The organism is Haloplanus rubicundus, assembly GCF_003342675.1.
GTDB lineage: Archaea > Halobacteriota > Halobacteria > Halobacteriales > Haloferacaceae > Haloplanus > Haloplanus rubicundus.
This window is the reverse complement of sequence record NZ_CP031148.1, coordinates 2599547-2706576: the sequence shown is the minus strand read 5'-3', so window position 1 is coordinate 2706576 and position 107030 is coordinate 2599547. Positions and strand designations below refer to the sequence as shown.

At 67.4% G+C, this 107030-nt stretch carries 122 protein-coding genes, 3 tRNA genes and 1 pseudogene (2 of these 126 running past the window's edge); 44 read left to right on the top strand and 82 right to left on the bottom strand.

The annotated features are described in order from the left end of the window. Window positions 1-897 carry the 5' portion of a DUF7490 domain-containing protein gene (locus DU484_RS15040; RefSeq protein ID WP_114586766.1) on the bottom strand. The gene continues 117 nt to the left of window position 1, outside the view, so 897 of the gene's 1014 nt are visible here — the first part of the coding sequence; its start codon is at window positions 895-897; its stop codon lies beyond the left edge, outside the window. A gap of 83 nt (window positions 898-980) precedes the next feature. Here DU484_RS15040 and DU484_RS15035 point away from each other — a divergent pair, with 83 nt between their 5' ends. Next, complete coding sequence (locus tag DU484_RS15035; RefSeq protein WP_114606341.1) at window positions 981-1376, top strand: universal stress protein; 396 nt, start codon at window positions 981-983, stop codon at window positions 1374-1376. Here the strand turns inward: DU484_RS15035 and DU484_RS15030 are convergent. The 4 genes from DU484_RS15030 to DU484_RS15015 all read right to left on the bottom strand — a co-directional run bounded on the left by DU484_RS15030 (window position 1368) and on the right by DU484_RS15015 (window position 4184). Then, window positions 1368-2588, bottom strand: coding sequence for an ornithine cyclodeaminase (locus DU484_RS15030; RefSeq protein WP_114606340.1), 1221 nt, complete (start codon window positions 2586-2588; stop codon window positions 1368-1370). The two genes, DU484_RS15035 and DU484_RS15030, sit on opposite strands and share 9 nt — an antisense overlap. Before the next feature lie 41 nt (window positions 2589-2629). Continuing rightward, complete coding sequence (locus DU484_RS15025; RefSeq protein WP_114606339.1) at window positions 2630-3541, bottom strand: alpha/beta hydrolase; 912 nt, start codon at window positions 3539-3541, stop codon at window positions 2630-2632. Window position 3542: 1 nt separating this feature from the next. Then, window positions 3543-3881, bottom strand: coding sequence for a hypothetical protein (locus DU484_RS15020; RefSeq protein WP_114586762.1), 339 nt, complete (start codon window positions 3879-3881; stop codon window positions 3543-3545). A gap of 99 nt (window positions 3882-3980) precedes the next feature. Then, the gene (locus DU484_RS15015) at window positions 3981-4184 is read right to left on the bottom strand and encodes a hypothetical protein (protein WP_114586761.1); all 204 of its coding nucleotides are present in this window, start codon (window positions 4182-4184) and stop codon (window positions 3981-3983) included. Between the two features lie 253 nt (window positions 4185-4437). On the opposite strand from DU484_RS15015, the gene DU484_RS15010 reads away from it, so the two are divergent. Together DU484_RS15010 and DU484_RS15005 are read left to right on the top strand one after the other, a co-directional pair. Next, the gene (locus DU484_RS15010) at window positions 4438-6345 is read left to right on the top strand and encodes an SLC13 family permease (RefSeq protein WP_262342915.1); all 1908 of its coding nucleotides are present in this window, start codon (window positions 4438-4440) and stop codon (window positions 6343-6345) included. Between the two features lie 40 nt (window positions 6346-6385). Continuing rightward, a complete protein-coding gene (locus DU484_RS15005; RefSeq protein ID WP_114586760.1) occupies window positions 6386-6892 on the top strand; it encodes a macro domain-containing protein in 507 nt (168 codons plus the stop codon). Window positions 6893-6984: 92 nt separating this feature from the next. Here DU484_RS15005 and DU484_RS15000 read toward each other — a convergent pair whose 3' ends face one another. From DU484_RS15000 to DU484_RS14990, 3 genes are read right to left on the bottom strand one after another with little or no spacing between them, the layout of a single operon-like run. Beyond that, entirely contained in the window at window positions 6985-7812 is an 828-nt protein-coding gene (locus DU484_RS15000; protein WP_222844856.1) for a BtpA/SgcQ family protein, read from the bottom strand. Between the two features lies 1 nt (window position 7813). Next, window positions 7814-8557, bottom strand: a complete 744-nt coding sequence (locus DU484_RS14995; RefSeq protein ID WP_114586758.1) for an N-acyl homoserine lactonase family protein — start codon at window positions 8555-8557, stop codon at window positions 7814-7816. A 33-nt stretch (window positions 8558-8590) separates the two neighbouring features. After that, on the bottom strand, window positions 8591-8827 hold the full coding sequence (locus DU484_RS14990; protein WP_157969374.1) for a MoaD/ThiS family protein: 237 nt from the start codon (window positions 8825-8827) through the stop codon (window positions 8591-8593). 77 nt (window positions 8828-8904) lie between these two features. Here DU484_RS14990 and DU484_RS14985 point away from each other — a divergent pair, with 77 nt between their 5' ends. Continuing rightward, window positions 8905-9186 (top strand): ubiquitin-like small modifier protein 1, encoded by a 282-nt coding sequence (locus tag DU484_RS14985; RefSeq protein WP_157969373.1) that lies wholly within the window; start codon window positions 8905-8907, stop codon window positions 9184-9186. Between the two features lie 86 nt (window positions 9187-9272). On the opposite strand, the gene DU484_RS14980 is transcribed toward DU484_RS14985, so the two are convergent. The 26 genes from DU484_RS14980 to DU484_RS14855 all read right to left on the bottom strand — a co-directional run bounded on the left by DU484_RS14980 (window position 9273) and on the right by DU484_RS14855 (window position 25284). Further along, window positions 9273-10946 (bottom strand): aldehyde ferredoxin oxidoreductase family protein, encoded by a 1674-nt coding sequence (locus DU484_RS14980; protein WP_114606338.1) that lies wholly within the window; start codon window positions 10944-10946, stop codon window positions 9273-9275. A 92-nt stretch (window positions 10947-11038) separates the two neighbouring features. Continuing rightward, on the bottom strand, window positions 11039-12508 hold the full coding sequence (gene secY / locus DU484_RS14975) for a preprotein translocase subunit SecY (RefSeq protein ID WP_114606337.1): 1470 nt from the start codon (window positions 12506-12508) through the stop codon (window positions 11039-11041). 4 nt (window positions 12509-12512) lie between these two features. Continuing rightward, complete coding sequence (locus DU484_RS14970; protein ID WP_114606336.1) at window positions 12513-13007, bottom strand: uL15m family ribosomal protein; 495 nt, start codon at window positions 13005-13007, stop codon at window positions 12513-12515. Further along, window positions 13004-13468 carry a 50S ribosomal protein L30 gene (gene rpmD / locus DU484_RS14965; protein ID WP_114606335.1) on the bottom strand — a complete coding sequence of 155 codons (465 nt, stop codon included), beginning with the start codon at window positions 13466-13468 and terminating at the stop codon, window positions 13004-13006. Before rpmD ends, DU484_RS14970 begins: the two co-directional genes overlap by 4 nt. Further along, the gene (locus DU484_RS14960; protein WP_114586751.1) at window positions 13468-14124 is read right to left on the bottom strand and encodes a 30S ribosomal protein S5; all 657 of its coding nucleotides are present in this window, start codon (window positions 14122-14124) and stop codon (window positions 13468-13470) included. Before DU484_RS14960 ends, rpmD begins: the two co-directional genes overlap by 1 nt. Next, window positions 14114-14674 carry a 50S ribosomal protein L18 gene (locus tag DU484_RS14955; protein ID WP_114606334.1) on the bottom strand — a complete coding sequence of 187 codons (561 nt, stop codon included), beginning with the start codon at window positions 14672-14674 and terminating at the stop codon, window positions 14114-14116. The genes DU484_RS14960 and DU484_RS14955 overlap by 11 nt, the downstream gene beginning before the upstream one ends. Beyond that, window positions 14674-15132: a 50S ribosomal protein L19e gene (locus DU484_RS14950; RefSeq protein ID WP_114606333.1), complete on the bottom strand. Its 459-nt coding sequence runs from the start codon at window positions 15130-15132 to the stop codon at window positions 14674-14676. The genes DU484_RS14955 and DU484_RS14950 overlap by 1 nt, the downstream gene beginning before the upstream one ends. Continuing rightward, entirely contained in the window at window positions 15129-15842 is a 714-nt protein-coding gene (locus tag DU484_RS14945; RefSeq protein ID WP_114586748.1) for a 50S ribosomal protein L32e, read from the bottom strand. Before DU484_RS14945 ends, DU484_RS14950 begins: the two co-directional genes overlap by 4 nt. Then, entirely contained in the window at window positions 15843-16376 is a 534-nt protein-coding gene (locus tag DU484_RS14940) for a 50S ribosomal protein L6 (RefSeq protein ID WP_114586747.1), read from the bottom strand. Between the two features lie 2 nt (window positions 16377-16378). After that, entirely contained in the window at window positions 16379-16771 is a 393-nt protein-coding gene (locus DU484_RS14935; RefSeq protein ID WP_114586746.1) for a 30S ribosomal protein S8, read from the bottom strand. A gap of 2 nt (window positions 16772-16773) precedes the next feature. Continuing rightward, a complete protein-coding gene (locus DU484_RS14930; protein ID WP_114586745.1) occupies window positions 16774-16956 on the bottom strand; it encodes a 30S ribosomal protein S14 in 183 nt (60 codons plus the stop codon). Next, window positions 16953-17480 carry a 50S ribosomal protein L5 gene (locus tag DU484_RS14925; RefSeq protein WP_114606332.1) on the bottom strand — a complete coding sequence of 176 codons (528 nt, stop codon included), beginning with the start codon at window positions 17478-17480 and terminating at the stop codon, window positions 16953-16955. The genes DU484_RS14930 and DU484_RS14925 overlap by 4 nt, the downstream gene beginning before the upstream one ends. Next, window positions 17477-18193 carry a 30S ribosomal protein S4e gene (locus DU484_RS14920; protein WP_114606331.1) on the bottom strand — a complete coding sequence of 239 codons (717 nt, stop codon included), beginning with the start codon at window positions 18191-18193 and terminating at the stop codon, window positions 17477-17479. The genes DU484_RS14925 and DU484_RS14920 overlap by 4 nt, the downstream gene beginning before the upstream one ends. Continuing rightward, window positions 18190-18546 carry a 50S ribosomal protein L24 gene (rplX, locus tag DU484_RS14915; RefSeq protein WP_114586742.1) on the bottom strand — a complete coding sequence of 119 codons (357 nt, stop codon included), beginning with the start codon at window positions 18544-18546 and terminating at the stop codon, window positions 18190-18192. The genes DU484_RS14920 and rplX overlap by 4 nt, the downstream gene beginning before the upstream one ends. After that, on the bottom strand, window positions 18543-18941 hold the full coding sequence (locus tag DU484_RS14910) for a 50S ribosomal protein L14 (RefSeq protein ID WP_049936020.1): 399 nt from the start codon (window positions 18939-18941) through the stop codon (window positions 18543-18545). The genes rplX and DU484_RS14910 overlap by 4 nt, the downstream gene beginning before the upstream one ends. Further along, complete coding sequence (locus tag DU484_RS14905; protein WP_114449705.1) at window positions 18941-19267, bottom strand: 30S ribosomal protein S17; 327 nt, start codon at window positions 19265-19267, stop codon at window positions 18941-18943. The genes DU484_RS14910 and DU484_RS14905 overlap by 1 nt, the downstream gene beginning before the upstream one ends. Next, window positions 19258-19647: a ribonuclease P protein component 1 gene (locus DU484_RS14900; protein WP_114606330.1), complete on the bottom strand. Its 390-nt coding sequence runs from the start codon at window positions 19645-19647 to the stop codon at window positions 19258-19260. The genes DU484_RS14905 and DU484_RS14900 overlap by 10 nt, the downstream gene beginning before the upstream one ends. Beyond that, window positions 19647-19850: a 50S ribosomal protein L29 gene (gene rpmC / locus DU484_RS14895; protein ID WP_114586740.1), complete on the bottom strand. Its 204-nt coding sequence runs from the start codon at window positions 19848-19850 to the stop codon at window positions 19647-19649. Before rpmC ends, DU484_RS14900 begins: the two co-directional genes overlap by 1 nt. After that, window positions 19850-20797, bottom strand: a complete 948-nt coding sequence (locus DU484_RS14890) for a 30S ribosomal protein S3 (protein WP_114586739.1) — start codon at window positions 20795-20797, stop codon at window positions 19850-19852. Before DU484_RS14890 ends, rpmC begins: the two co-directional genes overlap by 1 nt. Continuing rightward, a complete protein-coding gene (locus tag DU484_RS14885; protein WP_114586738.1) occupies window positions 20797-21258 on the bottom strand; it encodes a 50S ribosomal protein L22 in 462 nt (153 codons plus the stop codon). The genes DU484_RS14890 and DU484_RS14885 overlap by 1 nt, the downstream gene beginning before the upstream one ends. A gap of 3 nt (window positions 21259-21261) precedes the next feature. Further along, window positions 21262-21684: a 30S ribosomal protein S19 gene (locus tag DU484_RS14880; protein ID WP_114586737.1), complete on the bottom strand. Its 423-nt coding sequence runs from the start codon at window positions 21682-21684 to the stop codon at window positions 21262-21264. Continuing rightward, window positions 21684-22406: a 50S ribosomal protein L2 gene (locus tag DU484_RS14875; protein ID WP_114606329.1), complete on the bottom strand. Its 723-nt coding sequence runs from the start codon at window positions 22404-22406 to the stop codon at window positions 21684-21686. The genes DU484_RS14880 and DU484_RS14875 overlap by 1 nt, the downstream gene beginning before the upstream one ends. A gap of 1 nt (window position 22407) precedes the next feature. Beyond that, on the bottom strand, window positions 22408-22662 hold the full coding sequence (locus tag DU484_RS14870) for a 50S ribosomal protein L23 (protein ID WP_114586736.1): 255 nt from the start codon (window positions 22660-22662) through the stop codon (window positions 22408-22410). Next, window positions 22659-23405 carry a 50S ribosomal protein L4 gene (gene rpl4p / locus DU484_RS14865; protein WP_114606328.1) on the bottom strand — a complete coding sequence of 249 codons (747 nt, stop codon included), beginning with the start codon at window positions 23403-23405 and terminating at the stop codon, window positions 22659-22661. The genes DU484_RS14870 and rpl4p overlap by 4 nt, the downstream gene beginning before the upstream one ends. Window positions 23406-23408: 3 nt before the next feature. Next, window positions 23409-24425: a 50S ribosomal protein L3 gene (locus DU484_RS14860; protein WP_114586734.1), complete on the bottom strand. Its 1017-nt coding sequence runs from the start codon at window positions 24423-24425 to the stop codon at window positions 23409-23411. A gap of 4 nt (window positions 24426-24429) precedes the next feature. Next, window positions 24430-25284 carry a putative RNA uridine N3 methyltransferase gene (locus DU484_RS14855; RefSeq protein ID WP_114606327.1) on the bottom strand — a complete coding sequence of 285 codons (855 nt, stop codon included), beginning with the start codon at window positions 25282-25284 and terminating at the stop codon, window positions 24430-24432. Window positions 25285-25505: 221 nt separating this feature from the next. On the opposite strand from DU484_RS14855, the gene DU484_RS14850 reads away from it, so the two are divergent. After that, a tRNA-Gly gene (locus DU484_RS14850) sits at window positions 25506-25576 on the top strand. Between the two features lie 385 nt (window positions 25577-25961). On the opposite strand, the gene DU484_RS14845 is transcribed toward DU484_RS14850, so the two are convergent. From DU484_RS14845 to DU484_RS14835, 3 genes are all read right to left on the bottom strand, one after another. Continuing rightward, on the bottom strand, window positions 25962-26453 hold the full coding sequence (locus DU484_RS14845) for a hypothetical protein (protein WP_114586732.1): 492 nt from the start codon (window positions 26451-26453) through the stop codon (window positions 25962-25964). 6 nt (window positions 26454-26459) lie between these two features. Then, window positions 26460-26777: a ribbon-helix-helix domain-containing protein gene (locus DU484_RS14840; RefSeq protein ID WP_114586731.1), complete on the bottom strand. Its 318-nt coding sequence runs from the start codon at window positions 26775-26777 to the stop codon at window positions 26460-26462. 312 nt (window positions 26778-27089) lie between these two features. After that, window positions 27090-27491: a hypothetical protein gene (locus DU484_RS14835; RefSeq protein WP_114586730.1), complete on the bottom strand. Its 402-nt coding sequence runs from the start codon at window positions 27489-27491 to the stop codon at window positions 27090-27092. Between the two features lie 193 nt (window positions 27492-27684). Here DU484_RS14835 and DU484_RS19620 point away from each other — a divergent pair, with 193 nt between their 5' ends. From DU484_RS19620 to DU484_RS14810, 4 genes are all read left to right on the top strand, one after another. Next, window positions 27685-28257, top strand: a complete 573-nt coding sequence (locus DU484_RS19620; protein ID WP_157969372.1) for a hypothetical protein — start codon at window positions 27685-27687, stop codon at window positions 28255-28257. A gap of 159 nt (window positions 28258-28416) precedes the next feature. Further along, window positions 28417-29976: a sensor histidine kinase gene (locus DU484_RS14820; RefSeq protein WP_114606326.1), complete on the top strand. Its 1560-nt coding sequence runs from the start codon at window positions 28417-28419 to the stop codon at window positions 29974-29976. A 60-nt stretch (window positions 29977-30036) separates the two neighbouring features. Beyond that, window positions 30037-30111 (top strand) — tRNA-Glu (locus DU484_RS14815). A gap of 569 nt (window positions 30112-30680) precedes the next feature. After that, window positions 30681-31190, top strand: coding sequence for a DUF7344 domain-containing protein (locus tag DU484_RS14810; protein WP_114586727.1), 510 nt, complete (start codon window positions 30681-30683; stop codon window positions 31188-31190). On the opposite strand, the gene DU484_RS14805 is transcribed toward DU484_RS14810, so the two are convergent. Genes DU484_RS14805 through DU484_RS14790 form a run of 4 tightly spaced genes read right to left on the bottom strand, consistent with a single transcriptional unit; the run spans window position 31187 to window position 38829 of the window. Further along, complete coding sequence (locus tag DU484_RS14805) at window positions 31187-33193, bottom strand: SpoVR family protein (RefSeq protein ID WP_114606325.1); 2007 nt, start codon at window positions 33191-33193, stop codon at window positions 31187-31189. The genes DU484_RS14810 and DU484_RS14805 overlap by 4 nt on opposite strands. After that, entirely contained in the window at window positions 33190-34515 is a 1326-nt protein-coding gene (locus DU484_RS14800) for a YeaH/YhbH family protein (RefSeq protein ID WP_114586725.1), read from the bottom strand. The genes DU484_RS14805 and DU484_RS14800 overlap by 4 nt, the downstream gene beginning before the upstream one ends. Beyond that, entirely contained in the window at window positions 34506-36761 is a 2256-nt protein-coding gene (locus DU484_RS14795; RefSeq protein ID WP_114586724.1) for a PrkA family serine protein kinase, read from the bottom strand. Before DU484_RS14795 ends, DU484_RS14800 begins: the two co-directional genes overlap by 10 nt. Window position 36762: 1 nt before the next feature. Next, window positions 36763-38829 (bottom strand): PrkA family serine protein kinase, encoded by a 2067-nt coding sequence (locus tag DU484_RS14790; protein ID WP_114586723.1) that lies wholly within the window; start codon window positions 38827-38829, stop codon window positions 36763-36765. A 372-nt stretch (window positions 38830-39201) separates the two neighbouring features. On the opposite strand from DU484_RS14790, the gene DU484_RS14785 reads away from it, so the two are divergent. Beyond that, window positions 39202-39582 carry a DUF5820 family protein gene (locus DU484_RS14785; RefSeq protein WP_114586722.1) on the top strand — a complete coding sequence of 127 codons (381 nt, stop codon included), beginning with the start codon at window positions 39202-39204 and terminating at the stop codon, window positions 39580-39582. A 25-nt stretch (window positions 39583-39607) separates the two neighbouring features. Beyond that, the gene (locus tag DU484_RS14780; RefSeq protein ID WP_114586721.1) at window positions 39608-40057 is read left to right on the top strand and encodes a UPF0179 family protein; all 450 of its coding nucleotides are present in this window, start codon (window positions 39608-39610) and stop codon (window positions 40055-40057) included. 12 nt (window positions 40058-40069) lie between these two features. On the opposite strand, the gene DU484_RS14775 is transcribed toward DU484_RS14780, so the two are convergent. Then, entirely contained in the window at window positions 40070-40921 is an 852-nt protein-coding gene (locus DU484_RS14775; RefSeq protein WP_114606324.1) for a M14 family metallopeptidase, read from the bottom strand. Between the two features lie 132 nt (window positions 40922-41053). Here DU484_RS14775 and DU484_RS14770 point away from each other — a divergent pair. Beyond that, window positions 41054-41242 (top strand): annotated as a pseudogene (locus DU484_RS14770) (DUF309 domain-containing protein); the annotation flags it as partial. Between the two features lie 24 nt (window positions 41243-41266). On the opposite strand, the gene DU484_RS14765 reads toward DU484_RS14770, so the two are convergent. After that, window positions 41267-41761, bottom strand: a complete 495-nt coding sequence (locus tag DU484_RS14765) for a DUF309 domain-containing protein (RefSeq protein ID WP_114606323.1) — start codon at window positions 41759-41761, stop codon at window positions 41267-41269. 118 nt (window positions 41762-41879) lie between these two features. Next, on the bottom strand, window positions 41880-42371 hold the full coding sequence (locus DU484_RS14760) for a protein-tyrosine phosphatase family protein (protein WP_114586718.1): 492 nt from the start codon (window positions 42369-42371) through the stop codon (window positions 41880-41882). A gap of 159 nt (window positions 42372-42530) precedes the next feature. Here DU484_RS14760 and DU484_RS14755 point away from each other — a divergent pair, with 159 nt between their 5' ends. Next, entirely contained in the window at window positions 42531-42878 is a 348-nt protein-coding gene (locus DU484_RS14755) for a hypothetical protein (RefSeq protein WP_114587284.1), read from the top strand. 677 nt (window positions 42879-43555) lie between these two features. After that, window positions 43556-44212: a hypothetical protein gene (locus DU484_RS14750; RefSeq protein ID WP_157969580.1), complete on the top strand. Its 657-nt coding sequence runs from the start codon at window positions 43556-43558 to the stop codon at window positions 44210-44212. A 214-nt stretch (window positions 44213-44426) separates the two neighbouring features. Here the strand turns inward: DU484_RS14750 and DU484_RS14745 are convergent, their stop codons facing one another. The 4 genes from DU484_RS14745 to DU484_RS14730 all read right to left on the bottom strand — a co-directional run bounded on the left by DU484_RS14745 (window position 44427) and on the right by DU484_RS14730 (window position 52098). After that, a complete protein-coding gene (locus tag DU484_RS14745) occupies window positions 44427-47864 on the bottom strand; it encodes an ATP-dependent helicase (protein WP_114606322.1) in 3438 nt (1145 codons plus the stop codon). Beyond that, entirely contained in the window at window positions 47861-48766 is a 906-nt protein-coding gene (locus DU484_RS14740; protein WP_114606321.1) for a RecB family exonuclease, read from the bottom strand. The genes DU484_RS14745 and DU484_RS14740 overlap by 4 nt, the downstream gene beginning before the upstream one ends. Beyond that, window positions 48763-50820: a DNA helicase UvrD gene (locus tag DU484_RS14735; RefSeq protein ID WP_114606320.1), complete on the bottom strand. Its 2058-nt coding sequence runs from the start codon at window positions 50818-50820 to the stop codon at window positions 48763-48765. Before DU484_RS14735 ends, DU484_RS14740 begins: the two co-directional genes overlap by 4 nt. 210 nt (window positions 50821-51030) lie before the next feature. Then, the gene (locus DU484_RS14730; protein ID WP_157969579.1) at window positions 51031-52098 is read right to left on the bottom strand and encodes a hypothetical protein; all 1068 of its coding nucleotides are present in this window, start codon (window positions 52096-52098) and stop codon (window positions 51031-51033) included. 189 nt (window positions 52099-52287) lie between these two features. Here DU484_RS14730 and DU484_RS14720 point away from each other — a divergent pair, with 189 nt between their 5' ends. After that, window positions 52288-52686 carry a DUF302 domain-containing protein gene (locus DU484_RS14720; protein ID WP_114606318.1) on the top strand — a complete coding sequence of 133 codons (399 nt, stop codon included), beginning with the start codon at window positions 52288-52290 and terminating at the stop codon, window positions 52684-52686. Between the two features lie 5 nt (window positions 52687-52691). Here DU484_RS14720 and DU484_RS14715 read toward each other — a convergent pair whose 3' ends face one another. From DU484_RS14715 to DU484_RS14705, 3 genes are all read right to left on the bottom strand, one after another. Next, a complete protein-coding gene (locus DU484_RS14715; protein ID WP_114606317.1) occupies window positions 52692-53744 on the bottom strand; it encodes an outer membrane protein assembly factor BamB family protein in 1053 nt (350 codons plus the stop codon). A 62-nt stretch (window positions 53745-53806) separates the two neighbouring features. Further along, window positions 53807-55225, bottom strand: a complete 1419-nt coding sequence (locus DU484_RS14710; protein WP_114606316.1) for a sodium-dependent transporter — start codon at window positions 55223-55225, stop codon at window positions 53807-53809. 52 nt (window positions 55226-55277) lie between these two features. Beyond that, a complete protein-coding gene (locus tag DU484_RS14705) occupies window positions 55278-55937 on the bottom strand; it encodes an AIM24 family protein (protein WP_114606315.1) in 660 nt (219 codons plus the stop codon). 118 nt (window positions 55938-56055) lie between these two features. On the opposite strand from DU484_RS14705, the gene DU484_RS14700 reads away from it, so the two are divergent. The 3 genes from DU484_RS14700 to DU484_RS20625 all read left to right on the top strand — a co-directional run bounded on the left by DU484_RS14700 (window position 56056) and on the right by DU484_RS20625 (window position 59885). Further along, window positions 56056-56487, top strand: a complete 432-nt coding sequence (locus DU484_RS14700; protein WP_187347711.1) for a hypothetical protein — start codon at window positions 56056-56058, stop codon at window positions 56485-56487. 241 nt (window positions 56488-56728) lie between these two features. Next, on the top strand, window positions 56729-59323 hold the full coding sequence (locus DU484_RS14695) for a heavy metal translocating P-type ATPase (protein ID WP_114606314.1): 2595 nt from the start codon (window positions 56729-56731) through the stop codon (window positions 59321-59323). Window positions 59324-59369: 46 nt separating this feature from the next. Next, complete coding sequence (locus DU484_RS20625; protein WP_114586706.1) at window positions 59370-59885, top strand: gamma carbonic anhydrase family protein; 516 nt, start codon at window positions 59370-59372, stop codon at window positions 59883-59885. 13 nt (window positions 59886-59898) lie between these two features. Here the strand turns inward: DU484_RS20625 and DU484_RS14685 are convergent, their stop codons facing one another. The 3 genes from DU484_RS14685 to DU484_RS14675 all read right to left on the bottom strand — a co-directional run bounded on the left by DU484_RS14685 (window position 59899) and on the right by DU484_RS14675 (window position 62686). Continuing rightward, complete coding sequence (locus DU484_RS14685) at window positions 59899-60282, bottom strand: DUF7344 domain-containing protein (RefSeq protein ID WP_114606313.1); 384 nt, start codon at window positions 60280-60282, stop codon at window positions 59899-59901. 67 nt (window positions 60283-60349) lie between these two features. Beyond that, complete coding sequence (locus tag DU484_RS14680; protein WP_114606312.1) at window positions 60350-61009, bottom strand: helix-turn-helix domain-containing protein; 660 nt, start codon at window positions 61007-61009, stop codon at window positions 60350-60352. Window positions 61010-61072: 63 nt separating this feature from the next. Then, window positions 61073-62686 (bottom strand): long-chain-fatty-acid--CoA ligase, encoded by a 1614-nt coding sequence (locus DU484_RS14675; protein ID WP_114606311.1) that lies wholly within the window; start codon window positions 62684-62686, stop codon window positions 61073-61075. 164 nt (window positions 62687-62850) lie between these two features. Between DU484_RS14675 and DU484_RS14670 the strand changes: the two genes are divergently transcribed. Then, entirely contained in the window at window positions 62851-63033 is a 183-nt protein-coding gene (locus DU484_RS14670; RefSeq protein ID WP_114586702.1) for a hypothetical protein, read from the top strand. Here DU484_RS14670 and DU484_RS14665 read toward each other — a convergent pair. From DU484_RS14665 to DU484_RS14655, 3 genes are read right to left on the bottom strand one after another with little or no spacing between them, the layout of a single operon-like run. Next, window positions 63030-63347: a cupin domain-containing protein gene (locus DU484_RS14665; RefSeq protein WP_114586701.1), complete on the bottom strand. Its 318-nt coding sequence runs from the start codon at window positions 63345-63347 to the stop codon at window positions 63030-63032. The genes DU484_RS14670 and DU484_RS14665 overlap by 4 nt on opposite strands. A 32-nt stretch (window positions 63348-63379) precedes the next feature. Further along, complete coding sequence (locus tag DU484_RS14660) at window positions 63380-63862, bottom strand: cation:proton antiporter regulatory subunit (RefSeq protein WP_114606310.1); 483 nt, start codon at window positions 63860-63862, stop codon at window positions 63380-63382. A 40-nt stretch (window positions 63863-63902) separates the two neighbouring features. Further along, window positions 63903-65099 (bottom strand): cation:proton antiporter, encoded by a 1197-nt coding sequence (locus tag DU484_RS14655; RefSeq protein WP_114606309.1) that lies wholly within the window; start codon window positions 65097-65099, stop codon window positions 63903-63905. Between the two features lie 218 nt (window positions 65100-65317). Here DU484_RS14655 and DU484_RS14650 point away from each other — a divergent pair, with 218 nt between their 5' ends. Beyond that, window positions 65318-66109 (top strand): SIMPL domain-containing protein, encoded by a 792-nt coding sequence (locus DU484_RS14650; RefSeq protein ID WP_157969370.1) that lies wholly within the window; start codon window positions 65318-65320, stop codon window positions 66107-66109. Window positions 66110-66199: 90 nt separating this feature from the next. Here DU484_RS14650 and DU484_RS14645 read toward each other — a convergent pair whose 3' ends face one another. Further along, complete coding sequence (locus DU484_RS14645) at window positions 66200-66718, bottom strand: phosphopantetheine adenylyltransferase (RefSeq protein WP_114606307.1); 519 nt, start codon at window positions 66716-66718, stop codon at window positions 66200-66202. 95 nt (window positions 66719-66813) lie between these two features. Here DU484_RS14645 and DU484_RS14640 point away from each other — a divergent pair, with 95 nt between their 5' ends. Beyond that, window positions 66814-67239, top strand: coding sequence for a universal stress protein (locus DU484_RS14640; RefSeq protein ID WP_114606306.1), 426 nt, complete (start codon window positions 66814-66816; stop codon window positions 67237-67239). Window positions 67240-67358: 119 nt separating this feature from the next. Continuing rightward, complete coding sequence (locus DU484_RS14635; protein WP_114606305.1) at window positions 67359-70118, top strand: cation-translocating P-type ATPase; 2760 nt, start codon at window positions 67359-67361, stop codon at window positions 70116-70118. 62 nt (window positions 70119-70180) lie between these two features. Here DU484_RS14635 and DU484_RS14630 read toward each other — a convergent pair whose 3' ends face one another. Beyond that, on the bottom strand, window positions 70181-71101 hold the full coding sequence (locus DU484_RS14630) for a sodium:calcium antiporter (protein WP_114586694.1): 921 nt from the start codon (window positions 71099-71101) through the stop codon (window positions 70181-70183). A gap of 100 nt (window positions 71102-71201) precedes the next feature. Between DU484_RS14630 and DU484_RS14625 the strand changes: the two genes are divergently transcribed. Then, window positions 71202-71492, top strand: a complete 291-nt coding sequence (locus DU484_RS14625; RefSeq protein WP_114586693.1) for a DUF211 domain-containing protein — start codon at window positions 71202-71204, stop codon at window positions 71490-71492. A 4-nt stretch (window positions 71493-71496) separates the two neighbouring features. Further along, window positions 71497-72078, top strand: a complete 582-nt coding sequence (locus DU484_RS14620) for a VIT1/CCC1 transporter family protein (RefSeq protein ID WP_114586692.1) — start codon at window positions 71497-71499, stop codon at window positions 72076-72078. A 403-nt stretch (window positions 72079-72481) separates the two neighbouring features. On the opposite strand, the gene DU484_RS14615 is transcribed toward DU484_RS14620, so the two are convergent. Further along, window positions 72482-72553 (bottom strand) — tRNA-Ala (locus tag DU484_RS14615). A 241-nt stretch (window positions 72554-72794) separates the two neighbouring features. Here DU484_RS14615 and DU484_RS14610 point away from each other — a divergent pair. The 5 genes from DU484_RS14610 (at window position 72795) to DU484_RS14590 (ending at window position 76649) form a co-directional block, all read left to right on the top strand. Then, window positions 72795-73259, top strand: a complete 465-nt coding sequence (locus tag DU484_RS14610; RefSeq protein WP_114586691.1) for a 30S ribosomal protein S15 — start codon at window positions 72795-72797, stop codon at window positions 73257-73259. 1 nt (window position 73260) lies between these two features. Next, complete coding sequence (locus tag DU484_RS14605; RefSeq protein WP_114606304.1) at window positions 73261-74472, top strand: exonuclease RecJ; 1212 nt, start codon at window positions 73261-73263, stop codon at window positions 74470-74472. Beyond that, the gene (locus DU484_RS14600) at window positions 74469-74705 is read left to right on the top strand and encodes a KEOPS complex subunit Pcc1 (RefSeq protein ID WP_114586689.1); all 237 of its coding nucleotides are present in this window, start codon (window positions 74469-74471) and stop codon (window positions 74703-74705) included. Before DU484_RS14605 ends, DU484_RS14600 begins: the two co-directional genes overlap by 4 nt. Further along, window positions 74698-75342, top strand: a complete 645-nt coding sequence (locus tag DU484_RS14595; protein WP_114606303.1) for a 30S ribosomal protein S3ae — start codon at window positions 74698-74700, stop codon at window positions 75340-75342. The genes DU484_RS14600 and DU484_RS14595 overlap by 8 nt, the downstream gene beginning before the upstream one ends. Window positions 75343-75419: 77 nt before the next feature. Further along, window positions 75420-76649, top strand: coding sequence for a PAS domain S-box protein (locus DU484_RS14590; protein WP_114606302.1), 1230 nt, complete (start codon window positions 75420-75422; stop codon window positions 76647-76649). Window position 76650: 1 nt separating this feature from the next. Here the strand turns inward: DU484_RS14590 and DU484_RS14585 are convergent, their stop codons facing one another. Further along, complete coding sequence (locus tag DU484_RS14585) at window positions 76651-77064, bottom strand: cupredoxin domain-containing protein (RefSeq protein WP_114606301.1); 414 nt, start codon at window positions 77062-77064, stop codon at window positions 76651-76653. Between the two features lie 174 nt (window positions 77065-77238). On the opposite strand from DU484_RS14585, the gene DU484_RS14580 reads away from it, so the two are divergent. Further along, a complete protein-coding gene (locus DU484_RS14580) occupies window positions 77239-77916 on the top strand; it encodes a protein sorting system archaetidylserine synthase (protein WP_114586685.1) in 678 nt (225 codons plus the stop codon). 78 nt (window positions 77917-77994) lie between these two features. Here the strand turns inward: DU484_RS14580 and DU484_RS14575 are convergent, their stop codons facing one another. Together DU484_RS14575 and DU484_RS14570 are read right to left on the bottom strand one after the other, a co-directional pair. After that, on the bottom strand, window positions 77995-78276 hold the full coding sequence (locus DU484_RS14575) for a DUF7111 family protein (RefSeq protein WP_114606300.1): 282 nt from the start codon (window positions 78274-78276) through the stop codon (window positions 77995-77997). Window positions 78277-78314: 38 nt separating this feature from the next. Further along, window positions 78315-79454, bottom strand: coding sequence for an acyl-CoA dehydrogenase family protein (locus DU484_RS14570; protein ID WP_114586683.1), 1140 nt, complete (start codon window positions 79452-79454; stop codon window positions 78315-78317). Window positions 79455-79538: 84 nt separating this feature from the next. Here DU484_RS14570 and DU484_RS14565 point away from each other — a divergent pair, with 84 nt between their 5' ends. From DU484_RS14565 to DU484_RS14550, 4 genes are all read left to right on the top strand, one after another. Further along, complete coding sequence (locus DU484_RS14565) at window positions 79539-79721, top strand: DUF7525 family protein (RefSeq protein ID WP_114586682.1); 183 nt, start codon at window positions 79539-79541, stop codon at window positions 79719-79721. Window positions 79722-79825: 104 nt separating this feature from the next. Continuing rightward, entirely contained in the window at window positions 79826-80050 is a 225-nt protein-coding gene (locus DU484_RS14560) for a DUF7123 family protein (protein ID WP_114586681.1), read from the top strand. A 119-nt stretch (window positions 80051-80169) separates the two neighbouring features. After that, on the top strand, window positions 80170-80595 hold the full coding sequence (locus tag DU484_RS14555) for an SRPBCC family protein (protein ID WP_114586680.1): 426 nt from the start codon (window positions 80170-80172) through the stop codon (window positions 80593-80595). Beyond that, on the top strand, window positions 80592-81401 hold the full coding sequence (locus tag DU484_RS14550; protein ID WP_114606299.1) for a carbon-nitrogen family hydrolase: 810 nt from the start codon (window positions 80592-80594) through the stop codon (window positions 81399-81401). The genes DU484_RS14555 and DU484_RS14550 overlap by 4 nt, the downstream gene beginning before the upstream one ends. 212 nt (window positions 81402-81613) lie before the next feature. Here DU484_RS14550 and DU484_RS14545 read toward each other — a convergent pair whose 3' ends face one another. Further along, entirely contained in the window at window positions 81614-82411 is a 798-nt protein-coding gene (locus tag DU484_RS14545) for an RIO1 family regulatory kinase/ATPase domain-containing protein (protein ID WP_114586678.1), read from the bottom strand. 86 nt (window positions 82412-82497) lie between these two features. Here DU484_RS14545 and DU484_RS14540 point away from each other — a divergent pair, with 86 nt between their 5' ends. Then, a complete protein-coding gene (locus DU484_RS14540) occupies window positions 82498-82914 on the top strand; it encodes a double zinc ribbon domain-containing protein (RefSeq protein WP_114586677.1) in 417 nt (138 codons plus the stop codon). On the opposite strand, the gene DU484_RS14535 is transcribed toward DU484_RS14540, so the two are convergent. Then, on the bottom strand, window positions 82911-83573 hold the full coding sequence (locus DU484_RS14535) for a hypothetical protein (RefSeq protein WP_114606297.1): 663 nt from the start codon (window positions 83571-83573) through the stop codon (window positions 82911-82913). The two genes, DU484_RS14540 and DU484_RS14535, sit on opposite strands and share 4 nt — an antisense overlap. Window positions 83574-83683: 110 nt before the next feature. On the opposite strand from DU484_RS14535, the gene DU484_RS14530 reads away from it, so the two are divergent. Together DU484_RS14530 and DU484_RS14525 are read left to right on the top strand one after the other, a co-directional pair. Next, window positions 83684-85189: a uracil-xanthine permease family protein gene (locus DU484_RS14530; RefSeq protein WP_114606296.1), complete on the top strand. Its 1506-nt coding sequence runs from the start codon at window positions 83684-83686 to the stop codon at window positions 85187-85189. A gap of 314 nt (window positions 85190-85503) precedes the next feature. Then, complete coding sequence (locus DU484_RS14525; RefSeq protein WP_114606295.1) at window positions 85504-87978, top strand: DUF5059 domain-containing protein; 2475 nt, start codon at window positions 85504-85506, stop codon at window positions 87976-87978. A gap of 78 nt (window positions 87979-88056) precedes the next feature. On the opposite strand, the gene DU484_RS14520 is transcribed toward DU484_RS14525, so the two are convergent. Continuing rightward, entirely contained in the window at window positions 88057-89169 is a 1113-nt protein-coding gene (locus tag DU484_RS14520) for a mechanosensitive ion channel family protein (RefSeq protein ID WP_262342797.1), read from the bottom strand. 79 nt (window positions 89170-89248) lie between these two features. Here DU484_RS14520 and DU484_RS14515 point away from each other — a divergent pair, with 79 nt between their 5' ends. The 3 genes from DU484_RS14515 (at window position 89249) to DU484_RS14505 (ending at window position 90652) form a co-directional block, all read left to right on the top strand. After that, on the top strand, window positions 89249-89737 hold the full coding sequence (locus DU484_RS14515; protein WP_114606805.1) for a metal-dependent hydrolase: 489 nt from the start codon (window positions 89249-89251) through the stop codon (window positions 89735-89737). A gap of 30 nt (window positions 89738-89767) precedes the next feature. After that, complete coding sequence (locus tag DU484_RS14510; protein ID WP_114586673.1) at window positions 89768-90340, top strand: peroxidase-related enzyme; 573 nt, start codon at window positions 89768-89770, stop codon at window positions 90338-90340. A 117-nt stretch (window positions 90341-90457) separates the two neighbouring features. Further along, complete coding sequence (locus DU484_RS14505) at window positions 90458-90652, top strand: cold-shock protein (protein ID WP_049938024.1); 195 nt, start codon at window positions 90458-90460, stop codon at window positions 90650-90652. Between the two features lie 142 nt (window positions 90653-90794). Here DU484_RS14505 and DU484_RS14500 read toward each other — a convergent pair whose 3' ends face one another. After that, window positions 90795-92285: a cryptochrome/photolyase family protein gene (locus DU484_RS14500; RefSeq protein ID WP_114606294.1), complete on the bottom strand. Its 1491-nt coding sequence runs from the start codon at window positions 92283-92285 to the stop codon at window positions 90795-90797. An 80-nt stretch (window positions 92286-92365) separates the two neighbouring features. Here DU484_RS14500 and DU484_RS14495 point away from each other — a divergent pair, with 80 nt between their 5' ends. Continuing rightward, a complete protein-coding gene (locus DU484_RS14495; RefSeq protein WP_114586671.1) occupies window positions 92366-93340 on the top strand; it encodes an aldo/keto reductase in 975 nt (324 codons plus the stop codon). Here DU484_RS14495 and DU484_RS14490 read toward each other — a convergent pair. From DU484_RS14490 to DU484_RS14475, 4 genes are read right to left on the bottom strand one after another with little or no spacing between them, the layout of a single operon-like run. Then, window positions 93337-94020: an SCO family protein gene (locus DU484_RS14490; protein ID WP_114606293.1), complete on the bottom strand. Its 684-nt coding sequence runs from the start codon at window positions 94018-94020 to the stop codon at window positions 93337-93339. The genes DU484_RS14495 and DU484_RS14490 overlap by 4 nt on opposite strands. Window positions 94021-94078: 58 nt before the next feature. Next, on the bottom strand, window positions 94079-94741 hold the full coding sequence (locus DU484_RS14485) for a cytochrome c biogenesis protein CcdA (protein WP_114586669.1): 663 nt from the start codon (window positions 94739-94741) through the stop codon (window positions 94079-94081). Further along, on the bottom strand, window positions 94741-95301 hold the full coding sequence (locus tag DU484_RS14480; RefSeq protein WP_114606292.1) for a TlpA family protein disulfide reductase: 561 nt from the start codon (window positions 95299-95301) through the stop codon (window positions 94741-94743). Before DU484_RS14480 ends, DU484_RS14485 begins: the two co-directional genes overlap by 1 nt. Window positions 95302-95355: 54 nt before the next feature. Next, on the bottom strand, window positions 95356-95994 hold the full coding sequence (locus DU484_RS14475; protein WP_114586667.1) for a DsbA family protein: 639 nt from the start codon (window positions 95992-95994) through the stop codon (window positions 95356-95358). Window positions 95995-96085: 91 nt separating this feature from the next. Here DU484_RS14475 and DU484_RS14470 point away from each other — a divergent pair, with 91 nt between their 5' ends. The 3 genes from DU484_RS14470 to DU484_RS19615 all read left to right on the top strand — a co-directional run bounded on the left by DU484_RS14470 (window position 96086) and on the right by DU484_RS19615 (window position 96992). Beyond that, on the top strand, window positions 96086-96286 hold the full coding sequence (locus DU484_RS14470) for a DUF1918 domain-containing protein (RefSeq protein WP_114586666.1): 201 nt from the start codon (window positions 96086-96088) through the stop codon (window positions 96284-96286). A gap of 16 nt (window positions 96287-96302) precedes the next feature. Then, complete coding sequence (locus DU484_RS14465) at window positions 96303-96737, top strand: RNA-binding protein (RefSeq protein ID WP_114586665.1); 435 nt, start codon at window positions 96303-96305, stop codon at window positions 96735-96737. 87 nt (window positions 96738-96824) lie between these two features. Further along, window positions 96825-96992 (top strand): hypothetical protein, encoded by a 168-nt coding sequence (locus tag DU484_RS19615; protein ID WP_157969578.1) that lies wholly within the window; start codon window positions 96825-96827, stop codon window positions 96990-96992. 30 nt (window positions 96993-97022) lie between these two features. Here the strand turns inward: DU484_RS19615 and DU484_RS14460 are convergent, their stop codons facing one another. The 11 genes in view from DU484_RS14460 to DU484_RS14410 are tightly spaced (at most 53 nt apart) and all read right to left on the bottom strand, a layout consistent with a single transcriptional unit that may run on beyond the window. Then, window positions 97023-97346 (bottom strand): thioredoxin family protein, encoded by a 324-nt coding sequence (locus DU484_RS14460; RefSeq protein ID WP_114586664.1) that lies wholly within the window; start codon window positions 97344-97346, stop codon window positions 97023-97025. A 37-nt stretch (window positions 97347-97383) separates the two neighbouring features. Further along, the gene (locus DU484_RS14455) at window positions 97384-97935 is read right to left on the bottom strand and encodes a thioredoxin family protein (protein ID WP_114606291.1); all 552 of its coding nucleotides are present in this window, start codon (window positions 97933-97935) and stop codon (window positions 97384-97386) included. Window positions 97936-97988: 53 nt separating this feature from the next. Continuing rightward, window positions 97989-98420 carry a DUF5518 domain-containing protein gene (locus DU484_RS14450; RefSeq protein ID WP_114606290.1) on the bottom strand — a complete coding sequence of 144 codons (432 nt, stop codon included), beginning with the start codon at window positions 98418-98420 and terminating at the stop codon, window positions 97989-97991. A 42-nt stretch (window positions 98421-98462) separates the two neighbouring features. Next, window positions 98463-98885 carry an EamA family transporter gene (locus tag DU484_RS14445; RefSeq protein WP_114586661.1) on the bottom strand — a complete coding sequence of 141 codons (423 nt, stop codon included), beginning with the start codon at window positions 98883-98885 and terminating at the stop codon, window positions 98463-98465. A gap of 37 nt (window positions 98886-98922) precedes the next feature. Continuing rightward, window positions 98923-99927, bottom strand: a complete 1005-nt coding sequence (locus DU484_RS14440; RefSeq protein WP_114586660.1) for a PfkB family carbohydrate kinase — start codon at window positions 99925-99927, stop codon at window positions 98923-98925. A gap of 32 nt (window positions 99928-99959) precedes the next feature. Next, on the bottom strand, window positions 99960-100820 hold the full coding sequence (locus DU484_RS14435) for a DUF58 domain-containing protein (RefSeq protein WP_114586659.1): 861 nt from the start codon (window positions 100818-100820) through the stop codon (window positions 99960-99962). Further along, complete coding sequence (locus tag DU484_RS14430; RefSeq protein ID WP_114586658.1) at window positions 100817-101776, bottom strand: AAA family ATPase; 960 nt, start codon at window positions 101774-101776, stop codon at window positions 100817-100819. The genes DU484_RS14435 and DU484_RS14430 overlap by 4 nt, the downstream gene beginning before the upstream one ends. Then, window positions 101773-102711, bottom strand: a complete 939-nt coding sequence (locus tag DU484_RS14425; protein ID WP_114606289.1) for a DUF7502 family protein — start codon at window positions 102709-102711, stop codon at window positions 101773-101775. The genes DU484_RS14430 and DU484_RS14425 overlap by 4 nt, the downstream gene beginning before the upstream one ends. 5 nt (window positions 102712-102716) lie before the next feature. Then, window positions 102717-103370 (bottom strand): chromosome partitioning protein, encoded by a 654-nt coding sequence (locus DU484_RS14420; protein WP_114606288.1) that lies wholly within the window; start codon window positions 103368-103370, stop codon window positions 102717-102719. Beyond that, window positions 103367-105739 carry a VWA domain-containing protein gene (locus tag DU484_RS14415; RefSeq protein ID WP_114606287.1) on the bottom strand — a complete coding sequence of 791 codons (2373 nt, stop codon included), beginning with the start codon at window positions 105737-105739 and terminating at the stop codon, window positions 103367-103369. The genes DU484_RS14420 and DU484_RS14415 overlap by 4 nt, the downstream gene beginning before the upstream one ends. Continuing rightward, window positions 105736-107030: the 3' portion of a DUF7408 domain-containing protein gene (locus DU484_RS14410; protein WP_114606286.1), read on the bottom strand. Its footprint extends 505 nt past the window's final position; the window shows 1295 of its 1800 coding nt (coding positions 506-1800); its start codon lies off the right edge, out of view; it ends in the stop codon at window positions 105736-105738. The genes DU484_RS14415 and DU484_RS14410 overlap by 4 nt, the downstream gene beginning before the upstream one ends.

Here is a 107030-nt window from a genome sequence, read left to right as displayed (position 1 = left end):
GGGCCGGTCGCGCTCCCCGTCGCCGCGGGTGAAGTCGCTCACGCGCAGTTCCACGTCGCGTCGCGTCTCGTTGACGCTGATGGTCTCCGTCGGGTCGAGGTTCGCCGCCCCGCGGGCGCTGTCGACGACGACGCCGTCCTTCCAGAGGACGGCGTCGATGTAGTAGTTGTAGCCCGTCGGGACGGTCAGCCGCGTCTCGGCCGTCTCCGTGCGGCCGGGGCGGATCGACCCCACCGGCACCGAGGTGCGGTTGGCGACGATGTTCGAGTCGGCCTGTCGGAGCGTCACCGTGACGCGCAGGTCCTCCGGCTGGTCGTCGCCCGCGTTCGTCAGCGCCATCTGGAGGGCGAGCGTCGTCCGGTTCCCGCTCGTCTCCGCGACGGAGAAGGAGACGGGCGGGAGGGCGTCCGCCGCGGCGAACCCCACGTCGCTCCGGGCGTACGGCGGCTGGAGGGCGTCGAGGCCGCGGAGTTCGCGCCCCCCGCTGTCGACCCGTTGGCCGTCGCGGTAGACGACGGCGCGGACCCGATACCCGCCCTCGCGCTCGACGGTCAGGGTCGTCGGCACCGCCACTTCGCGCTCGTCGCTCAGGTCGCCCACCCGAACGGTCCGGGTGGTCTCGACTAGCCCCGACTCCGCGTCGACCGCCTGCACCCGCACGCTCACGTTCCGGGCCGGCGGTCCCCGGTGTGACAGGCGCGTCGTCACGTTCAGGGTGACCGTGCTCCCGGTCACGTCTGTCGCCGCAATTTCCATGTCGGTGATGTCGACCGGGCCGGGTCGCACCGGCCGGTCCGCGCTCGGATCGGCGAGGGCGCCGGGGACGACGACGGCGGCGACGACGGCCAGGAGGGCAACGCCGGCCGCCCCCGCGGCCAGCGCGGTTTCACGGCGCATACCTCGCCATCCTCGTGGACTCGGCAAATGTCTTGGGGAGGCTGAAGCCCCGATTTATGTTATCGCGGCGCGACTACCCGCCCATGACCGTCTACGTCGTCGGCACCGACACCGTCGATACGAGCGCCGCGCTGTGTGACTACCTCGACGGCCGCGTCGACGCGGCCGATACGATCCACGCCGTCAACTCCCTCCCGGGCGGTGAGCGGACCGACGCGACCGACGTGCGCGACGGCGAGGACGCGATCAACGTCGTCCGGTCGCGACTCGGCGCCCGCGCGACGGTCGAGACCCACCAGTTCGTCCGCGGTAACGCCTCTCACGAGGACCTCCTCGCCCACGCCGACGAGGTGGCCGCGGACGAACTCGTGATCGGCGTCCGCAAGCGCAACCCGACCGCCAAAGTCGTCTTCGGGAGCACGGCCCAGGCGGTCCTCCTGCGCACCGCACGTCCCGTCGCCATCGTGCCCTTAGTCTAACACCGTCTCGGCCAGCGTCGGCACGAACGTCCCCACGTCGGTGACCATGCCCACGGCCTGTGAACTCCCCCGGTCGAGCAACTGCGTCACCGTCGCCGGGTCGATGTCGACACAGACCACCTTGGTCGTCGAGGGAAGACAGTTTCCGACCGCCACCGAGTGCAGGAGCGTCGAGAGCATCAGCACCATATCCGCCCGGTGGGCCTGCTCCCGGATGGCGTTCTGTGCCTCGACGGCGTCCGTGATCGTCTCCGGGAGCGGCCCGTCGTCCCTGATCGATCCCGCGAGGACGTACGGTACGTCCCCGACCACGCACTCGTACATCACGCCGTCCTCGACCAGTCCCTCCTCGACGGCGGCCTCGATGCCGCCGGCCCGGATCACTTCGCTGATCGTGTAGATGTGGTGTTTGTGCCCCTTGCGCGGGTGTTCGAGCGTCTCGATGTTCATCCCGAGCGACGTGCCGTAGATGGCGCGTTCGAGGTCGTGGACCGCGAAGCCGTTGCCCGCGCTGAGGGCGTCGACGTACCCCTCGCGCACGAGGCGGGCGAGGGCCTCGCCGGCGCCGGAGTGGATCACCGCCGGCCCCGCGACGACGAGTATCCGCCCTCCTTCGGCTTTCGTCTCGACCAGCGCCTCGGCCACCCGCTCGATGAGCGACCGGGAGGGGCGTTCGCTGGAGACGCCGCCCTGCATGAATCCGAAGGGACCGCCGCCGTCGCGGGGTCGATCCGGCGGATCGACCCGAACGCCCGCCTCCCCGGTCACCACCAGATCACCCGCTCGAACGGCGTTCAGCGTCGCCGTGTACGCCCGCGGGCCGTCGGGGTCGACGACGACGGCACAGTCCATCTCGATACGCTCCACGTCGAGCCATTCCCCCGCGTGGCGAACCTGTGTCGGGTGGTTGGTCGTCGAGTAGAAGCCGGTCGGCACCACCCGATCCGCGGGCGCCGGATCGAGCGTCGCGTCCACGGGGTCCGAGAGGTTCGCCCCGTTCTGGTGGAGTTCGTGCAGGATCGACCGCAGCCGTCCCTCGTTCGGCGCGCTCACCCGCAGTCGACAGTACGACTCCTCCTCTTTGTGGCGGCCGACGTCGAACGCCTCCACCTCGAACTCCCCGCCCAGATCCATGACGAGGCCGAAACACCGGCCCATCGTCCCCGAGTCGATGATGTGGCCCTCCAGCTCCACGGTTTTCGTGTGGGTCATTACCACACGGGAGGGGCGAACGGCGTATCAGGGTTGCGGACCTATCGCTCGTCGAACACGTCGTCGAGGAAGACGGTCTGGTGAGCGGCGGCCGTCTCGAACGCCGGGCCGAGCGGGTCGACGTGGTCGCCGGGGAGACGGAGGAACGTCGACCCCTCGATCCGGTCGGCGGCGTCGGCGACGACGCCGGGCGCGGCCACGTCGTCGTCGGTCGCGGCCAGCAGGAAGGTCGGAGCGGTCACCTGCTCCGCGTCGTCGAGGGGCCGGTACCGAAACAGGGAGAGCAGCCCGCGAGCGGGCGTCTCGTTGTGCCAGTCGCTCTCCGGCGGGATGGCGTCGAGATACGTGTCGCCGGCCGGGCGCGGCAGGACGCCGAACTCGTCGCGCCCGCCGACGACGGGGACGGTGTGGGTGCGCCCGAGCGGGGCGCCCAGTCGGTCGCGGAGTCCCGCGCCCACCGCCCGCGCGAGGTACCGGGGCGAGCGACTCCGGGCGAACGCCCGCCCGTCGAGCAGGGGGGCAATGGCGACGACGGCCGCTACGCGCCGGTTCGCGGCCACCCGTATCGCGTGGCCGCCGCCGAGGCCGAACCCCCAGAGGACGATCCGCCGCCGCTCGCCGCCGAGCGTGCGGACCCGGTCGACCGCCGCGTTCCAGTCGGCGACCTGTCCGGCGGGGTCGACGAGGTTGCGTGGCTCCCCCTCGCTCTCGCCGACGCCGCGGTAGTCGAAGACGAAGGCGGCGTAGCCGGCGCGGGCGAACCGCTCGGCGTAGCGCGGGTAGCCGAACGACCCCTCCGCCGCCAGCTCCGGCCCCAGGACGATCACGGGCGGGGTCGCGGGGCGGTCCGGCCGGTAGAGCCGACCGCGACACGTCCGGCCCTCGCTCTCGAAGGCGAGCGTCGTCGTCGCGACGTCGAAGCGGCGCCGGGGTGGTGTCGCGGTCACCGCCATCTTACAGGTCTTTCTCGAGCGTCTCGAGGACGCGCGTCGAGAACTCGGTCTCGGAGATGCGGTAGTCGCGCAACCCCTCGAACCACTCCGCCTTCGCGTACCAGGTGTTCATCACCTCGTCCTCGAACCGGAGGACGGTCGCCTCGACCCGACTCGGCTCCCACTCGCTCTCCTCCTGTAAGTCGATGAAGGCGTTCAACACCTTCCCCATCTCCATGTGGTTGACCTCCTCGCCCGGATACGCGGTGATGTAGGACAGTTCGACGGGGTCGACGTCCCCGATGTCGTGGACGTCGACGCCGAAGTTTCGCAGTTCCTCCTCGAGTTCGGATTCGTCCATCGTACCCGACCTTGCACCTCGGCGGTCAAAACCCTTGCCGGATCGGCGGTGGGCGCGCCGCTGTTCGGCGTGCGAGGACAGGGTAGAAAGGGGGGACCGTCAGTTCGCGCCGGGCTTCGGTCCGAGTCCGCCGCGGTCGATCATCGGGATCATCGTCTTCGGCTCCGGCGTCGGTTCCGGCTCCGGTCGGTCACGGCGGCCGTCGGTCGTCGGACCGCTTCCGGAGCGGGGCTGCAGGGGGATGACGGGATCGACGGTGATTGTGGATCGGTTCTTCGGGGTCGTGCGTCGGGACGTGCTCATTGGGTTAGGTCGTATGCTGGATCGGTTGTGGAACTGCACTGCGTCATCGAACCACGATCAGCATACGAGTGCGACGCGTTGCATCGTAACTCCTCCAAAGTGCCCATCCATAATAAACCTTCATGATCGTTACTGCCGGAAATCATGGTAACAGCCCCCACGATTCGACTCCGCACGTCGGTATGTTGAATGCCTTCGGTCACTTCCATCCGGCGAAGACGTGTCTCTCCCCGGATTCTCGCTCTCGGAGACGGTGCTGGCGACGCCGATGCCGGCGGTGACGACCGACACCCTCGTCGTCTTCGGCATCGTCGCCCTCGCGCTCGTCCTCTTCGTTACCGAACTCCTCCCCATCGACGTGACGGCCATCTTCATCATGGTCCTCCTGATGATTCTCGGCCCCGACGGCGTGGTGAACCTCACCCGCATCTCGACTGCCGAGGGCATCTCGGGCTTTTCCAACCCCGCGACGATCACCGTCCTCGCGATGCTCATCCTGAGTTCGGGCATCAGCCGCACGGGCCTCGTCCAGATTCTCGGCCGGAAGATGGCCGCCTTCGCCGGCGAGGACCGCAACCGGCAGCTGCTCGCCACCATCGGCGTCGCCGGTCCCGTCTCGGGGTTCATCAACAACACGCCCGTCGTCGCCATCCTCGTCCCCGTCATCACCGACCTCGCGCACGCGGGCAAGACGTCGCCCTCGAAACTCCTCTTGCCGCTCTCCTACGCCTCGATGTTCGGCGGGATGCTCACCCTCATCGGCACCTCGACGAACATCCTCGCGAGCGACGTGTCGGCCCGCCTCCTCGGCCACCCCTTCTCCATGTTCGAGTTCACCTCCCTCGGCGTCATCGTCCTCGTCGCCGGCAGTCTCTATCTCATGACCGTCGGGCCCTACCTCCTCCCCGAGCGCGTCCCCGTCGAGGACGACTACGTCCAGGAGTACGCCATCGAGGAGTATCTGACCGAAGTCGTCGTCGAACCCGACTCGCCGCTCGTCGGTCGGACCGTCGGCACCGCCATCACCCACGTCGACTTCGACGCCGACATCCTCCAGGTCGTCCGCGACGGCGACGAGTTCATCGAACCGCTCGGCCAGTTGACGATCCGCGCGGGCGACGTGCTCCGGCTTCGCGCCGACCGCGACACGCTCGGGCGACTCGTCGAGCGGGACACGCTCACGCTCACCGGTCACCCACCGCAGACGGGCGAGGAACTCGAACCCGAATCCGAGACGGCCCAGACCCTCGTCGAAGTCGTCATCCCCCGCGGCTCCTTCCTCGCGGGCAAGTCGCTCGCGAGTTCGACGTTCCGCCAGCGCTACGACGCGAACGTCCTCGCCTTCCGGAGTCGGGGTGAAACCGTCCGCGATCACATGGACCGCCGCCGCATCCGCGTGGGCGACACCCTCCTCATCCAGGCGGCGCCGGACAGCATCGACCGCCTCGCCGACAACGAGGACTTCATCGTCGCCCACGAACCGGACGAACCCCACTACCGGACGGAGAAGATACCCCACGCCGTCGCCATCATGCTCGGCGTCGTCGGCTTCGCCGCCGTCCCGTGGGCGTCGGTCGGTGAGGCCCTCGTCGCCGCCACCGGCGTCGGCGCCTTCACCGCGCTCGGCGCCCTCTCCTTGCCCATCCTCGTCACCGCGCTCGCGGGCGTCGTCGCCATGGTCGCGACGGGCGTCCTCGCACCCACCGAACTCTACGACGCCGTCGAGTGGGACGTGATCTTCCTGCTGGCCGGCGTCATCCCGCTCGGAATCGCGCTCGAACAGACCGGTGGCGCCGACATCCTCGGCGCTCTCGTCGCCGCGACCGGAACCGTCCTCCCCGCCGTCGGCGTCCTCTGGGTGTTCTACCTCGCCACCGGCCTCATCACCGGCGTCATCTCGAACAACGCGAGCGTCGTGTTGATGCTTCCCGTCGCCGTCGAGGCCGCGGGGCGGATCGGCGCCGACCCCTTCTCCTTCGTCCTCGCGGTCACCTTCGCCGCCTCCACCGCCTTCCTCACGCCCGTCGGCTACCAGACCAACCTCTTCGTCTACGGTCCCGGCGGCTACAAGTTCACCGACTACATCCGGGTCGGCGCGCCCCTCCAGCTGTTCCTCTCGGTGGTGACCGTCGCCGGCATCGTCGTGCTGTGGGGGCTGTAGCCGCCGGACGCTTTTGTCCGCACCGCCCGTACACCCGCCTATGGATTTCACCGTCGTTCAGGGCGACATCGCCGCACAGTCCGCCGACGCGTTGGTGAACGCCGCGGGGACCAGTTTACGGATGGGCAGCGGGGTGGCCGGCGCACTCCGTCGGGGTGCCAACGGCCCGATCAACGAGGAGGCCACGTCGAAGGGACCGGTCGACCTCGGCGGCGTCGCCGTCACCGACGCCTACGAGTTGGGCGCCGACTATGTGATCCACGCCGCCGCCATGCCCCACTACGGAGACGGGCGCGCGACCGAGACGAGCATCCGCGAGGCGACACGCGGCAGCCTCGACCGCGCCGACGAACTCGGCTGTGCATCGCTCGTGATCCCCGTCCTCGGCACCGGCGCCGCCGGCTTCGACTTCGAGACGGGCGCCCGCTACGTCTGCGAGGAGGTTCGGGACCACGAGCCGACGACGCTCGACGACGTGCGCGTGATCGCCTACTCCGAAGACGACGCCGAGACGCTTCGGCGCGTCGCCGCCGAGGTGCAGGGCTGATACGGATTGTTGTAACTGTGTACCGGTGGTTCGCCAGGACGGTGGGCGAACCACCGGTACTGACTTACAACAGACCGTATGAGCCGGTCCGATCACCGAACCGCGTCCGCCGCCTCGACCAGCCGCTCGACCCGGCCGATCGACACCGGCCGTCCGGCCTCGCCGTCCGCCTCCAGCGCGCTCCCGACGATCACTCCGTCCGCCGCCGAGAGTGCGTCGCCGACGGTGTCGGCGGTCACGCCGCTCCCGACGAACACCGGCGCGTCCAGTCCCCGGTCGTCGCGCGCCGCGACCGCCGCCCGGACGTCGTCGTCCGCGGTGGCCCGTCCGGTCCCCGATCCGCTCACGATCACGCCGTCCGCGAGGCCGCGTTCGACGGCGTCTCCGAGGAGCTCGGGGGTGATCCCCGACGCCCGTCCACCCAGCGGCGCCGAGTGCTTGACGCCCACGTCCGCGAGCACGCGCACGTCGGCGTCGAGGCGGTCGCGCAGTCGCATCGTCTCGTGGGCTTGTCCCTCCAGTACCCCCTGATCCGCCACTCGCGCCCCGACGTGGACGTTGACGCGGACGAAGGCGGCGCCCGTCGCGGCCGCGACGGCCACCGCGGACGGGCCGTCGTTGCGAAGGACGTTCACGCCGACCGGCCGGTCGGTCGCCTCTCGGACCGTCCCCACGAGCGCCGTCAACTCCGCGACGACGTGTCGCGGGACGGAGCCGGGGTAGAACGGCGCGTCGCCGAAGTTCTCCACCAGCAGGGCGTCGACGCCGCCCGCGTCGAGGCGCTCGGCGTCCCGGCGCGCGGCCGCGCGAATCGCCTCGCGACCCCCCGTGTCGTCGTAGCCGGGGGCGCCGGGGAGTGCCGGCAGGTGAACCATGCCCACGATGGGTCGAGAAGCGCCGAAGACGGCTTCGGTGTCCACGCTACACCAACCCCGCCGGCTCCGCGTCCAGAATTCCCCACTCGTGGCCCGGCAGGAGTCGATCCGCGCGGTCGAGCACCTCGTTCGCGCTCTCCCACCACGCGAGGTCGTCCATCGGCAGCCCCGGCACCGGGTCGCCGTCGTCGGGGACGTTCTCGAACGTCTGGACTGCGTCGACGGCGACGACCGTCGTCCCGCCGTCCTCCTCGACCGCCACCGACTGGTGACCGACCGTATGTCCGGGCGTCGGGAAGGCGGTGATCCCCGGAGCGAGTTCCGTCTCGCCGCCGAGCGCCGTCAGATCGACCGTCAGCCACGGCGGCTCCCGGCCTAGGGATTTGGCCTCGTAGCGGTCCGCGTGCAGCGGATACGGGGCGACCGCGTACGCGAGTTCTTCGCGCTGGACGTAGATGTCCGTCTCGCACTCGTCGAACGGGCCGAGGTTGTAGCAGTGATCCCAATCGAGGTGGCTGAGGACGACGGCGTCCACGTCTGCCGGTGTATAGCCCTCGTCGTCGAGGATGGATTCGAGATCCTGCCCCGGTTCGCGGTGACACCCGTAACCCGGGTGACGCCGGTCCATCAGCTCCACCGAACCGAAGCCCGTGTCGACGAGGATGGTCTCCTCGGCCTCGATCAGGTAGGTGATCGAGGGTGCTTCGACGACGCCGCTCCGGTTCCCGACGAGGAGTCGCTCGTCGACGCGGAAGGAGCCACAGCAGTGGGGGGTAACCGTCGGTGTCATGATCGGAGGTGGCGCGGGCGCGACATAAACGCCTCACTCCCGCATCGGCGACTGTGAGAGCGCGAGTGTGTCGCCGTCCGACAGCGCCGCGTCGGCGGCGGCGTGGCTCCCGTTCACCAGCACGACGAGGCCGCCGGAGAACGACTCCGTCGCGATGGAGAGGGCCGCGCGAGCGTCGCCGACCGTCGCGTCGTCGGCCAGCGACAGAGTCTGGGCGTGATCGCCGACCGCCGCCGCTACCTCGCCGTAACACCGAACCTCGATGCGCACGAGCGATGGTCGGACACCAAACACAAAACCACTTCGGACGGACAGCTACAAGCCGTCGCGGCCGTCGTCTACAGACGATGGAGGTCCACTTCGATTTCTTCGGCCCGATGCGGGACGCTGTGGGACGAAAGCGTGTCACCCGGACGTTCGACGGGACGACGACGGTCGACGCCGCCCTCGAGTCGCTCTGTGTGGCGTTCGACGGCCTCACGGATCACCTCCGCGACGACGACGGTGGCTGGACTCGGCAGGTGACGGTGACGGTCGACGGGACGAACGTCCGGCAGTTGGACGGGTACGGGACGACGCTGTCCGACGGCGACGTGGTGCGTCTCGCCCCACCGGTCGTCGGCGGCTGAGCTGTCAGACGATTCGTTGTCACTCGTTGCCGGTGGTCACCAAGACGGGGTGGCGACCAACCGGGAAACAGTTGCATCACTCCGTCTCAGTCGTCGGCGGCGGCGTACTCGCCGACGAGGTCGTCGGAAACCGTTCCGTCCGTGTTCCACCCGCGCAGGGCATAGTATTCGTCCAGTGCATCCTCTATTCCCGGGAGGTCGTAGGGGAGCGTGTCGGCCTCGCGGTCCATCCCCCGCTTGTTGTTGAAGTGGCGTTCGAGTTCGACGATCCGGGCACCCACCTCCTGCAGGTCCTCGTAGTCACACTCGAACAGCGCCTCCAGCGTCTCCTCGGTCACGTGATCGGTGCCGCCGGCGAAGGCACAGACGATCCCCGAGTCCCGGATGGCGGCGTGATTCTCGCGTCGCACCACGAGTTCCGGCTTTCCATCCAACGTCTCAGGGTCGACCTCCCCGGCGTACTCGACGCGGAGCGTCGTGGAGTACATGTGGTCGCCGCCACGGTTGGCAACGGCGTAGCTGAGTCCCTGGCCGTGGAGGACGCGACCGTCGTGGGCCGCGAACTCCATGTCCTTGACCGTGTAGTTCCGCACGCCGAGTTCGTCGGCGGCCCGCGAAATCCCCTCCGCGAGCAGGTCACCGACGCCCTCACGAGTCGCAATCTTTTCGACCGTCTCGTGGACCAACTCGGCGTTGCCGAACTCGTCTTTCGACGCGAGATAGGCGGCGACCACGTTACCACAGGAGATGGTGTCCAGTCCGTAGACGTCACAGAGCTCGTTCGACTTCATCACGTCGACGATGTCGCCGATTTCGCAGTTGCTTCCGAAGGAAAACACCGTCTCGAACTCCGGACCCTCCGTCTCCAGTCCCGTCGCCTCGTCCCGCGTGGGAAGTTTACAGGCGAAGGCACACACTGAACACGACCCCTTTCGGTACTTCTTCTCCTCGACGGCGTCGCCGCCGATTGCGTCCGCGTGTTCGAAGCTGTACTTCTCGAAGTACCGCGTCGGGAGCGAGAAGTTGTCGTTGATGAACTCCGTCCCGCCCGTAGTCCCCTGTCGCCGCATCAGGTCGTCGGAGGTAGCCGCGGCGCTGTGGACCTCCCGCTGGACGTCCTCGGGAAGATCGAGATCCGGTGCGGCGTCGCCCTCGAAGGTAATCGCCTTCACGTTTTTCGACCCGAGGACTGCGCCCATCCCACCCCGGCCGAACGCCCGGCTCTCGTAGGTCATCACGCACGCGAACCGGACCTGGTTCTCGCCCGCAGGGCCGATACAGACGACGTTTTCGGCGTCCAGATTCCGCTCTCGTTGCACGTACGCCGTCACCTCGGGCACCGTCGCGCCTCGGAGTTCGGGTGCCTCGACGAACTCGACGCCCTCGTCGGTCACGTGGATCACGAGCAACTCGTCGGCCGCGCCGACGACTTCAACCGCCGAATGCCCCGTGTCGACGAAGTTCCGCGAGAGATACCCGCCGGCGTTCGTCGAGAGGAGGCCGTCGGTCAGCGGCGACAGCCCCGTGCAGTTCATCCGACCGGTGAACGACATCCCCGACTGCTGGAGCGGGCCGGATGCGAAGTATATCCGATTGTTCGGACCCAGCGGGTCCGCGTCGTACGGGATGCGATCGTGTGCAAGCTTCGTACAGAGCCCCCGGCCGCCGACGAACGACCGTCGCTCCTCGGTCACGCCGACAGTCGTCGCCTCCCGGTCGCCTGCGTCGATCTCGAGTAGTGGCCCCTTGACGTGGTTCATCGCACCTCTCTACCGTCTCGGTGGTGAAAAGAGTGTTTCGCAGGGGGTGTGTGCCGGCGGGCGTGCGCCGCCGGAAATCGCCGGTGTGTGCGTTACTTCGAGCCGAACATCTGGCGCATCATCGGGTGCATCTCCATCAACTGCTCTTCCGCGATCTCCTCGTACAGTTTGTACGTGATGGAGACGGTGAGCAGGAGACCCGTACCCGAAACTTGCCCGATGGTGCCGAGCATGTTGGCGCCGACGGCGAGCAGGCCGACGAGGGCGCCGCCGATGACGGTCACCTGCGGGATGTAGCGCTCCATGACCTTCTCGATGACCTGCGGGTTACGCCGGAAGCCGGGGATCTGCATCCCGGAGTTCTGGATCTGCTGGGCGGTCGCTTCCGGGCCCATCCCGGTCGTCTCCACCCAGAAGATGGCGAAGATGGCGCCCCCGACGACCATGATGAAGAGGTCGAGCCCCACGCGGATCATGATCTGCCACGGCTCGGCGGCGGTGCCGGCGAGCCACCACATCCAGTCGTTGCGCGTCTGGATGGGCGCCAGATAGTAGAACAGTCCGGCGGTGGGCTGGCCGTTGCTGTACTGCCCGAGCCACGCCGGCATCTGGTTCCACGTGCTGTTGAGGATGCGCCCGGCGAACTGGATGTTCGCCTGCAGGGCGCGCACGAGGATCATGGGCAGGACGCTCGCGTAGATGAGCTTCACCGGGAAGCGACCGCGGGCGCCCTTGACGCGGGCGTGCGAGAGGGGGATCTCGACGCGGACGCTCTCGGCGTAGACGACGATGCCGAAGATGAGTACCGTCGTCACCAGCGCGAGCAACTGCCCCTGACCGAGCAGGAGCGCCTGCAGCCCCTGTGCGGTCAGCGGCGAGGCGATCTCCTGAGCGCCGGTCAGGATGGCGAACCACGTCGGGAAGAAGCCGGGCGTACCGCCCAGCCCTTCCCACGCGAACAGTCCGCCGACGAGCTGCTGGCTCACGCCGGCGATGATGAACAGCCCGACGCCGGAGCCGACGCCCCACTTGCTGACGATTTCGTCCATGAACAGGATGAGGATACCGCCGACGGCAATCTGGACGAACAGCAGGGTCTGGACGCCACCGAGACCGATCCCCAGCGACTGACCAACGGCGGGATCGGCCGGCAGGAAGTTGCCCGCAAAGACCATCGGCAGCCCCGTCAGACAGATCATCACGACCACCAGCAGCTTCTGGAGGCCCTGATACAGCACCTGATCGCGGGGGTCGTCCGTGTCGAGACCGAGCAGGTCGGCCCCGCCGAGCAACTGCAGGACGATGCTCGCCGTGACGATGGGGCCGATCCCCAGCTGGAGGATCGAGCCCTGCGATCCGGCGAGGATCGACCGGAAGCGACCGAACAGGTCGCTCTGCGTGCCCGCGTCCAGCCCGAACAGCTGGACGTTCGTCAGGAAGAAATACAACACGAGGACGCCCGCGGTCCAGCCGAGCTTCCGCCGGAAGGGGACGTGCCCCTCCGGCCGCGTGACTGAGGGCATCCGCGTCAGCACCGGTTCGGCGGTCTCCTTCCATCCCATGGGTTTACTCCTCGTCCGACTCCTCGGAGTCGTCGGCCTCGTCGGCCGCCGCCGCCTCGCCGCGCTCGGAGAGGTCGGCGCTGCCACCGGCCGATTCGATCTTTTCGACCGCCCTCGCAGTGAACGCGTCCGCGACGACCGACAGTTCGTTGCGAACCTGCCCGTCGCCGAGCACCTTCACCACGTCGGCGTCGTAGCCGTCGTCGGCCACGTCGCGGGCGTCGATGTGGTAGCCACCGTCGGCCTCTTCAGCGAGCCCCTCTGCGACGTAGAGGACGGCGTTCTCGTCGAGTTCCTGCACCGTCACCTCGACGACGTCGTCTTTCGCGCTCTCGGGGCGCGAGAAGCCGTGTTTGCCGATCGGTTCGTAGTTGTGGAACTCGTGTTTGGATCGGCCCGCGCGGCCACGGCCGCCACGGTGACCGGCGCCGCGCCGGTTCTTGTGGGTACCGCCACCGTGTGTCCGGGAGCCGCGCTGGCGCTTTTTCTTGTTCGTCATCGCATGGCCTCCAGCAGTCGGTCGATCTCCTCGGTCGAGTGCTTGCCGAGCTGACCGCCCTCGACCGTCGGGTGTTTGACGCCCTCGTGGCCGCCACGCGGCGGGTGGAGCCGGATCGACGGGGCGAGCCCCGCGTCGCGGAGCGTCGTCTCCTCGTCGACCAGCGCCGCCGCCAGTTCGTCCACGTCGGCGTAGTCGGTGTTCGCTGCGACCCACTCGTCGTCGATGTCGGCCGAGCCTTCGAGGGGTTCGGCGCGATTCCGAACGAGCGTCGCGACCACGTCCGCCGACGGCTCGCCGTGGGCGACGTAGTCGTTCACCTTCGTGATCATGCCGCGGTAGGTGTCGGTCTCGGGCACCAGCGTACACTGGTTGACGGCGTGCAGGTTGAGCATCGAGAGCGTATCCTGCACGTCACCGGAGATGTTCACCTCGCCGCGAATCTGGACGAGCGCTTCCATCACTCGTTCACCTCGGTTTCGGTCTGTTTGCGGCGTGCCCGCCGGGGCGTCCGCGACTGTGACGCGTTCTGGAGCGCGTTGTACGTCGCCTTCGCGAGGTTGACCGTCGTCCGGGTGTTGCCCGTCGACTTCGTCCAGGCGTCCTGCACGCCCGCGAGTTCGAGGATGTTCCGCACCGTCGGGGCGGCCGCCAGCCCCAGCCCCTGCGGGGCGGGGATGATCTCGACCGTCACCGAGCCGGCTTTCCCCGTCGCCTTCCGGGTCAGGGAGTTGACGCCGCCGGCGCGGTCCTCCCAGGACCCCGACCCGCGGTCGACCTCGATGATGTTCAGCTTGGCCACGTCGATGGCCTTCTGGATGGCGGAGCCGACCTGATCGTCGCGGGCCTCGGCGTAGCCGAGGTAGCCGTCGCGGTTGCCCACCGCGACGACACACCGGAACTTCACCCGGCGCCCGGAGTCGGTCATCCGCTGGACCATGTTGATGTCCAGCACCTCGTCGTCCAGCCCCGGCAGGAGCTGATCGACGATTTCGGCCTCCTTCAGCGGGAGCCCGGATTCGAGGGCCGCCTTCATCGACGAGATGTCGCCGTCCTGTACCTTGCGGCCGAGCCGCGTGCGCGGTTCCCAGCCGTCGCCGTAATCGTTACTGCTCATTGTCCTCCATCAGTCGTTCGCGCACTTCGTCGAAGTGCTCGGGGAGCTCCGTCGCGTCGAAGTCGCCGCCGTACAGCGGTTCGTCCAGCTGTTCGGCGTACTCGGCGATGTGCTCGCCGCGGTTGCGCGACCAGTCCGCGAGGACGCTCTCGCTGTGCGGGATGTCGAGTCCCGCGTCGATTGCGCCTTCCTGTACTGCGAACACCTTGTTCCCGGGCGTCGCCGTGTTGAGACCGATGTCGAGGACGGCCTCCGTGAGGCCGGCGTCGAGCGCGCGGAGTCCCGCGAGGTAGCCCGTGAGGTACGCGCTGGGGAGGTTGCCCGTCGGGGCGTCCCAGCCGTACTCCGCGAGGTCCTCGGAGGAGGCGGCCGCGTGCGTCTCGTCACCGCTCGGACCGGGGGTGATCAGCTGCGCCCTGACGTGCCGGTTGCTCACGCGAGCGACCAGGCGGGGCTTGCCGGATTTCAGCAGGCGCAACCTCTGGTGGTAGTCGGTTCGGTCCTCGCGGCGGCGCCGCATCGGGACCTTGTATCGTGGGCCTGTTGCCATCAGTCGTTCACCTCCACGTCGTAGTTGTTCTCGATGTACGCTTCGAGTCGCGCCACGCTCTCGAACTCGCCACCGCCAGCCTTGTTGTAGAGCTCGCGGTACTGCGTTCGGTCGAGCGGGCCGTCGTCGCGCAACTCGCGCAGACGACGCCGCTGGGCGCGGATGCGACTCGTCCAGTTCTCCTTGCTGTTCTCGCGTGCGCCGGCGGTCCCACGACGGGTGCCGGCACCGGTGCGGTGGCCGTAGGCCTGTTTGTCCGCTCGCTCGCGGGCACGGCCACGCGAGTTGTTCGAGGAGCCCTTCTGCTGGATCGTGCCCTCGTCGACGAGGTCACGGATGTCCTCGCGGGTGATCGCGTCCGCGATTTCGCTCTGGGCTTCGGGGTCGAACCACACGCGGTCCTTGCCCACGTCGAGCACGTCGGCCGCGAGCCGTTTCTGTGCGCTCAGGTCCGTCATGCTTCCTCCTCCACTTCGACTTCGACGTACGTCGGGTTGAGGACGCGAATCTCGCGGTCCTCACAGACGTCCTCGATGCGTTCGCGCTTGCGCGCGCCCACGCCGCTCGCGATACGGACGGCCTCCGTGTCGGGGTCGACCCCCTCCAGGTCGTCCGTGTTGTGGACGCGAATCTCCTCGAAGCCGCTGGGGTGCAGGCCGCGCGCGGCCGTCGGCGAGCGGTAGCCCGCCTCGACGGTCGCGCCCTTACCTTTGATCCCGCGGCGCTGTTTCGAGAGGTTCCCACGCGGCTTCCGCCACGAGGTCGGGGTGCGCTTTTTCTTGTGGTAGTCCTGCCGGTTGAACTGCGGCTTGCCCTGCCGGTGTTTCTGCACCAACGCGCGGGCGGCCTCGTCGTCGAGGTCGGGAGTCTTGTCGGCGTGGCCGCGCGGGCGCAGCTCCGTCTCGACTTCCTCCGTCTCCTCGGTCTCCGCCGGCTCTTCCTCTTCGACTTCGGCTTCGGTCTCCTCGCTGACTTCGAGACCACCGACGTCGGCCTTGATACGCGCGGCGAGCGCGTTGCCGATGCCGTCGATGTCGGCCAGTTCGGACTGGCTCGCGGCCTTGAGGTCCTCGATGGACTCGTAGCCGGCCTCGCGGAGCGCCTCCGCCTTCGACGGCCCGACGCCGCCGATGTCTTCGATGGACTGGATGTCGTCGTCTGCGCTCATTTATGCCCCACCTCGGGGTTTCTGGGTGATGTAGACGCCGTCCTGGAAGACGCGGGTGTCCTTGTCGTTGACGCGTGTCAACTGTTCGATGTCGGCGGCCGTCTGTCCGACGGCCTCCTTGTCGGGACCGGAGAGGGTGATCTCCTCGCCGTCGACCTGTACCTGCGTGTCGCCGCGAATCTGGACCGTCCGCGGCGCGCGTTCGCCGAGGAAGTTCTCGATGACGACTTCGTCGCCCTCGACGGTGACCTGCATCGGGAAGTGGGCGTAGAAGATCTCCATCTCGTACTCCCATCCCTCGGTCACGCCGTAGAACATGTTCTCGACGTGGCTCTCGAAGGTGCCGAGCGTCGCGCGCGTGTTGGCGTCGTCGGCCTCGCTCTCGATCACCACGCTGTCACCGTCCACCGACACCGACACGTCGGGGTACCAGAGGCGTCGCGTGACGCTCCCGTTCGGCCCCTCGACGGTCAGGTCGAGGTGGTCTATCTCGGCGGACACGTCGTCCGGAATCGTGAGTGCTGTTCGGTTCATCGTTAGTAGACGTACGCGATCACCTGGCCACCGATGCCCTGTTCGCGGGCCTCGTAGTGGCTCATGACGCCGTGACTGGTCGTGACGACGAGTGCCCCGTAGTCGCGGGCGGGGAGATACCGCTTCTCCCACTTTTCGTACTCGTCGGCGCCCGCGGAGTAGCGGGGCTTGACGACGCCACAGTGGTTGATCGCACCTTTCAGTTCGATCTCGAAGCGACCGGATTTGCCGTCGTCGACGAACTCGAATCCGTCGATGTACCCGCGGTCGTAGAAGACCTCGAGTACCGAGCCGATCACGTTCGAGGCGGGCTGTACCGTGTGGGACAGATGTCCCACGCTCTCGGCGTTGTCGAGCCCCGAGAGCGCGTTCGAGAGGGGGTCGTTCCCTGCCATTGTTATCGATACTTCTTGAAGCCCATGTCGCGCGCGACCTCTCGGAAGCACTGCCGACACAGGAAGATGTCGTACTTGCCGACGAGCCCCTGCTTGCGGCCGCACCGACGACACTGGTGGCGGTCGTCGGTCCGCGGCGAGGCGTGCTCACCGGTCACGTCGCGTTCGTCTTGTGATTCACTCATTGCGTGACCTCCACGTCGAAGTTGGCCTCGATGAAGGCGACCGCGTCGTCGGCGTCGAGTCGGTGGGCCGACGGGATCGACCGCGACACCTTGTCGCGCTTGGCGACACGGTAGCCCGGTCGAACCAGGTTGACCGTCACGTCGAGCCCGTAGATGCCGACGTTCGGATCGTACTCCTGACTCGGGAACGCGGTGTGTTCCTCGACGCCGAAGCTGAAGTTGCCGGTCTCGTCGAACTGCGACGCCGAGAGGTCGACCAGCGGGAGCGCGGTGTCGAGGAAGTCCGCGGCGTCCGCACCGCGGAGGGTCACCTTCGCACCGATGGGGTCGCCCTCGCGGATGTTGAACTCCTGGACCGTCCGCTTCGCGCTCGTTCGCACGCTCTGCTGGCCGGTGACGTCCTCGAGGATCTCCTCGGCGTCCGCGAGTTCGCGGCCGCCTTCGCCGACGCCCATGTGGACGACGACCTTCTCGATCCGCGGCTCGCGCATCTCGTGGAACTCGGCGGTGTCGCTCTCGCTCATTCGTCAGCCTCCTCCGAGTCGTCCTCGGTGAAGTTCTCGTCGATCACGACGACGTAGTCTTCGACCGTCTCGAAGCCGCCGTCGTCCTGGGACACGGTGACGACGTTGTCACCGCTGCCCGGCGTGACCGTGATCTCCTCGATTTCGCCGATTTCGCCGGCGTGGCTGCCGGCGACGGCGGTCACGAGCGCGCCCTCCTCGTAGACGAAGTGGGCGACGATCTCCTTGTCCTCGTTGTCGATCACGAGCGAGTCGCCGGTGGCGTACTCACTGTCCGCGTCGACGCGAACGTTCGCGCCGTCGTGGAGCGTGAGCTGGACGTCGCCGCCGGTGACCTGCGTCTTGCGGACGATCTTGCCGAGGCGGCTTCCGGCCGCGTCGGCGTCGATGGGGGTCAGCGCGAGTCGACCGCCCTCGTCCGGGAACACGCGGTAGAACTCGTCGCGGTCGCCGAAGGCGAGGATGTCGAACATCCCGATGGGGCGTTCGACGCTCGACGGGACGTCCCCGTTGACGAGCACGCCGCCCTGGTTCAGGGCGTAGTTGGCTTCCTTCCGCGAGTCGACGTAGCCGAGCACGTCCCGCAGGACGATCAGCAGGGGGACCCCTGCCTCGCCGTGCGGGCCGGCACCGGCCTTGACCGTCCACGTCGCGGTCTTCCGTTCGACCGGCCAGGACTTCGGGACCGAGAGTCGTTTCTGATGTCGCGTCATTCGCTATCCTCCTCCAGTCGCGCCCGTCGGCGGTCGTCCTCCAGGTCGAGATCGGTCACGCGAAGGTTGCTCGCGTCGAGCGGCCGGGGCACCTCTTCGCCGTCGGCCTTCTCGACGGTCACACCCTCGACGTGGACGACTTCGTCCGCGAGGTCCACGGCGATCACTTCGGCTTCCTCGCCGGCGTGGTCGCCACGGAGCACCTCGACGGTGTCGCCCGCGTTGACGCGAACCGACCGCTGGCCGTACTGCTCGCGGAGGTCGTCCGCGAGCGTGGATCGGACCTGGTCGTGTCGCTCGTGCAGGGGCGCGTTCCGTGTCTGCGTGCGCTGTTTGCGTGGCTGTCGAGTCATACGATCATCGTTGCCGTCGATGCGATGCTCCCGAAGCGTTCGGCGACTTCGCGTGCGACGGGACCCTTGATCTCGGTCCCGCGAGGCTCTTCCATGTCGTCGATGACGACGGCGGCGTTGTCCTCGAATTTCACGCGCGTGCCGCTGGGTCGGCGGATGGGCTTGCGCTGGCGGACGACGACGGCCTCGAGGACCTGTCGTCGCATCTCCGGCGTGCCCTTGGTGACCGAGACGGTCACCTTGTCACCGATGCCCGCTTTGGGGTGTCGATTCTTGGTTCCGGAGTAGCCCGCGACGCTGATGACCTTCAGCTGCCGTGCGCCCGTGTTGTCGGCGCAGTTGATCAGCGAGCCCTTGGCGAGACCACGGGTGACGTCGGCTTTCAGCGCCTCCATCACTCGTCACCTCCCAGTTTCTCGACGACCACGTGTGATTTGGTCTTCGAGAGGGGCCGGGTCTCCGCGATGCGGACCGTGTCGCCTTCCTCGAGGCCCAGACACGGGGGTGCGTGGGCCGGGATGCGACTCCGGCGTTTCATGTATCGGTCGTACTTCGGAACGCGAACGTCGTACTCGCGTTCGACGACGACCGTCTTTTCCATTGCTGTGGAGGCCACCGTGCCTTCCAGCGTCTGCCCGCGCACGGACAACGAGCCGTGGAACGGACAGTGCTGGTCGGAACAGGCTTCCTCCGGTTCTGTTACGTTCAGTCCTATCGCCATGTGGATACACCTGCCTTCTCGGTTCGCAAGGCGGGTCGTGAGAGCAGTCGTGCGCCATCCACCGTAACGTAGGCCACGTCCTCGCAACCGTTAGACTGACCAGTTCGGCTGGCAGTTTCCGACGGAAGTTCGGACGTGGTCCCCGACGCCTTCGCGGCGTCGGCGGCTTCATCTGTGCGCGGCCGCGGGAGAGCGAATTCGAATGTCGTCCCCTGTTTGGGGAGCTGCCACACCCGATCCCCTTCCACCGAGAGCGTCCCCATCGTCTCGCCGACGACGCGGCCGCTAATCCCGACGGCGTCGGGATTCGTGGACTCGACGACCCGCACGTGCAGGCCGACGAGTTCGTGTCGGGTCAGGGTCTCGGGTGTGAGCGCCATCAGATGTCGCCCTCTTCGCGCTGGATCGTCTTGATCCGCGCGATGGTCTTTTTCAGTTCGCCGATGCGCGAGGGGTCCTCGGGCATCCCGCCGGCGGCCTGGACGGCCTTGGCGTTCAGCAGTTCCGTCTCGAGGTCCTCGAGTTCCGCCTCCCGTTCGGCGGGCGTCATGTCGCGAATCTCCGCGACGTGCAGGATCGCCATTATGCGTCCTCCTCCTCGTCTTCGTCGTCGTCGGCTTCCATCTCTTCGACGAGATCGGCCGCCTCGTCCATCGTCTCCTCGTCGACGTCCTCGTCGAGGTCGTCGGAGTCGTCCGCGGCCTCGTCGGCCTCGGCTTCGTCCTCGTCCTCGTCTTCCTCATCCGGGAGTTCCTCTTCGACGACTTCCTCGACGATCTCCTCGTCGAGGCTCTCCTCGATGTCTTCGGGCGTCTCGGTCGGCACGTCGACCTCCTCGCCCTCGCCGACGTCCGGGATCTCCTCCGGTTCCTCCTCGAGGAGTTCCTCGACGCCGCCGCCGGTTTCGGCCGCCTGCTCGACGGGTTCGACGTCGGCGTCCTCGGCGATCTCGAAGTCGTCCGGGAGTTCGGCGCCCGGCGGGATGATCTTCACCGTCACGCCGATGGTGCCGAGCTTCATCACGGCGACGCCCTGCCCCTCGTCCACGATGGACTCGGCGGGTTCGCCGTTGTGCTTGATGTAGCCCCGGTTGAACTTCTCGACACGCGACCGGGCGCCGGTGACCTTCCCGGACAGGACGATCTCGGCGCCCAGCGCGCCGGCCTCCATGATCCGGTCGATGGTCGTGTGGCCCGCCTTGCGGAAGTACCAGCCACGCTCGAGGGCGTTGGCCAGTCGGTCCGCGACGATGCGGGCGTTGAGGTCGGGTTCGTCGACCTCCTGTACGTCGATCTGGGGGTCGTCGAGGTCGAAGCGCTCCTCGAGTTCGGTGGTCACCTTGCGGATGTTCTTCCCACCCTTGCCGATGACCATGCCGGGCTTCTCGGCCTTGAGGACGATCTGGGTCCCCATCGGGGTCTTGGCGACGTCCATGCCGCCGTAGCCGGCGCGGCCGAGTTCGTCCGCGAAGAATTCGTCGATCTGTGAGCGCTGCAGGCCGTTCTCGATGAACTGGTGTTCGTCAGCCATTATTCCTCGTCCTCCTCGATGATGAGTTCGACGTCACAGAGCGTGGTGTTCCACGGGTCCGCGCGACCGAACGCGCGGGGTTTCCGGCCCTGTCGTTCGCCGACCTTGTGAGCGGCGACGTGTTTGATCGTCATGGCCTCGCCCTCGAAGCCCTGTTCGTCCGCGTTGTTGCGGGCGTTCTCGATGAGCTTCAGGAAGTCCTCGCTGGCCTTCTCGGGGTAGCGACCCGCGTCCCAGCCGTCGATGTCGCTCCGGTGACCGACCCCGGAGTTGTGCTGTTTGAACGGGACCGACTGCTTCTCGTCGATCACGTCGTGCAGGTACGCCTCGGCGTCGGCGACGCTCATACCCTTGATCGCGCGGGCGATGGCCTTGCTGTGCTTGATGCTGATGGGCCGCTCTCGGAGCATCGCCTTGGCGGTCGTCTCCGGGTCGGCCTCGACGCTGTAGTTGATTCCCATGTGTTACTTGAGTGGCACGAACTTCGAGGACCGGGTCGCGCCGATGCCGGCCTGGCCGTGCTCGACCGAGGTTCGGGTGAGCTGGAACTCGCCGAGGTAGTGCCCGATCATCTCGGGTTCGACCTCGACGCGCTGGAACTCCTGGCCGTTGTAGACCGAGAAGGTCAGCCCCACGAACTCGGGCACGATGGGCATGTCACGGAGGTGCGTGCGGATCGGGTCGTTCGCCGTCTCCTCCTCGCCGGCCCCCCGTGCTTTGTCGAGCAGCTTCTCGTGTTCGACCGAGAGCCCTCGGGTGATGGTTCGCCGCATTCGAGCGGGGAGCAGTTCCGCAACCTCGTCGAGCGACATGGACTGCAGCTCGTCGAGCGTGTGACCGCGGTAGGTGAACTCACCCTCGCGGCCGGTTCGGTATTCGGAGCTCATTATTTGTTCCCTCCGCGTCCGGTTCGTTTCGAGGCGATGTCACCCACCTTCCGTCCCGGCGGGGCGTTCCGTGAGACGGACTTGGGCTTGCCGGGGTGCTGGCGGCCGCCGCCACCGAACGGGTGGTCGACGGCGTTCATGGCGACCCCGCGGACCCGCGGCCACTTCGTGCCGCGTGCCTTCATCTTGTGATGTTTGTTGCCGGCCTTGACGAACGGCTTTTCGGTCCGGCCGCCACCCGCGACCACGCCGATGGTGGCGCGACACTGCGGGTTGAGGCGCTTGACCTGACCGCTCGGCAGCTTCACGACCGCCACGCGCTTGTCGTGGGTCATGAGCTGTGCGCTCGTCCCCGAGGCGCGGGCGAACTTGCCGCCGTCGCCGGGGCTGCTCTCGACGTTACAGACCGGGACCCCTTCCGGAATCTCGGCCAGCGGGAGCGTGTTGCCCGGCTTGATCTCGGCGGAGACGCCGACCTGGATCGTCTCGCCGACGGTCACGCCCTCGGGGGCGAGGACCAGCCGCTGGTCCCCGTCCTCGAACTCCACCGCGGCGACGGGCGCCGAGCGGGCGGGGTCGTGTTCGATGTCGACGATTTCGCCACTGATCGTATCGCGCTCTTCGTCCTTCTTGTGACTGAGTTCGGCCTTGTAGCGGTGGCTGGGGGCACGGAAGGTCGGCCCACCGCGACCACGCCGCTGGCCCTGAATGCGTCGTCCCATCTTAGAACACCCCGATTCGCGAGGCGATTTCCTGTGCGTCGTCGTCCTCCGACAGGGCGACGACCGCCTTCTTTTCGCCGCGGGCGGTGATCTGTGTGTTCACCTTCGTGATCGTCACGTCGTAGCGGGACTCGATGGCCTCCGTGATCTCCGGCTTGGTGGCGTCGATGTCGACGATGAACTGGAGCTTGTTGTCGAAGTCCATCTCGTCCATCGCCTTCTCGGTCACCAGCGGATGCTCGATGATCGAGCTCATCGGTCGGCCACCTCCGCGACGGCGCTCTCGGTCCAGACGGTCAGGCGGCCGGCGTGCGTGCCGGGCGCCAGTTCCTCGGCGTTGACCTCCGCGGCCGTCGTCACGTCCGCGCCAGCGAGGTTGCGTGCCGCCTTCGACGGCTCCCCGCTCGTCACGAACAGGATCGAACTCGGCTCGCGGTACTTCCGGCCGCGGGCCTTGCCCTGCCCGGCCTTGATCGTCCGTCCCTCGTCGGCGCGCTCGATGTCCGCGTGGACGCCGAGCGCTTCGAGGACGTCGACGACCTCACGGGTCTTGACCAGATCCTCGAAGTCGTCGCTGACGACGAGCGGCAGGTCGAGATCCGAATCGAACGCGTGCCCGCGCTCGGCCACGCGCTCGGCGTCGGTCGTCGCCGCGATGGCCGACCGGATCGCGAGTTTTCGCTCCTTGTCGTTGATTCCTTTCCCTTGGTCCTTCTCGGCCTTCGGCGGGTGCGCCTTGCGCCCGCCGACGGTCTGGGGGACGCGGGCGCCCTGCCCGTTCTCTCGGGGCACGTGGGCCATCCCGCGACCGCTGCCGAAGGACTCCGCCGGGGTTCGCAGCCCGGCGTAGGGGTCGGCACCGTACGCCTGCTTTCGGTTCGCCTGGGCGGCCAGGACGGCACGCTTGATGAGGTCCGGCCGGTAGGCCGTCTCGAAGACCTCGGGGAGGTCCACCGTGCCCGCATCCTCGCCGTTCAGATCGCGTACTGTTGCTTGCATTGGTTATCCCTGGTTGGATGCGGTGGAAACGTAGCGCACCTCGGGGTCGAGGCGCGGCTGGTCGTTCGGTCGGACGGCGGGACGGAAGCGCAGGAGGCGCTGGTCCGGCCCGGGCAGCGAGCCCTTGACGAGCGCGTACGGCCCGTCGACCTCGCCGTAGTTGACGAAGCCGCCGTCGACGGACGCTTCGTCGCCCTCACCGATGTCGACGAGGCGCTTGTTGAGCTCCGTCCGCTGGTGGTAGCCCGTCTGGCCCTGCTGGGGGACGGTCGAGCGCACGCGGGACGGGTTCCACGGCCCGAGGTTCCCGATGCGTCGCCGCCAGCCCTGCCGGGCGTGCTTGCCCTTCCGCTTCTGGACGCCCCAGCGCTTGACGGGGCCCTGGGTGCCCTTGCCTTTCGTGATGCCGCTCGCGTCCATGTACTCGCCCGCGCGGAACACGTCCGACATGGCGTGTTCCCCGCCCTCCGAGAGGAGGTCGAGCGCGAAGTCGAGGCGCTCGTCGAGCGAGCCACCGCCGACGCGCGTCTCCATCACGTCGGGCTTTTTCTTCGGGACGTTCGCCAACTCGCTCGGCACCGTGTGGGTGATCATCCGCAGGTCGTCGACCTCGCCGCTCTCGACGGCCTCGCGGAGCGCGTCGGCGTCCGCCTCGAAGCTGTTGTCCGCCGGCAGGTCGAGCGTGCGGTCGAGTTCGGGGTGGAACTCGTCGGTCCACACTTCGGTTGCCGGCTTCAGTCCGTACGACGTGTCTTCGTAGGCTCGCAGGGCAACGGCGCGCATCGGCGGCGTCTCGACGACGGTCACCGGGACCGACTCCTCCATCCCTTCGCGGGGGGAGTTGGCCTCGTCGTTGACCATGACGACGTGGGTCATGCCGGCTTTGTAGCCGGCGAAGCCCTGCAGCGCGGGTGCGCCGTCGTCGTCGGGCCACGAGCGAATACGCGGGACTTCGCTAGCCGCGCGCTGGCGCGGGCCGAAGCCCATCGAGCCTTTTCGTGGTCTGCTTGGTTGTGGCATGGATTTACTCCGTGAGTGTCAGGGGCGCGAGCGACGCGAACATCGCTTCCTCGGTTCGCACCGTCTCGCTTCCCTGTCGCGGAATCGTATTCAGCCAGAGGTCGAACCCCGGATCGTCGGGTTCGACGCCCTCACCGCCGGCGGCGGCTACGTCCTCGACAGCCACGTCGAGGATGGCCGGAAGACCGCGCCCGGGCGCCCCGAAGGCGACCGTCAGATCGCCCGCGTCGTCGATCCGCCCGACCAGTTCGGTCAGGCGACCGACCGACAGTTCCGTTCCGTGAACGGACGTGGCGATCCGAGCCCCGGCGTCGGGCCGGGCCAGCACTTCCGGCAGGTCCGCACGCTGGATCTCGAACCCAGGCAAGGGTTCGTCGACGATCCGTGCGCGGACCGGCTCTCTCGAAGAGATCCTGATGGCGACGCGCTCTCCTTCGGACACCTCCATCCCGTCGGGGAGGAGGAGGGAGATCGGGTGTTGCAGTCCGCAATTGACCCGGACGCGGCCGTCAGATCCGACCTCGGTCACGATTCCCTCTTGTAACGACCCCGGACGCTCAGGTCCGGAGCCGGTCCGCGACGAGACGCGAAGGGGCGGCAACACGCCGGCGTACTCCAGTTCGTCCCGCGTCCCCCACACCTCGGTTTTGAGGTACGGGGGCGTCGCGGCGTACCGCAGGACCGTCTCGACGAACCCGCCTCCCCATCGGCGCTCGCCTTCCCCGTCGGGGAAGACGATCAGCCGATCCGTCCGAAACACCGTCGCCGCGCGGGCGACGTAACCGAGTTTGCGAGTTGCCTCGCGTTTGTCCTCGGCTTCCCGGACGAGGGAAGACGGCACGAGCACGCTGAACGTCATGCCGGGCCGTTTCGCGTCACGTCACTAGACTGTGATAGCCGTACCGTATCCTCCGGTAAAAGGGTAGCGAAACCACGCGGGCGCCTGTGAGGGCCTGACACGCCGCAAAACGCCGTTTCGTGGGGGGCCGTCTCACGGCAGTCGTCCCCACGCCGCCGGCCGTTCGGGGCCGGATTTCGGAACCCTTAATAATCACACCCGGCTTGGTCTGAATGCGAAGGGCGCTGGTAGTGTAGTGGTATCACGTGACCTTGCCATGGTCACAACCTGGGTTCAAATCCCAGCCAGCGCATTTTCAGGATTCTAACGACCGCGAGCGAAGCGAGCGGTCCTGAATCCTGAAAATCGTCCCCTCGGGATTTGAATCAGGGAGCGTCGCGAGCGAAGCGAGCAGAGCGACCGTGGTTCAAATCCCAGCCAGCGCATTTCTGCCGAAGCAAACCGACGAGCGAAGCGAGATGCGAACGGAGTGCGCATCTCGGAACGGCGAACGGCGTAGCCGTGAGCCAGCTAGTCGCGTTTCGAGGCGAAATCGCACCTGATTTGAACCCTACCAGTCGCGCGCAGCGACCGCAGGGAGCGAGCACGTCTGATTTCGGTTCACGATCCCAGCCAGCGCGTTTTCAGGAGTTCAACGACTGAGGGCGAAACGACCGTAGTTCGAAATCCCAGCCCGCCTATTCGTCGAACAGTCCCCTCGCCCGCCGATAGATCGGTGCTTCCAACCAGTCCCGTTCTTCGGCCGCGTCGTCCAGCCGCTCAAGCGCTTCTCCGCGCGCGAGGACGCCGCGCTCGACGAGGGCTTTGAGGACGATGGGTGAGATGGCGATCCGTGTTTCGGTGAGGGTCTGGAGTTCTGGCAAGGCACGAAGGTCGTCAGTAATCAAGAAGTCAGCCGCTATATCCCGCGTAAGTTGTATGCAGCTACCCTCTCCCTCATCGACCCGCGAGGACTGGTACTCGAGCGTATCTACTTCACGTATCGTTGTCCGTTCTTTCCGGCCCAAGACTTGCTGTGCGTGTTCGGCTGTTTTGTCTCCGTAGCTGGCTAGATCCTCCAGTTCCTTGATCACTGTTTCAGTGGTGTGGACATCGAATTCTTCGAGAAGCAGATCAAGGGTGTCGGCTGCGGTGAGGGAGACGAGTGCGGAGGTGTCGGCGACGATCATCGAGTCTCAGAGTCCGGCGAGTTCGTCGGCCAAGTCTTCGCCCTGTACGAGTAGTGCTTTGGAGGCCCGAACGCTTTCGGCGTCCTGCCGGCCGATGAACTGTTTCAAGGTCTCGAATCCGATTTCGTCGTCGAGGTAGAGTTCGACGACCGCTTCTTTGAACTTCTCGTCGTCTTCGACTTCCTGGAGGTACTGCTGGAGCGCTTCTTTAATTATCTCTGTGCGGTTCTTGTGCGAGACTTCGGCCGCTACGTCCGCTTTCTCGACCAGTTCGTCCGGCAGCCTGAAGTTGACTTTTCGCGTCATTACCATCCACTTGTACATACGTTGTACCTACGAATTTATAAAGATAACACCGAAGCGGATGCCCGAATCGGTCCTACTCGCGAACCACCGCGACGAATCCTGAGAGAGTATCACTCCTAAAACACTTTCTATCCGACACTGCCCATCCACGGTTGTGACCGAACGGACGGAACACCCTCTACTACGTGGACGTTCCGCACCAGGAGATGACGGAGTTCACGAGCATCATCGACATGTTCCGCGACAAGATCGTCGCGGACGAGCACCGCGACGAGGGCTGGGAAGCGCCGTAACGACGCTTCGGCGGTGGGTCGCCGACGAACAGGCCGCTCACTGCGACGGATGGGCGACGATGTGGTCGCCCTCGGCGAATCCGACGCGGTAGTAGGTCCGATCGCGTCGGAGGTACACCTCCAGCCCGCCGTCCGTCCGACGTTCGATCCGGTCGCGGAGCGTTTCGAGCGCCGGCGGCGCCGCCTCGCTCTCGACGACGTACTCCCCCTCGTCGAGCGCCGTAGCGACGAGTTTCCGTTCCGCGGCGGGCAGGTCGGCGAACACGATGGGGTCGACGGCGTTCCGTTCGGACTCGGTCAGTTCGACGCGTTCGAACCAGAGGCGGGTCGGCAGGCCCGCGGTGCCGGGCGCGTCGCTGCCGCTCGATCCGCCGAGACAGCCGGCCGTGGGGCCGAGGAGGACGGGGCCGACGCTCGAGAGTACGCGACGTCGATACATACGTTCGTGTAGCGAGCCGCGAGCGTAAAGTTCGTTTTCCAACCCTCCCTGCCGCTGCCCGCCGTCACGACCCCACGACCGACCGCTCCCGCCGCCGATGCCGGTCCCCTGCACGCCCCTCAGCCCCCGCGAAGTCCGCTCCGGCCGGTCGATATGACGAACGCTTATGCCCCTGACTCCCACACCGGAGGCCATGGATCGACGCGCGTTTCTGGCGGGCACGGCGGCCGCCCTCTCCGGCCTCGCGGGCTGTGGCTCGGCGGGGTCGCCGCCCCCGATCGACGAGGGGACGGCGGCGTCGACGACGACGGCGACGCTCACCGCGTCGCCCACGCCGACGCCCACGGACACGCCGGTGCCGACGCGGACGCCGCCGGAGCGGCGGTATCTCCCGCAGTTGCTCGACGTGGGTCTCGTCTCGACGTGGTCGGAGGCGGGTGATCTGACCGCGAACCGGATCGAGAGCGTCCGGCGCGGGCAACCCGCCGTCGTCGCCTTTCGATACCGGATTCGTATCCCGGAGGGGACGATCAACCTCAAGGAGGGCGTCGATATCGTCCACGACGACGACCTGGTGGTCCGTCGGTTCCGCGACGTCGACCGGCGGGTCGACTCCCCGGGTCTCTACACGTGGGAGGACGCCATGACGTTCGAGACGGCCGAGTGGCCCCTCGGGGACCTGACCGCGACGGCCGCCATCGGCGAACTCCAGCTGCATCGCACGTCCGAGCGCGTCTCGACGACGTTCGAGGTCACCTCGGCCTGAAACTGCCGGCTGTACGTCAATCGAGATAGCCGCCACCCCGGAGTGGCGGCTATCTCGAAACAGGTACAGCCGACAGTATGCGCGGTCCCGACCACCGGTGACCTTTTCAGCGTGGGTGGTGCATCCTTTATAAGATGAACTGGTCCCCGGTGACGGAGCATGGCTGACGAACGCGACGGTCACGTCTCCGATGCGACCCTCGAACGGGTTCTGGATCGGATGACCGACGGGGTCTTCGGTCTCGACACCGACTGGCAGTTCACGTACCTGAACGAGACGGCTCGCGCCATCATCTCTGACGCGGCCGGCGAGTCGTTCACCGTCGACGAACTCCGCGGGCGGAGCCTCTGGGAACTCGTCCCCGAGGCGACCGGCACGACGTTCGAGTCGAAGTATCGCGAGGCGATGCGGACCGGGGAGCAAGTCTCGTTCGACGCACGCTACGAGCCACTCGACGCGTGGTTGGAGGTTCGGGCGTATCCCTCCGAGACGGGGCTCTCGGTCTGCTTCCGCGACATCACCGAACGCCGCCGCCGTCACGACCGGATCGTGACCCGTGAGACGGTCCTCCGCGAGATATACGAGGCCATTGCCGCCCGGGAGTCGTCCTTCGAGGATCGGGTCGACGACCTCCTGCGCATCGGCCAGCGTGTCCTCGATACGTCCCACGGGACGCTGTCCCGCGTCCGGGGCGACGAGTACGTCTTCGAGGTGGTTCGATCCCCCGGCGACCTGTCGGCGGGTGACACCGTCGACCTGTCGGTGACGAACTGCGAGCGGGTCGTCCTCACCGAGGAGACGCTCGTCCTCGCGAACCTCGCCGAGGAAGCCTCCGAACTCGCCGAGCGGGCCGGGAATCGGGAGCTTGGGATCAATTGCTATCTCGGCACGCCGGTCGTCGTCGACGACGAGGTGTACGGGACGTTTTGCTTCTACGACACGGACGCACGGACCGAGTCGTTCTCGGACTGGGAGGTCACGCTCGTCGACCTGATGGGTCGATGGGTGAGCGTCGCACTCGAACGGGAACTGACCGAGGACCGCCTCCGCCACCAGAACGAGCGACTGGAGAAGTTCGCGACGCTCGTCTCCCACGACCTTCGGAACCCCCTCAACGTCGCCGAGGGGTGGCTCGAGATGGTGAACGAGGAGTGTGACAGCGAGGCAATCTCACACATCACGGACTCCCACGAACGGATGCGGGCCATCGTCGACGACCTCCTGTTGCTCGCGCGGGCCGGTCGGACCGTCGACGATCCCGTCGACCTCGACGTGGCCGCCGTCGCGGCCGACGCCTGGTCGCAGGTCGAGACGGCGAACGCCACGCTGACGGTCGATATCGACGCCGAAATCGGCGGCGACCGCTCCCGCATCCAGCAGTTGTTCGAGAACCTGTTTCGGAATTGTGTGGAGCATGGCTCCACTGACAGTCGGCCGGAGGCCGACGATAGCGTGGAACACGGCGTCACGGACGACGCGCCCACCCTCTCGATCACGGTCGGCCCACTCCCCGACGGCTTCTACGTCGCGGACGACGGCGTCGGTATCCCCGAGTCGGAACGCGAACACGTCCTCGAGTTCGGCTACACGACGGCCGAGGACGGGACGGGCATCGGACTCGGCATCGTCGAAGACATCGCGACGGCCCACGGCTGGACCGTGACGGTCACCGAGAGCGAGGCGGGGGGCGCCCGCTTCGAGTTCACGAACGTCTCCTGATCGTGCCGCGAGGAAAAAAGACGGATTTATCAATGGCCCACTCCTCGTCGAAACTGCGACGCTCGGTTGGTGTAGTCCGGCCAATCATGTTGGCCTTTCGAGCCGACGACCAGGGTTCAAATCCCTGACCGAGCATGATTCTGAACGAACGGAGTGAGTGAAGAAGCACGCGCAGGAAAGGGATTTGAATCAGGGAGCGGCTTCGCCGCGACCGTGGTTCAAATCCCTGACCGAGCACTACAGCGAGCGAACGTTAGTGAGCGAGCGAAGCGCACAGTTTGAATCAGGGAGCGGCTTCGCCGCGACCGTGGTTCAAATCCCTGACCGAGCACTACAGCGAGCGAACGTTAGTGAGCGAGCGAAGCGCACAGTTTGAATCAGGGAGCGGCTTCGCCGCGACCGTGGTTCAAATCCCTGACCGAGCGTGATTCCTCCCGACGAGATGGCGACGGCGTTCGCGCTCCGACTCCCACGTTCCTATCACAAACCGTGACTTTATGATGCGAACGGACTGATAGATGTGTGAACGCGGTCGGCGCCTCGAACCCGGCGCACCGTCGCCACGAGGGGGGGATCGTTTCGGCTGAGTGTCTCGCTCTCGCGGTCACACCCGTCGTGCGACCTCAGGCTAACCAATGTCGTCCAACCAATCATCACCCCACGGTCGTTCCCGAGGGCGGCTGTCGAAAGACACGATATTCTCGATGCTGAGCAACCAGCGTCGGCGATGTGTCCTCTACTACCTCAACCGAAATCCGGGACCGGTCTCCCTGCGGGACCTCGCCGAACGGATCGCCGCGTGGGAAAACGACGTCGAGGTGGCGGATCTGGACTACAAACAGCGCAAACGAGTCTACACCTCGCTTCACCAGACGCATCTTCCGAAACTCGACGAGGCGGGCATCGTCGACTACGACCGGTCGGAGGGGACGATCACGCTCGCGGATCGGGCGACCGATCTCGACGTCTATCTCGAACTGGTCGGCGAACACGACATCCCCTGGTGTGACTTCTATCTCGGGCTGTCGGCCGTCGCGTCGCTGTTCGTCGTCGCGGCGTGGCTCGGCGTGTATCCGTTCACCGCGCTCCCGGATCTGTTGCTCGCGGGTGGGGTCGTCGGGCTGTTCGCGCTCTTCGCGGGCATCCACTCGCGCCGCGCCCGTCGGAACCACATCGGCGGCGACGACGCGCCGATCGAGGGACCCGACGACTAGGTCAGCCAGTCGTCGGGTTTCGTGTCGTAGTCGATGTCGTTGGCGGCGATTCGCTCCTCGAGGTCGGATTCGAGGTCGTGGGTCTCGAAGCGCTCCCCGTCGTAGCGGATGCGCTTGCCGACCTCCGTCGGCGTCGGCTCGCGGTTCCGCCGTCTGGCGATCTCCAACTCGTGTTCGTCGTACTCCTTGACGACCGTCATGAGGTTGACCGGCCGCCCCCAGAGGTCGTAGGTGCGTTCGAGCACCCGCTTTGCCTGCTCGACGTCGAGGCTGATGCCGTTGTACTGGTGGCCCAGCAGGAGTTCGCTGCGGTTGCCGAAGTTGCCGTCGTAGACGGCGACCGTCGGCTTCCCGAAGTTGGTGAACTGGAGCAGGAGCTTCTTTTTCACGTCGGCGGCCGCGTCCGAGGCCACCCGGAAGTCGCCGGTCGCCTGCGAGAACTCGTAGGTGAAGTAGTTGTTCTCGGTCACGAACTCCTCGGAGAGGAAGGCGTCGATGAACGTCACGTCGTTGTGGCTCTCCCGGAGTTCGCGCATCCGCCGCCAGCCCGCGCCGTAGTCCACGTCGGCGACGGCGTCGGCGACCGAGTCGTACTTCGCGTCGTCGAACATGTACCGCGCCAGCCGTTCGAGTTCCGACCGTCGGATGCGACCGAGGAAGCCGCGGTTCTGGGGTTTACAGAGCGAGAAGTGTCGCTCCGCCAGCCCCTCGGTGGTGAGCACCTTCCACGGGTAGCGGTCCACGTCTATTTCGCCGTCACGCGCCGCCGCGAGCGCCTCGGCGTCGACCCGCGGATCGTCGGGATCGAGGTCGGCGAGCGTCTCGGCGGTGATCGACGCGATGGCTGGGTCCGGGGCCAGCAGGTCGGCCACCTCGTCGAAATCGACCACGTCGTGGAAGTTCCGCCAGGTGATCCCCTCCACCCGGAGCAGTTTGTCGGCCACTTCGCGGCGGTTGGTGACGTTCTCGACGTGTTGCCACAGCTCCATCCCGAGTTTGTACGGGTTGAGGCCGGGCGAGCCGAGGACGCGGGCCATGTGATCGGCGTAGGTGACGAACTCGTCGTCGTCGGCGAAGTTCTCGTCGCCCATCATCAGCGACTCCCAGTAGCTCGCCCACCCCTCGTTGAGCACCTTCGTCATCTTCTGGCCGGCGAAGTAGTAGGCCTCGGTACGCAGGATTTCGAGCACGTCCTTCTGCCACGGCTCGAACTCGACGGCCTTGCTCGACTCCTCGTCGTACTGCCGGCCGTGTTCCATGAGGAAGGCGAGTACGTCGTTGTGGGGGTCCTCCAGTCGTGCTTTCGCCTGCTCCGCTTCGGCGAGTTCGTCCAGCCACTCCTCGTCGAAGGCGTGGCGGCGCACGTCCTCGGACACGTCGAGTTCGTCCAGTTGCTCGCGGAGGTCCGCGGGGGCGTCGCGTTCGCGACGCTCGCCTGCGCGGGCGAACGCGCGGTGTTGATCGATGGTGTCCTCCAGACAGAGGACGGCGTCGATGAACCGCTCTACGTCCTCGCGGTCGATGTCGGGGTCCTCGACGTACCCCTTGATCGTCTCGGCGTGGCGTTCGAGCATGGCTGCGGCGTCCAGGTCGGAGCGGTCGTCGCCCTCCCCGTCGCCGAAGAGACCGAACCACTCGTTGTTGGCGAAGAAGTCCGCGTGGGCCTCGACGTGGGTGATGACGGCCTTCTGGTCGGCCAGCGAGTTGGACTCCTGTAAGAAGGCGTGGGAAGGGTTGTCGTTGTTGACGATTTCGAACGCCTTCCCCATGCCGAACTGGTCCTGTTTGCGCTGGCGGTCGTAGGCCATCCCCCACCGCCAGTGTGGGTAGCGCCGCTGGAACCCGCCGTAGGCGATGAGTTCGTTCATCTCGTCGTGGTCGACGATCCAGTAGTTGACCGGGTAGGGGTCGAGCCCCAGCTTTCTCGCCAACGCCGCCGCCTCCTCGACCGGTTCGGTGAGGCGCGTCGCTTCCCGCCGTGCGTCGATACGGTCGTCTCTCATGATTCGTCCTCCGTGCTCAAGATTTCGTAGATGGCGTCGGTCACGTCCGCCGGATCGGAGACGTAGGCGACGACGACGCCCTCTCCCTCGTCGAACGCCCGTTCCACCTCCTCGGCGTGGGTGGCGTTGATCGCCGTCCCGCCCGGCTGGGTCTCCACGTAGGCGTGGAGGTTCGCCGGAATCTCCCGCATCAGCGGCACCACGTTCTCGCGGGTGTCGTTGCTCGAGTTCTCCGAATCGCCCGCGGCGAAGACGTAGCGGTTCCACTCGCTCCACGGATACCGCTCCTCCAGAATCTCCGCGGCGAGTTCGTACGCCGAGGAGATGCGGGTGCCACCGCCCGAGCGGATGCCGAAGAAGTCCCCGCGTTCCACCTCCCACGCCTCCGCGTCGTGGGCGATGTAGACGAACTCCGCGCGGTCGTACTTGCCGGTGAGATACCAGTCGAGCGGGGTAAAGGTTCGCTCGACGAGTTCGCGCTTCTGCTCGCGCATGCTGCCGGAGACGTCCCGGATGTTCACGACGACGACGTTTTTCTCCGTCTTCTCGATCACCTCGGGATGACGGTAGCGCTCGTCCTCGCGGCGGAGGGGCACCTCGCGAAGCCCCTCGCGACGGATGCGTTCGAGCGTCGTCGTCCGCTCGACGTTCTCGGCCATCTCCTCGAAGCTCGCCCAGCGGCCGCGCTCGTCGTCGGGAATCTCGTCCCACTGGTCCTCGATCCAGACCCGGGAGACGAGGATGTGCTCCCCGCGACACCAGCGGAACACGTCGTCCGGCGTCGCGTCCGCGACGCGCATCGCCTCGCGGACGAACTCCTCGTCGAAATCCATCGCAAGCTTGCGCTTCAGGCCCTGCTTGAACAGGCGCTCGAAGTCGAGCGTGCTGTTCGGGCCGGCGCGGGTGAGTTCGGTGAAGTCGCCTTCGACCTCCTCGACGACTTCCTTCCCCTTCGGCTCCAGGTCGAGACCGAGTTCCTCGTCGAGTTCCTCCGCGAACTCCTCGGGGTCCATCTCGTAGTACTCGTGCTCGCCGGCCTCGTCGCCGGGTTCGCCGTCTTCGCCGTCCTCGTCGCCGTCGTCTCCTGGCTGGGGCTGGCCGACCGGCTGCCCCACGTCGGGCGTGCCGCCCTGTCCCTGCCCGACGCCGCCGCGGTCACGCGGGTCGTAGGCGAACTCCGGCAGGTCCACCACCTTGATCGGCACCTTGATGCTGTCCGGGTCGCTCCCGCCCAGGTCGCCGTAGCGGATGAACTCCTTCAGGTCCTCGCGGCGTCGCTCGCCGACTTCACGGAATCGATCCAGATCCTCTCTCAGTCCCATCGGTAGCTCACCTCCCGCATCACCTTGCGGCTGGTCAGTTCGGCCGACGCCGGGGAGTAGCCCTGCGTCTGCAGGTGCGCTATCGTCCGCTCTTTACACCGCTCGGTCTCCGTATCCGAGGGCGGGTCCGTCCACTGTGTCGGATCGAACCCCTCGAACAGCCGCTTCACGTCGCTCCAGTCGTGGGCGTCGAGGACCGCGCGGATGACCGGAATCTCGCTCACGTCGACGTTCTCGATGGCGAAGTCCTCGTCGCGGTTCTCCCACGCGTAGCGGTTGATGGCCGTGATGACCTTCTCGCGGCGGAACTCCTCGACACGGTCGGCCGGCTCCGCCCCGGCGTAGGCGTCCTCGCCGAACCGCCCCAGATGCTCCGTCTCGAACACCTTCATCAGGAGCGGATCGGGGTCGACCGGACCGCGGTCGGTGTCGACCTGATCCTCGTTCGCCCACGCGAAGACGTGTTCGACGTACTCCGCGACGGTGTCCTCGTCGACGCCCTTCTCGGCCAGGAGCGCGTCGAGCACGTCCGCCTCCTGTCGGTCGTAGACGTGGCTCTTGACGACCGCGAGGCGGTTCTCGTACTCCGCGGCCTCGGCACGGGAGAAGACGGGGGCGTCCGACAGCCCCCCGGCCATCGCGTCCAGCACGTCGTCGGGCATGACGACCCGTTCGACCGGCAGGTCGGGATGCTGGCGGTCGGCGTCGGTCTGGAGCAGGTCGGCGATCACGTCGCGCGTGTAGGTGACGGGAATCCCGTGGCTGCCGTCGTCGCCGTCGAACTCGAACTCGTCGGCGTCGATGCGCTCGTCGCCCTCCTGCAGGTAGCCCTGATCGAACAGGAGCGCCTTGTCGACGAGGCCACGGCTGCCGGGCGTGTCCTCGCCGTCGAGCCGGGTGACGACGCTGTAGAGCGCCGCCGCCTCGACGGTGTGGGGTGCGAGTTCGCGCTCGACGGCGCCGCCGCGGCCGTCACGCATCGACAGTGTCAGCCCCTCTCGGACCCGCGCTTCGAGGTCGGCGTAGCCCTCGGCCTCCCAGACGGCCGTCTCGCTCGTCAGTTCGCGGCGGATCAGCTCCGCCTCTAAGGAGAGGTTGGTCAGGTAGCCGAACTCGTGTTTGTCGAGGCGGCGCTTCAGCGCCTTCAGCGGGTCCCGTCCGTTGCGGTCCGCGTACTGGTCGAGCTCCACGTCCAGATCGGGGTTCGAGATGATCAGGAGCTGCGTATCGATATCCATCCCGATGCCCTTGTCCAGTTTGACGCGCCCCTCGTCGGGCACGTTCAGGAGTTTGCGGAGCAGGTCGGCGTGCTGGGAGGCGTCCTCGACGATCGTCAACAGGCCGTTGCCCTGCGAGAGCACGCCGTCGTAGGAGAACGCCTGCGGGTTCTTTCGGCCCCGCGAGTCGAGTTCGCGGAGCATCCCCGGCATCCACGACCCGACCAGTCGCTCCTTGGGCGAGCCGTCGTCCTCCGAGTGGAGGACGCCGATGCCTCTCCCCACGTCGACGACGTAGTTTTTGACCCGGAGGTGGCGCGGGTCGGTGATCGAGGAGAACAGATTGGTCCCCCCGGCCCGCCGGTAGCGCTCCTCGAGCACGTCGTAGGCCTCGCGGCAGAAGGGGTCGAGGCCGGCCTCGACGCGGATCGGGACGTGTCCCCCCTCGTTGAGGTCCGCGAGGATGGTCGACCGGACACCCTCGGGGAACACGGAGAGCGGGTGGGACTGGACGGGGCTCTCGTACCAGTCGTCCTCGCGGTCGATTTCGTCGCCGTAGCTCAGGCCGCGGTCCTCGGTGGCGCTGGCGACGTTCCACTCCACCGTGTAGCGCCGCCCCGCGTCGGTCTTCGAGTATTCGCGGAGCCCGTTGATGAGACAGCGCTTGAGCTCCGATTTCCCCGTTGCCGTCGGGCCGTCGAACCAGATGATCTTCTCGCGTTTGCCCCGGTCCGCCGCGATGGTCCGGAGGTCGTCGACGAAGCCGTTCAACACCGCCGTGTTGCCGAGGATGGCGTGTTCGCCGTCGTTAGCGGGGTCGTCGAAGAAGCGGTAGCGCTCGCGCTCTTCGCCCTCCTCGATGACGGTTCGCGTCCCCATCGACTCGATGGCTTCGAGCAGATACTTCGGGGCGTGGGAGGCGATGGAGGGGCGGGAGAGCGCCCGCTCGACGTACGCCTCGAGGCTCATCGGCTCCTCGTACGCGCCGGAGAGCTCCTCGTCGCCGGCGCGGATGTAGTCGTTCGTCATCCTAGCCTTCCAGTTCGCTCTTGGCGACCTCCGCGCCGGCGAACTCCAGTACTTCCTGGGCGCCCTCGCGGGAGTAGCCCTGTTCGATCAGCGCGTCGACCCACGCGCTCCGCTCGTCGTCGTCGAGTTCGTTCGCCGACACCAACGCGGAGAAGTTGATGTTGTGTTTCTTGTCCTCCCAGAGTTTGCGCTCCAGCGCCCGGCGCAGGCGGTCGTTGTCCTGCGGATCGAACCCTTCGCCCTCGCGGGCGCGGCGGCTGACCCAGTTCGACACCTCCTGTCGGAAGTCGTCTTTCCGGTCGCTCGGAATCTCCAACTTCTCCTCGACGGAGCGCAGGAACGTCTCGTCGGGCTCCTGTTCCCGCCCGGTGAGTTCGTCGGTCACGGTGGCGTCGTCGATGTACGCCATCACGTGATCCATGTACTTCTCGCCCTGGCGCTGGATTTCGTCCACGTCGTAGGCCAGCGCGTGGCGCACGTCCTCGATGGCGCGTTCCTTGTACTCCTCGCGCACGAGTTCGAGATAGCGGTGGTAGCGCTCGATGTTCTCCTCCGGGATGGAGCCGTGGTTCTCGAGGTTGCGCTCGAAGTGGGTGAACACCGAGAGCGGGGAGAGATACCCCCGGCCGCGGTGGGTGGCGTCCATGATGGCTTCGGCGATTTCGTCGCCGATGAACCGCGCGGAGACGCCGTCCATCCCCTCCGCGATGTCGGCGTTTCGTTCACCCTCCTCGCGCAACTTCTTCACGTCCACGTCGTCGGCCTCGTCGATTTCGCCGTTGTAGGACTTGGCTTTCTGAACGAGCGTGACGTTCTCGCCGTCCGGCTCCGTGATGCGGGTGAGGACGCCGAACAGCCCCGCCATCTCCATGGCGTGGGGTTCGATGTGCATGTCCGGGACGTCCGCGTTCCGGAGCATCTTCCGGTAGATTTCGGCCTCCTCGCTGTACTCGAGGACGTACGGGAAGTCGATGCGTTTGGTCCGGTCGTTGAACGCCTCCATCTTCTCGTCGCCCTTCTTGTCCCGGTACTCGGGCATGTTGGTGCGGCCGACGATCACTTGGTCGATGTCGATGCGGGGGTTGTTCTTCGGCTTGATCGTCTGCTCCTGTGAGGCGTGCAGGAAGTCGTAGAGGAACTCCCGCTGGAGCTTCAGCAACTCCTCCCCGCTGAACAGGCCGCGGTTGGCGTTACAGAAGGCGCCGGAGTAGTCGAACGCTCTCGGATCGCTCTCGCCGTAGATGGCGATTTTCGAGTAGTTGACGTCGCCCGTCAGTTCGGTCTCGTCCTGATTTTTCTTGTCTTTCGGCTCGAACGTCTCGATGCACTGGCGCTTGTTCTCGCTCGCGACGAGGCGGACGATCTCGACGTGGTTGTCGAGAACGGCCTTCAGGTCGTCGTCGTAGTGGGCCAGCAGGCGGTCCATGTAGAACTCGCTGGCGGGGTCGAGCGACTGCTCGCTGCGAATCGTGTAGGGCGCGTCGAGCTCGGCGTTCAGCCGCTCCAGCACCCGGTCGCGCTGTTCCTGCGGGAGGAGGACGAGGGGGTCCTGATTCATCGGCGAGACCACCGTGTCGTCCGCGGGGTCCTGGTCGCGGACGATGTCACAGAGGTTGGTCCACCGGAAGGTGTACATCCGCCCCTCGTCGTGCATGGTGTAGTCCTCGAAGTACCGTCGGACCATCCAGTCGAAGTGTGACTTCCCGGAGCCGACGGGGCCGAGCAGGAGTTTGATCCGTTTCTCCGGCCCGAGTCCCCGGGCGCCGCTTTTCACCTTGTTGACGAACTCGTGGATCGACTCGTGAACCTCGCGGCCGTAGAAGGTGTTCTCCCCGTCGTGTAAGGGGTCCTCCGAGGCCATGAGGTACTCGACGACGCCGGCATCTTCGTCGTACTCCGTCCCGTAGTAGTCGAACATGTCGGCGACGCGCTGGTGGGCGTTTCGGGCGATCCGCGGATCGTCGTACACCTCGTCCAGATACCAGTCGAACGCCTTCGCTTCGCGGAGGTCCGCCGGAACCGATTCCTTGTAATGCTGGCTGAGGTCTTCGAGGGTTTCCTTCGTCATTGTCTCATCGGTGTCTCGGACCCGAGCGCGTCGTCGGCTACGCCGCCGCCGTAAGCCGTGGTAACACGCACCACGATTCGGCGCCGACCACGGGATGGTCGTCGTCTGGAGCGGCGAGGGCGGCGGGGTGTCCGACGAGGGTACTCGGTCCGCTGGTAACCGAGACTATAAACAGTGTCAGTATTCAATATACATAACTCTTTTCCACATCTGGGCGGTAGGTGTTCCCTACCGTCACCGACGCATTCGGACGACGCGTCCCGTTTCGGGCCGGTCCGGCGCTGATACGTCCGTGATCGGAACGAAGACGAACGGTTAGTCGGTGTCGCCGCGTGACGGGGAGATTATAGGGTCCCGGGACGAAGGCGGGACATGAGCTTCGCGGACCTTCCCGACGGGTGGACGGTCTGGCACGAGGAACCCGGCGGCCGGGTCATCCTGGCCTATCGCCCGGACGTCTTCGACACCGAGGCGTTCCCCGCCGCCTGTCTGCCGACCATCTATCTCTCGCCCGGCTCACCCCGGCGTCGTCCCGGTGCCCGAACGGACGACGGCTGGACGGTCACGCTGTATCTCGAACCGGAGGTGGAGGCGCGGCGGGAGACCGCCGACACCCGCGAGGCGGGCGTCGACGCCGCCCGCGACGTGGCCCGCGCGTTCGCCGCCGGCGACGTCGACTACCGCGGCGCCTATCAGGTCCCTCGCGAGGACTACTTCGACCGCCTCGACGAACTCGTCGGTCGCGAGGCTTAACCTCCCGGACCGAGAACGTCTTCGCATGTCCGAGGTCACGCTCATCGGGACGCGCCTCGCCGAGGTGGGCCGCGAGTTCGTCTTCCACGGCGAATCCAGCGCGTGCGATGGCTGTCCGTACCGCAGCCAGTGTCTCGACCTCTCTCCCGGAACGCGGTACCGGATCACCGACGTCCGCGAGAACGCCCAGACGCTCGACTGCGCCGTCCACGACGGCGGCGTCCGAGCCGTCGAGGTCGAACCCGCCCCCATCCCCGCGAACGTCCCCTCCAAGGTCGCCTACGCCGGCAGCAAGGCGAAACTCGCCGGCGCCTGTCCGTACACCGACTGTCCCAGCCACGCCTACTGCGTCCCCGACGGCGCCGATTTCGAGGCCGAGTACCGCATCGACGAGGTGCTCGGCGACCCGCCCCACGACTACTGCATGCTAGACCGGGATCTCACGCTCGTCGAATTCGCCCCACGCGAGTCCTGATACGGTAACTGTTTACCGGTGGTTCGCCGGAACGTCCTGTCGAGCGTCCGTCGCCGACACACCACGGTCCGCACGGGTCGCCACGTCCGCCAGCCGACCCACGCGCTCGCCCGCGTACCCGAAGACGTCCTCGTATCCGTCCGCCGACATCAGGATGGGGTAGAACGGCTCCTCCGCGACGCGGTCCTCGCCGTCCGCCGAGGCGAAGGGGACGCCCGGTTCGACGCGTTCGAAGTTGTCCACGAACACCTCGTGGTTCGTGGCCGGCGCCTTCGGCACCCGGTTGGTGAGTCGAAAGACGGGCACGTTGTCGCTCCCCTGCCCCTCCGACGGCAACACGCCCGTCGCTTCGAGAAACGCCGTCACGAGCCCCCGGCCGTTCGCCACCGCCGTCTCCGACCACTGCAGCCCACACTCCACCTCGACCGTCCGCGGGTAGTCGATCAGCCGACCGCCCGCGTACGCGTCCGTCTCTACCACCGCGTCGACCGGGAGTTCGGCACAGAGTTCGGCGGTCGCCGGATTGACCGTATCCACCAGCGCGAACGGGCCGGCGTACGACTGCGTCGAGTGCAGCGCGAGCGTCGTACAGCCGTCGAGTTCGGTCAGGAGGCGTGCCGCCAGCCGCCGCTCGTGGCTCTCCGCCTCGGCGTCGCCCGGAAACGCGCGGTTGAGATCCTCGTCCAGATAGCGCACGCCCCGTTCGAGCGCCGCCTCGTTGGCGACGACGAACTTCACCGGCCGCCCGAACGCCGGCGGGTCCGCGAGCAACGACTCGACCGCCTCGGGACCACAGGGTTCGTCGCCGTGGATCCCAGCGACGACCGCCACCTCGGGGTCGTCGCCGAACTCTCGAATCCTCATTGTCCGGTTCTAGCCGTGCGCGTTGAAGTGCGTTTCCGTCCGTTCGCCCCGTGTGCCGGTCCCTCGTGGGCGTCGGGGCCGTCCCCCGTCCCGCGCCGTAGCGGTTACCACCTTGGGCCGCCTCCGATCCGTATGGACGACCACACCCGCGATTACACCGTCGGCCCACCCGTCTCGGGCGACCCGACCGGGTGGCGGGCGGACCGCGGCGAGTCGAACGGGTGGGAACACGGGACGCTCCGGAAAGCCGTCGTCCACGGCGTTCGACTCTACAACGCGGGCGCGTTCCACGAATCGCACGACTACTTCGAGATTGATTTCAGAAGTGCCAATTAATCCCGTCAGTTACTCCAGCCGCTCGGCGTACTCACGGTCGTGGTCCATCGCGACGGGGCGGTCGCCATCGAGCTCGATTTTCCAGCTATTGAGTGTGTCCGGATCGTCGAGCGAAGCCTGTAGGGTCGTGCGAACGTCGTCGACGTTCACACCATAGTAGTCGCTGGGCACGCCGTGGAGATACTGGAGCGCCGTCTCGAACAGCGAGCGCATACCGTCGTCGTTCTCGAAGTCGACGTGTTTGTAGGCGCCCGCGGCAACTTGGACCATCCCGTGAAGGAAGGCGCTTTCCGTCGACCCGCTCCCGTAGTTGTACCACTCTGCTTCAAAACAATCATGCGCCTCGTGGTACTCGCCGGCGTTGTAGAGGCGCACCCCATGAATTACTGCTCGTCGGAGCGTCCCGTGTTCCCACCCGTTAGACGGTCCACGGCCGTTATCCCACCCGGTGGGATCTCCCGAGGTTGGGGGGCCCACAGTGTCGTCTCGGGTGTGGTCGTCCATATCGGTGAGTAGTCGTCCAAGCTACCTAATCGCACCGACCGATCCCATCGTGAGCACTGTTGGCGGGAGATCGGATTTCACAGTTGAGAGGCGTTACCGCATCCGGTACGGCAGTCTGTTACAGCAACGCGCGCAAGTCTGCCCTACTCGCGGCCTCGAGCGGTCGACGTCCCATTCGACGTACTTCGGCGACGGCGTCCTCGATGCTACAGCCTCGATCGTGTGCCAGCCAGAGCGCCAGTACGTGTCCCGTTCGGCCCGAGCCCGCCGAACAGTGGACGACGACTCGTTCCGAGGCGGCGTTCGACGCGTCGAGAAACGGCAGGATCGTCTCGTGGAGCGTCCGTCGATCGACGACGCTGAAATCCTCGATCGACGCGTGCGTCACGCGATCCTCACCGAACGCCGCCGCGTAGGTGTCGAGGAGGTCGTCGTACTCGCTCAGATGTGTCTCGTCGAGCAGACAGCAGACGCGTTCGACGTCTCGTTCCTGCATATATCGCACCCAATCGTCGACCGAACTGTCGGGTGGCGCTCGTCGTGGATGATTCGGACGACAAGCGCCGAAGACGATCCGTTCGTCCTCGGCCGCCGGAGCGAAATTGTACATCATGCACGAATCGACCGCTCGAGTGTCATACCTATCTGTGGTCTCTGTCTGCCGTTGCTTGACGCTCGATGTATTATTTCCGTTTCTCCTGTTGTCTCCTTTCGATCGATCCTCCTGGCAGGCGAGAATTTATTATTCTCTAAGAGACGGCTGTACATGGTGACACGAGCCCCCGAACCGACCGAGACGACTGATCGTTCGATCACGGTCGTCTTGCTCGACACGGACCGAGAGCGGCGCGACTGTCAGTCCTACGAGGAAGCCATCGCGGTCGTGAAAGAGGAACTCGCGCCAGGGACGGTCGCGAAAATCGAGAACCGCGATGGCGAGATCGTCTTCACCTCCAGCGAGATGTCTATCGACGCTTGGGAGGTTGAATGGCGACAGCAGAAACGCCGCCTCTCGGTCGAAACTGAAGACCACGTCTGCCCCTACGACAACGTCGGCTGTATCTTCGACGACCTCTGTGTTCAGTGCAAGATGGATGCCGTCCAAGACAGCTTCTGATTAGTGGAATCTCGTGTTGACCAGCTACGAAAGCGAAACAGGGAAGCAGAGTTGTCGTTGCGGGTCAGACCCAACACGGCCTCGTTAGCACGCAGACGACGATTATCCATTCTCTTGAACGATCGCTAACAGCGTTTCAGCGATATCTGAACAGGGGAGGTCGGAAGTCGCTAAATCTTCCAAATCCTCGCGGGCAGCCATGGCGACGTGAGTCCGTTGCCCACAGTTCGTACACTCGCACATAGCCTCTTCAGAGACTGATTCGAGTGTCGACCGATCACAAGTTGGGCAGCTGAGGCCAGCAGTCATCAGTTGTTCACCTCGGTGGATGCATGGTCGCACTCGTCAGTTCTACACGATTGCTCTCTTGGAGTCAAATGACTAGACTCCCCTTGTGAATTAGAGCGTCGGAATTGCGCGGGGATCAGTAGACACCGCTCGGTACGGTAACTGGGTGCCTGTTCCACTGACTTGCCACGCCGAGTACGTCGACAGTATCGGTTTGACGGGCGCTTCTCGGTCCGTGTCGATTCAACCGCTCGGATCATCTTGCGTGGTTGCTACCTGTAGTCACAAATACTCAGTTAGTAAATAATCAAAAGCTGTGTATGAGTCGTGATCCTGCCCTCCTGACGCCCGCCCAGAGAGAATATCTTCGCGGAGAGGCGGAGTACGAGGTGGAACAGTCCGAGACGAACACGCGCTACCGGATGCGGAAACGTATTCGAAATTCGCTGAAGGATCTCGAACTGCTCTCCAAGGAACTCGATCCGGAAGATCGGAAACAAGTGTTCGCCGAACTTCATCCGTTGACGGGTGATGACGCCGAGTCGGACGACTTGCCACTCCGCGAAGACGAGATGTCCGGTGTTATTGGGGCAATCACATTCCTCTACGCCGGTTCGCGAGACATCGGCATTCTGTTCGAACAGCTCGTCGAGTACGGCCTGCTTCGGGCGCTCGATCAGGAACTGGAGGGGCCGTTTACCAGCGGAACGGCGACAGTTACGATCGAAACGCAGTCTCAGGTCGATCCGGACACAGTCACCGAGAAAATTGCAGCCGGACGATCGTTATCCGCCGTCGAGTACGAGGCAGTCAAGCGTCTGCTCGTGAGTGGTCTCGATCGGATGCTTGGGGCTTTCGAAGATATTGACCTCTCAATCGAGAGCGTAGAGGAGCAGTCCGATACGTTGTCGCTTGGTCGGTCGCTCGTGCTGATGGCGCGGCTTCTGGACGATCCGACGTATCTCGAACTGGAGGTGGTCCATCAGTTCCTTGCCCCGCGAGTCGGGCGTGAATTCAATCTCCCTTCGTATCCAAGAAGTGTGTGATCAGAAGGAACAACAGGAGGTTCCCAAGTGCCGATTCATACTTGATATTGGTTGTCAAAATTCTCAGGCAGTGGTAGGTTTCAGCGCTCGTGCTGAATACAGAGCGCATATTCAGCACCGCGATACTGTGTACCTCCTCTCTACTCAACAGTTCCATTAGTCCCGACGGATTTCAACAGAGCTGATGATATGTACGTACCCCCGCCGGAAGTTATCAGTCACTCCGTAGCGATGCTGGGGAACACGGAAGCTGATTGTGTCGACACCACTGGCAGTGCTCACCGTCGTGATACTCTCCGAACGACGAATTCGAGATCCGATTCATTTTGCTCACGACGTCGTCCTCGACCGCACGAAGTTCTGATTCGTCGAACGAACGCGTTTCGACGTTCGGGCCGACATCGCCGACGTAGGCGTAGCCTGCGCGTGAGACTGGTTCGTCGTACAGGTCGCGGCAGGCCAACAGATAGATCGGGAGTTGCTTATCCTCCTGCAGGTTCCGATACCGTTCAGTTGCCTTGTAATCGATGACGAGTAACTCGCCGTCCGGCAGCCGGTAGACGGCGTCGATGTATCCGACGAGTTCGTGCCCGTCGAGATCGAGTTCGAACTCTCGCTCCGCGTCCACGATCTCGTAGTCGCTCAACGCCAACTCGAAGTACCGGCCGATGCACGCGTTCGCAGCAGGGAGTGCGTCTTCCGCTCGCCGCTGGCTGGCGAGCCGTTCGCAGATTTCGTACCACACGTCCCGATCACGAATCGACTGGTTCGCGGCTTGCTCCGCAGTGTCGTGGAAGAGCACGCCGATATCGCGTTGTGACACGCCGTCTCCATCATCGCTTGTGGATCTCCGATAGTCGGGGAAGGCGTTGACCACGTACTCGAGGTAATGACTGCGCGGGCATTCCTCGTAGGCCGTCAGCGACGTGTAGCTGTGTGAAATCGATGGATACGGTGCCGAGGGCCCAGTCAACGATTCGACCTGGAGCGTCGATCGCTCACCGTCCGTCGTGAGGTCTCCGTCGATGGATGCCCTCGCGAGGTTCAACAGGCGGTCGCGCGCTACCTCGAGTGAGAGTTCGTCGCCGTCGTGTCTGATTGTGCCACCGATATCCCCGACAGTCTCGCTGGCCAGCGTGTCGCTCCAGTCGACCGCCTCGTCCGGGAGGCACGCTTGCACGTCGGTCCAGATCGGAAGGTTCCCCCGCTCCGGTCCCCACGGGGTTTGGGATGGCAGAATGTCGTCGACTGCCTCTACCATCGGATGCGTTTCGTCGGGGTCGGCTTCCTCTCGTCCTCCCTGCAACACGAGGATGTCCTCGGCGCGCGTGATTCCGACGTGGAACACGCGACGGGTTTCGCGGGCGTCGCGCGTGACGAAGTCCTCGGCGAACGCCGCCTCCGGCCCGTCCGAGAGGCCGGTTTCGAGCGCGTCGTAGGTGCGTGAACTCGGTGCCCACTCGTCGGCTGTGACTTGCGGGATGAGGACGACCGGGAAGTCCAGGCCCTTGCTCTTGTGGATGGTCATCACGTTGACCGCGTCGTCGGCGACGTCCGGCTGACTCGTCGGTGTCGAGCCGCTCTCGTCGAACAGCGAGTCGTAGTGTTCGAGCGAGTCGATGAACTCCGGCGTGAGCGGTGGTTGGACAGCACTGTCCCCGTACTGTTCGATGACGTCCTCCAGCTGGGCGAGATCCCGGCGCTCCTGTTCGCTGAGATACCACTCGATGTTCGTGATGTCCGTGAGTTCGCGGTACAGGTGGCTGAGAGACGCCGAGTCACGGATGCCGAGGAGTTCCGTGACGTGCTTACGGGCCTCTGCGACGCGGTCGGGTTCCCCGAACTCGTCGAGCGGCGTCTCGCGCAGCGTGTCCACGAGCGGGTCGTCGCCCGCGTTGAGCGTGCGGAGGTCCGCATCGCAGAGCCGGTACCGCATCAGGAGGACGCGATTCCAGCTCACTTCGTCTTCCGGCCGCGCGAGTGCCTTCAGGTAGGCGGTCACGGTGCCGACGCCGACGGATTCCGTGGCCAGATCGCCAGCAACCTGGTACGGGATGCCGGCGTCTTCGAACTCCTCGATGACGGGGGTGGCGTGGTCGTTCTTCCGGACAAGCAGGGCGATGTCGCCCGGGTCGTACGCCTCGTCGAGGTTCGCCGCTCCACCACTCAGTAAATTCTGAACGACGGTGCGAAGTTGGGTCGCGCCGTCCTCGTCATCCTCGTCCGGGAGCTCGACGGTAGCGACAGTGTCCCCGTCGTACTCGGGTTCGTCGACGCGTTTCAGTGTCTTGTGTCGTTGTCGGTGATCGAGCTTCTGTATCGCTTCGTTCGCCAGGTCGAGGATTGGCTGCCGGGATCGGAAGTTCTCTTCTAACGGTTCGTCGGTGAGCGCCGCGAACGCCCGGTCAAGTTCGTCGGTGATGTTGGCGACGTGCGCCCCGCGCCACTCGTAGATCGCCTGGTCGTCGTCGCCGACGACGAATAGGTTGTCGTCGGTGACGAGTGACGTGACGAGGTCGAACTGAAGTCGGTCGGTATCCTGGAACTCGTCACAGAACACGTAGTCCCATCGGTCTGCGATTTCTTCGCCGACCGGCGAATCCATCAGTGCAGCCGTTTCCACGACGAGGCCGTCGAAGTCGATGAGATTCCGCTCATCTAGCTCGCGCTCGTAGGCCGCATAGCCCGCGGTCAGGTCTCGGGCCGTGAGGCAGTCCGAGAGGAACGAGTCGAGGTGCTCCGTGAGTTCGAGGTCGAGATCGTCCGGGATACCTGTCGGCGCACCGCTCGCGTATCCACCGAGCAGGTATTTCGGGAGCTTGTACGCGTTTTCCGGTAACTCCCGGTCGCCTGCCTCGTGGGCTTCGAACGCTGCTTCCAGCTCGTCGCAGAGATCCACGAGGCGGTCGAGGAAGTCGCGGACGCTGGCTTCGATACCGTCCGTCCCGAGCGCGTCGCGTTCAGCGACGAGGTCAGCGCGTGCGTCTGGAAGCGAGCCAAGCACGCTCGACACGGACCGGCCGCCCAGGTGGTCGCTGGCAATAGCCTCGGCGCGCTCCGGAAGGTCGGCGAGTTCGTAGACACGGTCGGCAGTCCCGAGGAAGGCGTCGATGTCGTCGGGCGTGATGCCGCTGCGTTTCATCGACCCGATGAAGTTGAGCAGCTTCGACGCGGCCCCTGACGCGTACCCGTCGCTCCCGTACACGTTGGGTTTGACCGACCGGTACTCGATCTCGTCCAGGACGTCCAGCACGATGGCGTACTTCTCGGCGTCCGTGGCGACCTCGAAGTCCGGATCGATCCCGGCTTCGTACGCGTAGTCGGTGAGGATCTCGTTGCAGATCGAGTGATACGTGTACGCGCCGATGTCGTACCCGGCCGTGCCGAGTTTCGCGTTGAGTTTTTCACGCATCGAGTCCGCAGCGTTGTTCGTGAATGTCAACGCGAGAATCCGGTCCGGAGACACGTCTTCCTCGTCGATGAGGTGCTCGATCTTCCGCACCATCGTGAACGTCTTCCCCGTCCCCGCCCCAGCGAGCACCCGCATCGGGTACGCGTCGGAGTCGATAATCGCCCGCTGCTGGGGCTCCGGCGACACATCTTCCTCTGGAACCGGGAACCACGACGGGTACTCGTCACTGTCGTCGCTCATCGTCGCACCTCCGTCGCCAAGCGGTCAGCACACATCTCTCGATAGTCACAGTCCGGGCACGCCTCCTCGTTGATGAGGTCGAACGGCTCCGGCTCGTAGGCCTCGCCCGTGATGCCGTCGTGTGCCGCACGAATGAGTTCCCAGATCGTGTCGTGATATTCCTCGTAAATCTCCGTGGTTTCCCGCGGATACCCGCGGGCGGACACCTCGTACCCAGTCGGGGTACTCTCGAAGGACGTGCGGTTGAGGAGGCCGTAGAAACTGAACTGGACCTCCATCCCGTCCTCGTAGAACGGTTCGTTCTTCACGCCCTCGATGTACACCGCCGTCTGGAATGCGTTCCGGACACGCTTCGGTTCGTGTGCGCCTCCATCGAGGTGCTCACCGAGATAGTCTGCCGTACCGGACGAAAGCACGCCACGCGTGTTCCGTTTGTAGTCGATGACGTGAAGCCCGTCCTCCGTCCGAAGGACGTTATCTGCTTTCCCGTGGAGTGCACGACCATCGCGTTCGCACTCTACCCAGCACTCGGTGGCAATCGACTGACGTGCATGGTCGATGCCGTCGCCGCCGTCGGGATCGAAAAACGCCTCGACTCCAGCACGGTTCTCCACGCGCTGATACTCTTGGTGCGCCTCCGATTCGTAATCCGCCGGTGTGCTGTGTTCGGCCCACTTCGCGTCGAAGATGTCCATCGCGCGCTCGTGGATTGCCTCAGAAGAATCAACTGGGTCGGTCTCGTCACACACTTCCTCGATCGTCTCGTGGTAAATCGTCCCTTGGTTGAGATACAGTTCGGTACGATCCGGCGTGATGACATCCTGTACGTAACTGTAGTCGTACTGGCGCGGACACGTCGCGTACGTCGCTAACCGTGACGGGGACAGAGAGACGTTACTCATCGTCTGACCTCCCCATTTGCAAACTCGACCCGCGCACGGAGTGCCTTCCGAAGCTCCTCACCACGCGCCCCGCTCTTGTCGAGCAGGTCCTGGATCTCGCCGAGCTCCGCTTCCACCTCGTCGAGCGACACCGTCACGTCTTGGCTGTTTGCGCGACGCACCTCCGCGAGCGCGTCGTCGACCCGCGACAACAGGAAATCCTCCGCCGATTGCTCGCTTGTGATCTGCGGGTCGTCGGCGTCGGTGACCCACGGCAGGTCGTCGTAGGCTGCCGTGAGGAACCGCGACGCCTGCGCACGCTCTTCCAGTGCGGTGTCCTCGTACTCGTACAGACAACAGTACAGGTGCTCGTCCGTAGCGCCAGCCCCAACTGCGAGGCGTCGCCGCGCGTGTTCCGTGTGATACCGCGCGAACGGCCGACTCGACGCTGTAGACGTCGTCGAGAACGTCGCGTCCACGTCCGGCTCGTCGAGGTCCGTAACACCAGGGTAGTCCGACATCGACGCGACCCGCTCGGTCGGGAACAACCGCGTCAGGAACGGGTCACCCGGGTACTCGCTATCGACGAGGTTCACGAGAAACACCGCACGGAACGACTCGTTTTTGATCGCCTGCAGATGGTCTACGCGGACACCGCCGTCGAGATCCGTCGCGCTCGTCTGGTTTTGTTGCGGTGCGTACTCGTGGGCGCGTTCGAGCATCTCCTCGAAGGACTCCCACGTCGCATCCACGAACGAAGTGTCTTCGAGGAACTCCGCCATCCGGAACGCCCGCTTGACGTTCCCGAACTGCGCCCGTGCATCAAGCGGGGTCGCGTGCTTCGCAATCCGCTCTTTCAACCCTGCATCGGTCGCCCACCAGCGGACCCCCTCTTCGAGGCTGTCTATCTCACTGACGCGATCCAAGCGCTCCGTATCGAGGTCCGGGCCATGATCGGGTCTCTCATCTTCCCCATCTGCGGCCAGATGTCGAACGGCAGCGAGGAGTTCCCGAATCGCTGGGTCATCACCGAACCCAGTCACGGTCGTCGATTCCGTCGGAATCCCGGTGCATTCGAGCGCTTCGATGGTGTCCGTAACGGTACTCCCACTTTGCTTCGTGGCGACAGCGGTGTCATCGTACTTCCAGTCTGACTGCGCGACGAGGTCTTCGATCTCGTTCGCAATCTCGGCGAGTTGTTCGTCACTGGAGTCCGTAGCGAGGACGGACACCGACCCTGTTTCCGGGTCTGCCGGAATCGTTTCGTCGGCGAAGTACGCTGCTGTGGCAGCCGGGCGTGTCGACGGCGTCTCTGACGCTCGGTGTCGGGACTCGCTGAAGGAGACGTAGTCCGTAACGGGGCCTGCCTCGACCCACGTGCGGCGCACACCCGCATTCTCTTCGGCGATACAGACGAGGTCACAGTCCCCTACGAGCGCGTCGAGATACGCGCGGTCGAGCGGAAAGAACTCTTCAAACTCGACTGCGAGCACCGCCTCGAAATCGACGACATCGCCTCGGGCATCGCCGGTGAGCACATCGAGCGCTTCCGAGATGAGTTGCCCGCGTTCCATGTGACCGTGCTCGGCCAGCCACTCGTGGAACGCATCGAGGGCAGCCGTAATGTCACGGAGTTCCGGTGTCTCGTCAGGCGTGACCGTCTGCCAGGAGATCGTGCCCATCACAGCATCCACGTCCTCGATGAACGACGGCTGTTCAGATGCGCGTTGAAGATACTCTGTTTCCCACTCGTAGTCTGTGAGGAATCGGTGGAGGAGTTCTCGTCGTAGCGCGTCGGAGAGAATGACGCGGTCGTCGGTCTGGTTGAGGACGTCGGTCGCGTGCACGACGAGCGACGTCACGTACGGTGTCGTTGCGCCGGCAAGTTCCTCACCTAAGGTTTCCCGGAACGTATCCGTACTCGTCGGCGCACCCGTGACAACGAGCACATCCTCAGAATCGTGCTCGCCGAGGAGCGTTCGGTATTCGTCCCGCGCTGTCCGTTCGACGTTTTCGTTCCCGAACGGTGCCGTGACTAGCGTCCCGTCGAATGAACGTTGCGTAGGCCTAGTCATATGTCTGATCGGGAAGAAAATCGGGTTCGGTTAAATGGAGCATAGGGGTTCCTTTCGGTTATCGGTAGTTAGAACTTCTCCACGGAGAAATGGCCGTAGTTTATCAATATGTCTATCCAGGCAGAGATGATGGCTGCTGAAAACGATTCGATTAGATCAGAGATCAGCGGTAAGTTCCAGCCGCCAGTAGAGATACTTCTCGATCCCTCTCTACTGGTAGCTGATGTCCTTCTCACACGACTCGCTGATTCCGCAGTTTTCACTTCGCAGACGCAGACAACGCTCGATCAGCCCACCACTCCTCATGTAGGGGATCTCTACGTACCTGCGACGTTTTACAAATCCCTCAACAGTGAGAAGCAGATCGATTTGCAGCAGACCAACACGTGGAACATCTTTCGTGGACAGGCCGAAGGCGCACTCAGCGAGGAGATTCTCAAAATTCTCGACCAGAATGGCGTCGATAAGTTCGTTCAATTCCGTACGTAGATCCTCTACCTCGGAGCTTAGCTCCTTCCGCTTTCGAAGAGCGTCGACACGTTCGTCCTGTGTCGGTGCGCTATCGATCGCTTCGTTCACCTCTTCGATACGCTCGTTGATGTTGTCGATTTCGTCTTTCAGCTCATCGCGACGCTGGCGTACGAACTGTCGATACTCGTCGAGTTCGACTTCGGCAGCACGGGTCGCGCGCTCCTGTGTCTCTTTTACTGTCGGGTCTACTTCGTCTACGACCGCTGTTCGAGCGAACTCGATCGCTTCCTCTACTCTTCGCGCATCAACGGACGTTTCCTCAGAGAATGATTGCTGTCGACCGACTTCGGTCAGATCTAAGTAACTTTCCGCGAGGCGTGGACGTTCTTCGTGATCGTTGAGATCGATGGCGATTGCACGGGGTCCCTCACGTTGGTACTCGCTGACCGTCTCGATCCCGACGTGAAAAAGAACACAGAGTGCTCGCCGGTCGTAGTAGGGGGTGAACGCTCGGTCTGCGACCTCGACTGGCCCAGCTGTGATCCACTCCGGTAGTCTAATCTCGGAGTTCTCCCCCGTGAGCGATATCGATCCGACGGGAGTTCGGTCGGCTGCTTCGTCGACTATCCGTTCGACGAACGCGCTCTCCGGCGTGACTGCAATAGCATCTTCGCTAACTTCCTCGAGGTCACTAGCGATCTGTAGAACCGTATTCTCCAATTCGAGGTCAGTGTCGGCAGCCCCCGGAAGCGAGACGATCCGACGGCGTTGCACGGGTGGCGGATCAGGCTCGACGGCGAGTGTCACGACGCCACCGAGGCCGACTTCGCGTACGCCGAACGGCTGGAGTAGCGTCGACGTGGCGTGAGGACGCGGGAACCGCTCACGTCGTCACGTCCGCCGTCACCGCTCTCGGCCAACTTCGCCGGTCGTGGCGTTTGGTGGCGTATCCGACTTACGCAACATCTTTCCCTCCCACCGACAATATTGTAGTGTATGCCCTATACTATGGACGTCCACTCGGACGACAGTTTCGCCGACACCGTCGATTCGACTATCGTGGCGCTGGAAGCCGAGGGGTTCGGCGTCCTCTGTGACATCGACGTGCGGGCGACGTTCGAAGAGAAGCTCGGCGAGCAGTTCCGACGCTACCGAATTCTCGGTGCTTGCAACCCCGAACTGGCGCACGAGGGGCTGAGCGAGGAACCGACGCTCGGGGCGCTTCTCCCGTGTAACGTGATCGTCTACGAAACCGACGAGGGCGACGTCGCCGTGAGCGCCGTCGACCCGGAGCGCCTCCTCGACGTGGCGTCGAATCCGGCACTCGACGCGATTGCCAGCGACGTCCGCGAGCGCTTCGAACGCGTGCTCGCGGCCGTCGAAGGTCGCGACTGACGGGATCAGTCCCGCTCGACGCCGACCAGTCGCTCGTTGCTCGACGCGTAGACGCGGTCGGCGTCGACGGCGACCGAGCCGACGGTGCTGTCCATCTCGACCCGCCACAGCAGGTCGCCGTCTCGGGAGAGGGCGTACAGCGTGTCGTCGTTCGATCCGGCGTACACGCGGTCGCCGGCCACCGCGGGTTCGTAGACGGTGCTGTTGTCGTCCGCGAAGGTCCACCGCTCGGCGCCGTCGGTCCGCGAACGCGAGACGAGGCGTCCGCTGTCGCGGCCGGTACAGCCGAGATACACCGCGTCGCCGTCGACGACGGGTCGCGTCCCGCGTTTCGGCGACGGCGTATCGACCGCCCACCGGACGGCGCCGTCCGCGAGGTCGAGCGCCAGTAGCCGTCCGGCACGCCCGGGGTCGGGCGACGTGGCGACGTAGACGGTTCCGTCCCGGATCGTCGGCGACCGCGTCTCCACGTCCGTCCGGTGGGTCCACCGGTGCTCGCCGTCGGCGTCGAATGCGGCGACGACGCCGTCGACACGGTTGACGAAGACGACGCCGTCCTCGGTCGCCGCCGGCGACGCGAGCCGGTCGCCGCCGACCGCGACGCGCCAGTCGACCGCTCCCGTCTCCGCGTCGATGGCGAGGAGGTCGTCGGCGTTCGCGTACACCCGCCCGCCGGCGTGGCCGATGCCCGTCCGAAGCGCCGAGCCGACGAACCACGCCCGTTCGCCGTCCGACCGTCGGAGCGCCCGTAACCCGTCACAGCCGGGGAGGTAGACGTATCGGTCGTCGGCGACGATGTCGGAGCGCAGACAGAGGCGCCGCTCGAAGTCGTCGTCGTCGTACTCGATTGCCCACCGCCGCTCCCCGTCGGCCGACGACAGCGCGTGGAGCGTCAGGTAGTCGAGGACGAACAGGTCGTCGCCGTCGAGGGCTAGGCCACCGGAAATTCCCTTTCGCCAGCGGACACGGTCGGCGTCGGGGCCGCCGCCGAGACAGCCGGCGCCGGTGCCGCCGAGGAGGAGGCCGGCGGATCGGAGCGTCGTTCTGCGGGAGACCATACCACGTAGCGACGCGCCCCGTGAATGAAGTTTGTGCCGCGGCGCCCGTCGCCGTCGCCCGTTCAGCCGCGTCCCCGTCGGCGCGGATAGGACAGCCGCGCCCGGAGCAACCACCCGACCGCACCGAGCGCCGCCAGCGCGACGGTGGTGGCGACGAGCGCCAGCGGCTCGTCGCGCGCGCCGTCGACCAACAGGCGCCACGCCGGCCGCGCGACGCCGGCCGCCTTAGCCCCCGTGACGGCCACGAGGGCCGGCGGGATGACGTAGCGGACGAGCGGGAGGAGGCGACCCAACTCGTCGCGCACGGGGTCGAAGTCGGCACCGTGGACGAACACGAGCGCGATCAGGACGGCGGACACCGGGAGCGCGTACGTCCCCACCGACTCGTCGACGAGGTCGAGCACCGGCGTGCCGGCGACGGCGAGTTCGAGGGGACTGTAGCTCAGGGCGGAGGGGAGGCCGGCCAGGAAGACGCCGGCGGTCAGGAGGAGCGTCGCCCGCCCGCGGCCGAGACGCGTCGTGTTCGTCGCGGCCGCGACGCCGACTTCGAGGAGGGCGACCGAGGAACTGAGCGCGGCGAAAAAGAGGAGGCCGAAGAAGGCGACGGCGACGACGCGGCCGATCCCCATCGGCGCGAACGCGGCCGGGAGCGTCGTGAAGGCGAGTTCGGTGCCGAGCGTCGGCGCGAGACCGAAGCTGAACACGATGGGGAAGATGACGAAGCCGGCGAGCAGGGCCGCCGCGATGTCGGCGACGGTGATCAGCAGCGACGACCGGAGGAGGTCGGCCCCCTCGTCGACGTAGCTCCCGTAGGTCAGCATGATGCCCTGCCCGACCGACAGCGAAAAAAACACCTGCCCGACCGCTGCGCTCCAGAGGCCCGGGTCGGCGAGGACCGTGAGGTCGGGGGTAACGAGGAAATCGAGCGCCCGCTCCCAGCCCGGGAGGGTGACGGCGTAGACGGCGAGCGAGAGGAGAAGCGCGAAGACGGTCGGCATCACGACGTTCGACAGTCGCTCGATCCCACCCCGCACCCCGCGGGCGACGACGACGCCCGTCAGGACGGTGGCGACGACGAAATAGCCCACCGGGAGCCACCCCGCGGTGAAGGTCGCGAACGTCGTCCCCGTGCCCCCGAGCCACGAGAGCAGGAAGCCGAACACCCAGCCGGTGAGGACGAGGTAGTAGCTCAGGACGAGCAACACGCCGCCCACGACCAGCCAGCCGAGCGCCGTGTAGTCGGCGTCGACGCTCCGGAACGCGGAGACCACGTCCGAACGGAGCGTCCGTCCCACCGCCAACTCGAGGACGAGCATCGGGACGGCGAGGCCGAACGCCGCGACGAGGTAGGGGACGAGATACGCGCCGCCCCCGTTCGCGCCGAGGACGGCGGAGAACCGCCAGATGTTGCCGAGACCGACCGCCGCGCCGACGGCCGACAGCAGGAATCCCGGCCCCGACGACCAGCGCTCGGGAGACATGTAGCTGGATAGATATTTCAGTTATTTATAACCGGGCGCTGGGCGCGTCGACCTACACCTGCTGTGCTTCCTCGTAGGGCTGGATGACGACGAACCCCTCCGACCCGGTGAACTCCATCTGGATCGACTCGCCGGAGGTCTGGCCGATTTCGATGGCCTTGTTCGTCCCCACGGAGGGCGATAGATCGGTGCTCCACGCCACCGTCGCGTCGGGGTCGGTGACGACGGGCGGCGACAGCACCAGCGGGTCGCCGTGTGTCGTGATTGCCACCTGTCCGGGGCCGCCGAGGTGGACGTTCGTCAGCCCGCCGGCCGCGGCCTCGGAGATGCCGCCGATGGTGGTGATTTCGTAGTCGACCGTCGACTCGAACGCGAGGACGTCGCTGCCGTTGACCGAGATGGCCTCCCCGTCGCCGAGTTCGAGCACCTGTACCTTCTTGCCCCGGTCGGCGACGTAGAGGTGGCCCCTCCCCTCTGCCTCCATGATCGGCGTGCCTTCGCTCGACACCGCCTCCTTGACGAAGCCGGTCAGTCCCCCTTCCGCCGAGGACTTCCCCGTGAACGTCATCTCGCCGGTGTAGCCGATCATCGAGCCGGCCCTGACCATCACCGTGCCGTCGACCGGGACGTCCAGCAGGCGCTTGTTCTCCAGTTGGAAGCCGTCGCCGCCCTCCGCGGGCGCGTTGGCTCGCGTGAACTCGTCGATCTCCATGTGTACGTCCACGGTCCGTCGGCGGTCGTATATGCCTCCCGTAGACTCAAATTCGAATTTGTGGGAGTGGATAGCGTGCCCCGACCGTTTTACCCTGTCACGCACCACGTCGGTGACGATGCCCGCCCCCTACGAACACGTCGTCCCGACCGACGCCGACTACCCCGACGGGGTCTACCGCGTCGTCGGCACGGGCGACGGCACGGTGACGCTCCTCCGGGTCACCGACGCCGACGGGCACCGCGCTCACACGGGCGAACTCGTCAGCGTCGACGCCGACGCCTTCGACGGGTTCACCGCGGCCGACCCGCCCGCGGCCGACCGGTCGCTCGGGACCGCCGTCGCGTCGTCGCTGGCGACGGGCTACTGGTCCGTCCGGGCGTTCGGCAGGGAACTGCGCGCTCACCCCCTCCCCACCGCCGTCGCCGTCGTCGTCGCCCTCGTCGGCGCCGTCGGCGACGCGCCCGGTTCGCTCCCGGACCACCCGTTCGGCGGGCTGCTCCTCGTCGGGTGCCTCGCCCTGGCCTACGTCGGCAGCGGCCGGCTGTAGCCGGAGTGTCGGCATAGCCACTCGGCCCCGACGCCGGAGCCGCGCCCCTGCGGTCCGGCGGGACGCGACGACCAGCCTCACCCACGAGGCGATCACCCTGCGGCGGCGGCACCCGTCCGGACCGACCCAACGTCCCGGCCGTCAGCCGCCGATCGGTTTGGAATCGAAAGTGAAAACGCGAAGGGACGGCGGTTTCAAAGGAGCAAGTGAACTAAGTGGGGATCACGTAGTGAGCAGTAAGATGGGAGTACGTACGACGCACCTCGACATCACGGAGATGTCCTGTGCCAACTGTTCGGCGACGGTCGAGGACGCGGTCACGGCGCTCGACGGCGTGACGGACGCGTCGGTCAATTTCGCCACCGACGAGGGCACCGTCGAGTACGACCCCGACGCGACGACCCTCGGGGCTATCGTCGCGGCGGTCGAGGACGCGGGCTACGGCGCCGTCACGGAATCCGTGACCATCGCGATCACCGACATGACGTGTGCGAACTGCGCGGACACGAACGAGACGGCGCTCGAAGCCGTCCCGGGCGTCGTCGACGCCGAGGTGAACTACGCCACCGACGAGGCGCGGGTCACCTACCTCCCCGGCGAGGCGTCGATGGACGCGCTGTACGACGCCGTCGCGGACGCGGGCTACTCGCCGGTTCGCGAGGAGGACGGCGGCGGCACCGACGCCCGCGACGCCGCCCGCCGAGCCGAGATTCGGAAACAGCGCCGACTGACGCTGTTCGGCGCGGCGCTCGCGGCGCCGCTTCTCCTCTTTCTCGCCGAGCGGTTCCTCCTCGGTGGCGGCGTCCTCCCCGACCGCGTCCTCGGCGTCGAGTTCGGCTGGGTCGAGTTCCTGCTCGCGACGCCGGTGCAGGCCGTCCTCGGCTGGCCGTTCTACAGGAACTCCTACAAGGCGCTCGTGAAGAACCGCCGCGCCAACATGGACGTGCTGATCGCGCTGGGGTCGTCGACGGCCTACCTCTACTCCGTCGCCGTCCTCCTCGGCGCCATCGCCGGGAGCCTCTACTTCGACACCGCGGCGCTCATCCTCGTGTTCATCACGCTCGGCAACTACCTCGAAGCTCGGTCGAAGGGGCAGGCCGGCGAGGCCCTGCGGAAACTGCTGGAGATGGAGGCCGACACGGCGACGCTCGTCGACGACGACGGCATCGAGCGGGAGGTGCCACTCGAAGACGTCGCGGTTGGCGACCGGATGAAGGTCCGCCCCGGCGAGAAGGTTCCGACCGACGGCGTCGTCGTCTCCGGCCAGTCGGCGGTCGACGAGTCGACGCTGACCGGCGAGTCCGTCCCCGTCGAGAAAGGCGAGGGCGACGAGGTGATCGGGTCGACGATCAACGAGAACGGCGTCCTGATCGTCGAGGCGACGAAGGTGGGCGAGGACACGGCGCTCCAGGGCATCGTCCGGACGGTCAGCGAGGCGCAGTCCCGCCAGCCCGAGATTCAGAACCTCGCCGACCGCATCTCGGCGTACTTCGTCCCCGCAGTCATCGCCAACGCCGTCCTCTGGAGCGTCGGCTGGTATCTCGCGCCCGAAGCGCTCTACGGGCTCGTCTCGTGGCTCCCGCTGTGGAGCTTGGTGGCGGGCGGCCCGGCCGTCGTCGGCGGCACCGTCTCCGTCTTCGAGTTCGCCGTCGTCGTCTTCGCCTCCGCCGTCCTCATCGCCTGCCCCTGTGCGCTGGGGCTCGCCACCCCGGCGGCGACGATGGTCGGCACCACCATCGGCGCGGGGAACGGCGTGCTGTTCAAGGGCGGCGACGTACTCGAACGCGCGAAGGACGTGGATACGGTCGTCTTCGACAAGACGGGGACGCTGACCGAAGGCGAGATGGAACTGACCGACGTGGTCGTCGTCGACGGGACGATGGCCGACGGCGGGCAGTTGGACCGCCCGGAGGGCCTGACCGACGACGAGGTGCTCCGCCTCGCCGCGACGGCCGAACGCGGGAGCGAACACCCCCTCGCCCGCGCCATCGTCGAGGGGGCGCGGGACCGCGGTGTCGACGTCGGCGACGCCGACGGCTTCGAGAACGTTCCCGGGCACGGCGTCCGGGCCACCGTGGGTGCGGATACGGTGTTCGTCGGCAACCGGAAACTCCTCCGCGACGTGGGGATCGACCCCTCGCCCGCGGCGGAGACGATGGAGCGACTGGAGTCGGAAGGCAAGACGGCGATGTTGGTCGCGCGTGCACCCGCCGACGGCGACGGCGACGGCGGGGGCGAACTCGTCGGCGTCGTCGCGGCCGCGGACACGGTGAAAGGGAGTTCGGCGGCCGCGGTGAGCGCGCTCCGTGACCGCGGCGTCGACGTGATGATGCTCACCGGCGACAACGAACGCACCGCCCGCGCCGTCGCGGAGCAGGTGGGTATCGACCCCGCGAACGTCCGCGCGGGGGTGCTCCCCGAGGACAAGTCGGACGCCGTCGAGGCGATTCAGGACGAGGGGCGGCGGGTGATGATGGTCGGCGACGGCGTCAACGACGCCCCCGCCCTCGCCGTGGCCTACGTCGGCTGTGCCATCGGCTCCGGGACGGACGTGGCCATCGAGGCGGCGGACGTGACGCTGATGCGCAACGACCCGCTGGACGTGGTGAAGGCCATCCGCGTCTCCGACGCGACGCTCGCGAAGATCAAGCAGAACCTCGTGTGGGCGCTCGGCTACAACACCGCGATGATCCCGCTGGCGTCGCTCGGCCTGCTCCAGCCCGTCCTCGCCGCGGGGGCGATGGCCTTCTCCAGCGTCTCGGTGCTCGCCAACAGTCTGCTGTTCCGGCGGTACACCCCGGATCACGACTACGAACTCCTCGGGCGCCGGCGCTGACGAGGAGCCCGCAGTCTCTTTAGCCCCCCCTGCCGAAGGCGCTCGCATGGTACTCAGAAGCCTCGATGGGGTCGAACCCACCGTCCACGAAGACGCCTACGTCGACGACGACGCCGTCGTCGTCGGCGACGTGACGCTCGAACGCGCGGCGTCGGTGTGGCCGAACGCCACGCTCCGCGGTGATTCACATCCTATCGTCGTCGGCGAGGAGTCGAACGTGCAGGACAACGCCGTCCTCCACGAGGACGCCGTCCTCGGTCCGCGGGTCACCGTCGGCCACACCGCCATCGTCCACGCCGCGACGGTGGAGGAGGAGGCGCTGATCGGGATGGGCGCCATCGTCCTCGACGACGCCACCATCGGCGAGGGCGCCATCGTCGCCGCCGGGAGCGTCGTCACCGGCGGCACCGACGTGCCGCCCGGGACGCTGGCCGCCGGGACGCCCGCCGAGGTCGTCAAGGAGGTCGACGGCGACATGGGCGCCATCGCCGCCGACGAGTACGTGAAGCGGGGCGCTCAGTACGCCGAGTCCTCGCAGGTCGTCGATCCGGACGACGGCTGATCCCGCGCGGCGGTTACGATTCCGACGGCGTCCCCGTCGCGTCGTCGCTCGCGTCGTAGTCGGTTGCCTCCTCCGGCAGCCACCCCTCGGGTAACTCGTCCCGGTTCTTGGCCATCCAACGGAGCAGCGGTTCGAGCTCGTCCCACGTCGGTCCCTTCGAGAGTTCCTCGGCCTCCCGATCCCACTCGACGATGCCCATGTCGTCCAGTTTCGGCAGGTGCGTATGCGCCATCGCGATGCGTCTCGACCGACCGGGGTCGCCCTGCACCACGGGTGCGAACTCCTGCGGGTTCGGATACGCTACGCCGTGGTCGTCGGCTCTGAGCATGGCGAGCAGTAAGCGTCGGCGGTACGGATGGACGAGCGCCTCGTAGATGTCGGGGCCGGGGGGAGTCATTCTATCCTCTCGTTGTTCCGACTCCGGAATCAGTGGTTGGGTTGACCTGTCAAGGGGTACATTCCACCTATCCGAGGCCGTCGACCGCGGAGAGCAACACCTTCCGAAGCAACTGCTCGTTTCCCCGACGAATCCGGTCCGAAAGCGCCTGTCTGGTGATGTCCAGTTCGTCGGCGAGTTCGTCGAGCGTCACCTCGCTGGGCGTCGCGAAGTAGCCACGCCGGAGCGCGAGCAGGAGGGCCTCCCGCTGTTCCTGCGAGAGGTCGAAGCGGTAGCCGCTCTTGCTCGTCTCCGCCAGCGTGTAGGTCCGCTCGATGTGACAGGGAATGTCGTTCTCGACGACGAAGTTGTGGAACGCGGAGAGTCCGTCGTGGTCGGGGAAGCGGAGCCGGAACTCCCAGGTCTCGTTCCCCAGTGCCTGCAAGACGACGGCGTCGGTTCTGACGATGCCGTCGATCAGGTTCGTCGGCACCTCCGTCCACTCGATCCGGTACAGCGCGCTCTCCCCGACGGCGTCCAGGATCAGTAACTCCTCGACCAGTTCGTGTTCCCGGACGCTCTCCGCGAACGCCTCGTGGTCGTCGCCGGTCACCCACACGAACGGCATCATCATGTCCCCCGTCGGGACGATGCGTTCGAGTTCGCAGTGCATCGCCGGCGGCCCCGCGAGCACCCGTCCGAGCGTGAACTCCCGGGCCGGAATCGAGAACTCCAGAACGACGCTCATGCTACCTATTCGGTCGCCAGTGACGTATCCGTTTCTCCCGTACGGGACGCCCGTCGTTTCCGGTTACCCCTCGCCGACCATCCGGTCCTCGTCTTCCCACTCCTTCGAGCGAAGTTCGTACTTCTGGACCTTCCCCGTCGCCGTGGTGGGGAGGGTGTCGACGAACTCGACCTGTTTGAGCGCCTTGAACCCCGCGAGGCGGTCGCGGGTGAACGCGATCAGTTCCTCGGCGGTGACGCCGGGGTCGTCCGGGTTCCCGTTCGCGGGGACGACGAAGGCCTTCGGCTCCTCGCCCCACTGCTCGCTCGGGGCGGGGATGACCGCCACGCTCCCGACCGCCTCGTGGTCGAACAGCGTGTCCTCGAGTTCGATGCTGGAGACGTTCTCCCCGCCGGTGATGATGATGTCCTTTTTCCGATCCTGAATCGCGATCATGCCGTTCTCGTCGACGGTCGCGAGGTCACCCATGTGGTAGTAGCCCTCGGCGCGTTCGGAGAAGGCCTCCTCGGTCGTCTCCGGTTGCTCCCAGTAGCCTTCCATCACCTGGTTGCCACGGACGACCACCTCGCCGATGGTCTCGTCGTCGCGGGGCACGTCGTTACCGTCCTCGTCGACGACGCGGAGTTCGGTTCCGAGGAAGCCGAGGCCCTGACGCTTTTTGACCCTGAACCGGTCGCGGCTGTCGTCGTCGAACATGCGACGGGCGTCGGAGGTGGTGATGAGTGGTCCCGTCTCGGTGGCGCCGTAGACCTGCATGAGATACCAGCCGAACTCGTCCTCGACGGTTCGGATGGTCGCCTCCGGCGGCGCCGACCCCGCGGTGGCGATGCGCACGTCGTTGTCGCCCTGGGTGGCCACGTCGTGGTCGTCGTGGTAGTCGATCAGCATGTTGAGCACCGTCGGCGCGCCACAGAGATAGGAGACGTTCTCCTCGACGACGGTGTCGAAGAGCCACTCGGCGTCGACCCCGCGGGCGCAGACGTGTTTCGCCCCGAGACCCGTAATTGCGTAGATGTGTCCCCATCCGTTGACGTGGAACATGGGGAGCGTCCAGAGGTAGACGTCGTCGTCGCTGATGTCTTGGTGAATCGCCGTGAGATAGGCGTGGATCGTCTCACAGCGGTGGGTGCGCATCACGCCCTTCGGATCGCCGGTGGTGCCCGAGGTGTAGTTGATGGTGATGACCTCGTCTTCGTCCATCTCGGGGCGGTCGTAGTCGGTTCCGGCCGCCTCGACGACGGCGTCGAACCCCTCCCAGTCGCCGTCGACGGCGTCGGGGTCGTTCGTGACGAACGTCTCGGTCGGCACCGAATCGCGGACGGCCTCGACCTTCTCCGCGTAGTCGTAGTCGGCGTAGATGGCGTCGACGCGGGCGTCGTTGAGGATGTACTCGAAGTCGTCGGCCGTCAGCCGGTAGTTGAGTGGGGTGTGGATCGCCCCACACTGTATGCTGCCGTACGCGGCTTCGAGGTGGTAGTGGGTGTTCGGGTCGAGCACCGCCACCCGGTCGCCCTTCTCGATCCCGCGGGACTGGAGGAACGCGGCAAACCGATCCGCCCGCTCGCCGAGTTCGTCGTAGGTGTATCGGTCCCCGGTCGTCGCTACGACGGCTTCGTGGTCGCCGTAGTATTCGCGGGCCCTGTCGAGGAAATCCGTCACCAGGAGCGGTTTCTGCATGACCACAAGGTGTCCGCCGGAGTTCATAATTGTTTTTGTGAAGGGTCTGTGCGGCGAACAGTGGTATCGTGTGACAGGTACCCACAGGTTGAAGTCAGTCGGGGGCGGAGTAGGCGACGAGCCGGCCGGATCGACCGACGGTGTGGCGATTCAGGCCATCCACCATGAGCGATACGAGCGACACCCGATCCCGACTCGACCGTGCACAGCGACGCGAACTACGCAGCCTCGGCTGGCGGTGGCTCGGTCGGCGTCGGGCGAAGCGCCCCCGATCCATCGACCGCCGGCACCTCGTCGACGCCGACGTCGAGGAGACGGCACTCGTCGACCTGGACGCGCGCGTCTAGGACGCGCCAGCGATCACGAACAGCGAGTCGGCGTCGGCGTCGACCTGCCGCGTCGCCTCGGGATCGACGCGGAGGGCGTCGCCCGCCGACATCGACACCGTCTCGTCCTCGACGGTGACGGTCGCCGCACCCTCGACGAGGACGTACACCTCTTCTTGCCCGTCGTCGGCGTGATCGTGTGCTTTCCCGCTCCAACCCGCCTCGACGTCCAGCACCGAGACGCCGAGGTTCGAACAGTCGAGGCTGTCGCGCAGGAAGTGGAGGCCGCCGCCGACCGGGTCCACGTCGTCGTAGTTGACGAGCGAGTGTGCCATGGTCGACGGGTGGGTCGCGGACGACAAAACCGTTAGGTCGGTTCGACCAGCGCGTCGAGTTCGGCCTGTTCCTCTCGCGTCCCCACCGCCACCAGCAGGTCGCCGGGTTCGAGTCCCGTCTCGGGCGGCGGGTTGGAGATGGTCTCCTCGCCGCGCTGAATCGCGATGATCGAGGTACCGGTCTCGGTTCGAATCCGTGACTCCCCGAGCGTCGTGCCGGCCACCGGGGAGTCGTCGACCACCTCGATCCACTCGATGATGGCGTCGCCCAGCGGCACCGACAGGGAGTCCACGTCGACCGATTCGAAGTACGCCCCTTCGAGGATCGAGCCGAGTCGATTCGCCTGTTCGCCCTTCAGATCGAGGATTTTCTCGCCGTCGGCGTCCGGCCCGTCCCGGCGGAAGAGTTCGCACCGGCCGTCGTGGTGGACGACGACCACCGCGCTCTTCCCCCCCGTGAGTTCGAGTTCGAACTTTCGGCCCACGCCGGGCACTTCCGACTCGTAGACCCGCATACGTTCACTCGACGCGGTTTCGGGTTAAACATGTCGTCGGTCACGATCCGGTCGTCACGAACCGCTCGAACCACCCCGACGCCCCCATCAGCGTCGTCCCGAGCGCGCTCATGACGAGGACGTAGCCCACGGCGGCGGCGTAGATGGTGCGGGCCGTCTCGGGGGCGAGCGTCCCGCCCGCCCCCGAGAGCGCCACCGCCGCGATGATGAGCGAGAACTCGCCGCGGGTGACCATCGCCAGCCCCACCCGGAGCGAGCGGCGGTCGTCGAGGGCGTAGATTCGGCCGCCGAAGAAGCCGCTGAGGAGTTTGGCGGGCGCCGTGACGACGACCATGACGGCGACGACGCCGGCGGCTTCGACGACGACGAACGGGTCGGTGACGAGACCGATCCAGAAGAAGAAGACGGCGGCGAAGACGTCACGGAGCGACGAGAGCGCCGTTTCGAGGTCGTGGACGTACTCCGTCGCGCTGAACGCCATGCCGACGAAGAAGGCGGCGACGGCCTCGCTGACGCCGACGGCGAGCGCCGCGCCCGCGAGCAGGACCGTCACCCCGACCGCCCGGAGGATGAAATACTCGGAGGACGGAGTGTCGAGGAGGCGTTCGAACAGCGTCGTCCCCGCGGCCACGAGGACGAGCAGGAGGGCGATGAAGGCGAAGGCGACGCCGATGGCGCGGGCTGCCGACCACGCGTCGCCGCCGCCCGAGACCAGGGCGACCACCACCGCGAGGTAGACGGCGATGACGAGGTCTTCGAAGACGAGAACGCCGAGCATGGGCGAGCTTTCCGGGTTGGCGATCCACCCCAGATCGAGCAGCGACTTCGTGATGATGGCACTGGAGGAGATGTAGACCACGCCGGCGAGCAGGAGGGCGGGTAGGGGTTCCCCGAAGAGGTAGACGCCGAGCGCGAGACCGACGCCGAAGTTGACGACGAGGTCGATCACCCCGGCGCGACCGATGCGTTCCTTGTCCGCCAGCAGGCGGTCGAGGTTGAACTCCAGGCCGAGAAAAAAGAGGAGGAAGACGATGCCGAGTTCGGCGCCGACGACGACGAACTCGCTCGCGGACACCGCGGGGAGGTCGACGGCGCCGAGGACGGACTCGTTCAGCGCGATGCCCGCGACGATGTAGAACGGAATCGGTGAGAGGTCGAACCGGGCGGCGAGAAAGCCCACGGCGCCGATGGCCGCGAACATGACGCCGACCTCTAGGAGGGTCGTCTCAGCCGCCATCGGGGGGCCTCCAGTCCGGTCGTCGCTCCCCGTTACCGGCGCCGGTCCCTATCGAGCCACCCGTCCCGATCGCCTCCGCGCGCATGTGCTACAAGCCGATCCGTTCCAGCGGTATCAATCCCCCCGCTATCCGGTTCCAGCCACGCCCGCGCTACGTGCCTCAAACGGCCGTTTGTGTCTTCACGAGGGCTTTACCCGTCGCCGCCGACGGGACGACTATGCGACGACAGACACTCGCCACCCTCGGCGTCGCGCTCCTCCTCGCCCTCGCCGGCTGTTCGGCCGGTCCCGAATCGCCGGGGGCCGCCGTGTCGACGCCGACGGATAGCCAGCCAGCCACGGACGCCGAGAGCACCATCCGCGTCGCCGGCAGCGGGAGCGCGGACGCCGAACCGAACCAGGCGGTCGTCCGGGTCGCCGTCGTCGCCGTCGGCTCCGACGCCGCGACGGCCCGGCAACGTCTCGCCGAGAACACCTCACGGATGCGGACCGCGCTCGACCGGATCGGCGTCGGAGACGGACAGATCACCACCGAGCGGTACGACATCTATCAGGATCGGCGCCGGCCCCGCGAAGAGGGCGCCGAACCGCGCGTGCAGTACCGCGCCTCCCACGACTTCGAGATCACGGTCACCGATCCCGACGACGTGGGAGAGGTGATCGACACCGCGGTCCGCAACGGCGCCACGGAGATCAACGACGTCTCCTTCACCCTCTCCACGGAACGGCGTCGGACCCTCGAACGGCGCGCCCGGAGCGCCGCGATGGCCGATGCCCGGTCGAAAGCGAGCGCGCTCGCGACGGACGCGAACCTCACCGTCACGGGCGTGCGGGTGATCCGGACGGGGAGTAGCGGAGCGCCGCGATACGCCGACGCCGGCGGCGCCGCGACGGCGACGGCCGCCCCGACCCCCGCGGCGCCCTCGGACCTCGAATCCGGGCCGGTGACGGTGACGACGACGATTCAGGTCGTCTACGAGGCCGGGCCGCGGACGAACGCGACCGCGTAATTCGGCATCATAGTGACGATTGTAACTCATTACCGGCGTGTTGCCGCTCCTGTTCGGCAACACGCCGGTAAACAGTCACAATAAACACTATCAGTCCAGCAGCCGGCCGTGTTCGTCGATTTCGCCGTTTCGAATTCGAGTGCTGCTGATGCGCTCACCGTCTTCGGCGACGACGAAGGGCGGGGTGTGGATTTCGAGCGGCCGGAGCCCGCTCTCGCGTCGCTCGCGGTTGAGTTCGTGGGCGCGGTACTGCGCTTTCGCCTCCGGCGACGCGACGAGGGCGTCCACGTCCGCCCGCGTCGCGGCCGGGCCGCTCGTGTCGGTCAATTCGACGATTTCGCAGGTGGCCGTGTACGCCGCGGCCGTCTCGTCGAGTTCGGCGTCGAGCGCCGCTCGCCGCTTCTCGAAGGGTCCGAGCAGGTCGGCGTGGGACGGGTCGCTCCGCGTCCGCTTCGCGAGCGCCGTCGACGTGAGGCCGACGACGACGTGCCCGTCGCCGGGGCCGTCGTGACTCGCCGTCTGAAACGCCTCGTGTAGCAGGGCGCGGTGTCCGTTGTGGATCGGCGTGAACGTCCCGCCGAGGATCACGGTTCGATCAGCGCGGCTCATACGCCGCCATCGGGCGGCGCCCCCGTTAACGTGCCGGGCGTCACCGCGTGGGAAGAATGACAAATAATTAATTGGACACTGGCTGTAAGACGGGTATGGGAACGATACTACTGGCGACGGACGGAAGCGAGTACGCGCGACGGGCCGCCCGGGAGGCAATCGATCTCGCCGAGGAGCGCGACGCCACCCTCCACGTCATCTGTGTCGTCGACGAGCGGCGGTTCGACGACCCCGCGCTCAGTTCGGCCGAACTCGCGACGATATACGCGGAGGATCACGCGGTGCTCTCCGTCGACGAGGTGGTCGGGATGGCCGCGGACCGCCCCGTCGACGTCGAGGGCGACACCCGCCACGGCGTTCCCGACGAGATCATCCTCGAATGCGCCGACGAGGTGGACGCGGACACCATCGTCATCGGCGAACACGGCGATCACGAGGAACATTTCTCCGGCGTCGGCCGGCGCGTCACCGATGGCACCGACCGGGACGTGATGATCGTCGAGGCACACCCCAAATCGTAGTCGGCGTCGATCCCAGCCCGTGGATTTAACCGCGCCATCGACAGACATGACACGATACTCGTGACTGGACGCGTCACCGCGGACCGCTCCGGACCGTGGCGTCACCGCCGCGGGTACACATGAGCGCCCAGCCAGCCCCCGACGACGAGGTGGCCTGGCACGGGCTGTCGGTCGCGGAGGCCGTCGACCGACTGGAGACGGACACGGCAGGCCTCGACGCCGACGAGGCCAGTGCCCGTCTCGACGCCTACGGGCCGAACGACATCGTCGCGACCGAAGACGTCTCCCCGCTTCGCATCTTCCTCTCGCAGTTCCGTGATTTCCTCGTCTACCTGCTCGTCCTCGCCGCCCTCCTGTCGCTCGGGATCGGGTTGCTCCCGGGGTCCGACCCCCACTACGCCGACGCGGCGCTGATCCTCCTGATCCTCCTCGCGAACGGCGTCTTCGGGTTCGTTCAGGACTACCGGGCCGAGCGGTCCATCGCCGCGCTCCGCGAACTGTCCGCCCCCGAGGCGACGGTCCTGCGCGACGGCGAGCCGGTCACCGTCGACGCGACGGCCGTGGTCCCCGGCGACGTCCTCGTCCTCGAAGGCGGGGACGCGGTGCCGGCCGACGCCCGACTCGTCGACGCCGCCGGGATGGGGACGGACGAGTCCGCCCTCACCGGCGAGAGCACGAGCGTCTCGAAGTCGGTCGAGGCGGTCGATCCCGACACGCCGCTGGCCGAACGGACCGACATGGTCTACATGAACACCTCGGTCGTCACGGGTCGGGGGCGGGCCGTCGTGGTGCGGACGGGCATGGACACCGAAGTCGGGAGCATCGCCACACAGATCGAATCCGCGCCGGACGACCCGACGCCGTTCCAGGCGGAGGTCGATCACCTCGGCAGACAGATCGGCTACGGCGTCCTCCTGCTCATCACCGTCGTCGCCGCGGTCCAGTTCGCGTTCACGGCCGCGAGTCCCCTGACGGTCCTGCTCGTCGGCGTCACGCTCGCCGTCGCGGCCGTCCCCGAAGGGCTCCCCGCGGTGGTCACGTTCACGCTCGCGCTCGGCTCCCGGCGACTGGTCGAGCGCAACGCCCTGGTCCGCCGCCTGCCCGTCGTCGAGAGTCTGGGTTCGGTCGACACCATTCTCACGGACAAGACCGGGACGCTCACCGAGAACCGGATGACGGTCACGCGGCTCTACGCCGGCGGCGAGACGTACGCGCTCGACGAGGCGGCGTCGGACTCGGCGCTTCTCCCGGCCGGATCGAGCGGCGAGACGGCACTCGCGAACGGGTCCGCCGCCGTCGCCGGCTCCATCGTGTCCGTCCTCCGCTGTGGCGCCCTCTGTAACAACGCGACCCGCACCCCCGACGCCGAGACGACACACCGCGGCGACCCGACCGAAGTCGCGCTCCTGACCGCCGCGGCGGACGCCGGCATCGAGGCCGACGCCGAACGCGTCCGCGAACTCCCCTTCACCTCCGAGCGCGGGCACATGACCGTCGTCGTCGACGACGACCCGCTCACCGCCTACACGAAAGGTGCCCCCGAGGTGGTGCTCGACCGGTGTGATCGCGTCCTCGAAGACGGGTCGGTATCGCCGCTCACCGACGAGAAGCGGGCGGCGATCCTCGAGACCAACCGATCGTTCGCGGGCGACGCGCTCCGGGTTCTCGGCTTCGCGTCCAAGGCGATCGACGACCCCGACGCGAGCGACGACGATATCGAGCGAGGGATGGTCTTTCTCGGCCTGCAGGGGATGCTCGACCCCGCCCGCGAGGAGGTGCCGGGCGCCGTCGCCGACTGCCGGGACGCGGGCATCAGGGTCGTGATGGTCACCGGCGACAACGTCGAGACGGCGAAGGCCATCGGGGCGGACGTGGGCTTCGACCCGACCGGCGCGCTGACCGGGCGGGAGATCGAGGACTACTCCGACGCGGAACTCCGGCGCACCGTCGAGGAGGTGGAGGTGTTCGCCCGCGTCAGCCCCGACCACAAGGTCCGCGTCCTCCGTGCGCTCCAGGCGAACGACCACACGGTGGCGATGACCGGCGACGGCGTCAACGACGCCCCGGCGCTCCGAACCGCCGACGTGGGCATCGCGATGGGCCAGCGCGGCACCGACGTGGCGCGGGGGGCAAGCGACATGATCCTGCAGGACGACAACTTCGCGACGATCCGCGACGCCATCGCCGAGGGTCGCGGGGTCTTCGACAACGTCCGCAAGTTCGTCAACTACCTCCTCTCGGCCAACGCGGGCGAGGTGCTCGTGGTCTTTCTCGGCGTCCTCCTCGGCACCGCCCTCTTTCCCGGCGTCTTCACCACAGGGGCCGAGGCGCTGGTGCTCACGCCGGTGATGCTCCTCTGGATCAATCTGGTTACCGACGGACTGCCGGCACTCGCGCTCGGCGCCGACCCGAAGGCCGACGGCGTCCTCGAACGCCCGCCCCGCCCGCCGGACGAGTCGGTCATCGACCGGCGGACGATGGTCTCCATCGCCGCCATCGGCGTCGTCATGACGGCCACTGGGCTCGCGCTCTTTTTCTACAGTCTGGCGACGGTCGCCGACCTGGTCCGTGCCCAGACGCTCCTGTTTACGTTCCTCGTCGTCGTCGAGGTGGTGCGCATTCAGGTGATCCGCTCGCGGTACGACCTCTCCATCCTGTCGAACCCCTGGCTGCTCGGAGCCATCGCGGTGACACTCCTCTTGCAACTGCTCGTCCTCTACACGCCGCTCGCCGACGCCTTCGCGGTGCAACCGCTCTCGCTCGGCGACTGGGCGCCCGTCACCGTCGCGTTCGCCGGCTTCCTCCTGCTCAACCTCGGGGTGCGTGACTTCCTCGACCGATCCGTTCGGTCGCCGAGCGAGCGAGACGGCGCATCCTAAATCAGTACCGGTCGGTCGCCAAGACGGTCCGTCGACCGTCGGGACGATCCGTCCGAGGCCGCTCACACGACGACGAAGGTGGGGAGATACAGCGCCAGACAGACGACGGCGGCCCGGCGGTCGATCCCGCGCCGCCAGTAAAACAGGCTCAACACGGCTGCGGACGCGACGAACATGTAGACGAGCGACGGCTGGAGCGCCGCGGCGTTCTCGACTGTCACGTCGAAGAGGAGGGCGCCGACGCCCAGCGAGAACACCGGATCGGTGATGTTGCTCCCGAGGATGGAGCCGACCGAGATGCCACCCCGCCCCTCGTGGGCGGCGATGCCGGCGACGACGATTTCCGGCAGGGTCGTCCCCAGCCCGGTCAGCAGGCCGATCAGGTACTCGGGGATGCCGAGCGTCGCCGCGAGCGCGACGCCGTTCGTGACCATGAGCTGTCCCCCGACGACGACCAGCGCCAGGCCGCCGAGAATGCCGGGGAGGGCGTTCTCCGGCTCCGCCGGTTCCTCGATTACCTCCTCAGCTATCTCCGCGCCACCCTCGTTCGTGTAGAGCGTGTAGACGAACTGGAGGTAGGCCAGCATCATGAGAAACCCCTCCGAGCGGACGATCACGCCGTCGTCGAGCGTGAGGGCCATGACGATCATCGCCAGCAACATCGCGGAGCCGTAGACGAGGACGTTCCGTCGCTCGGTGACGAACGGGGCGATCAGCGCGACGATACCGATGGCGAGGGTTATCTGTGCCGTCTCGGAGCCGACGATGTTGCCGACGACCAGGTCGCCCGCCCCGTAGTACGCGGCGTACACCGAGGTGACCATCTCGGGCACCGACGTGCCGACCGAGACGAGGGTCACGCCGATGAAGAACGGCGAGACGCCGTAGTAGAGCGCGAGGTCACCCGCCCCCGTCACCGCACGGTCGGCGCCGAGCACGAGCGCGGCCAGCCCTCCGAGAAAGAGCGCGGCGTCGACGAGCATCACGACCCCAATCGTGGCCCCGAGTAGTAAAGCCGGTTGCCGTCCCCCGCGCGTGACAACGTCCCGATGTTTTTAGACTGTGCCGCTCCCACGACGACCCATGGCATCCGTCCGACGCCTCGTCCTCGACGTGCTCAAGCCCCACGACCCGCCGCTCGTGGACTTCACCGACCAGCTCTCCCGGGTGGACGGCGTCGCGGGCGCCACCTGCACGCTCGTCGAACTGGATCGCGAGGTGCAGAACGTCGAGGTGACGCTGGAAGGCGAGAACCTCGACATCGGAGCGGTCGAGGAGACCATCGACGAACTCGGCGGCACCGTCCACTCCATCGACCTGGTCGCCTGCGGTGACCGCCTCGTGACCCCCCAGCGGCCGCCCCGCGACGCCTGAGCCCGTGGCTTCCGTTCGTCGGCTCCTCCGACGGTTGCTCGCGAAGGAGGACATCCTCGCGATTTCGCGTCGCTACTTCGTCTCCAACGGCTTCGACGGCACCCTCACGGCCATCGGCATCGTCGTCGGCGCCGTCCTCTCCGGCGTTCCCGACGGAGCGACGGTCGTCAAAATTGGGCTGGGCGCCGCCGTCGGCCTCGGCACCTCCGCCGTCTGGAGCGTCTGGGAGATCGAACGCGCCGAGACCAGAGCCGAGATCCTCCGCCTCGAACGCGCGATGCTCACCGACCTCGACGACACGCGCATCCAGCACGAACAGCGCGGTGCCCGCCTCCTCCACGCCACCACGAGCGGGCTCGGCCCACTCATCGGCATCCTCGTTCCCCTCGTCCCGTTCCTGTTCGAGGGGTCGGTGTTCACGATGGGCGAGGCCGCCCTGATCGCCGTCGGCCTCGGGGTCGGCGTTCTGAGCGCGTTCGGGGCCTACATGGGCTCGATCTCCGGCCAGCGGTGGTACGTCGCCGCGGCGCGCATGGGGCTGGCGGGGCTGGTGGTGGCGGGGATCAACTGGCTGTTGCCGGGGTGACCGTTGCTCCCAGTAAGACGACCGAGAGCGACGAGGGACGGAACCGATCGGAATGAGTCGAGCGGACTCGCCGGGAGTCCCGCGAGCGACCGCAGGGAGCGAGGGGGACTCAGGCGAGTCCATTGACTGGAGCGAACGAAGTGAGCGAAAGGAAATGGACTCGCCGGGATTCTGAACCACGGGAAGACGGTCGCCTCGCTCCGCTCGGCGCTGCGACTTCCCTGATTAAAATCCCGGCTCGACCATTCTCACTCCCTCGCCACGGCTCGGTCGTTCCGATGGACTCGCCGGGATTCTGAACCACGGGAAGACGGTCGCCTCGCTCCGCTCGGCGCTGCGACTTCCCTGATTAAAATCCCGGCTCGACCATTCTCACTCCCTCGCCACGGCTCGGTCGTTCCGATGGACTCGCCGGGATTTGAACCCGGGGCCTCTCCCATGCCAAGGGAGTGATCTACCCCTGATCTACGAGCCCGCGTCGCAACGAATCGTACCGCGGTCCGAATAATAAGGGCTTCGACTCGTCCGTATGCGGGCCGGTGACACCGTCCTCGACCCCTTCGAAACGGTTTAATGTTCGATTCCCGAAGATGTCGACGGGAACGCCGCGACCGCAAATCCGACTCGCCCATCTGGGCTTGGGATTGCGGGAGTGCGTGTACCGACAGCCGTCGGTGCACATACGCTTCTGCGGTCCGTGCAGTTCCAACCCATCTATGGCACGAATGCACACCCGCCGCCGTGGCTCGTCCGGATCGGACAAGCCGGTGGCAGACGAACCCCCGGAGTGGAGCGACGTAGACACGGATGCGATCGAGGAGCGCGTGGTCGAACTCGCCGAACAGGGCCACGACCCGAGCGTCATCGGGATGAAGCTCCGTGACGAGGGCGTGAAGGGCACGCCGATCCCCGACGTGAAGCTGGCGACGGGGAAGAAGCTCACGGAGATTCTGGAGGACAACGACGCCGACGGCGACCTGCCGTCGGACCTGCGCAACCTGATGCAGCGGGCGATCCGCCTGCGCGAGCACATGGAGGCGAACCCGCAGGACCACCAGAACAAGCGCGCGCTCCAGAACACCGAGTCGAAGATCCGTCGCCTGGTCAACTACTACCGTGGCGACGCCCTCGACGAGGACTTCCGCTACAGCTACGACGTCGCCGTCGAGCTACTCGAATAGGATGTCGACCGCGCCCGCAGTCCCCGAGGATGCCGCCGACGCCGGCGAGATAGCCGCGGCGCTCCGCGAGGCCCCGTTCGTTCGGGTCGTCGCGGCCGCCGACGGCGACGCGCTGGCCGCCAGCGGCGTCCTCGCGCGGGCGTGCCGGGAGCGTTCGACCCCCTTCCAGGTGCGCGTCGATCCGATCCCCAACCTGACGCCGGGCGAGGGCGACGACCTCGTCGTCGGCGTCGGCGCGGCGGGCGGCGACGTGGCACTCGCGGGCGCCGAGCCAGCGAGTCTCGTCGCCGCGGCGGCGGCGCGCGAACTCGGTGTCGACCCCGACCCGACGCTCGCGCTCGCCGGCGTCGCGACGGCGGATCGGCCGCTCGATTCGGGCGACGCGGCGGTGCTGCTCGACGCGGCGCGCGAGCGGACGGCGGTCGAGCGCCGGCCGGGGGTGGCGACGCCGACGCCGGATCTCGCGGACGGACTGGCACACTCGACGCTCGTCTCGGCGCCGGTCTCGGGCGATCCCGAGATGGCGCGGGAAGCGCTGTCGAGGCTCGATCTGCCGTCGGACCCGACCGAGGAGGACCGCCGCCGACTCGCGTCGTGGCTGGCCATCGAGGCGACGGCGTCGTCGGCGCGGGCGACCGAGGCAGTCGAGCGGGCATTGCGCCCGCACGCGACGCCCGACGCCCGGGTCGCGACGATAGAGGGCTTCGGCGACGCGCTGGACGCGGTCGCTCGCGAGCGGCCGGGAACGGGCGTCGCCCTCGCCATCCGCGACGGCGGGCCGGTGACGGCCACCCTCGACGCGTGGCGCGGCCACGCCCGCGCGGTCCACGAGGCGCTGACCACGGCGACGACGGGCCGGTACGACGGCGTCTTCGTCGCGCGCGTCGACGAGGCCGATCCCGGGCGACTCGGGACGGTCGCACGACTCTGTCGTGACTTTCAGTCGCCGGAGCCGGTCGTGTTGGTCGTCGGGGGCGCGGCTACTGCCGCGGGAAGTGACGGCGCGGCTACTGCCGCGGGAAGTGACGGCGCGGCTACTGCCGCGGCCGCGGCGAGCGTCGACGACGCTCGACTCGCCGACGCGACCCGCGAGGCGGTGCAGTCGGTCGACGGGGACGGAACGAGCGCCGGCGACGCCCGACGGGCGACGGCGCGGTTCGACGCGGACGGAGAGGTATCGCGGTTCATCACGGCGTTCAGGGAGGCGCTATGAAACGCGCCTGTATCGAGACGACCCACGACGACGCGGCGACTGTCGCGGCCGCACTCCGGCCGGACGACACGCCGTCGATGTCGACGGTCGTGACGGACGACGGCGTCCGCACGACGGTCGAACGCGACACCGTCGGCGGGTTGCAGTCGACCGTGGACGACTACGTGGTGAACCTGACGGTCGCGGAGACCGTCGCACGAACGGCACGCGAACACAGACAAACCCATGAGTGAACGTTCAGTATCCAAGCAGAAGCGAGGCAAGCGCTGGTACACGATTTTCGCCCCGGAGCAGTACGACCGGGCGGAACTCGGCCAGACGGTTGCCGACGAACCGCAAAAAGTCATCGGACGAACGATCGAAACGACCCTCGGCGAACTCACCGACGACGCCGGGGCGAACAACACCAAACTCACCTTCAAGATCACGGACGTGGGCTCGGACGCCGCCTACACGGAGTTCGTCAAGCACGAACTCACGCGGGACTACCTTCGTAGTCTCGTGCGCCGCGGCGCCTCGAAGGTCGACGCGACGATCACGGTGCTGACGACGGACGACTACCGCGTCCGCGTCCAGCCCGTCGCGTTCACGACGAAGAAGGCCGACCGCAGTCAGGAACAGGCCATCCGTCGCATCATGATCGACATCATCGAGGACGCCGCCGCCGAACGCGACTTCCAGTCCTTCGTCGAGAGCGCCGTCGAGGGCCGACTCTCCTCGGCCATCTACGGCGACGCGAAGACGGTCTACCCGCTCCGCCGGGTCGAAATCCAGAAGCTCACCCTCGAAGCGCGACCCGAAGAGGTCGCCGCCGAGGAAGAGGCCGCCGTCGACGTCGACGAGGAAGACGTCGCCGTCGACGAGGACTGAGTTCGAACGCGACGTTTTTCTCACCCCCGCCACGGAGCGGGAAGTTTATACGCCACCCTGTTTTAGGCCAGCCTAAAATGAACGGCTCCACGGATCAGGTCGCCGGCGCGGTGTTTCGCGCGCTCACCCAGCGCGGACACGACGAGGTGCAGCGAGTCGTCGTGGACGCCTACGCCGAGGCCGACGAGGTGTCGGATCGGGCGGGACTCTCCCGGACGATGTTCGCCGAACTGCTCGACGCACTCGACCGGCATCTGGACAGCGAGCAGCAGGTCGACGTGCTCACCGCGGCCGTCGAGGGGCTGGTCGAGCGGTTTTCGACGGTCGTCGACGCGGCACCGGTCGCCATCTGTGCGGTCGACGGTGACGGCGTCGTTCAGCTGTGGAATCCGGCGGCCGAGCGCACGTTCGACCGCGACCGCTCGTCGATGATCGGTCGGTCGTTCGCGACCGTGTGGGCCGACGACGAGGGGACGATCACGCTGGCGGAGTGTCTTGGCCGCCTCCGCGACGGCGAGGCCATCGTGGGGGCGGAGGCGACGCTTCGGCGACCCGACGGCTCGCTGCTCGACGCGCAGGTCTGGGCCGCGCCGCTGGACGAGGACCGAATCGACGGCGCGACGTTTCTCGTCCACGACGTGACCGAACGCCGGGCGCGCCGCCAGCGACTCGCCGTCCTCAACAGGGTGTTGCGCCACAACATCCGCAACGAGGTGAACGTCGCGGCGGGGCATCTCGACCGCCTCGCGACGCGCGTGCCCGACGACGACCCCAGCCTCGGGGTCGTTCGCGACCGGCTGGACGCCATCGTCGAACTCGGCGAGACGGCCCGTCGGATCGAACGGGTTGCCGACGCCGACCGCACCGAGACGGTGACGGTCGACCTGGTCGACGTGTTGACCGACCGCATCGAGCGCCTGCGACGCGAGGCACCCGAGGCGTCGGTGAGCGTCACGCTTCCGGACCGGGCGCCCGCCGTCGGCCACGAACTCCTCCCGAACGCCTTCGACGACGTCCTCGAGAACGCGGTCGAACACAACGACGCTGCCCGTCCGAACGTGGCGGTCGACCTCACGCCGCCCGCGACCGAGGAGGGCCGCGTCTCGGTCCGCATCGCCGACGACGGCCCCGGACTCCCGTCGGTCGAGCGGCGGGTGCTCCGGACGGCCGAGGAGACACAGCTCACCCACAGCACCGGGCTGGGACTGTGGCTCACCAACTGGATCGTTCGTGCGTCGAGCGGACGAATCGACGTGGCCTCCGACGACGCCGGGACGACCGTCGTGATCGAACTGCCGACCCCGTAGGCTATTCGACGACGACCTGTCCGACCATCCCGCCGCGCTCGTGGGGGATGCAGAAGTAGTTGTAGGTGCCGGGCACCTCGAAAGTGTGGGCGTATCGCTGGCCGTTGGTGATCGCGCCGTGCATGCCGTCCCACGCGTCCCGGGCGGCGGCCTCGGAGTCGTAGCCGCCGGTGGCGAAGTAGTCGGCGTCCTCCGGGATGCCGCCCTCGTAGGCAGTGATGGAGTGGGCGCGGGCGCTGTTGTTGTACCAGACGAGCTCCTCGCCGGCGTCGACGGTGATCGTCGCGGGTTCGAACGCCACCGCGGTCATGCCCACGTCGCCGTCGACGCCGCCCAGAGAGCCGACGGCGGTACAGCCGGCTCCCCCCGTGGCGACCACCGCTCCCAACGTCGCGAGCATCCGGCGTCTGCGCATACGCGAACCTCGGGGGTCGACGGATAAATGCGGCGTGGTTCGACGGTCGAAACGGGCGATACCACCCCAGCAGTCCCCGTTTCGGGCCCTGCGCACCCCGGAACGGCGCCGGTCTTGCTCGACGTCCAGCCGGCAGTATAAAGACGTAAATCCCCGGTGGCTGAGTGAGCGACTATGCAACCGCGGTTCGTGGGGCGACTGGGTCTCGCGGACGCCGTCACGGTCAGCAACGCGATGCTCGGCTTTCTGGCGGCGTTCGTCGCGACCCGCGACGCGGGCCTCGCCGCCCGCATCGTCCTGCTCGCGGCCGTCATGGACGGTCTCGACGGCGTCGTCGCCCGCAAGCGCGGCGGGACCCTCGCCGGCCCCTACCTCGACTCGCTCGCGGACGTGGCCTCCTTCGGCGTCGCGCCCGCCCTCCTCGTCGCCTCGCGGGCGGCCGACGTGTGGTCGTGGGGGACCGACCCGCTCGCGTACGGCCTCGCGCTCCTCGTCCCCGCCGTCTACGTCGCCATGGCGGTCACCCGCCTCGGCCTCTACACCGCCTACGACAGCGACGCCTCAGAGACCAAGGGCGTGCCGTCGACGCTCGCGGCGACAGTGCTCTCGGCGGGCGTCCTCGCGGGCTTCGTCGGGCCGTCGCTCCTCGTTGCCCTCTCGGGACTGCTCGCGGCGCTGATGGTGACACAGATCACGTATCCGGACCTCCACCCGCAGGACGCCCTCGTGATGGGGGTCGTGCAGGTCCTCGCCATCTCGCTCCGCGGCCGTCCCGGCGAGGTGTTCGCGTTCGCCCTCCTCTTTCTCGCGCTCGCGTACCTGTTCCTCGGGCCACGCTTCTACTGGACCTGATCGTCGGGCTCGTCGTACGTCACGATGGCTGCTCGCCGGACCGCGACGGCGACCATCCATCGACAGGGACGACGAGCCCTACATCCCCATGTCGCTCGCTTCCTCGGGGACCGGCAGGTCGGCGACGCGCACGCCGAGGAGTTCCGCCGCGTGGTCGAGCGCCATGTCGAAGCCGTAGTACTTCTCCAGTTCGTCGTCGTCGGGTGTGTGCCGGACTTTCACCATCGCGTAGCCCTCGACGTTCTGGGCGATGGCCGCCGTTCGACCGTCCCGGTCGAACGCGAGGACGCGTTCGTCGCCGGTCTCGTAGTAGCGAGCGGTGACGCCCTCGTCCGCCGTCGAGTCGCCGCTTTCGGTCATGGTCGTCCGTCAGGACTGGGGGGAGTCGAACCTTCCGGTTACCGAACTTCGTCCGCGATGGTGTTGCGAAGCACCTCGCTCGTCCCCTCGTAGATTTCGTTGAGCTTCGCGTCGCGGTAGAACCGCTCGACCGGGAAGTCCTTCGTGTAGCCGTAGCCGCCGTGGATCTGGATGGCCTCGTTCGCCACTTCCCGACTCACCTCGCTGGCGTAGAGTTTGGCCTGTGCGGCCTCTTTGACGAACCGTTTGCCCTCCAGCTTGCGGTCGGCGGCGTAATGCATCAGGAGCCTCGCCGTCTCGACTTTCGTGTCCATGTCGGCGAGTTTGTGGCCGATGGCCTGAAAGTCGCCGATGGGCTGGCCGAACTGCTCGCGCTCGTTCGCGTAGGCGACGGCCTCGTCGAGGGCCGCCTGCGCGATGCCGACGCCGCGGGCGGCGATGGTGATGCGCCCGGTGTTGAGCGTCTTCAGCGCCTGCACGAAGCCGTCGCCCTCCTCGCCGAGGCGGCGGTCGGCCGGAATCCGGAGGTCCGAAAAGCGGAGTTCGGCGGTCGGACAGCCCTTATCGCCCAACTTCTTCTCGGTCCCCTCGACGTAGAAGCCGTCGTCCTCACCGGGTCGGACGATAAAAGAGGAGATGCCCTTCCGACCCGCGTCGGGGTCGGTCTTGGCGAACAGGACGACCGTGTCGGCGACGGAGCCGTTGGAGATCCAGAGCTTCTCGCCGTCGATGACGTACTCGTCGCCGTCGCGGATGGCCGTCGTCACCATCGCGGGCACGTCGCTGCCCGCGCCGGCCTCCGAGAGCGCGAAGGCGCCGATGTCCGCGCCCTCGTTCAGCGGCGTCAGGAACCGCTCTTTCTGGTCCTCGTCGGCGAACGAGTCCAGCATCCCGCCGGCGAGGCTGGTGTGGGCGGCGACGATGGTGCCGAGACCGCCGCTCCCCCGGCTAATCTCCGCGAGGGCGGCCGCGTAGGCGTGGTAGTCGAGGCCGGCGCCGCCGTACTCCTCGTCGAAGGGCATCCCCATGAGTCCGAGCGCGGCCATGTCGTCGATCAGGCCGCGGGGGAACTCGTCGGCCTCGTCGATGTCGCCGGCGACGGGGACGATCTCCTCGTCGACGAACTCGGCCACCATGTCCCGAATCTGGGCACTCTCCGCGGAGAGGCTGAAGTCCATACCGGGCGTACGGTCCCCGGCGCTTATATGTTGGTCGTCGTCCCCATCGAAGGGGCTAAGTGTGCGCCCTCGGACCCTGCGTACATGGCACTCGACGCGGCCGGGACGGACAAGGGAGTGGGGTTCGGCGTGCTGTTCGGCATCCTCGCAGTCGTGGGCGCGCTGGCGATGCTCGCCGCCCCCGGACAGTTGACGAAAGCCGGCGGGTTCGCGCTCGCGATGGTGGCCGCGCTCTGCTCGGTCGTGGCGATTCAGGCGTACGCCTGACGCTGCCGGCCGTTCGGGATGGACTACGGTACCGACCGACGACGGTCGGTTCGCGGTCGGGCTTGAAAGAGTTAAGACCTTGAGTCACCTACGAGGGGTGAACGATGACCTCACTGACCGAAGAGGAACGGCGAATCCTCGCGTACCTCCACGACAGCGTCTCTCGGGGTGAACGCTACTTCCGCGCGAAGAACATCGCCGACGCCATCGGGTTGACGGCCAAGCAGGTCGGCTCTCGTCTCCCCCGTCTGGCCGAGAAGTCCGAGGACGTCGAAATCGAGAAGTGGGGACGCGCCCGGTCGACGACGTGGCGTGTCACGCAAGGGTGACGTAGCCGGGCCGTCAGCGTCACTATCGAGTGATTCTCCCCCGCCCGCGGTGAGCGCTCCGGGTGGCCGACGACCCTCCGAACCCACGGCTTTTTTACGATTCGACGGCACCACATCGTATGACCGTACGTGTCCGGCGGACGTTCGAGTTCGAGGCGCCGCCCGAGCGCGTCTGGGACTTCATCTCCGATCCCGGCAAGCGTGCCGCCGCGATCAGCGTCGTCCGCGACTACGAGGTCGACGGCAACGACGCGACGTGGCAGATCGACCTCCAGCTCCCGCTCGTGGACCGCACCGCGACCGTCGAGACCGAGGACATCGAGCGGGAGGAGCCCCGGTACGTGAAGTTCGTGGGCAAGTCCTCGGTGATGCGCGTCACCGGCGAACACCGTATCGAGGACACCGAGACGGGCTGTCGCCTCCACAACGAGTTCGTCGTCGACGGCCGTCTGCCCGGCGTCGAACGCTTCTTCAAGAAACGTCTCGACGCCGAACTCGACAACCTCGACGCGGCGCTCAGGCGTGACCTCGAACTCCCGGCATGAAGATCGCACTCGCTCAACTCGACCAGACCGCCGGCGACGTGACCGAGAACGTCGACCGTGCGGCGACGGCCGTCGCCGATGCCGCCACCCGCGGCGCCGACCTGGTCGTCCTCCCCGAACTGTTCACGGTCGGCTTCTTCGCCTTCGAGTCGTACGCCCGCGTGGCGGAGGGACTGGACGGCCCGACGTTCGGTCGGCTGGCCGACGTGGCCGCCGACCACGGCGTCGGCCTCCTGGCGGGAAGCCACGTCGAGGACCTCGAAGCCAGCGCCGACGCGGGCGTCGACGTGCCCGCGACCGAGGGACTGGCGAACACCTGCGTCTTCTACGACCGCGACGGGAAGCGCCGGGCCGTCTACCGCAAACACCACCTCTTCGGCTACGAGTCCGCGGAGGCACGCCTGCTCACGTCCGGCGAACGCCTCTCGACCGTCGAGTTCGAGGGCTTCACCGTCGGGATGTCGACGTGTTACGACCTCCGCTTTCCCGAACTCTACCGTCGGCTCGCGGATCGGGGCGTGACGCTCGTCTGCGTCCCGAGCGCGTGGCCGTTCCCCCGGGTCGAACACTGGAAGACGCTGGCGCGGGCGCGGGCCATCGAGAACCTCACCTACGTCGCGGCGACGAACGGCGCCGCCGAGTTCGAGGACGCGACCCTCCTCGGCCGGTCGACCGTCTACGACCCGTGGGGGACGACGCTCGCGAGCGCAGGCGACGACCCGGCCCTCGTCGTCGCCGATCTCGACCCCGACCGGATCGAGTCGGTCCGCGAGGAGTTTCCGGCGCTGCGGGACCGGCGCGACTGATCGCCGGTCGTGCCGGGGTCGGAGGGTTTATGAGTCAGAGGGCGCAAACGGCTGATGCCGACGCATCGACGCTTTTCTCGTCGAGACTCGGCAACCAACAACTCCACCACGTCGTCGCTCGCCCCGGCCTCGGTCCGGATCGCCTCTCGCCCGGCAGGCCGATCCGGACCTCCTTCGTCCCGTCACATCCCGCCTCCTCGTCCACCCTTCCGCTACGCGGCGCGTTTCTCGATCTCGCCTTTGAGCGCCGCGGCGTCGAAGCCGTGATCCGGGCGGATGTTGACGAAATCCAGGAAATCACGCGCTGCGAGGAGTTCCGCCGTCGTGTAGGCCGTCGCCGCGGCGTCGACGGTCGCCGCCGCACCGATGAGGGGTTCGAGCGCCGCCAGCCCGCAGGCGGCGTCGTAGGACCGCGCGTCCTCCCGATTCTCCGAGCCGACGTTCGTCGCGTCGATGAAGTAGAGGTCGCCGTCGAGGATGAGGACGTTCTCCGCTCGCAGGTCGCCGTGTGCGAGGCCGTGGTCGTGCATCGTCCGGAGCGCGGCGAACAGTTCCGGCGCGAGTTCGCGTTCAGTCTCCCGGTCGAGTTCGTCGAGTGGGCGGAACTCGGGGAGATATTCGAGGACGACGACGCCGAGACCGTCGACTTCCAGGGCTTCGAGCGGTTCGGGCGCGTTTAGACCGATCTCGCGCATCTTCTCGGTCGCCTCGAGTTCGTGTTTCGCCATGCCGTAGGGCGTCCCGAAGTGTTCGAAAAAGCCCTCGGTGCCCGCCGAGAAGACGCCGAGGTTGCGCCCAGTCGTGATGAGGGCGTGGACCAGCGAGTTCTGCTTGGAGATGACCTTCACGAACAGGTCCTCGTCGAGGACCAGCGGCGTCGAGAGCCAGTTGTCGGCGTCGAGATATCGGACCGACGGCTCCTCACGGCCGTACCGTGCCGCGATTTCGTCGATCACGCTGTCGAGGCGGTCGTCGTCGATCCGACCGCGGAGGAGCCGCCGAATTTCCATCGCTCCCCCCTATGCCATCGGTGGGGATATATCATTGGTCGACGGGCGACACAAGACCTTTCAGCCCGCGTGTTCGTCCATCGCGCGTGTCCAGTCACGGCCTCCTCCTGATCGTTGCCCTCTGCTGGATCACCATCGCCGCCGCCGTCGGCATCCACGCCAGCGGTCGCGGCCGATCCGGCTTCGTCTGGGGACTCGTCACGTTCCTCCTCGGGGTGTTCGGCGTCGTCGTCTACCTGCTGGCACTGCTGCTCACCGACGACCCGGAAGACGGTGCGGACGGCGACGACGCCCCCGACCGCTTCCGCCGCTGTCCGGCGTGCGCGACGCGACACGACGGGACGCCCAACTTCTGTGCCGAGTGTGGCGAACCCCTCGACGAGGGAAACGACGTCGTCGACGCGCGACTGCTCCGGAGCGGGTCGCGGGGCTACTGTAGCAACTGCAAGACTCAGGTTGCGCTCGACGCCGACGGCTGTCCGGACTGTGGCGCCGCCTTCTAGCTATCCAGCGCGGCCGACAGCGCCCGAGCCGCCCGTTCGCCGTCCGACTTCGGCACGGACAGCCGCACGGGGTCGTCGCCGAAGCGGTCGACGACCAGCGCCGGCCGGCGCGTCCGGAGGTAGCGCGCCAGGAGACCCAGGGCGCCGACGACGAGGGCGCCGCCGCCGACGAGGAGGAGCGTCGTGAGCACCGACAGCGCCGCCGCGAGCGCGTCGGTCACCGCGAGAACGCTCCCGACGGGGGCGGCCCCAGTGCTCGCCGGGTCCATCGACAGCGTTTCTCCGAGGTTCATCGCCCGGAGCGCGACGCCACCGCCGAGGCCCGCCAGCCCGTAGACGGCGGCCCGGAGTCCCCAGCCGAGGAGTCGCTTGTCGCCCGCGGCGTCGACGGCCACGTCGCTCACGTTCGGCCGGTCGACCGCCTCGAACCGTCGGCCGTCCGTGGTCGGATTGTACGCCAGCACGCGGTGGGTCGTGACGGCCGCCCAGCCGGCGCCGAGGGGCGTCCGCTCGACGACCCGCTCGCCCCGATAACAGAGGGTTTCGGGGTCGTACTCGGCCGAGCCGACCGGGTCGGCTCGCCCCGCGCTCTCGGTGTCGATTCCATCGCTCGCGCCCGGTGTTGCCGGCCGCCCGTCGGCGCCGCCGTCCCGCTCCATCGGGCGGGTGGACGGCCGCCGCCGCCGTGACGCTTTCGGCCGATCCGATCCGGGCGATTTTAGATGCTTCCCCGGAGAGGTGCGCGGTATGCTACTGGTGGGTCGGAACGATGAGTGATCGGGAGGACCGTGCGGGGTTCGTCTCGTACGGCATCGACGACAAACCGCCGCTCGGCACGTCGGTGCTGCTCGGCGTCCAGCATTACCTGACGATGGTCGGCGCGAACGTCGCCGTCCCGCTGATCCTCGCGGGGGCGCTCGGAATGCCCGAGTCGGTGATCCCGCGCTTCGTCGGCACGTTCTTCGTCGTCTCGGGAATCGCGACGCTCGCCCAGACGACGTTCGGCAACCGCTACCCCATCGTGCAGGGGGCGCCCTTCTCGATGTTGGCGCCGGCGCTCGCGGTCATCGGCGTCGTGCAGGCGAGCAACCCGACGGGGCCGGCGTGGGAGGCCGCACTCCTGCAACTCCAGGGTGCCATCGTCGTCGCCGCCGTCGTGGAGGTGGCGGTGGGCTACTTCGGCCTGCTCGGCCGGCTCCGGACGTTCATCTCGCCGGTCATCATCGCGCCGACCATCGCGCTGATCGGCCTCGCGCTGTTCAACGCGCCGCAGGTGACGAGCGCGACGGGCAACTGGTGGTTGCTGGGGCTGACGCTCGGCCTGATCGTCCTGTTCTCGCAGTATCTCGGCGACGCCTCGCGGGCCTTTCAGCTGTTCCCGGTCCTGCTCGGCGTCGTCGTCGCGTGGGTGATCGCCGCCGTCCTCTCGGTGGCGGGCGTCTACGCGCCGGGCACGTCGGGTTACGTCGACCTCGCGTCCGTCGCCGCGGCGCCGGCGGTCATGCCCATCTACCCGCTCCAGTGGGGGGTCCCGCGGGTCGAGACGGCCTACGTCATCGGGATGCTCGCGGGCGTCGCGGCCTCCATGCTGGAGTCGTTCGGCGACTACCACGCCGTCGCCCGACTCTCGGGCATCGGCGCCCCGAGCGAGGAGCGCATCAACCACGGCATCGGGATGGAAGGCCTGATGAACGTCTTCGCCGGCCTCATGGGCACCGGTGGCTCCACCTCCTACTCGGAGAACATCGGCGCCATCGGCCTGACCGGCGTCGCCTCGCGCTACGTCGTCCAGATCGGTGCCGCGGTGATGCTCGTGGTCGGCTTCGTCGGCTACTTCGGCCAACTGATCGCGACCATCCCCGACCCCATCGTCGGCGGCCTCTACGTCGCCATGTTCGGCCAGATCGTCGCCGTCGGCCTCTCGAATCTGGAGTACGTCGACCTCGACTCCTCGCGAAACGTCTTCGTCGTCGGCATCGCGCTCTTTACGGGTCTCGCCATCCCGGCCTACATGGGCAACGTGGGGAGTGCGGCTGCCTTCCGCGAGGGGATGCGCGGGGTCGCCGTCCTCGGTCCGGTCCTCGGCGCCCGGGCCGTCGCCGACACCGTCTACGTCATCGGATCGACGGGCATGGCCGTCGGCGGCCTCGTCGCGTTCGTCCTCGACAACACCATCGAGGGGACCCGCGAGGAACGCGGCCTCGTCGAGTGGGAACAGGCGACCGAGGACGACGCCGCCTTCACGTCCGCGTTCGACCGGTTCCTTCGCGACTGAGATCGGTTTCGGCTAACCTAAAAATCGATGCGTTTTTGTTCCTTTAGGTTAACCTAAAATTGTGCAGCGACTCGAACGACGACCACTCGACCCGTCCGGTCGGTCGACCTCGCGACGGATCGGCGGACGCGATGCACGGGAGGGCCGAATCGGGACGGCGTGAACCCGGGAGTCGCCCGCTCCCACCGACACCCCGCTACCGTGGGCACTGGTAACGTACACCCCTCCAACCCCTCTTTGTCGCAGATAGTCACCATGTTTAGGCTAGCCTAAAATCCGATGGGCTTTTGTATTTTTAGGCTAGCCTAAAAAATATGCGGCAAACCAGACGACGGTTACTACAGACCACCGGCGTCGCCCTCGGCGGCGTCGGGCTGGCCGGTTGTGGTGGCCAGAGCGGAACCGATGCGAACGAGTCGACGGCGACGGACACCGAGACGGCGACGGACACCGCCGAACCGACTGCGACGGAGACGCCGACGGCCGAGGCGTCCGCAGCGACGGCGCTCGCCGCCCAGTGGAACGTGATGCGCGCCCGTCTTCACGACGCGATGGCGCTCGGCCACACGGGACAGCACGCGGCGGCGGCGAGCCTCGTCGGCGACGTGTTCGCTCGCTTCGAGAACGCCGGCGGTGAGTGGGGTGCCCACGAGGGACTGGAGTCGACCAGCGAGTCGGCCTACGAGTCCTTCGAGGAACACCTTGGCGCGGCCCGCACCGGCTTGGAGGAGGGCTCGGCCGAGGACGCGATGGACGCCCTCGCGGAAGCGGAGACGAACCTGCTCTCGGCCCAGCGCGGCCGCACGTCGACCGACGTGGCCGAGGTGTTCACGATCATGACTTTCGCCGCCCGCGTCCGCGACGTGGACGCCCTCGCGACTGCCGGCCTGACCGACGCGGCGGCGACGGTCGGTCAGGAGGTCTTCGCCGACTTCGAGGGAGCGGCCGTTCACGACACCATCGAGTCCGCCGGTGAGGAGTACTACGAGGCCTTCGAGGGCGGCATGGAAGAGGTCGTCTCCGCGGCTCAGTCCGGCGACGCCGAGGCGGTCCACGAGGCCGCCCTAGCCTCGTCGCAGGGCGCCGTCGACGCGGCCTACGAACTCACGTCCGAGGCCATCGCGGGAGTCGCCCACCTCTCCCTGATGGGTGCGGTCGGCTTCGACGCCGAGATGGCCGCGGGCATGGGTGGCCCCGGCCTAGGCGTCGCCCACGCCGCCGGTCTCAACGGCTACCGTATCCGCGTCCGCGACGCCCAGTGGCTCTACGACGCCGGGCAGGCCGAGGCCGCGAAGGCGGCCGCCCAGTCCATCTTCCAGCACTTCGAGGGCGCCCGCGCCCACGAGGCCCTGGAGGAGGCCAGCGAGGAGGCGTACGGGCAGTTCGAACACGAGGGGCTCGAAGCCCTCGTCACGGCCATCGAGGACGGCGACGACGCCGGCGTCGACGACGCCGTGGCGACCGTCCACGGCGGTCTCACGACGGGCATCGACGCGCTGGCCGGCCAGAACGCGGCCATCCTCCAGTCCGGCTTCTTCCGTGCCCGCCTCGGCGACGCCCACGAGCGCTACCTGCTGGGCGAGGGCGAGGTCGCCGCGACCATCGCGGAGGACCTCTTCGCCCTGTTCGAGGAGAACCAGTCCGGCTTCCACGAGTCCCTGGAGGAGACAAGCGAGGACCTCTATCACACCTTCGAGGAGGACCACCTGGCGGCCCTGCCCGACGCCTTCCGGAACGGCGACGACGAGGCGGTAGCAACCCACGTCACCGGCGCGATGGACGCGCTGATCGAGTACGAGGCGATGGCCGGATCGACGGCCGTCGCGAGCGCTGCCGCCGCGGGCTACGTGACCGGTCGCGCTGGCGACGCGGGCGCCCTCTCGACGGCCGGCGCGACCGACCGCGCCGAGACGGTCGCGAGCGACGCCTTCGCCTACTTCGAGGCCGGCGCCAACGGCTTCCACGAGGCTGTCGAGGACGCCAGCGAGGAGCGCTACGCTTCCTTCGAGGAGGCGCTCGGCGCCCTCCGATCGGCGACGACCGGCTCGGCCGACGCCTACGGCGCCGCGACGACGTTCGCGGACGAGGCGACCGCGGCCGTCTACGCCATCGTCGAGAACGGTAGCTCCGGCGGCGACGTGAACGCTGCGCCACTGGTGAGCGCGGTGTTCGCGACCTTCGAGAACGCTCGCGTCCACGAGGCCGTCGAGGCGGGCGACCGGGAGTTCTACGAGGCCTTCGAGTCCGCGCTCTCGGACTACGTCTCTGCACTGGAGAGCGGCGCGGACGTGGACGCGGCCGCCGAGCGGTACGCACAAGCGACCCGGAACGCGGCCTTCGCCGTCGCCGGCGCCGCGGACGACGCGCCCGCGATGTCGATGGGCGGCGGTGGCAGCGGTAGCGGCGAGGACCCCGAGCTATCGGGTGGCCCGAACGTCGTCGAGGGCGTGCCCGACGACGCCGACCACGTCGTCAGCATGCAGGCCGTCGCATTCGAGCCGGCGGAACTCACCGTCTCCGTCGGCGACACGGTGGCGTGGGAGTGGGCCGCTGGCGAACCCCACAACGTCGTCGCCTACGAGGACGGGATTCCCGAGGGCGCGACCTACTGGGCCTCGGGCGGCTTCGAGTCCGAGGAGGCCGCCCGGTCCGGCTGGGAGAACGGCGAGGGCGCCGTACAAGAGGGCCAGTCGTACGTCCACACCTTCGAGACGACCGGCGAACACGCCTACTTCTGCGTCCCGCACGAGGCGGCGGGCATGGAGGGAATGATCGTCGTCGAGGAGTGACGCCACCGGCGGCCCCCTGACCACCACACGATCATGCGGTCCCCGTCCCGTGGGCAACCGGTAACGTACACTCCGTTCTCACCGACCGCCAGCGACGGCGTCGTCGCCGGGCGGCCGGCGTTCGTCCGTCGCCGCCTCGTCCGCTTCCCTGACCGTCACGTCGCTTCGCGGGTACGGAATCTCGATGTCCGCGTCGTCGAGCGCGTGGTAGATGACGCGGTTGAGTTCGTGGCGCGCCCGCGCCGCCCGCGTCGGGCCGTTCACCCAGCAGAGCAGTTCGTACTCGAGCGCCGAGTCGCCGAACCGCCGGAATCGCATCCGCGGTTTGGGGGCGTCGAGCACCAGCGACTCCGCGAGCGCGAGGTCGACCAGCAGGTCCTCGAAGGCGTCGATGTCGGTGCCGTAGGCGACGCCGACGGGCACCCGGACCCGCCGGCGTCGGCCCGGCGCCGACTCGTTGGTGACCCGCGTCGCGTTCAGGACGGAGTTCGGCACCGTGACGAGCACCTCGTCGCGAGTCAGCAGGGTGGTCGAGCGGACGCCCACCTTCACGACCGTTCCCGACTCGCCGGAGTCGAGGACGACGAAGTCCCCGAGTTTGTAGGTGTCGTCGAAATACAACGCGATCCCGCCGAAGAAGTTGGCGACGGTGTCCTTGGCGGCGAAGCCGATGGCGATGCCCGCGATGCCGGCCCCTGCCAGCAGGGGCGAAATGTCGTACTCCCACAGCGAGAGCAGGACGGCGACGGTGCCGACGAGGACGACGAGCGTCCAGACGTTCGAGAAGACGGGGGCGAAATCGAAGCGGTCGCCCCGATCCTTCACCGCCTCGACGAGGCGGTTGACGACGCGGTTGAGCGCCCGCGCCCACACGAGGACGATGACCGTCAGCGAGGGGCGGCCGAAAAACAGCGAGAGGGTGCGGGCGTCGACGAGCGTCGCCGTCGCCACGGACTCCACGCGCGTCAGGACGTAGACGCCCGCGAGGGCGACGGTGACGACGAGGGGCACCCGGAGTTCCTCGAACACGATGTCGTCGAGGGTCGTCTCGGTTCGGCGGGTGAGACGGCGGGCGAGACGGACGCCCACCAGTTCGAGGAGGACGGCGCCCCCGAGAGAGAGCGCGAGGACGACGGCCGTGGCTTGCCACGCGGGGAGGGCGTCGAGTCCAGCCACGAGTCCGCCGAGCACGACCGAGAGAGGCGCCGGGGAGCGATAACCGTATCCATCGGCCGAAAGGTTCTGGTTGGTGCCCCGCTCACGACACTCTATGTACCGTCGTGGCCACTGGGGCGTCTCCCTGCTCGTGTTCGCACCCGTCGGCCTCGCGTTCGTGCTCCTCGGGCGCCCCGGCTTCGCCGTCGTCGGCGGCGCCGCCATGCTCTGGCTGTCGACGCTCCCCGACGTGGACCACCGCATCCCCGGCATCACCCACCGTGGTCCCACGCATACGCTTGCCTTCGCCCTCCTCGTCGGCGCCGTCGGCGCCGGTGCGGGCATCGGTCTCACCTCGGTTCTCGGCGGTGATCGGACGACCCTCGTCGCCTTCGGCTTCGGCATCGGCACCCTCGGCATCCTCGCACACCTCCTCGCGGACGCGCTGACGCCCGCGGGCGTTCCCGCCCTCTGGCCGCTGTCGGGGCGGGACTTCTCCGTCTACCTCACCCGCGCCGACAACACGCTGGCGAACTACGTCCTCCTCGCGGTCGGGGTGTGTGCGACGGCGGCGGCGGGTTTCGTCGCCCTCCGGGTGGCGTGAGTTTTTGTACGCGCCGCCCGACGCGAGGGTATGAACGACGACGCGATGACCCGGTTCCCGGTGCCCGACTACGAGGACCTGCCCGCCGACCTGCGCGAGCGTATCGACGCGGAGACGGAGCGCGCGGGCTTCACGCCCAACGTCTTCGCGGCGCTCGCCTACGCCCCCGAGCAGTTCCGCGCGTTCGTCGACTACCACGACGCCCTCGTCGAGGGAACGAGTCTGGATCGCGAGGAGGTGGAGATGATCGTCGTCGCCGTCTCCGGCGTCAACCACTGTTACTACTGCAACGTCGCCCACGGCGCCTTGGTGCGCATCTACGCCGACGACCCCCTGCTCGCCGACCAGCTCGTCGCCAACTACCGCACCGCGGACGTGAGCGACGAGCGACTGCTCATGCTCGACGTGGCGGTGACACTCACCGAGCGACCGTGGGAAGTGACCGACGACGATCTCGACCGACTGGCCGAGGCCGGCTACTCCGAGCGCGAAATCTGGGACATCGGCGCCATCACGGCCTTCTTCAACCTCAGCAACCGGCTGGCGAGCTTCGTGGACATGCGCCCGAACGCGGAGTTTCACACGCTCGGTCGCGAGCAGTGACGCGGACGTGGACGACGGTCGAACTCGCATTCCGCCCGACTCACCGTTGAACAAACGCGCGATTCCGTGAAATCCCCCGGAAACCTTATACGGCTGCTTTTCGTCGTAGTGGACGCAATGGCGACAGGTACGGTTGCGTTCTTTAACGACACTGGCGGTTACGGGTTCATCGAGACTGAAGATTCGGACGAAGACGTCTTCTTCCACATGGAAGACATCGGCGGTCCGGACCTGGAAGAAGGACAGGAGGTGGAGTTCGACATCGAACAGGCCGACAAGGGCCCACGAGCGACCAACCTCCAGCGGCTGTAATACGGAGTGTTGTAACTGTGTTCCGGTGGTCGGCGACCGCCGGAACTGACTTACAACACCCGTATCGGACCGATCCGAGTCCCGGCTCGGTCGGTCGGTAGCGACGCACGAACGAAGATTCGACTTTTCTCGACGCGCCGAGCTACAGCGACCCCTCCGCCGCCCGTTCGCGCAGTTTCGACGCCCGGTCCTGGATCGCCGCCCACTCCGCCTCGCCTTTCCGGTCGACGTGGCTGTACATCAGCCCCATCCGCCCCGTCCCCCGGAGCGTCTCCTCGTGTTCTTTCAGGAAGTCCCAGTAGAGCGCGTTGAAGGGGCAGGCGTCCTCGCCCGTCGTCGCGTCCACGTCGTACGGACAGGCCGTGCAGTGGTCGCTCATCTTGTCGACGTAGTTGCCGGAGGAGACGTACGGCTTCGAGGTGAACGCGTCGGTGGCGAACGTCCCCATCCCGAGGACGTTCGGCGTCGTCACCCAGTGGTAGGCGTCGACGAAGCCGACGTGGAACCACTCGTTGAGTTCGTGCGGGTCGGCGCCGACGAGCGTCGCGAAGTTCGAGAGGACCATTAGCCGCTCGATGTGGTGGGCGTAGCCGTGGTCGTAGACGTGTGACACCGCTTCGTCCAGACACCGCATCCGCGTCTCGCCGTCGTAGTAGAGTGACGGGAGGTCACGGGATCGGTCCAGCAGGTCGCCCTCGGCCAGGTCGGGCATCGTCCGCCGGTAGACGTGCCGCATGAACTCCCGCCAGCCGAGCACCTGCCGGACGAACCCCTCGACGCTCTCGATGGGCGCGGCGTCGCGCTCCCACGCCCCGACGGCGGCGTCGACGACTTCCCGTGGGCCGAGGAGGCCGAGGTTCAGCGACGACGAGAGCAGGGAGTGAGCGAGCGCCCACTCGTCGCCGACCATCGCGTCCTGATACGGCCCGAACTCGGGGAGGCGGTGGGTGACGAAGTGATCGAGGGCGTCCCGGGCGTCCTCGTGCGTGACTGGCCACGCGAACCCCTCGCGCTCGCCCCACGTGTCGAACCGCTCCTCGACCCAGTCGAGCGTCTCGCGGGTCAGGGCGTCCGGTTCGTACCGCGGTACCGGCGGCGGGGACCAGTCGTCGGGCGGCGTCTCGCGGTTCGACTCGTCGAAGTTCCACCCCCCGCCGACCGGGTCGCCGTCGGCCGTCAGGACGCCCTCGCGCCGTCGCATCCAGCGATAGAAGTCCTCGTGGCGGAAGTCGCCCCCGCCGTGCCACTCGTCGAACGCCGCGGGCGAACAGAGGAACCGGTCGTCGTCGACGAGGGTGAGCGTTCCGCCGCGGGATTCGACCAGTTCGCGCAGCCGGTCGGCGGCGCCGTGGCTCGGCGGGCGCATGAGTCGCAGGTCGTCACCCGGATGCGTCTCGAAGTGGGCGTCGAGGGCGTCGCCGAAGCTGTCGCCCCGGCGGTACTCGACCTCGTAGCCCGCATCCTGCAATCGGTCGCGGGCGTGACGCATCGCGGCGAAGACGAGGCCGAGCTTCTGGGGGTGGTAGGATCGCCGGTCGGCGAAGGCCGTTGCCTCGATCAGGAGGACCCTGTCGGCGCCGTCGAGGACGTGACTCTCGGGGTGGAGCTGGTCGCCGAGCAGCCAGACGGTCATGGCCGGCGTTAGGCTCGGGGGTGCAAAACGGTGTGGCCGGTGCGGCGTAGCTTTTTGTCACACCGCGGTCAGCTTTCGGTATGGAGTACACTACGCTCGGGTCCACCGGCATGGAGGTGTCGCGCCTCTGTCTCGGTTGCATGAGTATCGGGACGAGCGACTGGCGCGACTGGGTGTTGGACGAGCGGGAGGGGATGGAACTCGTCGACCGTGCCGTCGAGTTGGGGATCAACTTCTTCGATACGGCGAACATGTACTCGAACGGCGAGTCCGAACGCGTCCTCGGGAAGGCGCTGGAGGGGCGCCGCGAGGAGCAGGTCGTCGCCACCAAGGGCTACTTCCCCATGGACGAGGACGACCCCAACTCCGGCGGCCTGTCGCGGAAGGCCATCGAGCAGGAGTTGTCGAACTCCCTGAACCGGTTGGGGATGGACACCGTCGACCTCTATCAGATCCACCGCTGGGACTACGACACGCCCATCGAGGAGACGCTTCGCGCCCTCGACGACGCCGTCAGACGCGGACAGGTTCGGTATCTCGGCGCCTCCTCGATGTGGGCCCACCAGTTCGCGGACGCCCTCCACACGAGCGATCGGTTGGGGCTGGATCGGTTCGCGACCATGCAGAACCACTACAATCTCGTCTACCGCGAGGAGGAACGCGAGATGCTCCCCCTGTGTGACCGGGCGGGAATCGGCGTCATCCCGTGGTCGCCGATGGCGCGGGGCTATCTCACCCGCCCCGACGAGGACGTGGACGCCACGACCCGGGGCGCGAGCGAGCGGCGCCTGTACGAACACCCCTACCGCGAGGGTGGCGGGCGGGAAGTGAACGAACGCGTCCGGCAACTCGCCGCGGAACGGGGCGTGAAGATGGCGCAGATCGCGCTCTCGTGGGTGCTCCACAAGGACCACGTCGACGCCCCCATCGTCGGCACCTCCTCCGTCGAACATCTGGAAGACGCGGTCGAGGCGCTGGAGATCGATCTCTCGGACAGCGACGTCGAGTACTTAGAGGAGCCGTACGAACCCGTCCCCGTCTCCGGGCACGACTAGAGGAGGCCGCCCCCGCCCGACCGAACCCGCTCCAGGTCCGCGATGTACCGGCCCTCCGTCCCCTCCCGATCCCGGTAGGCGCGTTCGACGTACCCGTCGGCGTTGACGAGGAGCACGAGGCCGATGTGGGTGAACATGTACTTCCCGCCGTCGTCCGGTTCGTCCCGTTTGAAGACGAACCCGAACTCCTCTTCGAGGACGGTCTTCGCCCGCTCCCGACCGTCGGGGCGCAGGAAGTGCCAGTTGCCCGCCGACAGGTCGACGTTCATCCGGTCGGCGTACTCCCGCAGGGTCGACGCGGTGTCACGTTGCGGATCGAAGGTGATCGGATAGAACCCAACCTCGTCGGCGTAGCCGTTCTCCACGCTGTGGATCTGTACCTCCCGGAGCGCGGAGACGAGTCGGGGACAGACGCTCATGCAGTTGGAGTAGAAGAAGCTCACGAAGGTCGGCCGGTCCACCTCGCGCAGATCGATTCGCTCGTCGGTCAGCGGATCGGGGAGGGTCACGTCGGGCACTCGCTCGCCCCACGCCGGGTAGGCGAGCGCCTCGCTCGTCACTCCCTCGGGGCGGTCCGGTTCGCCGAGCGTCGTGTTCGGGTTGCCGCCGACGCCGAGGCAGCCGGCGGCCCCGCCGAGCGCCGTCGCGCTCAGCGTCCCGAGATACGTCCGTCGGTCCATATCGGACGCAAGGCCGCGACGCTCAAAGCGTATCTGGTCCGGTCGTCGAAGGCGGTCGTCACACCACGCCGAGATACCGAAGCGAGGCGACGATCTGTGCCACCCCGGCGAGGATCATGACGACAGCCGCGAGACGCTGCACCGTCCCGACGCGCGCGCTCCACGTCCGGAGGGCGTCGCTCCCGACGGCCGAGAGGAGGGTCACGCCGGTCAGCGGGAGCGCCGTCGCCGCCGCGTAGCTTCCGAGCGCGACGGCAGCCTGCGACGGGGCGAGGGTGAGCGACTGCGTGAACACGCCCAGCACCACGGGAACGACACAGCCAGCGGCGGCGAGGGCGTAGCCGCCGCCGAAGACGGCCGCCCCCGCCACCGACGCCCGCCGTTCGGGCAGGCGGAGATGGAGCGTCGGTGCCCGGTCGGTCAGCACGAGGACACCGAGGACGACGAGCGCAGCGCCGACCAGCGGTTCGAGCAGCGTCAGGTGCCGGGCGAGACGCCCGCCGACGGCGAGGAGGAGCCCCCCGACTGCGGCGAGGACGACGACGGCACCGGCGGAGGCGGCCAGTCCCCGCGCCGTCGCCCCGGCCAGTCCCGTCTCGTCGCCCTGGAGCGTGTAGCCCACGTATCCCGGCAGGAGGGGGTAGGCACAGGGTGCGAAGAAGGTGGCGAGGCCGGCGCCGACGGCGAAGGTGACCGTGCCGGCGAAGGCGGCGTCGATCATCACAGCACCGACGCGACCTGCCGGTCGAGCGTCTCGACGGACGCCACGCCGCCGTGGGTCCAGACGACCGATCCCGACCCGTCGGTCACGGCGAGATAGGGGAGGCCGCTCGCGCCGAGCGCCGCCAACAGGTCGCCCTCGGGGTCGTGGCCGAGCGTCCACCGGCCGTCGTGCTCGCGCCACCACGCCCGCACGTCGTCGGCGTCGAGGCCGCCGCCGAAGCGTTCGTTGGTGACGGAGACGAACGCCGCGCGGTCGCCGTAGCGGTCGTAGACGGCGCCGAGCGCGTCCATCTGCTCGATACAGGGGCCACACCACGTCGCGAAGCAGTCGACGACGGTCGGCGTCTCCGGCGACGGGACCCGTGTGGTGCCGGCCGTCGAGCCGACGGCGTCGAGGGTGGTCACCTCGACGGGGAGGCGTCGCTGACCCGCGTCGCCCGTACCGAGATCGACGGCGCCGCTGCCGACGACGCCGGCCCCCAGCAGGCCGGTGCCGACGACGCCGGCGAGGAGGTGGCGGCGGCCGAGCGTCCGTCCGCCGTCCGACTCGTCGCTCATTGGTCCCGGCTTGGACGCCGACGGATAAGTGCCCCGTGGTGCAGTCGTCGAACCCTACCGCTCGGCCTCGATGGCGCTCGCGATGGCGTCGTAGGTCGGTGAGACGGCGCGTCCGGCGACGAAGACGGCCGGCGTCCCCCCCGCGCCGCGGTCGACGGCCCGCTGGCGGTCGGCCTCGATCACCGGGCGGTACGTCTCGTTGACGGCGTCGGCCTGAATCGCACAGCCCGGCGCCTCGACGTCGTTCGCGAGTTCCGTGATCCGCGCCTGCGAGAAGTCGCCCTGGTTCTCGAAGAGGGCGTGCGAATACTCGAAGAAGGTTTCGTCGTCGGTTTCGTCTTGGACGCCGCGGGCGGCGCTCGCGGCCTGCCACGACCACCGCTCGTCGACGGGGATGGGGAAGTCGTGGAACTCGTAGCGAACGACGCCGCTCTCGACGTACTCCGAGCGAAGCTGGGGGAACACCTCCAGGCTGTAGGTCGCACAGTGCGGGCAGGCGAAGTCCTCGAAGGCCAGCACGGTCACGTCGGCGTCGCTCGGGCCGAGCGTCGGCGCCGCGAGTTCGGACACCGTCGGTTCGTCCTCGATGGTACAGCCGCTCGCACCGCTGCTTCCGCCGCCGAGACAGCCGGCCGTCGCGCCGAGGCCGACCCCCGCCGCCGCCGCGAGATATCCGCGCCGTGTTCGGTCCATACCGTCAGGTGTTCCCTCTCGAACTTATAGCCGTGGTCACGCGTTTCCCCGAATCAGCGCGCTTAAATGTGCGCCGGCGAAACGACGGGCCATGAGCTTCGAGAAAGACGATTCGGTCGTACTCCACGACAAACACAGCGAGTACGACGGCGACACCGGAACGATCACGCAGGTGATGGAGACGATGTTCGGCGACGCCACGTACACGGTCAGCTTCGAGGACGGACAGGAGACCGGCGTCCCCGAGGACGCCCTGGAAGCCGCCGACGGCGACGACGCGGACGACGAGTAACGCCGACTCCCCCCGCATGTCGAGTGTCCCCTTTCACTACGTCGACCTCCGCACGTTCTGTTACGCCACCGAAGACGAGAAGCGCGTCGAGGCGGCGCTCCGTACCTACCTCCCCGAGGAGTCCGAACTCGACCGGCAGGTGACGGCGGGCCACCACGGCGACCGGATCGTCGTCCTCTCGGCGCGGCTGGAGAACGCCGACGACGTGCGCTACGTCCTCGACCGGCTGGTCGAACTCCCCGACTACGACACCTTCCTCGACGAACTCGACGAGCGGGTCTCCGAGGACTGTTCGCTCTATCTCACGCTCGACAAGCAGGCCGCCTTCCGCGGCGAGCCTCGACAGGGGAACGGTATCACCCTCCGGGCGAAAGTCGAGGCCTACCCCGCGAAACGGGAGACGGCCGTCGAGAACGCCCGCGAGGCGCTGGAGACGCGGGCGGCGGAGTGACGACGTGGGGCGTGGACGCCCCCGGTTCACGCCCTCGTGGTGACGGACGGCCAAGAATATTTCAATCCCTGCCACCGAATACCACGTATGGTCGGCGTCCTCAGCTCCGTCTACGCCGTCGCGGCCATCGTCGCGGCGGTCCTCGGACTCCTGTTCGTGATGCTCGGAACGGGCGACAGCGAGCGGGAACTGCTCGTCGGCGGCGTGATCGGTATCGTCCTGTTGCTCGGTCTCGGCGCGACGCTCCTGATGTAGAACGGTGGGGGACGCGTCGCCGTCGACCGCTCAGCGCAGGAACTCGATCACGCGGTCCGCTCCGACGAACCCCTCGGCCAGTCGGTCGACCGCCTCGCCGTCCTCGAACCGCACGAGGGTCGGGACGCTCCGAACGTCGAAGCGCTCGATCAGGACGGGGTCGTCGCGCGGGTTGACGAGGGCGACGGGGACGCCCGTCTCCCGGGCGACGACGCCGAGCACCGGCTCCATCGCGGCGCAGGCGCCGCAGCCCTCGGTGAACAGTTCGACGAGCAGTCGGTCGTGGGCGTCGATCAGGGCGTCGAGTTCGGCGGCCGTCTCGACGCGAATCGGCTTGGCGTCGGTCCCTTGCATACCGTACGTAGGCGTCCAACCCTTCTGAATCGTTCGCCTACGGCCACTTGATCCCGCAGCCACGCGACGGGCCGGGATCGATATCGACCGGCTCGCCGGCGCGGACGGCGTCGATGGCCTGCCGGACGTAGTGTTCGGTCGCGGCCTCGTCCGGGCTCATGGCGTCGTCGAGGCGGCCGTGGTACGCCAGCCGATACGTCCCCCCCTCGCGTCGGAAGAGGAAGGGGTCGGGCGTGCAGACGGCGCCGTAGGCGCGGGCCACCTCGGCCGTCTCGTCGCGGAGGTAGGCGTCGTACGCGATGGTTCCGTCCTCGACGTACGCCTGCATCTTCTCGAACGAGTCCTCCGGATACTCCGCGGCGTCGTTGGCGTTGATGCCGACGACGGCCACGTCGTCGTCGGCCGCCAGGTCGTTCAACAGGTCGAACTTCGCCTGCGCGTACGGACAGTGGTTGCAGGTGAAGACGACCAGCAGGGCGTCGGCGGCGAAGGAGTCGAGGGTGTACGTCTCGCCGTCGATGCCGGGCAGTTCGAAGTCCGGGGCGGGATCACCGCGTTCGAGGTCCGAGTCGGATTCCGGGAGTGCCATACCCGCGGTAGCCTCCGGACGCCCAAATACCCCCCGTCGGCGCAACGGGCGGCTCAGCCGTCCGCGGGCGACGACCGTCGGCGCCCGGTCTTTTCCGACAGCCAGTCGCCGACCGCCGCGCCGACGACGCCCGCCACCGCGGCCAGCGCGAACGCCAGCAGGGTAAACAGGAGCATCGTGAGGACGCCCATGCCGCCCGCAGCGACCCGGAACCACGCCGGGCCGCCGACGCCGGGGACGACGGCGAGGGCGTCGGCCAGCATCCAGAGCGCCGGGAGGCCGCCGATCAGGCCGGTGCGGACGCCGACGCGTCGCCGCTCCGTGCCTCGATACAGGTAGCCGGCGACGACCCCACCGAGCAGGACCGGGCCGACGGAGAGTTCGGTACCCGACTGCCAGTAGAGATAGGCCGTTCCGGGGAGGGCGAGGAGGCCGCCGAGCAGTGCGTAGCGCCACGGTTCGGGGATGGGACCAATTCGGGCCACGGGGAACCGTTCGCCGAGCCGACAGAAAATCGTTTGGGACCGCTACGTCGAGACCAGGTAGATGCCGAGCATCGCACAGCCGATGCCCGCGACTTTCCGGGCCGTGAGCGACTCGCTCAGGAAGAGGACGCCCATGGCGGCACTGATGACGAGGAAGGTGCCGAAGATGGGGACGACGGCGCTGACGGGACCGAGCGAGAGCGCGCGGTAGTACGCGAGGATCCCCACCGCGAGAAAGAGGCCGGCGAGATAGAGGTAGGGGGCCTTGGGGTGACCGAGGTACGTCGCCACCGACTGGCCCTGATAGAGGACGACGGCGACGGTCGCCACGAGGAGGAGGCCGTTGGTGATGAGTGCGGCGACGAAACTCGGGATCTTCGGGTTGCCGGTCGTCGCGAACCCGACGAGCGGCGCGACCGCCGAGTACGCGAGGAGCGCGAGAATCGACCACTGCAGATAGCCCATGTGGAACCGCCGCTCGGCCGACAGTATAGGGTTTCGATTACGGCCGGTGCGTGTCGACGTGGGCCCGCAAGTCGTCGACGCCGCCGGTCCCCGCGCCGGCGACGTAGTGGGCGGCACAGGCGTTGCCCATCGCGACGGCGAGGTCCCACACCCACCCCGCCGCCAGCGAGCGGGCGAGACCGGCGCTGAAGCGGTCGCCCGCCCCCGTCTCGGTCAGCCCCCGCGACACGTCGAGGGTGGGGACCGACACGCGCCCGTCCGGGGTCGACGCGACGGCGGCGTCGGCGCCGTGGACGACGACGCCCGTCGCGTTCGCGGCCGCCCGGATAGCGTCGAGGGTGGCCGACTCGGTCGGTCGCCCGTCGTGGCCCACGGCCGCCGCCAGTCGGCCCGCCTCGTCGTCGTTCACGCTCACGACCACGTCGTACGCGTCGCCGAGAGGTCGGAGGGCGTCGAGCAGGTCGTTCGCTTGCGCCGTCGACAGCGGCCCGGGGTCGAGGCAGAAGACGCCGCCGTCGGGGTCGCGGGCCGCGATGTCGCGAAACGACGGTCCGAGTCCCGGCACCGACGCCCAGTTGGTACAGCAGAGCGCGTCGCGTTCGAGGAAGGCGTCGACGTCGAGCGCCCCCCGCAGGTCGGCGACGGACCAGTCGGCGAGGTCGGCCGACTCCTCGACGAACATCACGTCGTCGGCCTCGAAGAGACAGACCCTGACGCGGGCGGGGTCGCCCATCGAGGCCGTCTCGAAGTCGAACTCGAAGATGGGGTGATCGAGGTGGCCGGCGAGGAGGATGTCGTCGCCGAGCGCCGCCGCCTGTCGGGCCGCGTTCACCGCCTGCCCGCCCGCCTCGGTCACGACGTGTTCGAGCGTGAAGGAGTCCCGGCCGGCGGTGATCGCGGCGGCGAACGACGACCGCGAGGTGACGGTCGACTCGCCGCCATGCAGCCGGTAGTAGTCGTCGACGCTCCCGTCCGGAAAGGCGCCGAAGCGCACGGGGTCGAGTCCGTCGGCGAGGCGGGCGACGAGGGCGTCGTAGGCCATCCCGCCGCCGTAGGGTGGGCGGATGGAAAAACCTACCCGATCCACACCGTGGAGAAGGCGTCGAAGAAGTCCTCGTCGGTCGCCACGAGGGCGTGGGTGAGCCGGAGGTCCTGCGCCCGGTCCGCCACGTCGTCGACGAACTCGTCGACGCGGGTGCGGTACTCCTGAGCGAGTCGCCCGCCGAAGTACGTCCGTCGCGTCAGGTCGGATTCGAGGTCCTCGAAGATGGTGTCGCCGCCGGCTTCGGGGTCGAGTTCGTCCGGCGAGAGGACCTGAATCAGGACCACCTCGTTGCGCGCGAGCGAGGCAAGCCCCGTCTCCAGGCCATCGAGATCGCCGATACAGTCGGTGACGACGACGACGAGCGAGCGCGTGCGGATCGACGCCGCGTACGTCGAGAGCGCCGACTCGAAGTCGGCCTCGCCCTCGGGCGTCGTCTCGTTGAGGCGGTCGACGAGCGCCAGCACCTCCCCGCGCGTCGACTTTCCGGTGTCGATGCGCTCCGAGCGCTCCCGGAACAGGGAAAAGCGGAAGTCGTTGTGTTCCTCGGCGGTGAGGTACGCGTAGCCAAGTCCCAACTTCGCGCCGAACTCGAACTTGTGTTGATCGCCCTCGCCGAAGTCCATCGACGCGCTCGCGTCGAGGAGGACGTGGACGGTCAGGTTGCGCTCCTCCTCGAACTGCTTGATGAAGAACTCCTCGGTGCGGGCGTAGAGCCGCCAGTCGATGAGGCGGGTGTCGTCGCCGGGAGAGTAGCGGCGGTAGTCGCTGAAGGTCAGCCCTTCGCCGACGCTCGGCGACTCCTGTTCGCCCTTCTTGATCGCCGAGGTCTGCTGGTTGAGCGACGCCTCGAACCGGTCGAGTTCGTCGAGGAAGTCGGGGTCGATAGTCATACCTCGTCGACGAGGTCGGCGATCACGTCGTCGGTCGAGAGGCCCTCGCGCTCCGCGCGGAAGTCGAGCAGGATGCGGTGGCGAAGCACCGGCGCCGCCATCGCCTCGACGTCCTCCCACGAGACGTGGTTGCGGCCGCGGAGGAACGCCCGCGCCTTCGCGGTGAGGACGAGGCCCATGCTGGCCCGGGGGCTGGCGCCGAAGTCGACCGTCTCGGCCTCGCGAGTCGCCCGCACCAGCCGGATCGCGCGGTCGCGCACGTCGTCGGCGATGGGCACCTCGCGCACCAGCGACTGGATCTGTTTGATCTCCTCGCGCGTGAGCACCTTGTCGACCGCCGGGGCCGCACCCCCCGAGCCGCTGCCGGTGTAGAGGTTCACGATGTCGCGTTCCTCCTCGTAGGAGGGATAATCGAGGACGAGTTTGATGAGAAAGCGGTCGGTCTGGGCCTCGGGGAGCGGGTACGTCCCCTCCTGGTCGATGGGGTTCTGCGTCGCGAGGACGAAGAAGGGGCGAGGGAGGTCGTACGTCTCACCCGCCGCCGTAACCTGCTTTTCCTGCATGGCTTCGAGTAGGGCGGCCTGGGTCTTCGGCGTCGCGCGGTTGATCTCGTCCGCGAGGACGACGTTCGCGAAAATGGGGCCGCGCTCGAAGACGAACTCCCGTTCCCCGCCCGCCTCGCGGATGATCTCGGTGCCCGTGATGTCGGAAGGCATCAGGTCGGGCGTGTTCTGCACCCGCGAGAAGTCGAGGTCGGTCACGTCGGCGACGGTCCGGACCATGGTGGTCTTTCCCAGTCCCGGATTGCTCTCGAGGAGGGCGTTGCCGTCCGCGAGGATGCAGACGAGCAGGCCTTCGAGCACCTCCCGCTGGCCGATGATTCGTTTGCCGACCTCCTCGCGAACGCGAGCGAGTCGTTGCTGTAACTGGTCGATGTCTACCGTGGGTTCGCTCATTCGTCGTTCGTCTCCTGGCGTATCCGCAGGTTGTACTCGCGGATCAGCTCCGCGTCTTCCAGTTGTTCGCGCTCGGTGAAGCCCGCGCGCTGGCTCTCGACGGACTCCGGGCCGCCGAAGCCGCTGTCCTCGTAGGCCGTCGCGGACTCCGCGTCCGCCCCCGACCCGCTCCCCGAGCCGCTGGTGTCGATGGTGGCGTCCAGATCCTCCGAGCCCTCCGGGACGTCCTCCGGGTCGCCGAGGATCGACGAGCCGTCCTGGAGACCGGTGTACTCCGACGTGGTGCCGCCGCCGGGGGTGTTCGCGTCCGGCCCGTCGCCGAGGCCGGCGAGCGAGATGTCGACGACGGCGAGATGGATCGTCGCGACGCTCACCGCGGTGATCAAAAGCACCGTCACCGCGACCCGTCGGAGGTCGAGCAGGCCGACGCTCGACGCCCGCTTGAGGTCGGCGAGGACGCCCTCGTAGAGGCGTCGCGCCATCCGCGAGCCCTGATCCTGGCGCACGGCGTCACGCGCGGTCCGGAGCGACTCCTGAAGCGCGGGGTTGGCCGCCTCGAACTGCTCGACGAGCGGCCGTCGCCCCCGAACGGCCACCTCGCCGACGAAGACGAGGAGACCGACGGCGGCGCCGACGACGGCGGCGCTCGACACCGTCGGCTCCGCGAGCGTCACGCCGGCCGTCTCGCGGAGCGTCCGGAGTATCGCTCGGGGGATGGGGAGGCGGGCGGGGAGCGAGGGGACGCCGCCCAGCACCGTCGCGACGAGGTTCACGACGAGCGTCGCGAGCGCCGCGTCGATGGCGGCGTAGATGACGGCCACCTTCCAGCCCTCGCGTCTGATCTGCTCGAGGGCGCGGCGGATCTTTCGTTCCTCGGGGGTGCGGTCGGGGTCGGTTCCGGTGTCGGTTTCGGCGTCGGTAGTGGCTTCGGACATGGCGATCAGGGACACTCCGAGGGCGGGTCCTCGACCTGTCTACACACTGCTTCGAGGTCGCTGCGGAGCCGGTCGTTCTCGCGTCGCAGTTGCTGGATCTGGTCGTCACGACGCTCGACCTGGCTTTCGAGGTCGTTCACCTCGCTTTCCAGTTGCGATACTTCGTCGTTCAGGTCGTCCACGTCCGCTTGCAGCCGATTCCGCTCCTCGCGGAGGTTCCGGTTGGCCGATTCGAGGTTGCCGACCTCGGACCGAAGCTGACTGTTTCGGGATTCGAGCGTGTTCACCTCTCCCCGCAGTTCCTCGACCCGTTGCTGGGCCGACCGCAGGTTCTGCCGGGTCGACGCGAGTTCCTCTTCCGTCGACTCCAGTTGCCCCTCGGTCTCCTCCAAGTTCTCCGAGACCTGTCCCACGTCGCTCCGGGTGGTCTGCAGGCTCTCGTTCAGTTCCCGCAGCCGCTGACGGGTCTCCTGGAGGTCGCTCCGGGTCTCCTGGAGGTCCTGACGGAGCTGTTCGTTCCGCTCGCGAAGCTGGCTGTTCTCGGTGTCGAGCTCCTCGACCGACTCCTGGTAGAACAGGGTCGCGCCGGCGGTGCCCGCGACGGACACGCAGATGAGGAGGGCGAGTGCGACGTTAATCGAGCGACCGATGAGGCTCATGGGAGACCACTCTCGCTGCGTGTACGCCCGTTGTACACTTGAAGCCGCCGGACGACCACCTCCGTCACGAAGAGGAGGAGGCCGGCGAGCAGGAACGCCCAGTCCCACGTCTGTCGCACGTCGCGGATTCGCGTCGCCTGCTGGCGGGCGAAGTCGGCGATTGCGGCCGCCTGTCCCCGCTCGAACTGCCGGCCGCCGGTCGCGCGCACCGCGTCGGTCAGCGCCGACGACGTGCCGAAGCCGGCGTACTCGGCGGGGTAGTTCGCGGCGTAGGTCGCCCCCGCGACGCCCTTGAACCCGACGCTCGTCGGCGTCACCTGCGCCCGGTAGACGCCCTCGTCGACGGCGGTGAAGGGGAGGTCGGTGTCTCCCGGCGGCGACTCGCCGCGGTAGATCACGGTCGTCGGCTCGCCGACGCGGGTGTCGGCCACGTCCGTCACGCCAGCGGCCTTGCGCTCGGGGTCGCCGATGGCGTAGTTGACCGACTTCGTGACCAGCAGGGAGTCGGGTTGCTGGAGGAGGCCGTCGAGGCCGCCGTCCGGCCCGTAGGTGGTGATGGTGGCGACGCGGCCGAGGCCGTAGCGCCACGAGGCGACGGCGGGCGTCCCGTCCGGCGCGGCGACGAGGAAGTTCGCGCCCGGACGCATCGACACGTCGTTGACCCGCCCCGGATTCGACTCCAGGGTCACGCCGCTGGTGATGAAGTTCCCCGAGTCGACGATGGTGAGGCCGTCGCCCTGGAACTGTCGGCTCCCGCCGCCGAAGAGGAGGCGGAGGCGCTCGGTCTCGTCGGCGCGGAAGTAGTTGCCGCCGGACTCCTCGGCGATCCGTCGGAGGACGCCCTCGTTGACGTTGCGGCCGGCGCCGACGGCGATGACGCGGATGTCTTGGCGGCCGAGCGTGTTCGCCACCACCGCGGAGCGGCTCTCGGTGTCGCCGCCATCGCTGACGAGGATGATCGTCCCGCGCTGGCCGCCGAGCATCTCCTCGGCGCCGCGGAGGCCGTTGGCGATGTTGGTCGCGCCGCCGGCCTGCAGGCGCCGGATCCGATCCTCGACCGTGTCGCGGTTGTCGCTCAGCGGTTCGGGCTGGACGACGCCGTACGCCTGGTAGTTGAAGCCGACGACGCCGACCGTGTTCTCGTCGTCGAGCTGTGAGAGGGCGTCGAGCGCGATGGCTTTCTGGATGCGCATCCCCTCGCCCGCGCTCCCGGAGACGTCGATGAGCATGACGATACGGGCGCTGCCGGGCGCCGACTCGCCGAACGTCACCGGGAGCGTCGCGGCGACGGAGGAGTTGGCGTACCCTCCGTTCTCGAAGCTGTTCGGCCCGCCGACCATCAGGAGGCCGCCGCCGTCGATGACGAAGCGCTGGAGTTCGTCGACCTCGCCCATATCATCCGCGGCGACGTTCTGGATTACGACGGCGTAGTACGGATCGAGGTTCTCCGGCACCGATTGCGCCGTCTCCACGTCGTAGAGCTGGGTCAGGTAGGACTGCAGGGAGTAGTTGCCACGGGAGACGTAGAGCACCCGCGGCTGTTCGACCACGCGGACGGTCTTCAGCGCCTCGTCGTTGATCGGGTAGACGTCGCTGCCGCCGATTTCGGCCGTGATTTCGTGACTTCCCGTCTCCTCGAACGTGTAGCTCACGGGGACGCTCCCGGTGCCGTCGTCGAGGCGCTCGGTCGTGACCTCCTCGCCGTCGACGGAGACGGTCACCTCGACCGGCGCGTCGGTCTGGACGCCGTTTACCTGCACCAGGAATCGGCTCTCGACGCCGACGCTGGCCTTGCTCGGCCCGGCGAGGCTGACGTAGCGCTCGGTGCGGGTCGGTTCGGTCCGGACGGTGCTGATCGTGGCGTTGAGCGAGCGGGCGAACTCCGCCGTCTCGGTCAGGCTCCCCCCGCCCGTCACCTGTCCGTCGGAGAGGACGACCACGGATCCGTTCTCGCGGAGGTTGGCGGCGACCCCGTCGCCGATACGGGAGTCCGTTCCCTGTGCGATGGTCGAGGTGGTGACCGGGACGCCCTCGTCCTCGATGGCCGTCGCCAGGCTCTCGGCCACGTCGGGGGAGACGGCCGTACTGTCCGAGCGGTCGACGAGCAGGGAGACGGTGGGGTCGCCCTGCGTCTCCATCGTGACGACGGTAAAGGGCCCGGCCGCGGCGACGACGATCAGCGTCGCGACGACGACCCGCGAGGCGAGCAGGAGCCGCCGGCTCCGCGTCGAGGCCGTCCCCGTCGCCCGATAGCGGACCAGCAGGGCCAAGAGGACGACGGCGACGGGGAGCGCGACGAGTAGCGCCGGCCGTTCGAGACCGACGACGGTGCCATCCGAGAGCGTCGTCCGGACTGCGAGGGGCGTCATAGGTCACCCCTCCGGCGGAGGTAGGCGAGTTCACCCACGGCGACGAGCAACGCCCCGAGCGCGACGAAAGGCGTCAGCGGCCGGGGCACCTGTCGTTCCTCCTCGCGGCTGGTGACGCCCGTCCCGTCGTCCCGGGCGTCGAGCGGCTGGGCGGCCACGTCGGATTCGGCCTCGCTGTAGAGCGAGACGCCGATGCGGCGGGTGCCGGTCGTGTAAAAGCCCACTCGGTCGAGCGGGACGAGTTGGGCCGAGACGGTTCCGTCGGGCGTCCCCACGCGCGTCTCGTTCGCGAACTGGAGGCGGCCGCCGGTCTCGCGGTTCAGCGTCGGGAGCGGGTCCCGGCCCGCGAGGTAGAACGTCGCCCGCTTCCAGAAGACAGGGTACTGGTAGTTGAACCGGAACGGGTCGTCGTCGGCGACGGAACCGTAGTAGAGGACCCGTCCCGCCCCGCGCTGCTGGACGGCGACGAGTGGCGTCCCGCCGCCGGTTCGGACGAGCGGCGTGCCGGCGCGGAGCGTCCCCGTCAGATACCGCTCCGGCGGCGGGAAGTCGATGCCGCGGGTGAGTTCGTCGGTCGTCACCTGTCCGACCGAGGGGTTGCTGGCGACGCCCGACGGCGAGAGGAGCAGGAGGTCGCCGAGGCGGTCGGGGGGTGACGGCTGGGCGACGACGGCCACGCCGCCGCCGGCTTCGATCACGTCGCGTCCGGCCTCGACGTTGCTCCGGAGGAGTCGCTCGGGATCGAGGTTGCTGTAGACGATCACGTCGTAGCCGTCCGCCACCGTCGTCGGCGGCTGGTCGACGGTGAGGTCCACCTCGTCGATCACCGAGAGTGCGGTCGCGAGATATCTGTTGCGGTCGTTGGTCAGGAGCAGGACGTCCACCGTCGGATCGGCCGGGGCGGCGACGTAGGCGGCGTCGTCGGTGGGGAAGTCGTCGCCGGGGGCGAGTTGGGCCCGCCCGCCGCCGGCCGGGACGGCGAGCGAGACGCGTTCGAGGTCGCCGGGACCGAGGGTGACCGACCGGCGCTGGTCCCCGAGCGTGACCGACCGGGTGACTTCCGCGTCCCCGAAGTTCTTCACCGAGAGGGTGACGTTGGACCCGGTGAACGAGCGGTCGACGATGCCGACGTTCGCCGCGCCGCCCCCCGCGAACTGTCGGAGGTCTACCTGCAGGTCACGGGCGCGAGCGGAGCGGACGGCGCCGGTCCAGCCGGTGTCGTCGGCGAAGTCGCTGAACACGACGATCCGGGCGTTCTCGCCGGCGATGGAGGCGGCCTGCGAGATGGCGG

What these genes read in the sequence shown, in the direction of transcription:
- DU484_RS15035 (WP_114606341.1), top strand. Translation starts at nt 981, where the DNA reads ATGACCGTCTACGTCGTCGGCACCGACACCGTCGATACGAGCGCCGCG.
- DU484_RS15030 (WP_114606340.1), bottom strand. Translation starts at nt 2,588, where the DNA reads ATGACCCACACGAAAACCGTGGAGCTGGAGGGCCACATCATCGACTCG.
- DU484_RS15025 (WP_114606339.1), bottom strand. Translation starts at nt 3,541, where the DNA reads ATGGCGGTGACCGCGACACCACCCCGGCGCCGCTTCGACGTCGCGACG.
- DU484_RS15020 (WP_114586762.1), bottom strand. Translation starts at nt 3,881, where the DNA reads ATGGACGAATCCGAACTCGAGGAGGAACTGCGAAACTTCGGCGTCGAC.
- DU484_RS15015 (WP_114586761.1), bottom strand. Translation starts at nt 4,184, where the DNA reads ATGAGCACGTCCCGACGCACGACCCCGAAGAACCGATCCACAATCACC.
- DU484_RS15005 (WP_114586760.1), top strand. Translation starts at nt 6,386, where the DNA reads ATGGATTTCACCGTCGTTCAGGGCGACATCGCCGCACAGTCCGCCGAC.
- DU484_RS14995 (WP_114586758.1), bottom strand. Translation starts at nt 8,557, where the DNA reads ATGACACCGACGGTTACCCCCCACTGCTGTGGCTCCTTCCGCGTCGAC.
- DU484_RS14985 (WP_157969373.1), top strand. Translation starts at nt 8,905, where the DNA reads ATGGAGGTCCACTTCGATTTCTTCGGCCCGATGCGGGACGCTGTGGGA.
- DU484_RS14980 (WP_114606338.1), bottom strand. Translation starts at nt 10,946, where the DNA reads ATGAACCACGTCAAGGGGCCACTACTCGAGATCGACGCAGGCGACCGG.
- secY (WP_114606337.1), bottom strand. Translation starts at nt 12,508, where the DNA reads ATGGGATGGAAGGAGACCGCCGAACCGGTGCTGACGCGGATGCCCTCA.
- DU484_RS14970 (WP_114606336.1), bottom strand. Translation starts at nt 13,007, where the DNA reads ATGACGAACAAGAAAAAGCGCCAGCGCGGCTCCCGGACACACGGTGGC.
- rpmD (WP_114606335.1), bottom strand. Translation starts at nt 13,468, where the DNA reads ATGGAAGCGCTCGTCCAGATTCGCGGCGAGGTGAACATCTCCGGTGAC.
- DU484_RS14960 (WP_114586751.1), bottom strand. Translation starts at nt 14,124, where the DNA reads ATGAGCAGTAACGATTACGGCGACGGCTGGGAACCGCGCACGCGGCTC.
- DU484_RS14955 (WP_114606334.1), bottom strand. Translation starts at nt 14,674, where the DNA reads ATGGCAACAGGCCCACGATACAAGGTCCCGATGCGGCGCCGCCGCGAG.
- DU484_RS14950 (WP_114606333.1), bottom strand. Translation starts at nt 15,132, where the DNA reads ATGACGGACCTGAGCGCACAGAAACGGCTCGCGGCCGACGTGCTCGAC.
- DU484_RS14945 (WP_114586748.1), bottom strand. Translation starts at nt 15,842, where the DNA reads ATGAGCGCAGACGACGACATCCAGTCCATCGAAGACATCGGCGGCGTC.
- DU484_RS14940 (WP_114586747.1), bottom strand. Translation starts at nt 16,376, where the DNA reads ATGAACCGAACAGCACTCACGATTCCGGACGACGTGTCCGCCGAGATA.
- DU484_RS14935 (WP_114586746.1), bottom strand. Translation starts at nt 16,771, where the DNA reads ATGGCAGGGAACGACCCCCTCTCGAACGCGCTCTCGGGGCTCGACAAC.
- DU484_RS14930 (WP_114586745.1), bottom strand. Translation starts at nt 16,956, where the DNA reads ATGAGTGAATCACAAGACGAACGCGACGTGACCGGTGAGCACGCCTCG.
- DU484_RS14925 (WP_114606332.1), bottom strand. Translation starts at nt 17,480, where the DNA reads ATGAGCGAGAGCGACACCGCCGAGTTCCACGAGATGCGCGAGCCGCGG.
- DU484_RS14920 (WP_114606331.1), bottom strand. Translation starts at nt 18,193, where the DNA reads ATGACGCGACATCAGAAACGACTCTCGGTCCCGAAGTCCTGGCCGGTC.
- rplX (WP_114586742.1), bottom strand. Translation starts at nt 18,546, where the DNA reads ATGACTCGACAGCCACGCAAACAGCGCACGCAGACACGGAACGCGCCC.
- DU484_RS14910 (WP_049936020.1), bottom strand. Translation starts at nt 18,941, where the DNA reads ATGGAGGCGCTGAAAGCCGACGTCACCCGTGGTCTCGCCAAGGGCTCG.
- DU484_RS14905 (WP_114449705.1), bottom strand. Translation starts at nt 19,267, where the DNA reads ATGGCGATAGGACTGAACGTAACAGAACCGGAGGAAGCCTGTTCCGAC.
- DU484_RS14900 (WP_114606330.1), bottom strand. Translation starts at nt 19,647, where the DNA reads ATGGCGCTCACACCCGAGACCCTGACCCGACACGAACTCGTCGGCCTG.
- rpmC (WP_114586740.1), bottom strand. Translation starts at nt 19,850, where the DNA reads ATGGCGATCCTGCACGTCGCGGAGATTCGCGACATGACGCCCGCCGAA.
- DU484_RS14890 (WP_114586739.1), bottom strand. Translation starts at nt 20,797, where the DNA reads ATGGCTGACGAACACCAGTTCATCGAGAACGGCCTGCAGCGCTCACAG.
- DU484_RS14885 (WP_114586738.1), bottom strand. Translation starts at nt 21,258, where the DNA reads ATGGGAATCAACTACAGCGTCGAGGCCGACCCGGAGACGACCGCCAAG.
- DU484_RS14880 (WP_114586737.1), bottom strand. Translation starts at nt 21,684, where the DNA reads ATGAGCTCCGAATACCGAACCGGCCGCGAGGGTGAGTTCACCTACCGC.
- DU484_RS14875 (WP_114606329.1), bottom strand. Translation starts at nt 22,406, where the DNA reads ATGGGACGACGCATTCAGGGCCAGCGGCGTGGTCGCGGTGGGCCGACC.
- DU484_RS14870 (WP_114586736.1), bottom strand. Translation starts at nt 22,662, where the DNA reads ATGAGCTCGATCATCGAGCATCCGCTGGTGACCGAGAAGGCGATGGAC.
- rpl4p (WP_114606328.1), bottom strand. Translation starts at nt 23,405, where the DNA reads ATGCAAGCAACAGTACGCGATCTGAACGGCGAGGATGCGGGCACGGTG.
- DU484_RS14860 (WP_114586734.1), bottom strand. Translation starts at nt 24,425, where the DNA reads ATGCCACAACCAAGCAGACCACGAAAAGGCTCGATGGGCTTCGGCCCG.
- DU484_RS14855 (WP_114606327.1), bottom strand. Translation starts at nt 25,284, where the DNA reads ATGACGTTCAGCGTGCTCGTGCCGTCTTCCCTCGTCCGGGAAGCCGAG.
- DU484_RS14845 (WP_114586732.1), bottom strand. Translation starts at nt 26,453, where the DNA reads ATGATCGTCGCCGACACCTCCGCACTCGTCTCCCTCACCGCAGCCGAC.
- DU484_RS14840 (WP_114586731.1), bottom strand. Translation starts at nt 26,777, where the DNA reads ATGTACAAGTGGATGGTAATGACGCGAAAAGTCAACTTCAGGCTGCCG.
- DU484_RS14835 (WP_114586730.1), bottom strand. Translation starts at nt 27,491, where the DNA reads ATGTATCGACGTCGCGTACTCTCGAGCGTCGGCCCCGTCCTCCTCGGC.
- DU484_RS19620 (WP_157969372.1), top strand. Translation starts at nt 27,685, where the DNA reads ATGGATCGACGCGCGTTTCTGGCGGGCACGGCGGCCGCCCTCTCCGGC.
- DU484_RS14820 (WP_114606326.1), top strand. Translation starts at nt 28,417, where the DNA reads ATGGCTGACGAACGCGACGGTCACGTCTCCGATGCGACCCTCGAACGG.
- DU484_RS14810 (WP_114586727.1), top strand. Translation starts at nt 30,681, where the DNA reads ATGCTGAGCAACCAGCGTCGGCGATGTGTCCTCTACTACCTCAACCGA.
- DU484_RS14805 (WP_114606325.1), bottom strand. Translation starts at nt 33,193, where the DNA reads ATGAGAGACGACCGTATCGACGCACGGCGGGAAGCGACGCGCCTCACC.
- DU484_RS14800 (WP_114586725.1), bottom strand. Translation starts at nt 34,515, where the DNA reads ATGGGACTGAGAGAGGATCTGGATCGATTCCGTGAAGTCGGCGAGCGA.
- DU484_RS14795 (WP_114586724.1), bottom strand. Translation starts at nt 36,761, where the DNA reads ATGACGAACGACTACATCCGCGCCGGCGACGAGGAGCTCTCCGGCGCG.
- DU484_RS14790 (WP_114586723.1), bottom strand. Translation starts at nt 38,829, where the DNA reads ATGACGAAGGAAACCCTCGAAGACCTCAGCCAGCATTACAAGGAATCG.
- DU484_RS14785 (WP_114586722.1), top strand. Translation starts at nt 39,202, where the DNA reads ATGAGCTTCGCGGACCTTCCCGACGGGTGGACGGTCTGGCACGAGGAA.
- DU484_RS14780 (WP_114586721.1), top strand. Translation starts at nt 39,608, where the DNA reads ATGTCCGAGGTCACGCTCATCGGGACGCGCCTCGCCGAGGTGGGCCGC.
- DU484_RS14775 (WP_114606324.1), bottom strand. Translation starts at nt 40,921, where the DNA reads ATGAGGATTCGAGAGTTCGGCGACGACCCCGAGGTGGCGGTCGTCGCT.
- DU484_RS14765 (WP_114606323.1), bottom strand. Translation starts at nt 41,761, where the DNA reads ATGGACGACCACACCCGAGACGACACTGTGGGCCCCCCAACCTCGGGA.
- DU484_RS14760 (WP_114586718.1), bottom strand. Translation starts at nt 42,371, where the DNA reads ATGTACAATTTCGCTCCGGCGGCCGAGGACGAACGGATCGTCTTCGGC.
- DU484_RS14745 (WP_114606322.1), bottom strand. Translation starts at nt 47,864, where the DNA reads ATGAGCGACGACAGTGACGAGTACCCGTCGTGGTTCCCGGTTCCAGAG.
- DU484_RS14740 (WP_114606321.1), bottom strand. Translation starts at nt 48,766, where the DNA reads ATGAGTAACGTCTCTCTGTCCCCGTCACGGTTAGCGACGTACGCGACG.
- DU484_RS14735 (WP_114606320.1), bottom strand. Translation starts at nt 50,820, where the DNA reads ATGACTAGGCCTACGCAACGTTCATTCGACGGGACGCTAGTCACGGCA.
- DU484_RS14720 (WP_114606318.1), top strand. Translation starts at nt 52,288, where the DNA reads ATGCCCTATACTATGGACGTCCACTCGGACGACAGTTTCGCCGACACC.
- DU484_RS14715 (WP_114606317.1), bottom strand. Translation starts at nt 53,744, where the DNA reads ATGGTCTCCCGCAGAACGACGCTCCGATCCGCCGGCCTCCTCCTCGGC.
- DU484_RS14710 (WP_114606316.1), bottom strand. Translation starts at nt 55,225, where the DNA reads ATGTCTCCCGAGCGCTGGTCGTCGGGGCCGGGATTCCTGCTGTCGGCC.
- DU484_RS14705 (WP_114606315.1), bottom strand. Translation starts at nt 55,937, where the DNA reads ATGGAGATCGACGAGTTCACGCGAGCCAACGCGCCCGCGGAGGGCGGC.
- DU484_RS14700 (WP_187347711.1), top strand. Translation starts at nt 56,056, where the DNA reads ATGCCCGCCCCCTACGAACACGTCGTCCCGACCGACGCCGACTACCCC.
- DU484_RS14695 (WP_114606314.1), top strand. Translation starts at nt 56,729, where the DNA reads ATGGGAGTACGTACGACGCACCTCGACATCACGGAGATGTCCTGTGCC.
- DU484_RS20625 (WP_114586706.1), top strand. Translation starts at nt 59,370, where the DNA reads ATGGTACTCAGAAGCCTCGATGGGGTCGAACCCACCGTCCACGAAGAC.
- DU484_RS14685 (WP_114606313.1), bottom strand. Translation starts at nt 60,282, where the DNA reads ATGACTCCCCCCGGCCCCGACATCTACGAGGCGCTCGTCCATCCGTAC.
- DU484_RS14680 (WP_114606312.1), bottom strand. Translation starts at nt 61,009, where the DNA reads ATGAGCGTCGTTCTGGAGTTCTCGATTCCGGCCCGGGAGTTCACGCTC.
- DU484_RS14675 (WP_114606311.1), bottom strand. Translation starts at nt 62,686, where the DNA reads ATGCAGAAACCGCTCCTGGTGACGGATTTCCTCGACAGGGCCCGCGAA.
- DU484_RS14670 (WP_114586702.1), top strand. Translation starts at nt 62,851, where the DNA reads ATGAGCGATACGAGCGACACCCGATCCCGACTCGACCGTGCACAGCGA.
- DU484_RS14665 (WP_114586701.1), bottom strand. Translation starts at nt 63,347, where the DNA reads ATGGCACACTCGCTCGTCAACTACGACGACGTGGACCCGGTCGGCGGC.
- DU484_RS14660 (WP_114606310.1), bottom strand. Translation starts at nt 63,862, where the DNA reads ATGCGGGTCTACGAGTCGGAAGTGCCCGGCGTGGGCCGAAAGTTCGAA.
- DU484_RS14655 (WP_114606309.1), bottom strand. Translation starts at nt 65,099, where the DNA reads ATGGCGGCTGAGACGACCCTCCTAGAGGTCGGCGTCATGTTCGCGGCC.
- DU484_RS14650 (WP_157969370.1), top strand. Translation starts at nt 65,318, where the DNA reads ATGCGACGACAGACACTCGCCACCCTCGGCGTCGCGCTCCTCCTCGCC.
- DU484_RS14645 (WP_114606307.1), bottom strand. Translation starts at nt 66,718, where the DNA reads ATGAGCCGCGCTGATCGAACCGTGATCCTCGGCGGGACGTTCACGCCG.
- DU484_RS14640 (WP_114606306.1), top strand. Translation starts at nt 66,814, where the DNA reads ATGGGAACGATACTACTGGCGACGGACGGAAGCGAGTACGCGCGACGG.
- DU484_RS14635 (WP_114606305.1), top strand. Translation starts at nt 67,359, where the DNA reads ATGAGCGCCCAGCCAGCCCCCGACGACGAGGTGGCCTGGCACGGGCTG.
- DU484_RS14630 (WP_114586694.1), bottom strand. Translation starts at nt 71,101, where the DNA reads ATGCTCGTCGACGCCGCGCTCTTTCTCGGAGGGCTGGCCGCGCTCGTG.
- DU484_RS14625 (WP_114586693.1), top strand. Translation starts at nt 71,202, where the DNA reads ATGGCATCCGTCCGACGCCTCGTCCTCGACGTGCTCAAGCCCCACGAC.
- DU484_RS14610 (WP_114586691.1), top strand. Translation starts at nt 72,795, where the DNA reads ATGGCACGAATGCACACCCGCCGCCGTGGCTCGTCCGGATCGGACAAG.
- DU484_RS14605 (WP_114606304.1), top strand. Translation starts at nt 73,261, where the DNA reads ATGTCGACCGCGCCCGCAGTCCCCGAGGATGCCGCCGACGCCGGCGAG.
- DU484_RS14600 (WP_114586689.1), top strand. Translation starts at nt 74,469, where the DNA reads ATGAAACGCGCCTGTATCGAGACGACCCACGACGACGCGGCGACTGTC.
- DU484_RS14595 (WP_114606303.1), top strand. Translation starts at nt 74,698, where the DNA reads ATGAGTGAACGTTCAGTATCCAAGCAGAAGCGAGGCAAGCGCTGGTAC.
- DU484_RS14590 (WP_114606302.1), top strand. Translation starts at nt 75,420, where the DNA reads ATGAACGGCTCCACGGATCAGGTCGCCGGCGCGGTGTTTCGCGCGCTC.
- DU484_RS14585 (WP_114606301.1), bottom strand. Translation starts at nt 77,064, where the DNA reads ATGCGCAGACGCCGGATGCTCGCGACGTTGGGAGCGGTGGTCGCCACG.
- DU484_RS14580 (WP_114586685.1), top strand. Translation starts at nt 77,239, where the DNA reads ATGCAACCGCGGTTCGTGGGGCGACTGGGTCTCGCGGACGCCGTCACG.
- DU484_RS14575 (WP_114606300.1), bottom strand. Translation starts at nt 78,276, where the DNA reads ATGACCGAAAGCGGCGACTCGACGGCGGACGAGGGCGTCACCGCTCGC.
- DU484_RS14570 (WP_114586683.1), bottom strand. Translation starts at nt 79,454, where the DNA reads ATGGACTTCAGCCTCTCCGCGGAGAGTGCCCAGATTCGGGACATGGTG.
- DU484_RS14565 (WP_114586682.1), top strand. Translation starts at nt 79,539, where the DNA reads ATGGCACTCGACGCGGCCGGGACGGACAAGGGAGTGGGGTTCGGCGTG.
- DU484_RS14560 (WP_114586681.1), top strand. Translation starts at nt 79,826, where the DNA reads ATGACCTCACTGACCGAAGAGGAACGGCGAATCCTCGCGTACCTCCAC.
- DU484_RS14555 (WP_114586680.1), top strand. Translation starts at nt 80,170, where the DNA reads ATGACCGTACGTGTCCGGCGGACGTTCGAGTTCGAGGCGCCGCCCGAG.
- DU484_RS14550 (WP_114606299.1), top strand. Translation starts at nt 80,592, where the DNA reads ATGAAGATCGCACTCGCTCAACTCGACCAGACCGCCGGCGACGTGACC.
- DU484_RS14545 (WP_114586678.1), bottom strand. Translation starts at nt 82,411, where the DNA reads ATGGAAATTCGGCGGCTCCTCCGCGGTCGGATCGACGACGACCGCCTC.
- DU484_RS14535 (WP_114606297.1), bottom strand. Translation starts at nt 83,573, where the DNA reads ATGGAGCGGGACGGCGGCGCCGACGGGCGGCCGGCAACACCGGGCGCG.
- DU484_RS14530 (WP_114606296.1), top strand. Translation starts at nt 83,684, where the DNA reads ATGAGTGATCGGGAGGACCGTGCGGGGTTCGTCTCGTACGGCATCGAC.
- DU484_RS14525 (WP_114606295.1), top strand. Translation starts at nt 85,504, where the DNA reads ATGCGGCAAACCAGACGACGGTTACTACAGACCACCGGCGTCGCCCTC.
- DU484_RS14515 (WP_114606805.1), top strand. Translation starts at nt 89,249, where the DNA reads ATGTACCGTCGTGGCCACTGGGGCGTCTCCCTGCTCGTGTTCGCACCC.
- DU484_RS14510 (WP_114586673.1), top strand. Translation starts at nt 89,768, where the DNA reads ATGAACGACGACGCGATGACCCGGTTCCCGGTGCCCGACTACGAGGAC.
- DU484_RS14505 (WP_049938024.1), top strand. Translation starts at nt 90,458, where the DNA reads ATGGCGACAGGTACGGTTGCGTTCTTTAACGACACTGGCGGTTACGGG.
- DU484_RS14500 (WP_114606294.1), bottom strand. Translation starts at nt 92,285, where the DNA reads ATGACCGTCTGGCTGCTCGGCGACCAGCTCCACCCCGAGAGTCACGTC.
- DU484_RS14495 (WP_114586671.1), top strand. Translation starts at nt 92,366, where the DNA reads ATGGAGTACACTACGCTCGGGTCCACCGGCATGGAGGTGTCGCGCCTC.
- DU484_RS14490 (WP_114606293.1), bottom strand. Translation starts at nt 94,020, where the DNA reads ATGGACCGACGGACGTATCTCGGGACGCTGAGCGCGACGGCGCTCGGC.
- DU484_RS14485 (WP_114586669.1), bottom strand. Translation starts at nt 94,741, where the DNA reads ATGATCGACGCCGCCTTCGCCGGCACGGTCACCTTCGCCGTCGGCGCC.
- DU484_RS14480 (WP_114606292.1), bottom strand. Translation starts at nt 95,301, where the DNA reads ATGAGCGACGAGTCGGACGGCGGACGGACGCTCGGCCGCCGCCACCTC.
- DU484_RS14475 (WP_114586667.1), bottom strand. Translation starts at nt 95,994, where the DNA reads ATGGACCGAACACGGCGCGGATATCTCGCGGCGGCGGCGGGGGTCGGC.
- DU484_RS14470 (WP_114586666.1), top strand. Translation starts at nt 96,086, where the DNA reads ATGAGCTTCGAGAAAGACGATTCGGTCGTACTCCACGACAAACACAGC.
- DU484_RS14465 (WP_114586665.1), top strand. Translation starts at nt 96,303, where the DNA reads ATGTCGAGTGTCCCCTTTCACTACGTCGACCTCCGCACGTTCTGTTAC.
- DU484_RS19615 (WP_157969578.1), top strand. Translation starts at nt 96,825, where the DNA reads ATGGTCGGCGTCCTCAGCTCCGTCTACGCCGTCGCGGCCATCGTCGCG.
- DU484_RS14460 (WP_114586664.1), bottom strand. Translation starts at nt 97,346, where the DNA reads ATGCAAGGGACCGACGCCAAGCCGATTCGCGTCGAGACGGCCGCCGAA.
- DU484_RS14455 (WP_114606291.1), bottom strand. Translation starts at nt 97,935, where the DNA reads ATGGCACTCCCGGAATCCGACTCGGACCTCGAACGCGGTGATCCCGCC.
- DU484_RS14445 (WP_114586661.1), bottom strand. Translation starts at nt 98,885, where the DNA reads ATGGGCTATCTGCAGTGGTCGATTCTCGCGCTCCTCGCGTACTCGGCG.
- DU484_RS14440 (WP_114586660.1), bottom strand. Translation starts at nt 99,927, where the DNA reads ATGGCCTACGACGCCCTCGTCGCCCGCCTCGCCGACGGACTCGACCCC.
- DU484_RS14435 (WP_114586659.1), bottom strand. Translation starts at nt 100,820, where the DNA reads ATGACTATCGACCCCGACTTCCTCGACGAACTCGACCGGTTCGAGGCG.
- DU484_RS14430 (WP_114586658.1), bottom strand. Translation starts at nt 101,776, where the DNA reads ATGAGCGAACCCACGGTAGACATCGACCAGTTACAGCAACGACTCGCT.
- DU484_RS14425 (WP_114606289.1), bottom strand. Translation starts at nt 102,711, where the DNA reads ATGTCCGAAGCCACTACCGACGCCGAAACCGACACCGGAACCGACCCC.
- DU484_RS14420 (WP_114606288.1), bottom strand. Translation starts at nt 103,370, where the DNA reads ATGAGCCTCATCGGTCGCTCGATTAACGTCGCACTCGCCCTCCTCATC.
- DU484_RS14415 (WP_114606287.1), bottom strand. Translation starts at nt 105,739, where the DNA reads ATGACGCCCCTCGCAGTCCGGACGACGCTCTCGGATGGCACCGTCGTC.